Below are 115,343 nucleotides of genomic sequence, written 5' to 3' on the forward strand. Positions count from 1 at the left end.
TTTCAAAACGATGGGGGTATCTTGATGGGAAACGAACAATTTGAGGCTGCGCGAAAAGCAGAGGCAGGTTATCATTCCAATTTCTATCAGAATAATGAATTGTTCGCCTCCGGTACCTGGATGTCGAGGCCCATGCCTATGGTGATGGATATGCTGGAACGTCTCCTTGCTCACAAGGAGGAATTGCGTGTCCTCGATCTGGGATGCGGAGTGGGAAGGCATACGATACCGATCGCACAGCGCCTTGCAAAAACGAACAGTGAAGTCATCGGTGTGGATTTGCTGGATGAGGCCGTAGACGGACTACGCAAGTATGCGAAAGAATATCAGGTTGATCATATCGTACAGGCAGTGAAAGCAGATGTTGAGCATTATGCTGTGAAGCCAAACTATTTTGATTATATCGCTGCTTGTTCTTGTCTGGAACATGTCTCAAATAAACAAGCCTTCATGGAAGCGATAGACCGGTTACAGGCCGGAACTCGTACAGGGGGCATTCATTGTATTACGATGAGTACCAATGTGGAGGAAAAAGAAATCAATACAGGCAAGGAGATTAAACCATTAATTGAACTAAACCTGCCCACAACCGAGGCGATTGCTATACTGGAGGATGCCTACAAAGGCTGGAATATTCTGCTTCAGGAACATGTTACACAGACGATTGAAGAGGAAAAGTATGATGAACCGACACAATTTCGTTGTGAACTGCTTCGTTTTGCTGTACAAAAGCAATAAATTCTCTGCCGGGACCTGACAATGGACCCGGCACTCTTAATGTGTGGTCTGAAGGGAGATGGTTAAGGATGAATACATATGTAATAGGGATGGATGGAGGAGGGAGCCACACGCGTGTGGCTGTCGCAGATCAGAACGGGAAGATTGTATCCTATGTGCAAAAGAATGGTTGCAACCGTTATCACGATACCAATGCTGAGCAAAATGTGCTGGAGGGTATCGGAGCTGAATCGGCACACGACTTGAACTTTTAGAGGCTAACGACTACAATACGATAACGGAAACAAGCAAGGTATAGGAGGAATCAAGGTGTTAATTAATCTGAAATCACGCATACAGGAGCCGGAAGTACAGGAGCTATTGTCCTACTCGGTCTTTCCTGATCCGGATCACTTGAACCGTGCGTTGCAACAATATGTAGAGAAAGACGAATTGCAAATGGGCGGTTACGAAGATGAGGGACAATTGATCGGTCTGATTGGATATGAGAAGACAGGAACAAGTGAGGTTACCATTCATCATATCTCGGTTTTGCCTGAAAACCGCTTTAAAAATTATGGACGTGGTATGATCTCACAACTGTTGGCAACATACAATCCTGATAGACTGATTGCGGAGACCGAGCTGGAAGCCGTCGAGTTTTATCGGAATACGGGGTTTGTGGTATATAGTCTGGGTGAATTATACCCAGGTGTGGAGCGATTCCGTTGTGTGCTTGAAAAAGAGGAAGATACAGACGAAGAGTAGCACAGAGGCCTTTTATTACTTTAAGAAATATATGGATTATCATCAGTACAGGATGTTGGATTTGGCAATGAGCTGAGTCGGACGTCCTGTTTTTTTGTCGTTTTCATCAAAAAAGCAGGAAAAAAGTATTGCTTTGTAAGATTGTTTCATTATAGAATAGTTTCACAGAAGAATAGTTCGTTAAGTGAACTATATAGATTTGGGAAAGGAGAATGAAGAATGAGTACACCGGATGCAAAAAGTTTGGTGAACCGCTATTTGGATGCTTCCTTTATGGTCAATAAGCGGTTTGATACGCGGATACGTGAACAAGTGGGGCAGACCATAACGACCGATCAGTTCTGCGCACTTCGTCTGATTGAAGAGAAACCTTTCTGCACGCCCTCTGATCTTGCAGAGCTTCTGTGTATAGGTAAGAGCAGCATTACCGCTTTGGTCAACAAGCTGGTGGATCGCGATCTGGTCCATCGGGCCGGGGATGAACGTGACCGCCGCGTTGTATATCTGACACTGACGGATACCGGACGACAGGTATACAGGGAAACAGAACAGGAAATACAGCAGATTCTGGAGCCGTATCTGGTTCATTTTAAACCGGAAGAAGTCCGAATTTTCATTGAATCTTTTGAGAAGCTTGCAGCTTTGCTATCGCATGAAGGAGGACGGGAGAACGAATGAGAACGATACTAAAAGCAAGATGGTGGTTAATGGGGCTATGGGTTGTTGTAGCTGCCGTGTTGATGTTTACCGCCCCTAACATGAGTGAACTGATTCGGGAAAAGGGACAGTTTTCGGTTCCGGAAGGGTACTCTTCCACCCAGGCAGCAGCAATTTTGAATGAAGCTGCAGCACAAAAAGGAGAACAACAGGGGAGCCAGATCGCCCTTGTATTCTATAATCCAGATGGGCTGGGCACCACGGGGAAACAAGAGGCAGAGAAGGCAGTTAAGCAATTGGAGGCCGACAAGGAGAAGCTCGGTATTCTGTCCATTCTGGAACCTTTCTCTCAGCCTGAACTGTCTGAGAAGATGATCTCAGCTGATGGCAAAACGATTCTAACATCGCTATCCATTGATCAGGGAGATCGTACGGTCAAGGAAATGCGGGAAGACCTGAATGAAGCATTGAAGTCCGTCAATGTGGAGCACTACATAACCGGTAAAGGTCTGATTGATGAAGACACCATTGAAAGTTCCCAAGAGGGACTTAAGAAATCGGAATATATCACAGTTGTCTTTATTTTACTCATTCTGTTCCTGGTCTTCCGTTCGTTTGTAGCTCCGTTTGTACCGCTGCTGACGGTAGGGATCAGTTACATTGTATCGCAACAGATTGTTGCATTCCTGGTGGATGGGCTCGACTTCCCGATATCCACGTTTACACAGATCTTTATGGTCGCAGTCATGTTTGGGATTGGTACGGATTACTGCATCCTGCTGATCAGTCGGTTCAAGGAAGAACTGGCTCATCATGAGAATACGTGGGATGCCATCATTGCTACCTATCGTACTGCCGGTAAAACGGTACTCTTCTCAGCACTAGCTGTGCTGGTTGGATTCATTGCGATTGGCTTTGCCCAGTTTATGTTGTACCGTTCTGCGGTTGCCGTAGCTGTAGGTATTGCAGTGATGATGCTTGCCTTGGTGACCATCGTACCATTCTTCATGGCGGTGCTGGGCAAGAAGTTATTCTGGCCGTCGAAGGGTTCACTTGAACATGCGGAGAGCAAGATCTATGGTGCAGCTGGTCGCTTTTCACTTAAACGTCCATGGGCTGCGCTGCTCATCGTTGCAGCTGTCTGTGTGCCTCTTCTGGCAACCTACGATGGCAAACTGTCGTTCAACAGTCTCGATGAGATTGGTGAGAAATATGATTCCGTAAAAGCGTTTAACATTATCTCTGACAGCTTTGGTCCGGGTGAATCGCTGCCGGGTCAGATCGTTATCCAGAACGATGAAGCGATGGATAATGCGAAATATATGGCCGTTGCCGAGAAAATTAGCCGGGAAGTAGAGAAGGTAGCCGGAGTCTCTGGTGTCCGTAGTATGACACGACCTACGGGTGATGAGATTAAAGATTTTGAAGTTACACAGCAAGTGGGAACATTATCGGATGGACTGGGTGAAGGCAAGACGGGTCTGGACAAAATCCGTGATGGTCTGAGTGAAGCCAGCAGTCAGCTAAGTAAAAATGAACCACAGTTAAAAGAAGCTGCTGATGGAGCAGGTGAACTTACCAAAGGAACCTCCCAGTTGCAATCGGGTATCACGCAACTCAGTGAGGGACTAGGGCAGATTGAAAAAGGTATTCGTGACGGTTCCGCAGGTGCGGGTGATCTGAAAGCCGGACTTCAGCAAGCCAAAACGAGTGCAGATCAGCTTGCGCAGGCGAACAATCAGTTGCTTGAAGCCTATCGTCAGGCGGGAGCAGGGGTCGCTGCACTGGGGGATGGAACCCGCGAACTGGAACAACAGCTGAACGGGGTTTCAACAGCTCTAACCAGTCTGTCCGAATCCTTCACAGCACTTGAAGAGCGTTATCCTGAATTGCAGCAAGATGCTGATTACCAGCGTATTAAAGGTACGATTGGAGAAACAGGTTCTGGCACAGCGCAGCTTGCGCAAGGTTTGGGTCAGATTAAGACCAAACTTGGGGAAGCCGCTGCTGGAATTAATCAGGCCAATGAAGGGTTTGCCTCCGCAGCAGCCGGACAAAAGGCGCTTGCCGATGGCCTGGGCCAGATTGTAACGGGAATCGGTCAGTTGCAATCCGGTCTCAAACAGGCTGCAGATGGTCAGGGCAAAGTGATTAGTGAAATTCCTTCCATTCAGGATGGACTTGGCCAGCTTCAGGGTGGTCAGGAGAAAATCCAACAAGGCTTCTCGGATCTGAGTGGTCAGCTGACACAACTGACAGATGGACTGAATCAAAGTGTCGATGGTATTAAACAGGTATCCGGTGGACTGGATTCAGCGCAGGACTACCTGACGCAATTGCAAAATTCACCAGATTCCGATCTGGCAGGCTGGTACGTTCCTGATGAAGCACTGAACAGCAAAGACTTCACACAGGTATTTGATACGTATCTGTCTGAAGATCGGAAAACGATGACGATTGATGTTATTTTCGCCGAAAATCCATACGGAACAGAAGCCATTGATCGTGTTCCTGACATTGAGGCGGCAGTACATCGCGCGGTACAAGGCAGTACACTTGAAAAAGCAGATATCGCCATAGGTGGCGTTACCAGCACGTTTGCAGATTTGCAGGAGATCTCGAATAACGACTATACACGTACTGTAATGCTGATGCTGGCAGGCACATTTATTATTCTGGTTGTACTGCTTCGCTCGGTCATTATGCCATTGTATCTGATTGTTTCCTTATTACTGGCTTATTTCACATCGATGGCGTTAACCGAAGTGATCTTTGTTAATATCCTCGGATTCGCAGGCATTAGCTGGGTTACTCCGTTCTTCGGATTTGTTATGCTGATTGCACTTGGTGTGGATTATAGCATCTTCCTGATGGACCGTTTCAATGAGAACAAAGGTATGAAAGTACAGGATGCGATGTTGTACGCGATGAAAAACATGGGCACCGTTATTCTATCTGCCGCAGTCATTCTGAGCGGTACATTTGCTGCGATGTATCCATCCGGTGTTCTCTCGATGATGCAGATTGCCACAGTAGTCCTTAGCGGACTGATCTTGTACTCTCTGCTGTTCCTGCCATTCTTCGTCCCAGTGATGGTGAAGATGTTTGGCCGGGCCAACTGGTGGCCGTTCCCGAACAAGGAACAATCAGATTCCGTTGATTCGGATCGGACCATAGGCATGTAATGCATTGCAATGAATCAGGCTCTGCCGCGTTATGCGGCAGGGCTTTTTTCTTTTTTTTACCTCTACAGAAGAAGAAATATGGTTTTATGCAAAAGAAAGGTGCATGCCTAAGGACACCATCCCGCGCCTTGTCTTGCCACTCATCATAAGATATAGAGCAGTTCATTATTGTTCAGAGAAATCACAGCAGAGAGGGGCGACGGGATGGTATATCGATATGTGGCTATAGGAGATTCATTAACGGTAGGTACAGGAGCGTTGCTGGGCACCGGCTTTGTTCCTTTATATCGGCGAATGGCAGAAATGAATGTTCGTACGTTTGTATCCATGGAAAATATGGGCGTGAATGGACTGACGTCGGGGGAAATGTTGCAGATGATCTCTTCGCATCCCCGAGTGCGGCAATCGCTCCGTGAAGCGGATATCATTACCATATCCATTGGCGGGAATGATCTGATTCGTACGTTCAAAGCAAGTAATGGCATTCCAAATGCCAGCAAAATGACACAGGTGCTCGGAGAAACCCGCAGTAATGTATCCCAGATCATGCGGCACATTCGGCAGTTAAAGGGCAACCATGAGTATATGGTCCGATCCATCGGATTGTACAACCCGTATCCACAAGCGACGGAAGCTGCGTACTGGGTGCGCCAATATAATTCGTTTTTGAATGGAGCGGGATCAGGCAACTATGCGTGTGCTCAGGTGTATGACAGGTTTGAAGGTCGTGAACGTGAACTGTTGTTCTGGGACAGAGTGCATCCCAATGCAAGAGGGTATCGTGTCATTGCGGAGCAGCTTAATCGGACGGGATATTATCCGTTCTCTTGATCACTTTGGAACAGAACTAGACCAAGCGATGGACTTCCTTTAAGATAAATAAAAGACAGTTCCATTTTGTGAGATAAAGGGGTTAATTTTTGGTGCAAAACATCGATTCCGGTTCCCTCCATCCTTCAGAGCAGCAGCGTATATCCGAAGTGTTGGCCTTATATGGTTTTACATCGGATTGGAAAGGCGAGCGGGGAAAGGGTGGGATGAATAATTCTACTTACATGCTCCATGTAGACGGGACTAATTACGTCATGAGACAATATGAAACACATAATGATCCGATGAAAATCACCTTTGAACACGAGGTGCTGGCAGCCCTCCAACGTTCGAACTTTAAGCTTGATACACCTTCACCTGTAAGGCGGTTATCTGGTGAGAGAGGTACGTTCCTTCCTGTAAAAGATACCCTGACAGGTCATACCAAAATCGTGACTCTGTTTCATTATAGGGAAGGCGTCAATCCCATCTGGCATACACCAGATCAATTGATAGGGCTCGGTAAAGCGGCGGGGGCCCTGTCTTATGTTATGGCTACGCTGGATATACCACTTGAACCTGTGTATCCACCATATTATCGAATTCAGGATGCGTATCCGCTCTGTTCACCAGAACGATTATTACAGCTATGCACATCGCCGCCGGAGCAATTGGCCTCATGTGCAAATGAGTTGAAGCAACTGAGAGATGCGCTGCCAGATCTGTTTGAAGCCCTGCGGGGAATGGAACATCTGCCGCATCAATTGGTTCATGGGGACGTGAATGCCTCGAATGTATTGGTAGATCAGCAGGATGGTGAAATCTGTGCCATTTTGGATTTTGAATTTGCGACATGGGATTTGCGGGTAATGGAGCTGGCTGTTCCGATGTCTGACCTCCTTACCCTGGACAAGAGTGAAGATTGGATGTGGCAGGCACAGGAGGGACTGATCAGGGGATTTCGGGAACAGGTCAGCCTGAAACCGGAAGAGTTGCTGGCCATACCTCGATTGATTTTGCTGCGTAGTCTGGATGTGGTCATGCATTTCATCAGTCGGATGTTCGAGGGTACAGATGAGCCGGAAGTGGCTGTGGAGCAGATTGTGAAGCTCAAACAGCGGATCGACTGGATGCATCTCCATGAAGAACGACTGCGTGAGATATTGGTGTATTAATATCGTTATTAAAAATAAAGTGCACTGGTACTGCTCATACGAGGGCAGAGATCAGTGCACTTTTATTGGTTAGAAAAGTGATATATGAAGATTACAGCGTATAGCGAATGACATTACAATCCACGTTTGCGGAACCAACTGCGGACAGCCCAGCGGCGCTCCTGACGTTTTTTGTATTTGGGCAACGAACGATAAACGTTCAACGATTGCTCGTATGCCTGCTTCGCGTCTGCATTGCGCCCAAGGGAACGGTGAACCGAACCGAGCAGATAATAGGCTTCACTGGAAGAGGAATGAATCTCCTGAAACTGATGCACATAATCCAGCGCTTTGTCCTCATGCGTATCTTTGAAGGCTCCAGCAAGGGTTAGGTACGGGCGTCCGTACTTAACTCTGGGGTTGATCTCGAGTGCTTGCAAAATATGACGTTCGCCTTTTTCGATGTTGCCCAAATGAAGCTCAGTTGTTCCTAATGCCTCCCAGTACTCAGCTGATTGCTCGTATGGGCGTTCCAGTTCAAGCAATAACGCATGTGCCTCACTGTAACGCTTGCGCTCAATTAACAGGCGAGCCAGTTCCAGCTTGGAGGAAACTTCATTGGGACTCATGGCAAGCTGTTGCCGAAGCCGGGAGATGTTACGCATACGTTTGAGAGGTTTCGTGAAGCTTGGGAACACCCCAACGTAACGACGATCCAGGAAATACAGTATAACGAGTAAAATGAGGATGGCAATGAACGGATTACCTACAATCCGCCATAGAAGGCCAAAGATAAGAAATTTAATAAGCACAGGTTCAACTCCATTTATGATGTAATCGCGTTTCGTACACTTAAAATATATTTCGACTGATCCAACGGGTTAACTCCTCTGCGTTTGCGAGTATGATTCACATCCGCAGAACAATCTTGATATCCGGCAAACGAAGTCGTAAGCATCCCGCGGCCGCTTGTCTCGGAACGCAGTTTCACCGGATAATCCATTGAGGTGGCAAGAGGCATAACTCCTTCAATAATACAACGTCCGCTACCTATGACGGGGGCTTCGAAGGTTGCCCGCATATGTACCAGATCGCTAAGGGCCTTACCGCCGTATTCTTCCGGGACTGTCAGCCGGAACTGAAGAAGGGGTTCCAGCAAAGTAGTACCTGTTCTCGACAATCCATCCATGATTCCCATAGGCGTGGCTACAACAAAATCCAGCGGATGCGTATGCCAGACATGATGTTCCCCTTCCACCAGCGTGATGCGCAGATCGGTTACTTCCCAACCGAGCATACCTTGAGACAAGGCTTCCGGAATTCGTCGTTCAACTTCATTCTGATAACGTAACAGCAGATCATCTGTCCTTACGGTTGATGAATAGATCAGACCGCTTCCCCGAGGTAAAGGTTCAATCTTGAAGCGGAGGATGGCCCAGCAGGGCTTAGGCATCGTATAAGCGATGTAACCTTCTCCAGCTGCACGAGGCGTTTCCTTATAGATAACGGATGGCGGATCGAACACGACATCCAATCCGAAACGACTCAGCAACAGGCTGGATAAAATCTCAAGCTGAATGGTCCCCATGACCTTGAGATGCAGTTCTCGTTCCTCCGGCAACCATTGCAGGTCGAGTAAGGGGTCTTCATCCGTCAACTCTTGCAATGCTGCGACAAGATCGGGGTAACGTGCCGGGTCCTTGCCATGTACTTGTACGGTCAGCAAAGGCACAGCCATCTGTGGCAGAGGAGGTACACCTTCAGGATTGCCGATAATGTCACCCACATGTGTGTCACTCAGTCCGTACAGCGCAGCAATCTGTCCCGCGTGAACGGCACCGGTATCCGCCCATTTTCGTCCATCCATGCGGCGAATCTGCGTCACTTTCTCTTCAAGCTCCCGCGTCGAATTATGGATGGTATCCCGATTGTGTAAGCTGCCACCATACATACGGACGTAAGCCGTGCGTCCCATCGTACGGTCACGTTCAATCTTGAATACAACACCCGATACGGGAGAATCCACTGGTTGTGCAGGTGGGGGCAGGAATGCAAGGACTGCGTCCAGCAATGCCGTGACGCCAATTCCTTTGCCGGAAGCCCCATAACACACAGGGAACATCTCACCCTGATGCACATACCGCAGGAATGCTTCATTCAGATCCCTTTGCGATAACGGAGTCTCCTGGATGTAGGCTTCCATGACCTCTTCGTCCAGCTCGGCAAGTATCTCGACCAGACCTGGAATGGAAGGTGTGCCATCTGACAGAGAATCTTGATTCGGGTTCCATAGGGAGTCGATGCCATGAAATGAATCTTCATGGAGCTGATACGCTTGGATTTCGCATGCGAAAGGGGACAGGGTGGAACGAATCTGCTCCATTACCGCTGGGGCAGATGCGCCAATCCGATCCATTTTATTAATATAAATGATGGTTGGGATGCGAAGTGAACGAAGGGCATGCCAGATGGCTTCACTCTGGGACTGAATGCCTTCAACTGCCGACAGAATGAGAATAGCGCCATCCATTACCCGGAGTGTTCGCTCTACTTCGGAGCTAAAATCAATGTGACCAGGCGTATCAATGAGGTCAATGATGGTGTTCTTCCAGATCAGAGAGGTCATGGCTGCCTGAACGGATATGCCACGTTCTTTCTCAATCTCCAGGGAGTCTGTGGCTGTTGTTCCGTCATCTACACGTCCCGGACTTCGGACGACACCACTCTCAAATAACATATGCTCGGTGGTGGTTGTTTTCCCCGCATCCACATGGGCGAAGATACCAATATTCCTGTGATTTAATTCGTTTAACATGGAATGCTAAGCTCCTCTGACAACGGAATGCAATGTTTCCGACAAGTAATAATCCAGATTATCATACCACATCTTCCATATGGAAGAATATGTGGATATATATGATTAGGCCCAGGCACCTATGTTCCAGTCTGGTTCTATTTTAACGAGAACTGTTCATGGTTCTGCGGTATGCTGCGGGTGTTGTACCGGTTAATTTTTTGAATTGACGGTAAAAGTGGGGCAGGCTGTCGAACCCGCAAGCATCGGCAACGGCTGCCATCGTCTCATCACCTTGCACCAGATGCTCTTTCGCCATAATGACCCTTCGTGCTAATGCGTAATCCGTTAGAGTCATTCCCGTGTATCGTTTGAAGGCACGACTGAAATGGGCAGGGGATACAGAGGCGTGCTGCGCCAGTTCAGGGAGGGACAGGCCATTCCGAAGGTTATCGTCAATATGAGAGATCGTAGAAGAGAGCCATGAGGGACCTGGAGCGGATTTACCCGGATTCGCAGGTCCCGCAGCTTCCAGACGTTCCAGAAAAATGAGCAACAGTTGCAGCCTTAACAGGGCCGCATGTGCGCTTAGATGATGACCGAGCTGGAATTCGGTCTGAATATTATCAATGAGGGTGGCCACCTGTGATTGCTCCTCTGTGTTCAGATGCCTCTTATACACGCGTTGTTTACGACAACGTTCAAACAGGCTTAGCAAGGAAGAAGCAGCGCCTCCAGCGGTCGATGCCAGCAAGCCCGGGCTGAAGAACAATGCGGAAGATGTGACAGGATTGCCTGCATCCGGCAAGGCTCGGTGAACCGTGCTGCCCGGTATAATGAACAGATCTCCTTCTTGCATATTCTCAAGTCCCGTATCAATAAAGATGCTTCCCTGACCCCGATATACATAGATTATTTCATGCCAGTCGTGAAGGTGATCTGGCAATTCGTTCTGAGGGGATTTGGTATCGCTGTACACCAGGCGGAACGGAATACCGGATTCTGCTTGAATAGTCGTACGAACAGGTGAACGTTCCATAAAGACTCCTTTCCAGACGATCGTCTTCAACGAGATGTTATACCTGGTCATGAGAGAGTATATTTACCGCAATATAAGCAATTTAATTTCCTTTTATTGATGATACAATGAATTTAAAGCGTTTACAATAAAAGGGTGCAGAGCCTTTGCGCTGCATTCCGACAGTACAAATAATCGATGAGGTGAGTGTCCATGTCGGCAAGCACGAAACGGCCAAGGTTGAAGCTGAATTTACTGGGGAGCGATGGTCAGCGCAAGTGCAAGGAGATTATGGAGCGTCCCGTGAAGGTTTTGCAGATTGGAGAAGGTAATTTCTTGCGGGGATTTGCAGACTGGATGCTTCATGAGAGTGCCAGACAAGGCAAATTCCATGGAAGTGTAGCTGTTACCCAACCACGACCGGGAGGCAAAGCCAAGCTGGAGCAGATTCGTGATCAGGATGGATTATATACGATGATTACGCGAGGGCTGTCTCAAGGGAAGCCGGTTGAGCGGACAGAGTTGATCTCCATTTTCTCACAGTGTATCAATCCGTATGAGGAATGGGATGCCTTTCTGAACTTGGCGGAACTGCCTTCACTTGAGTTCGTTATTTCCAATACAACCGAATCAGGATTGAAATATACGTATGCGGACTATATCGAGGGTGAACCGGTCCAATCATTTCCGGGGAAATTAACAGTTTTCCTGCATCAGCGATATTTGAAATTTGATGGTGATCCATCCAGAGGTTTGATTCATCTGCCATGCGAGCTGCTTGAAGGCAATGGTGACGTGCTGCGCAGTTGTGTTCTCCGTCATAGTGAGGATTATGGGTATTCGGATGGCTTCCGTTCATGGATCGAGAACCATAATCACTTCCTGAACAATCTGGTAGATAGAATCGTAACAGGTGCGCCGACCCAGGAGGAAGCCGATTCCCTGACGAATCGCTGGGGTTACGAGGACCAGTTGATTAATACGGCAGAGCCATATCATTTCTGGGCCATTCAGGGTGATGAATCATTGGACAAAAAACTTCCTCTCAAGCAGGCAGGTCTCAATGTACATTGGGTGAAAGATCTGAAGCCTTTTCAGGTACGCAAAGTTCGTATTTTGAATGGGTCACATACCTTAATGTCATCCCTCGGCATTCTGCAAGGTAAGCAGCATGTGAGAGAAACGATGGAAGATCCGTATTTTGGCTCATGGATCAGGGAAGCTGTGCATCAGGAGATCGTGCCTGCTCTGGATATGCCCGATCATCAGCTGGACCAGTATGCAGAAGAAGTGTTCGAACGGTTCCTTAACCCATATATTGATCACAAATTGCAAGATATTGCTTTGAATACGATCGGAAAATTCAAGGTGCGTGTGTTGCCAACACTTTTGTCTTACGAGCAAAATCAGGGAAGTTGGCCAGAACGTTTAATTCAAGGGTTTGCTGGATTATTGTGTCTCTATCGTCCGGTAAATACGCCAGAAGGTTACAAGGCACAACGACTGAATGGAGAGGACATTCTGCTGCGGGATGACCCGGATGTCCTGGCTGCTTTGGCTGCACACTGGGACGGTTATGACACGCTTAACAGGGATCAGAACCAACTGGATAACCGGGTAGCGGCTGTGTTGTCGGATACCCTGATCTGGGGCGAAAATCTGGATGCAAGAGAAGGGCTGCGTGCAGCACTTGTTCGTGAAATCGGATTGTTGGAAGGTGAAGGGAAATGAACACAACAAGTACAATCAATGACTGGATTGCCATTCAACCACAGGATGATGTCATTATAGCGCTTCGGGATTATGCGAAAGGAGAATGCATTACCCTGCCAGACGGTGTTTCTTTTACCTTGCTGGATGACGTGCCCAAAGGGCATAAGATTGCTGTGCATACCCTGGCACCGGGTGATGATGTGATGAAGTATGGTTTCTCCATCGGGATTGCCCAAGAGCAGATTGAGCAGGGAAGCTGGATTCATAGTCACAACCTGAAGACGGGTCTGCACGGATTGCTTGAATATGAGTATCAACCGGGCGCGCAGGTTCAGACGGACATGCCTCCGGAACATCTGCGCTCATTCGATGGATATTTGCGCCCCAATGGTGACGCAGGTATTCGTAATGAGATCTGGATTGTGAATACGGTTGGATGTATCAATAAAGTGTGTGAAGCTTTGGCACGTATGGGTCAGTCCCAGTTTGGAAGCCGGGTAGATGGTGTATTTCACTTTCCGCATCCATTCGGGTGTTCACAGCTTGGTGATGATCTGAAGTATACACAACAGTTGCTGGCCTCCTTGGTGGAGCATCCGAATGCAGGAGGCGTGCTCGTCATCGGTCTGGGCTGTGAGAACAATCAGGTCGATGAATTCCGTGAGTGTATTGCTCCGGAATACCGCGGTAAAGTACGGTTTCTCAAAGCACAGGAAACGGATGACGAGCTTGAGGAAGGGCTTCGACTGATGGAAGAACTTGTGGAGATCGCTGAACATGAACAACGGAAGCCGCTTCCGCTCAGTAAACTCAAGATTGGTTTGAAGTGTGGTGGTTCCGATGGTTTATCTGGTATTACAGCCAATCCACTGGTTGGTGCAGTTGCTGACATGCTGGTTGCTGCCGGGGGTACGGCTATTCTGACGGAAGTTCCGGAGATGTTTGGTGCGGAGACGATCTTAATGAACCGGGCTGCCAATGAGCAGGTATTTCATGATTTGGTGGACCTTGTGAACGGCTTCAAGCAATATTTTGTGAACCATGGCCAGAACATCTATGAGAATCCTTCACCTGGTAATAAGGCTGGTGGCATCACAACGCTAGAGGAAAAGTCACTTGGATGTACGCAAAAGGGAGGACGTTCTTCCGTAGTCGACGTTCTACGGTATGGCAAACGTGTAACTCAAACCGGTCTGAACATTGTAGAAGCACCGGGTAATGACCTGGTATCTGTAACGGCACTGTCTGCGGCGGGTGCACATATTGTACTCTTCACAACAGGGCGGGGGACTCCCTTCGGAGGTCCGGTACCTACCGTCAAGATTGCGACCCAATCCGATCTGGCGAATCGCAAAAAACACTGGATTGACTTCAACGCAGGCCAGTTGTTGGAGGGGCAGACGATGGATGAGGTGAAAGTGCAGCTGTTCAGCCAGCTGATTGACATTGCTTCAGGACGGTCACACACACTCAGTGAGCAGCATGGATTCCGGGAGATTGCCATATTCAAGGATGGCGTAATTCTCTAAATCCATTGTCGATGGGGGCTGTTGATCGTCTGGGTTACATTATATGGTGAACCACAGCCAATTCCGGTTGAGATTTGCACTACAACCGGGATTGGCTTTATTTAGATTCCACGGATGCCAAGCGCTTTGGAGATGCTTGATAATGCTGCAGGTGAAGCATGTTGTTGTAGTTGCACAATCAATAGTTCACGTGCCTCTTCTATGCTGCCTTCATATGGCTTAATGCCGTGACGTTCCATCCAGTGACCAGCAGTCTCGTATGCGGAGCTGTTCCAGGCGACTTTGCCTTCTGCGAGCCCTTCTTTTTCTTTGGTGCCACTGATCACAATGGCTGCACAGCCCTGAAGGTCCAGAAGTCCACGGTCAAATGTTTTTTTTTCCTCTTTTGCCCCGAAACCGGCTTGTGATCGCAAGGCACGTCCATCGATGCCTTCTTGTTCTGCAACTAACGCATGGAGTTTGAACGCTTCACGGGAGAGCAGACCCGCTTCATACTGTTCCTTGATGGTTCTGGAGTCGGCAAGCAGTCGGTGTACCCAAGGGAAATATTCAGATGAGACAAGAAGCGCTTTCTTTTTGACAAATTTTCCATATGCAGCAATGCCCTCTTCAGCCAGGCGTGAACGCCATAACCAAGGATCGAATTCATCATCCTTGTGCCAATGTTCTTTGGGGGTTAGCGATGACAGAGAAGGATAATCGGCAAATAGTGGTGCCAGAGGCAGCAGCCCTATAGACTGGATACGCTGTACTGCTTCTTCGTACGTTATAACGGCTTCATATGTCATGATATCAGTAGGCTCCTTTTTGTGTGTAGTCAAGCTACGACTTGGTTGAAGCAAGGTATCTCCGGCTCACTTCCTCGGCATGCTGACGAATCTCACTGCGAAGTTGGAGAGGTTCAATCACTTCGGCTTCACGTCCTAATCGGTAAAAGAATCTTACGGCCCAGTCCCATTCCCCTGGTGGACAAAGGAATGATAATTCCCAGAGATCCGGGGCAATTTCAGTCATCTTTTCACCAATATGCTCGTCCTGTTCAGCTTCAATCATTCCCCGATAACTCAGTTGTACCTTAACCAGGGTTGGCGGCTGTTCTGGAGGGATCGGCTTACTCTGCTGTTGCTCTGCCTGTTCATTAAGCATCTGTGCATCCTGTGGTTCGATCGCTTTTACTTCGATAATTCGGTCAACCCGGAACAGACGTTGTTCAACATGTTCGAGGGAATATGCTTCACAGTACCAGAAGCCAGAGGAAGCATATACCCGTGTGGGACAGATATGCAACCAACGCTGACGTGATGCGGAGCGATACAGCACACTAAGCCACCCGTGTTCGGGTATACATGCCAGCAGTGCGTCCAGATGAGGAAGAATGTAATTGCGGTCTGGAATATGATGATGCAGTTGTTTGAGCATGGGATCAATTCGCGACATAATATCATCCGGAATGATAGCCTTAACTTTGTTCATCAGGGTCCAGCGTTTCTCATGAAAAGGTGTGTCGGCGTAGCGACTTAGACCTTCAAGAGCGAATAGAAGCGTCGCTGCTTCTACCGGGTCCAGCTGTAATGGGGGTAATACGTAACCCTCCATAAGACTGAAACCGCCTCCCGGACCGGAAATGGCAATAATGGGCACATTCATCTCGGAGAGGGATTGAATATCCCGGAGAATGGTGCGACGGGAAACCTCAAATTTCTCACCTAATGAGTGTGCCGTTTCGTGACCATGCTGTAATGCCATTACAATGGCAGCAAGCCGATTTGTTCTGTTCATGTCAGCCACTCCGTTTCGATCTGCGCCGCCGGAAAGTGATGTCGTAGTAATACTTCTATTGTAACAACGAATAAGTGACATCATGAGTGTCACCAATTTTTCAACTGTTCATTATTTTATAATGGATCAGCATCAGGATTCACAAGCATGTTCCGGCAGGCTTTGTTAAAATGTGTTTCTCGTCCAATTCGCTTTGCATACTGATATTTCCTTCTATCAAAAAGACCACAGATCATGCCAAAAACCCGTATTCGGTGTAGACGGATACGGGAAGTAGCAGCTTTTGGCTTACAGAAGACGATAAAGGTCTGAAATCTATACCAATATCCTCGCTGAAGACAATAACAAGTATAAAAGGAATGAATATGTGACACTTTGTATCGCGGGAATTTCTGTCACATTATATTATTCCGAATGATTCCAATTAAGCGAAATCGCTTATTTCATTTCGAGCAATTGCACTCCACGGGCTTCAATCTCAACACTTCCCGAAAGCTCACGATTGGTGAGCAGATCATGTGCCTTAGCTGTTCCCAGATCATAGGATTGTGTGGCTGCGTTATGGTTCATGACAAACAGGTAGGGTTTGCCGTCTTTGGTTCGTGCGCTTACTTCAACACCTTCTGGTGTCTCAAGCAAGGATTCTACGTTCTTGGCTGCTGCAAGCTGTCCCAGCAAACCATCCAGGAAGCGCTCATCCGGGTCGGATGCAACGTACCAGGCTTCACCTTGGCCAAAGGTATTACGTGTCACAACAGGCATGCCTTTATAAAAGTCGTCTCCATACTCCGCGATGACTTCGGCTCCTTCACTGTGCAGCAGGTCACACAGCATGCCGCAGCCATACTCTCCTTGAAGATCACCGTAGGTTTCTTTGAGGATAATGCGGTTCTTTTGCTCAGGAAGCAGGGCATCAATCTCTTCCACCCAGATTCCGAGCAGTTTACGAAGTTCTCCCGGATATCCACCTGTGGTCACGAGATCGTTCTCGTTGACAATGCCGCTGAAGAAGGTCGTCAGGAATGTTCCACCTGCTTCAACAAACTTCTCGAGTTTGGCGGCAAACCCTGGTTTAACCATGTAAAGAACAGGGGCAAGGACAATGTCGTATTTGCTCAAATCCGAATCCACACTGACGATATCTACCTGTATGTTGCGACGGAAGAAGGCTGCGTAGTATTTATGGATCTGATCCACATAGTTCAGGGCAACCGTAGGTCCGCTTGATTTTTCGATGGCCCACCAGTTATCCCAGTCGAACACAATCGCCACTTTGGATTCAACAGATGCATCCAGCGTGGTATCTCCAAGGATCTGCAATTCCTTGCCCAGCTCAGCGACTTCGCGGAATACACGTGTATTCTCGTGTCCAGCATGCTCAATAACTGCACCATGATACTTCTCACAGGCACCGATGGAGCGACGAAGCTGGAAGAACATGATGGTATCGGCTCCGTGCGCAACAGATTGATAACTCCACAGACGCATGACACCTGGACGTTTCAGTGAGTTATATGGCTGCCAGTTCTGCTGACTTGGTGTTTGCTCCATCAGCATGAACGGTTGACCATCCTTCAATCCGCGCATAAGGTCATGAGCCATTGCCGTGAAGCTGACGGGTGTTGCGAGACCGGGATAGCTGTCCCAGGAGACAATATCCATATATTTTGCCCATTTGAAATAGTCCAATTGTTTGAAGAATCCCATCAGATTGGTAGTCACAACGGAGTCCGGAATATGTTTTTTGATCGCATTGTATTCCAACAGATAACAATCCAGCATGCTGTCGGAGTTGAAGCGAGAATAGTCCAGCGAGATTCCCTGGAACGTTGAATTATTGTTACCCCAATGTTCGCTCAGGTTGCTTGGTAATACGATCTCGTCCCAATCGTAGAAGGTATGCCCCCAGAAATTTGTGTTCCATGCTTTGTTGACCTGTTCCAGAGTCTGATAGCGTTCTTTCAGATACACGCGGAACGCTTTCTCACAGTTGTCACAGTAGCACTCACCGCCATATTCGTTCGAGATGTGCCATACGAGAACCGCGGGGTGATCCTTGTATCGTTCGGCCAGTTTATCCGCAATCTTCTCAGCGTATTTGCGATAGGTCGGGCTGTTGGGACAGGAATTATGGCGCCCACCAAATTTGCGTTTGCGTCCATCGGCATCTACACGAAGCACGTCTGGATATTTCTTTGCCATCCAAGCCGGATGGGCAGCAGTGCTTGTTGCAAGGCATATATAGACACCATTTTCATATAAACGATTAATTAGTTGGTCGAGTTCTTCAAAACGGTAAGTAACTTCATCAGGCTGAATCAGTGCCCATGAAAATACGTTGATTGTGGCAATATCAATGCCTGCCAATTGGAACATGCGCAGGTCTTCAAGGTGGGTTTCGTGATCCCACTGTTCCGGGTTATAATCGCCCCCGTAGAACATTTTGGGCAGTTTGCTGCTAATCAATGTGTTCACCTCTTGTATAAGAATAATCCTATACTATATGATACATATGACTTTTAAAATATAATAAAAGTAATGACTCATATAAGAATACGGAAGTGTATTTCAGCTTATACCCAAGGAGGCATCCCATGTTTATCTCCCCCCGACATCAACGATATTTCATGACATCACGTGATCAGCCGCTACCCCTTTATATTGAGAGCCTGGGTTATAACGGCAATCAGGAGAAGGTGTCCAGACCTGTGGGGTATCCCTGTTACCACTGGCTTCAGACCGTGAAGGGAGCCGGAGAATTCAAATTTTCCGGCTCCACGGTCATACTGGGGGAAGCATCAGGTATTTTGCTGCCGCCGAATGAACCGCATGAATATGTGCGCGCCCAAGGAGAGTGGGAGACATTCTATATTACATTTGGCGGTTCCCAGTGTCCGGCAATCTTGGAGTCACTTAGTCTGGGTGAAGCAGCGTTGCATCAGTGGGAGCAGAGCAGTCCGTTCAATGATTACGGCCAGGAAGTGCTGGATTCGATCAGAAGTGATCAGGATTTGTCGGGACTCGAGGCGTCAGCGGATATATATCGATTTCTGATTTTGCTCAAAAAACATGGCATGACCGGCAATCGGTCTTCGATCTCTCATGCCGTGGAGAGACTCGCTTCGCTCATTGCATTCATGGAACAGCATTATGCGAATCCTGAGATTGGTCTCGAACATATGGCTGACGTCACGGGGATCTCATCCAGACATCTGAACACCTTGTTCAAGCAGTCCTTTGGCATGACAGCCTACAGTTATTTCATTTTGCTGCGCATTCGCAAAGCCAAGGAAATCATGACCGCAGACCATAGACCCACGATTAGGGAAACTGCAGTTAGGGTAGGGTTTCGGGATGCAAGCCATTTTGTAGCAACTTTTCGCAGGATTGAGGGGGTGACTCCTGAACAGTTCCGTAATTTGTATTAACATGTACCCAAATGATCAAAAAGTGATGCCAGGAAGGTATTGATGCGTTAGGGTCATTACCGTTATGATGGTATCGATTCCTGAGATTCGAAAACGTTTAAACGGACCCATGGTTCCGTTCTACTTGGAGAGGATGATTGAAGATGACAACAACTATACCCTTATGGGATCATGCTGCACCTTATGCAGCCCAGGGTCATGAAGACGAGATGCCACATTTGATTCCATTTATTCTGCCCGGTTCCGAGAGCGCTATCATTGTATGTCCAGGGGGCGGCTATGGATTTTTGGCTGATCATGAAGGTGCTCCAATAGCGGAATTGTTGAACCGTGCAGGTATAAGTGCATTTGTCCTGAATTATCGGGTGGCGCCTCACCAGCATCCTGCACCGATAACAGATGGTCAGCGTGCCATACGTTATGTTCGTGCTCATGCTGAGCAGTATGGCATCAACCCTGCTAAGATTGCAGTACTTGGTTTCTCCGCAGGCGGACATCTCACAGCAACACTGGGAACGCTGTATGACGAGGGACAACCGGATCATGAGGACCTCATCGAACGCCAGAGTTCACGCCCGGACCGAGTTATTCTCTGTTATCCGGTCATTACGATGGAGTCCTATGGACATGCCGGTTCCCGTGAGAATTTGCTTGGGTCGGACGCCTCTGCCGAGCAGATCAAGGCTTTCAGTGCGGAGCAGCAGGTAAGAGCGGATGCTCCTGAAGCGTTCATCTGGCATACCAGCGATGACCAGGCAGTGCCTGTAGAGAATAGCTTGCGTTACGCACTTGCATTGGGTGCGCATGGCATCCCCTATGATTTGCACGTTTTTGAGAAAGGTTCACATGGACTTGGATTGGCTGAGGACAACCATGCGATTCGGGTATGGTCAGATCTGTGTCTCACATGGCTCAAGAATCAAGGCTGGTAATCACTGATTGGATAACAACTTAACGGTCTGATTAATCAATTATTCTTATATTAGCGCCTTGGAGCGAAGGAGAAAATAACGATGAAATTGCAAAAAAATGACAAGCTTCTGTTTATCGGTGATTCGATTACAGATTGTGGTAGGGAACATCCTGTAGGCGAAGGTAGCTCCGGTCTGGGACATGGTTACGTAGCGCAAGTCTATGCCCTCTTGCGGTCCATCTATCCGGAATTGATGTTGCGTGTCCAAAATGTGGGTAATGGTGGAAATACGATTCGTGATCTGAAACAGCGCTGGGATCGTGATGTGCTGGACCTTAAACCGGACTGGCTGACGATCATGATTGGCATTAATGATGTATGGCGTCAGTTCGACAACCCATTGTCAACAGACTCACATGTGTTTCTTGAAGAATACGAATCCACATTGCGTGAACTGGTGGCTTCAGTTCGTCCCAACCTGAAAGGTCTGGTACTGATGACACCTTATTATCTTGAGGCCAATCCGGAAGACCCGATGCGGGCAACGATGGATATCTACGGAGAAGCGGTACGCAGGGTAGCGAGTGAGTATGATGCGGTGTATGTGGATACACAGGTCGCATTTGCTCCATTTTGGGATCATTTCTATACGTCTGTGCTGACTTATGACCGGGTACATCCGGATGCAACGGGCCATATGGTATTGTCCAAAGCATTCTTGGATGCCATCGGATTCGAATGGTCAGGCGGCGTCAAATCTGAATAAGGACGTGAGGGCATGAGCGACGTAACTGTAGCACTACAAACCCCGGCATTACTGGGGGAAGGTCCAAGCTGGGATGCGGAGAACAATCGATTGTTGTGGGTAGATATTGAAAGCTTCAAGGTGCATGTGTATGATCCAGCTACAGGGCAGGATCAGGCTTATGATGTCGGTGAACATGTCGGGGCTGTTGTTCCCTATCGTGGTGACGAAGTTGTGGTTGCTTTACGCAGTGGATTCCATACGTATCACTTGCTTACGGGTGAGCTGCAGGCTATTGAAGACCCTGAACAAGATAAGGATACCAATCGTTTTAATGATGGAAAATGTGATGCGAAGGGCCGCTTCTGGGCAGGCACGATGAGCATGAATAATGAGAGCAAAGCCGGATCATTGTATTGTTTGGAGCAAGGGCAACCCGTTCGCACAATGGTACAAGGTGTGTCTACATCCAACGGTCTGGGCTGGAGTCCGGATCGGCAGACCATGTATTACATTGATACCCCGACACGTTCTATTGACCGGTTTGATTTTGATCTGACGGCAGGTACGATACAAAATCGGACAAGTATCATTCACATACCGGAGGAATTTGGTTTTCCGGATGGGATGACGGTTGATCGTGAGGGCATGCTGTGGGTTGCGCACTGGGGCGGAGGAAGAGTCACTCGTTGGAACCCGCATACATCAGAACTGTTGCAACAGATCGAGGTGCCGGCAGATCAGGTAACATCCTGCTGTTTTGGTGGACCGGATCTCGAAGAGTTATACATTACAACAGCACGTATAGGGATTAAGGAAGAACGTTTGAAAGAGACACCGGATGCGGGCTCACTTTTTGTCATCAGACCGGGCGTTAAAGGGCAGGAGACTCACACTTATGGTAGCCAGCAATAAACAGGTGCCAATTATGTAGTGAACCTTAGTGAACCTCTGCCTGGTTTGCCAGGAAAGAAACGATTCCATTTTTTTACTCTTATATAAAATGTCGAAAGGTGCTGTTCTAACAGCATCTTTTTTTGTTGTATAAACCTGTTTAAACACTGAAAATATTTTACAAAAATCGGAATTTCGACAGAGGGGTTTGGAGATTGCCAGCGAATGTTATTTATTGAAAGTATTATCCAGATAACCGCGAATCAAGAACAATTATGTAAGCGCTTAACAATATGACTGGAAGGGGGTGAGGCTTCTTGTATCAAGGGTTGCATTGATTCGTCTGGCACGCCATCATCAGCACGATGAGACAGCGGGGATAGACCGAAATGCAGTAACGAAGTAGAAGAGGAGGATAAGTTAATATGAGAACGTTTATGGGGAAATTGCGAATGATGAGCCTGACGGTTGCTGTAGTAACCGCCTCGCTGGGAGGACTTGCTGGAACAACAGCGGCGGCACCAAGTGAAGCCTATGAGTGGAAAAATGTGGTGACGGGTGCAGGAGGCGGGTTTGTACCGGGCATTATTTTCAACGAGTCGGAAAAGGATCTGATCTATGCCCGTACAGATATCGGGGGGGCCTATCGCTGGAATGCGGCTGACGAGAGGTGGATACCCTTAACGGATTTTGTCGGCTGGGATGACTGGAACAAGAATGGTGTGGACGCACTGGCTACGGACCCGGTTGATCCCGATCGGGTGTATATGGCAGTTGGGACGTATACGAATTCGTGGGACCAAAATAATGGCTCCATCTTGCGCTCTACGGACCGGGGAGATACATGGCAAACCACAACACTTCCGTTCAAAGTGGGCGGCAACATGCCGGGACGTTCAATGGGAGAACGCCTGACCGTGGACCCAAATGATAACAGTATTCTGTATTTCGGTGCACGAAGTGGTCATGGGTTATGGAAAAGTACCGATTACGGTGTGACTTGGAACGAAGTCACAAGCTTCCCGAATCCGGGAAATTATGTGCAAGATCCTTCGAATGAATATACCAGTGACATCGTAGGTCTGGCATGGATTACATTTGACAAAACAACAGGTTCGGCAGGGCAAGCAACCCAGACAATCTATGTGGGTGTTGCGGATAAAGATCAAAGCGTATATCGCAGCACAAATGGCGGCCTGACCTGGTCAGCTGTTGCTGGTCAACCTACAGGTTATATTCCGCATCATGGTGTGTTTGATTCAGACGGAAGCCTCTATATTACGTACAGCGATGGTGTTGGACCCTATGATGGGGCAAAAGGTGACGTGTGGAAACTGAATACGTCTACAGGTGTCTGGACCAACATCAGCCCTGTTCCAAGCAGTAGCACGGATAATTATTTTGGATATGGCGGATTGGCTGTTGATGCACAGAATCCCGGTACATTGATGGTTGCGACATTAAATTCCTGGTGGCCGGATGCCACCTTGTTCCGGAGTACAGATGGCGGAGCGACATGGACACGCATATGGGAATTTGAAGGATATCCGAACCGGAAGTTACGTTATACACAGGATATTTCGGCAGCGCCATGGCTCACATTTGGCACCAATCCTGCCCCACCCGAAACAACCCCAAAACTGGGCTGGATGATCGGTGATCTGGAGATTGATCCGTTTGATTCGGATCGCATGATGTATGGAACAGGTGCTACGATCTATGGAACGAAGAACCTGACAGACTGGGATGATGATGAAAAAATCAATATTTCAGTGATGGCGAAGGGGGTTGAGGAGATTGCCGTACTGGATCTGGTCAGCCCGCCAAGTGGTGCACATTTGATAAGCGGATTGGGAGATGTCTCCGGATTCCGTCATAACAATCTGGACCAGGCTCCAGCTACCATATTTACGAGCCCGAACTATCCTTCCACAGAAAGTCTGGATTTTGCAGAGTTAAGTCCAAATACGATGGTTCGCGTAGGTAAAGCAGATTATGCTGCTGATCCAAATGCAAAATCCATGGGTTTGTCCAGTGACGGAGGTACTACGTGGTATAAGGCTAATGCAGAACCTGCCGGCACAACCGGAGGAGGGACCGTAGCCATCTCTGCGAATGGTAACCGACTCGTATGGAGCACATCAGATAAAGGCGTACATTATTCGACTGACGGCAATTCATGGACGGCAAGTACGGGCATACCTGCACAGGCAAAAGTGATTTCGGATCGTGTCAATCCAAACAAATTTTATGGATTTGCAGCGGGTAAAATCTATGTGAGTGTGAATGGTGGTGCTACTTTCACGGCAACATCTGCGACCGGACTTCCGATGGAAGGAAATGCCGATCTGGATGCCGTTCCAGGTGTTGAAGGTGAACTCTGGTTTGCAGGTGGTAGTGAGGAAGAAGGTCCTTACGGATTATGGCATTCTACGGATTCAGGCGCAACATTCACGAAGCTTGCCAATGTAGAGGAAGCAGACAGTATCGGATTTGGTAAAGCGGCCCCTGGGCAGAGTGTTGTTGCGTTATACACGGTTGCACAGATCGATGGAACACGTGGATTCTTCCGCTCCGATGACGGTGGTGCCAATTGGGTTCGTATCAATGATGATCAGCATCAGTATGCTCGTGTAACTACAATTACGGGTGATCCGCGTTTGTATGGAAGAGTATATCTCGGAACAAATGGCCGCGGAATTTTGTATGCTGACCGTGTTGGAGGTAACAATGGCGGAGGTACTCCAGTGACCAACTCTGCGATTACACCGGTTACAGCCGAATTTGATCGCAAAGCAGGCAATCAGATTAATATTCCAGTCACGTTAACACTTAACGGCAATACACTTGCATCCATTCGCAACGGGAATGCAACACTGGTTTCAGGTACAGATTACACGTTGACAGGCAATGAGGTCGTATTAAGTAAAAACTACTTGGCTTCACTTCCCAATGGCGCAGTGACGCTAACCTTTCAATTCAGCGCAGGTGCTCCTGCGACCTTGAATCTGCTCATTAAAGACACAACAGCTGCACCTGTTGGAACCATACGCATTGAGATGTTTAACAGTAACACTTCAGCGACGGGCAGCTCGATTAGTCCCAAATTCAAACTGACAAACACAGGTACTACAGCCTTGAATCTGTCTGATGTGAAGATCAGATACTATTACACGATAAACGGCGAACAGCCTCAGAACTTCTTCGCTGACTGGGCGACTGCTGGCAGTGCGAATGTAACAGGCACGTTCAGTGCACTCAATCCGGTTCGGACAGGTGCTGACCACGTGCTTGAGATTGGATTCATAGCTTCCGCTGGAACTCTGAATGCAGGACAAAGCACAGAAATCCATACGCGCATCTCCAAGAACAATTGGACCAACTATACGCAAACGGATGATTATTCTTTTGCAGGTAGTCAGACTTCCTATACGGACTGGTCCAAAGTCACTGGTTATATCGCGGGAAGTCTCCAATGGGGAATTGAACCATAAGTGAGTGATTTAACGAAATAAAGGATTGAAATAGGGGTCCTGATTCGCCAGATGATCAAATGGCGAGTCGGGGCTTCTTATTTTGTCGAAATATAGTGTAAACTATAGATAGTTACCATTGCTTAAAGGATCGTTTTAGGATATAAAAAGATGTACAATTAATTTAGAATTAATGTAACCGCTAACACTGGAAAGTGTTTATAACCGATATATAATAGTTGGTATAGCCTGTACAGATATAGAGGAAAGATTAGACAAGGGGGTCGCGATCATGAACCGGTTGTGCAAGGTGCTGATTGTTGACGATGAGTTTCTGGTAAGACAGGGCATAAAGCACCATATGAACTGGGAAGCGGAAGGATTTATCATTGTGGGTGAAGCTTCCAACGGTGAAGAAGGATTACAGCAGGTGAACCTGTTAAAACCGGATATTGTGATCACCGACATTGTCATGCCTGTCATGGATGGGGAAACGTTTGTCCGTACACTAAAAGCCAGTAATCCGCAGATTGAAGTTATTGTACTTAGCAGCTTCAGTGAATTCGAGTATGTACGTTCAACGCTTCAGCACGGGGCAGCCGATTATATACTGAAACCCAAGCTGGATACAAATGAATTATTGCAAGTCCTTCAACGCACAGCGGGTAAAATTCCGGAATTACAGTTCGAGCCGTCGCACGATGGCTGGAGACTTGGGCAACTGATGGAGAAGATGCTGTCCGGATTTACACTGGATGAAGATAGCGAAATGCCGATCATTCGAGATACCTTTCCGTATGAATCCTTTCGCTTGCTTGTGTATAAACCCGTGGGTGCTGGAGGGAATCCACTGAAGATGGATCAGGAGCAGATTGAGTCCAAGCTCCGCTGTGATCTGCCTGAAGTAGAATGTGCAATGGTTCCCGCAGAGGGTACATTACCTGTGATGCTTCTTAATGTCGATCCTGCGAGAGATGAATGGATGCTTGAACGGATCAGACAGTTGGCCAGTGAAAATGCAACAGGAGAAGACAGTCCTGGTTGGGTGCTTAGTGAAAGCTTTACTTCATTTGAACAGATGGGTGTTGTTTACCGGGAACGCCTGATTAAGCTGATTGAATATCGTTTCTATTATAAGGATCGACCAATCCTGGTGTATGGTGAACTGCCTCCAATGCATTCCGCAGGTTACCAGTTTAATGTGAATATGTTTTTGCAGCATGTGAAGCGTAACCGGGTCGAAGCGGCAAGGGAGTATTTACAGGATCATGCAAAAACACTTGGACGGGATTATATTGCCGACGTGTTTGAGATCAAATCATTTCTCGGTAACTTGATCTTCAACGTGACCATTACCCTCGCGGATATGGATGTTCAGTCTGCCGGGCTGGAAGAGAGCAAATATACGTATTTTAAAAATGTGGACGGCGCTTCGAGTCTGGACGAAGTCATGACTGTGCTTGACCAATTCATGACGGAAGTTCAGGAGTGTACCGTTGGTGCGGGTGGAAAACGAAGTGATCCCAACATGAAGATGCTGCTGGATTACATGCATGATCACTTTGATCAGCCGCTCGGGCTTGCTGAAGTAGCCAAGCACTTTCATTTTAATCCATCGTATTTATCCAGTTATTTCTCATCTCACAAAAAAGAAGGATTTAATGAATACTTAAATAAAATTCGGATTGAAAAAGCCGAGGAATTGCTCCGATCCGATGATGTAACGATCTCTGAGATTAGCAGTATGGTAGGCTATTCCGATCATAGTTACTTTTGCAAAGTATTCAAAAAATTCACCGGATTATCACCAAGCCGATACCGGCGCAAATTCTGGGCATAAAGTCAGAAGGATAAGATCATGAAGAAATGGATGAACCAATTATCTCGTCTCGGATTGTTTCCCAAGTTGTTTCTGGTTATGGTGGTCAGTATTGTCCTCGTTTCTGTACTCATCTTATGGACGACCATTCACATGTCAACCAATCTGTTTACTGAGACGTTCAGTATCACCAACTCCAAGGTGCTTAATCAGATCAAAACAAATTTTGAATCCTTTAATGAGGCCATTGCTGCCGTATCGAATAATGTGACGCAGAGTGGATCGATCCGAGGATTCCTGTCCGAAGGAGATGCCGATTCCCTCACGATGGCCAAATCCTTCTATAATATGAGGGAAACGATGGATCGAATTCAATCCATCACAGAATCCTACGAAGTCGGGATAACAATTATCGGAATTAATGGACGGAGCTATTCCACGAATCGTGCTCACCTTCAGTTGTCCGTGGATGAATTGAAGCAGGAGCCAATTACGATGGAAGCCGCTGAGACGCCGAGTCGTCTTATCTTTGATGTTTACCAAAACGAGGCAACGCTTGGGAGTCAGCAGATGATCTCTGCGACGAAAGCGTTGACGGACCGAACACGCAGCCGGATATACGGTACGCTTTATGTCACGATGAGAGAAGACATATTCCGGCAATTTTACAGCAGTTTTACAAGTCGTGGCAATGATGTGGTCATTATGAATGAAAAAGGTGAGATTGTATCATCGAATCGTGAAGACTGGATCGGAACAACTCAGCTGGATTTGCTATCGTATGCCCGGGATATGAACAACAACTCTCCGAGAAGTATTAATGCTCGTGTGATGGATCAGGATAGCGTTGTGTTATCCGAGTATTTACCGTTCTATCGGTTTTATATTGTCAATGTAGTGGATAAGGATCTGGCGATGGGTCAACTTATCGACATGAAGACGGTTGCCCTGATCTGTGCAGCTATCGTTGTGGGGGCACTCATCCTTGTGTTTCTCATCACCAGCCAGATTACCAAGTCACTGCGCAGACTTGTGAAGCAGATGTCCAACATTACAAAAAGTGATCTGGACAACTATATTCCGGTGAGCGGAAGCTACGAGAGCAGGCAGCTTGGTCATGCTTACAATTACATGCTTGATGAACTGCATGATTATGTGGATCAGTTAGTACAGACACAGCATGAACAACGGAATGCAGAGCTTGCGGCATTACAGAGTCAGATTAATCCTCACTTCTTGTACAATACACTTGCATCTGTCAAAGTTCTGGTGCAACAAGGCAACAAAGACAGGGCTGCGGAGACGATTAATGCATTAATTGGATTGTTGCAAAATACGATCAGTGATGTGAGTCAGACTGTTACCGTGGAACAAGAAGTCGAGAATTTGAAAAATTATGTCTTCATTAATCACGTCAGATATGGTGGCCGGATTAAAGCAGCTTTCTACGTGGCTCCGGATTGTACACACTATCATGTACCCAAACTGGTGATCCAGCCGTTTATTGAGAATGCATTTTTCCATGGATTCATCAAGAAAGAAACGGGTACGATTCATGTCATGGTTTCCAGAGCGGGAGAATCACTCATCTGTGAGATTATGGACAATGGGGATGGAATTGAAGGGCTTGTCATGGGAGAAACGTTGCCCAATCCAAAGAACAATCGTCAACTATTCAGTGGGATCGGGATTCGCAATGTCCATGACCGTATTGAGTTATTATATGGTTCACCTTATGGTGTCACCATTATGAGTACGGTTGGGGAAGGAACGAGAGTCACCGTTACACTGCCTTTAATCACGAGTTGAATCGAAACCCGATTCCATTGAATACACTTAAAATCGAGATCCCTCGCTTCTGTTTTCTACAGAGTCGGGGGATTTTCACGTGTCGAAGGTAAAGCGGGTGAAATCATTTTTGTACTATTTCAAGATCAAGAAATTACAAAATCAAAAGAAATTACAAAAAACCAAATTTAATGCAAACGGTTTCTGTAAAGGTTTTCATTGTGGCAATAAGATGACAAATCCGTACAAAATTATTACTAACGAATGGAGATATGGGAATGATAAGATGAATACATCGAAAGCAACCGCTTTCAGAAAACGCAAACAAATTACACACAAAGAGGTCGAAGGGGAGTTGAATGTTTTGAAAAAAATGTGGGTATTGATGCTCGTTACAGTACTGCTGTTGTCCGCATGTTCATCCGGTGGCGGAGGTAAATCCGCTAGTGGTGGTGACGAAAAAACAAACGAAATCACGGTCTGGGCTTGGGACAAAGCTTTTAACGTAGCTGCAATGGAAACAGCAAAAGAAGCATATCAAAAAGCAAATCCTGATGTGAAAATTAACATCATTGAATACGCTCAAGCTGATATCATTCAGAAACTGAACACAGGTCTTAACTCCGGAACTGCCAGCGGTCTTCCAAACGTAGTACTGATTGAAGACTATCGTTCACAAAGCTTCCTGAATGCATATCCTGATGCGTTCAAAGATCTGTCTTCCAGTATCACGGCTTCCGATTTTGCAGATTACAAACTCGGACCAACAGCGTTTGATGGCAAACAATACGGAGTACCATTTGACTCCGGCGTTGCTGGTTTGTACTACAGAACAGATCTGCTGGAGCAAGCTGGCTACAAATCAGCTGACCTGCAAGACATCACTTGGGATGACTACATCCAAATTGGTAAAGACGTAAAAGCTAAAACAGGTAAAGAGCTTCTTTCTCTTGACCCGAATGACCTTGGTTTGATTCGTATGATGATCCAAACTGCAGGTAAATGGTATTCCGCAGAAGATGGTAAAACACCTGACATTGCTAATAATGCTGCTCTGAAAGAAGCGTTTATTACTTACAAAGCAATGATGGATGCCAACATTGTTAAATTGCACTCTGACTGGAGTCAATTCGTTGCCAACGCCAATAACGGTAGCGTAGCAACAATTCCTACAGGTAACTGGTTCTCACCATCTGTACGTCAAGAAGCTTCCCAATCCGGTAAATGGGCTGTAGCTCCAATACCGAAAATGGCTGGTCAAGCAAACTCTGTTCACGCATCCAACTTGGGTGGTAGCTCTTGGTATGTTATGAACAACGTTCCTGGTGCAGATCAAGCAGCTGATTTTGTAGCAAAAACATTTGGTTCTGACAAACAATTGTATCAAGATCTGTTGAACAACATCGGCGCAATTGGTACGTACAAACCAGCAGTTGATGGTGACGCGTATGCCAAAGCAGATGAGTACTTCGGCGGACAAAAAATCTTCACAGACTTTGCAAATTGGACGAAAGAAATTCCAAGCGTAAACTATGGTATCAACACATATGCCATTGAAGATATTCTCGTTGTAGAAATGCAAGCATTCCTGAACGGTAAATCAATCGATGACGTTCTGGCTGATGCACAAAAACAAGCTGAAGCACAATTAAACTAAGATACCCAAGGTAACTTATAGAACCCTAGGAAACATCGGAGCCATCTCCTATGTCCGGCGCAAGTCGAACCGGATATGGCGAGGGGCTCCGTGGGTTCTACCCATGTTCCATGGAGAGAGAGGAGCCATACTGTGAAAGCCATGAATACAGGAGACAGTCTCCAAAAGAAAAATAATTTGACTGGATGGGCTTTTGTTTTGCTGGCTGTTGTCGGGATTGTTGCATTTTACTTCTACCCGATGATTCAAGCGCTGCTCTTATCGTTCAAGTCTGGTGTAGGAGCCAATCTTGAATTTTCGGGCCTTTCTAACTACAAAAGATTGTTAGTTGATACAACATTCCGTACAGCATTATCGAATACTTTTATCTACTTGATTATTCAAGTGCCTGTAATGATTATCCTTGGTTTGTTTATTTCCGTATTGCTGAATGACAGCACACTACGTTTCCGGAGCTTCTTCCGTACAGCGATTTTCTTGCCTTGTGTAACTTCATTGGTAGCGTACTCTGTTGTATTCAAATATCTGTTCGCACCAGATGGAATGGTGAATCAATTCCTGATGGGCTTGCACATTATTGGCGATCCAATTCAATGGATCACAGACCCGTTCTGGGCTAAAATTACGATCATAATCGCCGTTACTTGGCGTTGGACCGGATATAACATGATTTTCTATCTGTCATCCCTGCAAAACATCGATCAATCGATCTATGAAGCTGCAAGAATTGACGGAGCGAATGCTTTTACACAATTCTTCAAAATCACTGTACCTTTGCTTAAACCGATTATCCTTTTCACGTCCATCACATCAACGATTGGTACATTGCAAATCTTCGATGAGATCATGAATATTACCAAAGGTGGTCCAGGTAATGCGACCATGTCGATTTCACAATACATCTACAACCTTTCGTTCAAATATTCACCGGACTTCGGTTATGCAGCAACAGTGTCATATTCCATCGTAATCTTGATTATTGTATTGTCCATCATCCAGTTTAAAGTGGCAGGTGATAATAAAAATGGCTAAAGCTAAAGCAAAACGGATTTTCACGTATGTGTTCCTATCCATCGTCGCCTTTGTATCCATTTTCCCTTTCTTCTGGATGCTGGTCAGTTCAACGAATGCATCTGTCGATGTAACGAAAGGCAGATTGTTACCGGGTTCAGCTTTCATTGATAACTTCAACAAACTGATTGATTCGACAAATCTGGTACAGGCTCTCGGAAACTCGGCGATTATCTCTGTAGTCTCCACTCTCTTGGCACTGTTTATTGGTTCCATGGCAGGTTATGGTTTCGAGGTATATCGCACGAAGTCTCGTGACATTGTGTTTAATATCCTGTTGTTATCGATGATGATCCCGTTTGCAGCGATCATGGTACCACTGTATCGTATGTTCGCAACAATCTCGGGAGTTGCACCGGTTATCGGAATCAACACGATGGCAGCAGTGATCCTGCCAACCATCGCAACAGCGTTCCTGATCTTTTTCTTCCGTCAGAACACCAAAATGTTCCCGAAAGACTTGCTAGAAGCTGGACGTATTGATGGTTTGAGTGAACTCGGCATCTTCTTGAAGATCTATATGCCAACCATGAAAACAACATATGCAGCGGCAGCAATCATTACATTCATGAGTAGCTGGAACAACTATCTGTGGCCACTCATTGTATTGCAAACACCTGACCAACAAACGATTCCACTGTTGATCTCAAATCTGGGTGCTGGTTATTCTCCGGATTACGGAGTAATCATGACAGCAATCGTGATTGCAACACTGCCTACAGCAATCGTTTTCTTCATCATGCAGAAACATTTTGTTGCAGGTATGGTAGGTTCCGTGAAGTAATGAAAACAGCATAATCCGTGCAAATGACGGATGCAGGAAAGAAGAGAGGGCGCTGTTATGGCGTACCTCTGTCTTTTTTGTTTATGTAAAGCAAAAGGAAATCCAGCGTAAACCTTGAATAAGTCAAACTATAACGTTTTAAAGGGAGAGAGAGCCGATGAAAGCAACAAAGGCAGATATCAACTGGTTGGGGGACGTAAGTGTATTTGAGGTGAACCGTCTTCATGCCTATTCCGATCACCGTTACTACCAAACAATGGACGAGGCTGTAGGTTCAGGCGCGATGTCCATGCGTTATGATCTGAATGGTACGTGGAAATTCAACTATGCAATTCGTCCAGACAGCCGTTCTGAGTTTTTCTATACATCCGATTTTTCCAGTGAAGGCTGGGATGATATTGAAGTTCCGGGGCATATCCAACTACAAGGATACGGACAGATTCAATATGTAAATACACAATATCCTTGGGATGGACTGAACGAAATTCGTCCGCCGGCATTGCCGCAGGATAAAAATCCGGTTGGAAGTTACATTCGCACATTCCACCTGCCGACAGGTTGGGAGTCGAATCCGGTATATATTTCTTTCCAAGGTGTAGAGTCTGCATTCTATGTATGGCTTAATGGACAATTTGTAGGATACGGGGAAGACAGCTTCACGCCATCTGATTTTGACCTGACGCCATTCCTTCAGGATGGAGAGAACAAACTCGCAGTTGAGGTGTATCAACGCAGCACAGGCAGCTGGCTGGAAGATCAGGATTTCTGGCGTTTCTCCGGTATTTTCAGAGATGTGTATCTGTATACCGTCCCAACTGCACACGTTCGTGATGTTCATGTTCGCACAGATCTGGACAAGTCCTATACCAACGGTACGTTGCAACTAGATTTGAAACTGGAAGGAAAAGCGGTTGATGGAGCGCGAGTAGAGGCTGAACTTCGTGATCGTGAAGGTAATACCGTTAAAACGTTTGAGTCCAAAGTTAACGATGGACAAGTAAGTCTTCGTGAAGACATCGGCACAGTGAACCTGTGGAGCGCAGAGATTCCATACTTGTACCGTCTCTATATTCGTGTATATGATGTTGCGGGTGCACTGGTTGAGGTTGTTCCTCAAGCCGTTGGTTTCCGTACATTTGAAATGATTGATAAAGTGATGCACATCAACGGTAAACGTATCGTATTCAAAGGTGTGAATCGTCATGAGTTCAACCCGCGTCGTGGACGTGCGGTTACGAAGGAAGACATGCTGTGGGATGTTCGTACCATCAAACAGAATAATATGAATGCTGTACGTACGTCACACTATCCAAACCAAAGTCTTTGGTATGAGTTGTGTGATGAATACGGATTGTATGTTATTGACGAGATGAACCTGGAGACACACGGATCTTGGCAGAAACTTGGTGCTGTTGAGCCTTCATGGGTTATTCCAGGTGACAAACCGGAATGGCATGATATCGTTATGGACCGCGCTGTATCCATGGTGGAGCGTGACAAAAACCATCCGTCCATTCTGATCTGGTCTTGTGGTAATGAATCACATGGTGGTGAAGTCATCTACAAAGTATCCCAATACTTCAAATCAGCTGATCCAACACGTCTGGTACATTACGAAGGTGTATTCCATGATCGCCGTTTCGATGAAACAAGTGATATGGAGACTCGCATGTATGCCAAACCGGCGGACATTGAGGAATTCCTGAATGCAAACCCGACGAAACCTTATATTAGCTGTGAGTACATGCATGCCATGGGTAACTCTATTGGCGGTATGCACAAATATACGGAGTTGGAAGACAAATATCCGATGTATCAAGGTGGATTCATCTGGGATTACATCGACCAATCCATTTATAAAAAAGATCGTTACGGCAAAGAGTTCCTCGCCTATGGCGGAGATTTTGGTGATCGTCCATCAGACTATTCGTTCTGTGGTAACGGTATCGTCCATGCTGACCGTAAAGTAACTGCGAAAATGCAGGAGGTTAAATTCCTTTACCAGAACATCAAGCTGTTCCCGGATCGTGAAGGTGTCAAAATCGTGAACGGTAATCTGTTCGCAGATACGTCTGCGCTGGAACTGGTATACAGCCTGGGGCGCGAGGGACATGAAGTGCTGCGTGGAACATTGGAAGTGAACGTGGATGCCCAAAGTGAGACGGTAGTGAAACTTCCGCTGAGTGCAGAAGCTCTGGCGGGCGGCGAGTACGCTGTGAACACTGCATTTGTGTTAAAAGAAGCTACAATGTGGGCTGACAAAGGCGAAGAAGTGGCATTTGGACAGTTTATTTTCACACAGGATCAGGTAAATGATGCAGCCGAGACGGACCTGAACCTTGTAAGTGATGTACAAGTTATCGAAGGTGACGTTAACATCGGTGTTCGTGCTGGCAAGACACATGCGCTGTTCTCCAAACAGTTTGGGACACTGGTTTCCCTGAAATTGTCCGGTCGTGAGACGATTGCTGTACCACCTGCACCACTCTTCTGGCGTGCAATGACGGATAATGACAAAGGTATGGCGATGGGCTTCGAACTGGGTGCCTGGTATGCAGCGAGCCTGATGCCACGTTCTGTAGAGTGGAAAGCGGAACAGAAACCGGATCAATACCGGATCGAGTTCACGTACAAGCTCAACATTTCGGAGGATGTACAAGTGAAAGTGGTATATACCGTTCATGCAGATGGAAGTGTACGTGTGCATAATACGTACAAAGGTACAGCCGGATTGCCTAACCTGCCAATCCATGCATTATCCTTCAGAACATCACCTGACTTCGAAAACGTGGAATGGCTTGCGATGGGACCCGAAGAAAATTATGCAGACCGCGCATTTGGCGCACGTCTCGGTATCCACGGCAGCAAGGTAGCTGATACTGTAGCTCCATATCTTGTACCACAGGAATCAGGCAACCGTACTGGCGTGCGTTGGGCCAAATTGACGGACAATGCAGGACGTGGCTTCAAAATCGAAGCTTCTGGAGCTCCGGTTGAGCTGAATGTCTCACCATATACGGCATTTGAGCTGGAGAACGCACAACATGCGTACGAATTGCCACCTGTGCACTATACGGTCGTGACTGTAGCAGGTAAACAAATGGGTGTTGGCGGTGATGATAGCTGGGGTGCTCCGGTTCATCCGGAATACCTGATCCCTTCAGACGGCGAACTGACATTTGAATTTGTCATTCGTGCACTGTAAGTAAAGGATCGTACAGAATAAAGAATGTATTCTATAAAGAACAGAGGTCTTCGCTATCGGAGGCCTCTGTTTTGTTATGTCAACGAACAGCTTGAGAGGCTTGGTATGAAACCGTTCTCTCTCCAACCTCGTAATGTACGAGACAGGAAACATAAGAGGGGGGTTCAAGATGAGTAAAAAAGCAAAGACAGGTATATGGGTGACGGTGTTGGTCTTCTTGGGCATCATAGTTGGATGTTTCATATGGTATTTCAATACCGCTTCAGGTGAACGTGCACTCAAAACAATGAGGTCCAATAACTCTGGTGGCCTGGAGAGGGTTGTTAAAGTGTACAGCAATAATGGTGAATTGATTCAGACCTATGATGGCAAAATTGACGTGGAAGATACGGAATACGGGAATAAAGTATTATTTGATCTCAATGGGAAACGTGTTGTGATCTATAATGCAACGATTGTTGTTGAAGAGAAGTAAGCGTAATTTGCCAGTCTTGACGAAGCGCTGGTTTGGAATTTGGAATGACACCTTATCTCTTATATGGTAAAATTAAGGAAATTATATAAGGGTCGGGTGAGATTTTTATGGTGGATATGTACCTCATAATCTTAGTTGCTATCTTGGGAATGATCCTGTTCTATAGCTTGATCGCTTATTTCTTGATTCGTTTCATTTCGAAAAAAGCTTTCAAGCTGACGTTAACCAAATATGAAATGATGGAGATTATGACTTGGCTCGCCGTGTTGTTTATTACCTTCATGATGATTAAGAATGGTTCGATGAATCTTCTCCTACCGGTTGTTGCACTCATCATTCCATTGATCAATTTACGACTTTCCAATCGAAAACATCGAGAGCTGAACTCGTAAGGTCTTGCTACGTTGGGGTAAGGCACAGGAAGGATGAACATAGGAAAGGTTGACGGAGATTACATCACTAGTCAACCTTTTCTAGTTGTATGATTATGAATGGTGAAAATGAACGGGAGGATTTCAATAATGATCTTCGGAAAATCAACGGATACTTCAGGTGTAACGCAAGTTGCCAATCTTTTGGATGAGTTGCGGTCTGTTTTTGATCAAGCAGAAAGCAAATATCAAATAGTTGATATTGAACTATTCTTTGTTTTCAGGTGTCTTCCTGAGGAATACGAGAGAAGGTCCACGGTCAGGCATGTGAAGAAGGAGAATGTCATCTATTTTGATCTGGTGGTCAGCGAGGATCGGTATAAGACATTAAGCAAAAGCAAACAACGGTATGTCTTAAGCCATGAGTTTTATGCTTTTTTAAGTGAAAAGATCCAGAAATACAAGATTGAACATTTAAAAGTGAATGAGTTTATCGCAGATATGGGCATGTGGCTGAGGGAGATCGGATGGTTGCAGACCGAAGAGCAAGCCGACATAAGTGAATTTGAAGAAAAGTATAACTAGCAAAATAAATGAAAACATAAACAACAAAAATAGGCCCTCTTTCGAGGGCCTACTTTTCATGGGAGAGGAGAAACCGGACGAAGAGCTTATGGGGAAACGTAAGTCTTCTCCGCGGTTGTCTACGACACTTGTGATGTCGATAATTATAGAATCGCCCGATTGTTTCCTTTTTATACATATGCGTCAACAATTCGTCAACAATTTTCCAAGGGAAATGAAGACCGCACATTTTTCAAACCGAACCCGAATGTGGTACGATAGTCGTATCAATAAACTTACATAGAGAAAAGGTGACTCGTCAAGTGAGAGTGGTATCTGGGAGTGCAAAAGGCAGGCCGCTGAAGGCTGTTCCTGGCACGGGTACGCGGCCAACCACCGACAAGGTGAAGGAAGCGTTATTTAGCATGGTTGGTCCTTATTTTGAGGGCGGCACAGCATTGGATCTGTTTGCAGGCAGTGGAGGTCTCGGTATTGAGGCGCTGAGCCGCGGCATGGACAAGGCTGTTTTTGTTGATTTGGAATCGAAAAGTATTGAAGTCATCCGCATGAATCTGAAGGCAACCAAGCTGGAAGACCAGGCGGCCGTATATCGTAATGATGCAGGTCGAGCATTGAAGGCACTCGCCAAGCGAGGCACAACGTTTGATCTGGTGTTTCTCGACCCGCCATATCGCATGAAGAACGGGCACGAGTTAATGCTGACCATGCACGAACTGGAACTTCTGGAACCCGAAGCAACCATCGTGCTTGAATATGAATCCAAACATGATTACCCTGAGCAATTCGGCCCGTTTGAACAAACGCGCAAGGCTTTGTATGGGGAGACGGCAGTATCCATCTATTATTATGCGCCAGAAGCAGTTGAAGATGGAGAATCCATTACACCGGAAGAGGAGGCTCCTCATGACTGAAATGATACACCGACAGGAACGAATTGCCGTATATCCTGGAAGTTTTGATCCCGTAACGATGGGGCATCTGGATATTATCGCCAGAGCGTCGAAGCAATTTGATCGCGTCATTGTGGCTGTGTTGAACAATATGAGCAAAAATCCGCTGTTTACGGTGGAGGAACGCAAGGAATTGATTACGGAAGTAACCCGCCATCTACCCAATGTGGAGGTGGATAGTTTCCGCGATCTGACAGCCAATTACGTCCGGCAAAAGGAAGCTCAGGTCATCGTTCGTGGTATACGCTCGGTAACTGATTTTGAATACGAGTTGCAATTGGCATCGACCAACAGCAAGTTGAACCCGGATGCGGAAACGATATTTATGATGACAAATCCGAAGTATTCCTATTTAAGTTCCAGCATCGTCAAAGAAATCGCTCATTATCATGGAGATGTTACAGATCTTGTCTCACCTGAAGTGGAAGCTGCGCTCCGTCAGAAAATCAGCGAGAAAACCGGCGGTTAAACCAGAAGGTAAGACCTGATAGACTAACCATGACTGCAAGAAGTAACGCAAGTCCCATGCATGCAGCAGGGAAGATGCTCCAAATGGTGTTGATCGTGTATGTGTTACCTGGACTATGTATGAGTAGCCAACCAAATGGTGTTGAGAGATCTTGCTCTGCATTCGTTTGTAATGTGGTCCAGACTTCTGTGCTATAACGGCTGAACGGCATCCATAGGAACAGACTGATGAAAAAGGCGATTAATCCATGAGTCAGACGAACTCCAGCAAAGTACAACATCGATTTGCTGCCCGGACCAGTTGTTTTCAAGACAGCAGAGACTTGCAGATGGGAGCATAAACCACCCCACCCCAGAACGGCTGCAAGTAGAGACATGAGCAGCATGGGTGTTAATGAAGTCTGGCTCAAATGATAGGTGCCGAGGTGAAGCTCGAAGAAGGCTGGCCACAGCGCAGCAGAGGACCCAGGAGTTAGATAAAGGGAGACCAACCGGATAAATACGGCAAAACCGATCATGTATCCCCCAGTCATCATTAAGGTCTGCACAGCTTGGGATACGGTGTCACCGAGCAGTTTGCCAAATCCTCTTCCATCACGACGATGTGCTTCCCTCGCTGCAATCATCATATCAGACCATATACTGCGTCGTTTGTTCGTAGCGTGGTGGGGGGCAGATGAGCGACTTGTGGAACTTGCAGGACTTGCAGACTGAGAATCAAGAGAGTTGTTATCTGTTTGCGCGGCTGTGGAGCCAACCCTGTTTGTCTGGTTACCCGGTGCTGGCAGGAGACGTGTGGCAAGAATGGCAGCAATCCAGCCGCTGATCCAGTGGACCGCGAGTAGAAAATATCCGGCCGCCGGCTGGTGAAGAAAAGCAGCACCAACGACCAAAATGATCATCATTGGATTGGCAAAATGAGATGCCGCCGCAAGGACAACCGCCTGCTTGGCGGTAATTTGTCTATCCTGAAATAAACGGGATACCGCATCTGCTCCTGCGGGGAATCCGCCGCACATGCCAACGGCAATCGCCAGACCTGCGTTGCCTGGGAGTCTGAACCAGCGTTGCATTAACGGTCCAAGCAAGGCGCCGATCGCGTGGGTGAAGCCAAACGCAGTGAGCATTTGGGATAACATGAGGAACGGGAGCATGGCAGGGAAGATGATTTTCCACCATATATCCAGACCTTGAATAGAGGCGTCAAACGCTTCTTTGGGGGACGCAACTACCGCAATGACCAACATTAAAGCGCCGGTACTTAGGATTATCGTTCGTAACGGGCCAGAATCTCTAACCTCGCTCTGTAATGTCATCGTTTCACCTCATATCAGATAACGCCGATTCGGCATCTGAATCGTTATGGACGGCCGAATGACGCCCGAAGGGCGGTTCGGCCTTGACCGGACAGGCTATTGTATACAGCGGCCTATCCGGCCTGTACCATTGTATGCACAAGGACCAGAGTGTTAGACTTGAAAAAAATGATTAAACAAGATGGAATTACGATCGCTGATTAGTGTAGAGTTCAGCTTATATAGAGATACAAAGAACGGAGGCTCATGCGATGAATCGGATTCGGAAATCTGGCGGATTCAGAGCTTCGATCTTTGTGATCGTGGTGGCTCTGGTCGTCTATGTTGCCGTGTACATGCCAACGCCGTATATCATATATATGCCTGGCAGTGCAGATGAAGTAAAACCAATGGTAACCGTTAAGGGCGGAGACCAGGAAGAACACGGTGTGTTCATGATGACAACCGTGTCGGCAACATATGCCAACGTGTTTTTGCTAGGAACCTCTCTGTTCAATAAAAATGCTCAAGTGGATAAAAAGGAAGACCGACTGCGCGGCAAAAGCGAAGCGGAATACTCTGCCGAACAGGTGTGGTTCATGAGTGACTCACAATCCTCCGCAATGGAGGCTGCATATGAGCAGGCTGGTGTGACTTACTCTATTGTACCTGAACATATCTTTGTATTTGGACTGTCCGAAGATCCAAAACCGGAAGGAGACATTGCTCCGGGAGATATCATTCTGGGAGTGAACGGAACAGCTACGCCGGATAATACCGTGCTTTCTGCCGAGTTAAAAGATAAAAAGGTCGGAGATACGGTTGAAATGCAACTGGAACGTGGTGGAGAGACCATTAGCCGGGACGTGAAACTGATTCAGGTAAAAGACAGTAAAACGGGTGAAACCCGCCCGGGACTCGGAGTAATGATTGGTACGGTTCAGAAGGTGAAAGCTGAAGAGCCAGACAAACAGATCTCCTTCACCGATACTCAGGTTGGTGGTCCGTCTGCCGGCTTGATGTTTACGTTGGAGATCTATAACCAGTTAACACCTGGAGATCTGACCAAGGGGCATCGAATAGCGGGTACAGGTACCATTACCAAGGAGGGTGTGGTGGGTGCCATTGGTGGTGTAGTACACAAGATTGTAGCCGCTGATCGAAAAGAAGCGGAGATCTTCTTTGTACCGAAGGATAACTATAAAGAAGCAGCAGCCAAGGCTGAACAGATCGGCACCAAAATGAAACTTGTGCCTGTAAGCACGGTGGATGATGCGCTGGCTTATTTGAAATCCTTGTCCGTAAAATCATAGGATTTTAAACGGGCGGGAAGAGATCGAGCCAACGTTGAACCGGATGGATAAAGAACGGATAAAATCGGAATAATTGATTACAGTGGAATGAAGTGTGATCAAGAGATTTGAGAAGATCAACAGACTCACTAGACCCAAAGGGGTAGAGATACCCAAAAGATTTAAGAGAAAAAGAATTAAGAGAACAAGAGAAGTGAATAAGGAAATCCCCTTGTTGCGAGGTGCCCTGAGCGGCGCGCAGCAAGGGGATTTTTTAATTATATAGTTGAGTGTCGAATAGTGGATATCAATGATCTGTTTGATGATGGAATAAAAAGCTCTATAGAGATGAAGCTTATGGTCAAAAGCGGATTACAGTCTTACAGGCGACTCATAGTAGTCACTATACATCTTGCGTGTGTCCTTATGCTCGCAAGCGAGCCCATACGCAACCTGAGCTTGTATATCCAGTTCAAGTTGATTGTGTGTGAACGTCGACGGTTTCAGTACAACAGGCAGTGAGGCGGTTTTCTTCATTTGTTTAAGCAGGCTCTGCCCTTGAGTATTAAATCCGAGGACTCGGAGATATCCAGGTCCGACAGCCAATTGCTCTGGTGAACACTCGGCTTTGGTGTGATTCAGGAGCAAGTGGGCGAGCATACGCTGGAGCTTGGTGCGTGTGTATCGTTTGGTCTTCATTGCATTCAGGAGTGCTTCGACTGAAGGCTCCGGGAGCTGAGCGAGTGCACGGCTCAGCCGGTGTTCCAAGCCTTCCGTGACTTCGGCGATGCGTTCCAGCTCGGAGGCACGGCGGGTGGCCGCGAGGTGCAACAGCGGCTGTGCAAAGCGCTCCCAGTGTATGGGAGCGCGCCCCTCTTGCCATTCGCGATGCAGAATGGCAAGGGTTGCCGCCGGCACGTATGGCGCGGCGGCATCGGGTCCGTCCGCCATTAGCAGGCGGCGGACGGCTGTGGCACTGGCGATCGCCCCCGGCCCGGGCGTCGCCTCATGATATGCGGCACCGGTACGCGCCGCCGTAAAGGGCTGGATCGCGCTGCCAAGTCGTTGCAGCGCGATCAGGTAGTGCAGCCCAAGCGAATTGTTGGGCTGCTCCAGCAGTGCAGCGGCGTCGTGAGCATCGACGCCGCCGGGCGCCAGCGCCGCCGCCGCGCCTGCGTACGCGGCGGGATAGCTGGCGCCTTCCCGCAGGCGGCGCGCGATGTCCTCGCGCATCCCTGCGGGCTCCACAGCCAGCACGCGCGCAATGCGCTGCAGGCTGTCCAGGTCGCCGGACTCGCTGCCAAAGCAGAGCGAGTCCACAACGCCGGTGCGGTGCAGCAGCGAGACCGCACCGAAGGCAAACCACTCTGCCGGTTGGACCGCGTAAGCCACCGGCAGTTCAAGCACGAGATCCGCGCCTGCGTGCAGCGCCATCTCGGTGCGTGCCCTTTTACCCACGATGGCGGGTTCGCCACGCTGGAGAAAAGGGCCGCTCATGACCGCAACAACGGCGTCTGCGCCGCTTAGCCGCCGAGCTTCTTGCAAATGATAGACATGCCCATTGTGCAAGGGGTTATATTCAACAATGACGCCTACGGCTTTCATGATTAGACGTACTCCTTTCGATTGGATAACCGAGTATGTATAACATCCATTCCATCATAGGGGATGTCATGTATTAGATCAAATCATGCACCAATTCAGACAAGAAAAAGGCACAAATCCAACATCAACGGATGTCAGACTGTGCCTGCAAATCTATTGTATATTACAGATTTTCGATAATCGGAGAACGACCTCTTCATCTTAATAAGTCATCATAATAGGACAGACATACACTTATATACATTAGGAAGAAGTTAGGTTAATCACATCTCGCAATCTCAGCACGCTTAGACACTTTCCGGCGTGGGAGATAGACTTGCTTTGGGCCCAAAAAATTCATAATGAATGTTGTCCGCTGCAACACCAAGCGCCTGAAGTTCCGTATACACTGCCCGCATGAACGAAACCGGTCCGCACAGATAATAAGTGGAATCCAGTTCATCGATCACTTGGCGAAGCCAGATCGCATCCATATAACCTTCCTTATGAAAACATTCATTTTCACGATCAGCATCCTCAGGTTGAGTATAACAATAATAAGCTTTAACGCCCTGATTACGTTTGGCCACACTGTTCACATGATCACGGAACGCGTGCGATTGACCATTGGGACTTGCATGCAAAAATGTAATGGTACGATTTTCATTCAAGTTAACGAGCGTATTTAACATGCTGATCATGGGCGTTAGACCCACACCACCACTCAGGAGAACAACAGGCCGTTTATCGTCTGCATTCAGCGTGAAGTCGCCAGCAGGAGCGGATAGTTCCAGCAGACTGCCTTCTTTAATGTGATCGTGGAGATACGTAGAGATAACTCCGTCAGGACGCTCTAATACACCTCGCTCACGCTTAACGGAAATGCGATAGTAGGGTTTACCCGGGGTATCTGAAAGGCTATACTGACGAATCTGGGTAAATGACTGTGCCTCTGGTTTGATTTTGATACTGATGTATTGTCCTGGTTCATAACTGGCAATGGGCTGACCATCGTCTGGAACGAGGTAAAAGGACGTGATGATTTCACTTTCCTGCACTTTCTTAGCAACCTTGAAGGTACGAAATCCTTCCCAGCCACCCGTCTGGTTTTCCGCTTCTGTATACATGTCCTGTTCGATCCCGATAAAGGCATTTGCAATGACATTGTAGGCTTCGCCCCACGCCGTGATAATTTCATCCGTTGCCGCGTCTCCAAGTACATCTTTGATGGCTTGAAGCAGATAGGTGCCAACAATCGCATATTGCTCGGGAACGATACCCAGGCTGCGATGTTTATGTGCAACTTGCCGGACGGCAGGCAGGATGGAGGACAGATTATCGATATGCAGGGCAGCGGTGTATACCATATTGGCGAGGGCGGCTTGCTGTCGTCCCTGTTTCTGATTTGCATGATTGAAAATATTCAGTAGTTCCGGATGAGCTGTGAACATCGTTTCATAGAAATGGCGTGTGATCGCTTCGCCGTGGAATTCAAGTACGGGTACTGTAGATTTAATCACTCTAATTGTGTGCTCGCTTAACATACATTTTCCCTCCCGATATAATATGAAATAGTTGGATAATAAATCGGTCATGGAACTGATCGTGCTTCGGTTTATAGCAAGTATAGATAGGGAGCAAGCGGGTCCGTGTGACATAGATCACACCAAGCGTTAACGAAATGTGACCGCTATTTGCAAGGAACTACAACTAAAATGACGACTTGTGATTTATCTTAAAGTGAGTCTATAATAGACCAGATGGAGTAAACGGTTCTGAGCCATTGGTTTTAAAATAGGGTGTAAAGTTAAAAGTGTTGACAAACGTCTTGAAAAATCGGTATAATGATTTTTGTTTGTTAAGTCAATTTCATAATACTTTTAACGAAGATTCGTCAGAATACATACAGTCAGGATTTATTGCTTTACAAAAGCAGGCTTGACCTGTATAACTGTCGTGATACGTTTGATACGAATTATGAAATTGGTTTCGTTTGGAGTGATGGAAATGTTAATGCCATTTCGCAAAGTGGCTACCAGTGATGGTCCCCTGAAGTTTAACGAACAGTGGGAGATCAAGGAACTGGTTTCTAACCGACAAGATATCACAGCCGTTACCCCGCTGACTGCGGACTTATCTGCAGAATTCAGAGAAGGTGACGTTGTGGATGTTCATGGCAAGCTGACTGTAGGAGTGGACATGTTGTGCTCCCGTTGTCTTAAGCCGATCAATGAACATTTTCATATTGATTTTCATGAGCAATTCAAGCAGGGAAAACAGCCAGAGGGATTACACGAAGACGATGATACGCTCTATGTGGATGGAGATAGCGTTGATCTGAAGGGTTATGCCGAGGAAGCTTTTCTGCTGGATCTTCCGTTTATACCGCTATGTAGCGATACATGCAAAGGGTTATGCCCCAAGTGTGGCCATGAGCTGAACGAAGGTGACTGCGGTTGTGATAACGAGGTTATTGATCCGCGGCTTGCAGGGCTCAAGGATTTTTTTAAATGAGCATGATTGAAAATCGAACATTTTAAGACTACCTGCAAAGGTTGATTTTGATAAGGAGGTGGGAATAATGGCAGTACCTCAACGGAGAACGTCCAAGACGCGTCGCGACAAACGTCGCACTCACTTTAAATTGGCTGTACCGGGCATGGTGAAATGTGAACAATGTGGCGAACTTAAACTTAGTCACCACGTGTGCAAAGTGTGCGGAACGTACAAAGCAAGAGAGATCATCTCTCAATAATAGTTGGACATTAAGTAGCACTTCATTTCGATGAGGTGCTACTTTTTTTGGATTAGAGAGTGTAGGTAGAGTGAGCTAACAAGCATGAAATCCTTGCACCAGAAGGGTGAATTGTTTTTGTTAGGCCAGTCTTTCTTTTTGACACGGGATGAGATATACTATAGTTTAGTACCAGGTTCTAAGATTTGACGTTACATATAGATGAACCATAATCCGTTTGAGAACGACCCTGGTGACCAGGGATGCAACTATAGAAGCAACACGAAAGAATGGTTGAACTGGCCGGACGGGACGGTTCCGTAAACGATACAGCGGGGGGTGTCAGGCATCGAACGTGTACCGAAGAGACAGAGGCAACAGCAGTTAACCAGAATGATAGAAGAGAACCCGTTTGTGACGGATCAGGAACTTACACGCCAATTGAAGGTGAGTATTCAGACGATTCGTCTTGACAGGCTGGAACTTGGAATACCCGAACTTCGGGAGCGGATGAAACTGATGGCAGAGCTCTCGTATGATCAGGTACGCTCGTTGCCCTTGCATGAGATTATCGGTGATATTGTGGATCTGCAACTGGATAAGAGCGGGATTTCCCTGTTTGAGATTAAGGAAGAACACGTGTTTTCCAGAACAGGGATTGCACGCGGACACTATGTCTTTGCACAGGCCAACTCCTTGGCTGTAGCGATTATTAATGACGAGATCGCGTTGACTGCATCAGCAGACATTCGCTTTGTCCGTTCGGTTCATTTGGGAGAGAAATGTATTGCAAAGGCTTATGTGAGATCGATCCCGGGTCAAAAGGGCAAAGCCAAAGTGGAAGTATTCACTTATGTAGGTGAAGAAATGGTGTTTCAAGGCAACTTTGTAATCTACCATTCAGGTGGAGAAGACAGCGGAGAAGGAGGTCATTTGGAATGAAAATCGTCATTGATGCCATGGGAGGCGACAATGCACCTGCATCAACGGTACAAGGTGCGATTGCCGCAGCCACGGAATGGGCGGATACACAGATCGTCCTGATCGGCGATGAAGCCAAGCTGGAACCTCTTTTGAGTCAGTCAGGTGTGAGACCTGCCAATCTTACGGTCCGGCATGCTTCCGAAGTTATTGGTTCGGATGATGAACCCGTCAAAGCAGTGCGTCGCAAGAAGGATGCCTCCATGGTGGTCGCAGGCCGCATGCTGAAAGAGGGCGAAGCGGACGCGATGATCTCGGCGGGCAATACTGGAGCGCTCATGACAGCGGGTTTGCTTGTTGTAGGTCGCATGGAAGGCATTGAACGTCCGGCGCTTGCGCCTATGATTCCAACGATTGATGATGTAGGTGTGCTTGCGCTGGATCTTGGAGCGAATATGGATGCCAAACCGGAGCACCTTGCACAGTATGGCCTGATGGGCAGTTTGTATCGGCAAAAAGTACAGGGCATTGAGTCCCCACGAGTGGGCTTGCTCAATGTAGGAACAGAGCCAGGCAAGGGAAATGAGTTAACCAAACATGCATACCCTTTACTGGAACAACTCCCAATTCGTTTTGTCGGTAATGTTGAGGCACGTGATGTGCTGACTGGTGCTTGTGATGTGCTTGTATGTGACGGTTTTGCAGGGAATATCCTGCTGAAATCGCTAGAGGGCACAGCAGGTGCCATTTTCGCCTTGCTTAAGGAACAATTTTCATCTTCTCTCAAAAGTAAACTGGCTGCAGCTGTACTAATGCCTGAGTTGCGTGGGTTGAAACGAAAGCTGGATTATACGGAGCATGGCGGAGCGCCACTCCTCGGTTTGAGCAGACTGGTTGTGAAAAGTCATGGATCTGCTGATGGCAATGCCATCAAAAATGCTGTGCGCCAAGCTCGGATTGCAGTGCAGAATCAGCTGGTAGAGAGCATATCTAAGGAAATTAGCGGGAAGTGAGTGACGATATGAATAATTTGCGCCCAGTAGGGATTATTGGTACAGGGAAATATGTGCCTGAGAAAATTTTGACAAATAGCGATCTGGAGAAAATGGTCGATACCAATGACGAGTGGATCGTCAGTCGTACAGGAATCAAAGAGCGTCACATCGCTGCACCGGATCAGGCAACTTCTGATCTGGCATACGAAGCGGCTATTAAAGCCCTTGAATCTGCAGGCATGACAGGCAGTGATCTTGATCTGATTATTGTTGCAACGATTACCCCGGATTCTTCGTTCCCATCGACAGCCTGCATCTTGCAGGACAAATTGGGTGCAAAAGGTGCCGCGGCATTTGATCTATCGGCTGCTTGTTCCGGATTTGTATACGGTTTGGCTAGTGCTACGAGCTTCATCCAAAGCGGTATGTACAACAATGCACTTGTTATTGGTGCGGACTGCTTGTCACGTATTACGGATTATACAGACCGTAACACATGTGTCCTCTTTGGTGATGGAGCAGGCGCGGTAGTCGTTGGTGAAGTTCCGGAAGGTCGCGGATTCAAAGCGTTCGATCTCGGTGCCGAAGGTGCTGGCGGTAGTCTTCTTCAGATGGAAGGCGGCGGTTCCCGACTGCCTGCTACTGCAGAGACCGTTGAAAATAAAAAACATTACATCAACATGAACGGTCGTGAAGTGTTTAAGTTTGCGGTACGTGTCATGGGGACGGCTACCATTGAGGTATTACGCAAGGCTGGTATGGAGCGTACGGATGTGGATCTGTTTGTTCCTCACCAAGCGAATATTCGGATTATCCAATCTGCGATGCAACGACTTGAACTTCCTGAAGAAAAGGTTGTAGTTAACGTGGATAAGTATGCAAACACATCTGCTGCTTCCATCCCGCTTGCTCTGGTAGAAGCGGCAGAGGAAGGTCGCATGAAAGCCGGAGATACCGTTCTGATGGTTGGATTCGGTGGCGGTTTGACATGGGGTGCATCGGTACTCGTTTGGTAAATTAGACATCTGGGAGATGAATGAGATGGGTAAAATAGCATTTGTATTTCCCGGACAGGGATCACAGGCTGTAGGCATGGCCAAGGACGCGTATGAGTCCGTGCCTGCTGCAACCGAAATTTTTCGCACAGCAGATGAAACATTGGGTTTCTCGCTGAGCAACCTTGTATTTGAAGGACCGGAGACCGAGTTGAAACAGACATCAAATACACAACCGGCTCTGTTGACAGCAAGTATTGCCTTGCTTGAAGCTTTCAAAGAAAAAGGAATTCAGCCTGACTATACAGCTGGACACAGTCTGGGAGAATACAGTGCACTGGTGGCAGCGGGCGTTCTTTCGTTTGCTGACGCAGTGAGCACTGTGCGGGCACGTGGTCAGTATATGGAACAGGCAGTACCGGGTGGACAAGGAGCGATGGCTGCTGTGCTGGGTGCGGATCGGGAAGCGCTGGGGGTGCTTTGCCGTGACGTATCTGAAAGTGGTCATGCGGTTGAACTTGCCAACATTAATTGTCCGGGACAAATCGTCATTTCTGGTGTGAAGGAAGGCGTAGCTGCTGTCGCGGAACGAGTGAAAGAAGCAGGCGGTAAACGCGCCATTGCATTGGAAGTAAGCGGTCCGTTCCACTCCTCATTGATGAAGGATGCAGCTGAGAAGCTGGCAGAGAAACTGAAAACCGTTACGTTCTCACCGGCAGCGGTCCCTGTAGTCGCTAATGTGACTGCAAGACCTGCAGAAGATGGACAGGTTCAGGATTTGTTGACAGCTCAGGTCTATTCTCCTGTATTATGGGAAGACAGTGTGACATGGCTTATTGAGCAAGGCGTGGATACGTTCATCGAGATTGGATCTGGCAGTGTATTGACCGGTTTGATTAAAAAAACAGATAAAACCGTAAAACTGTACAATGTGAACAGTCTTGAAACGCTCGAAGCAACGGCAAGTGAATTAGAAGGAATTATATGAGTTAAACTAAACTTTTTACACGAGAACGGAGAGGACAGAAAAAAACTGAAGAAGCGGAGCGTTCACCTTTATCACCGGATTTTCCCTTTATAAAAGGAAATCAAAAAAATCTGGGGATAACAGCGATCGGAAGTTTATTCTGTCATCGGAGTGGCAAGTGTAAACATTCTTTGGTTGAACTGATATAGATTTGGGGAAAGGAGGAATGATTATGTCTAAACCATTAGAAGGTAAAAATGCACTTGTTACCGGGGCATCCCGGGGCATTGGGCGCAGTATTGCACTGGCACTTGCAGAAGCTGGAGCGAACGTAGCCGTGAATTATGCGGGTAGCCAAGCGGCAGCTGAGGAAGTGGCGGAAGCGATTCGTGCCAAAGGAGTCAAGGCGATTACACTTCAAGCCAATGTTGGCCTGATGGATGAAGCTGAACAAATGGTCAAAGCTACACTCGAAGCATGGGGCAACGTTGATATTCTGGTGAACAATGCTGGAATTACCCGTGATAATCTGATCATGCGTATGAAAGAGGAAGAATTCGATCAGGTTATTGAAACCAATCTCAAAGGTGTGTTTAACTGCCTTAAGGCGGTTACACGTCCAATGATGAAACAACGGTCGGGAAGAATTATCAATATCTCCTCGGTTGTAGGTGTGCTCGGTAATGCTGGACAAGCGAACTATGTTGCTGCCAAGGCAGGAGTCATTGGCCTGACAAAGGCATCTGCTCGTGAACTGGCTTCTCGTGGAATCACAGTTAACTGTGTTGCACCAGGTTTCATTGAGACAGATATGACAAAAGAGTTGTCCCAGGAGCTGGTGGACGGTATGCTAAGTGGTATTCCGTTGTCCCGTTTGGGTCAGCCGGATGAAATCGCCGGTGTAGTCACTTTCCTGGCTTCACAGGCTTCATCTTATATGACAGGGCAGACGCTACATGTCGATGGTGGCATGTACATGTAATTCTTTCCGGACTTGAACAATAGTCGGGGAACAGGCGCTGGACGATCCGAAATGCCGGAAAAAGGCCGGGTTCCCCGGCCGGGAGCCGCATATGTCTTCTATGGCATTTTGCCTGCGATTCTCGTATAATACCAAAGAAGGAGGTGAACCGGATGTCCGATGTATTGGAGCGTGTAAAACGCATCGTCGTCGACCGCTTGGGCGCAGACGAAGCTGAAGTTACACTTGAAGCATCTTTCAAAGAAGATTTGGGTGCTGATTCTTTGGATGTAGTGGAATTGGTCATGGAATTGGAAGATGAATTTGATTTGGAAATCTCTGATGAAGATGCAGAAAAAATCACGACCGTAGGTGAAGTTGTAAACTACATACAATCTCATACCTAAAGTCATTTTTAGTCCCGCACATGTTTTCGAACAGGCGGGACTTCTCATCATTCATTGGTTTTTCTCATTCCGCAAGCAGCTCTACTCAAACAGGCCTATCTTGGTTGAGTAGATGTCTGTTTGCGGATATTCCCACAAAATACTTGCGTAATGCAGTCGATATAGAGGTGACTCGGTTTGAAACAAAGAGTAGTAATTACCGGAATGGGCGTAATGACATCGCTCGGAAAAGATTTGGAAACGTTCTGGGGCAGTTTAATGGCAGGAAAGTCCGGAATTTCTCAGATTGAGGCGTTTGATGTTAGTGAATACACGACACAGATTGCAGCCGAGATCAAGGATTTCAACCCGGAAGAATATATGGATCGCAAGGATGCTCGCAAAATGGACCGTTTTGTACAGTTCGCTGTGGCAGCCGGCTTCAAAGCCGTTGAAGACAGTGGTCTGAAAATTAACGAGAATATTGATGCAGAGCGTTTCGGTGTATCCATCGGATCAGGTATTGGTGGATTGGGTACGTGGGAGGACCAACATAATGCATTGTTGCAAAAAGGTCCAAAACGGGTAAGCCCATTCTTTATTCCCATGATGATCTCCAACATGGCTTCAGGCCAAATGTCCATTTCTCTTGGTGCCAAAGGTCCTAACATTAACGTTGTTACCGCTTGTGCAACAGGTACACACTCCATCGGAGATTCCTTCAAGCTGATTGCCAATGGTGATGCAGATGCCATGATCTGTGGTGGTGCAGAAGCAACAATCAGACCAACGGGTCTTGCGGGGTTCTGTGCGATGCGCGCAATGTCTACACGTAATGATGATCCTGCGAAGTCAAGCCGTCCTTTTGATACAGAACGTGATGGTTTTGTTATGGGCGAAGGCGCTGGTGTTATGATTCTAGAATCCCTAGAGCATGCTCAAAAACGTGGTGCACGCATTTATGGTGAAGTGATCGGTTACGGTCTGACAGGTGATGCACATCATATGACAGAACCAGATCCGGACGGAGCAGCACGTTGCATGAAGATGGCACTTCGTAATGCGGGCATTGAGCCTGAAGAAGTGGACTACATTAATGCACACGGAACTTCGACGCCTGTAGGCGACAGATCCGAAACGCTTGCGATCAAAAAGGCGTTTGGTGATCATGCGTACAAGCTCGCTGTGAGTTCCACTAAATCCATGACGGGCCACATGCTTGGCGCTGCTGGTGGTGTAGAGGCGGTTATCTGCGGATTGTCACTGACACATCAGACACTGGCTCCAACGATTAACCTGGAAAATCAGGACCCGGAATGTGATCTGGATTATGTACCAAATGTTCCACGTCAAACCAAAGTTAATATTGCCATGTCCAATTCATTTGGATTCGGCGGTCACAATGCCACCATTATTCTCAAAAAATTTGAAGCATAAGGGGCTAGTTCGTTTGAGTGAAGATCTGAAGCAGTTACAACATAAACTTCAAATCAAATTTGACAACAGGCAGCTTTTAAAACAAGCGTTTACCCATGCTTCTTATGTAAACGAACACCGCTTCAGTCAGCATCAGGACAACGAGCGTCTGGAGTTTCTGGGCGATGCCGTGCTGGAACTGACTGTATCGGAGTACTTGTATCATTTGTATCCTAACCGTCCGGAAGGTGAATTAACTAAGCTGCGGGCATCCATTGTCTGTGAGCCTTCCCTCGTCAAATTTGCTGAAGTGTTGGGTTTTGGGCAGTATGTACTTCTTGGTAAAGGTGAGGAACTAACTGGAGGACGGACACGGCCGGCTCTGCTGGCGGATGTGTTTGAATCTTTCATTGGTGCATTGTATCTGGATCAGGGGCTTGCGCCTGTTCGGACATTTCTTGATCAGCATGTCTTCCCATTAATCGTATTGGGCAGCAAGCTGCAAATGAGTGATTACAAAACGGAACTGCAGGAACTTACTCAGCATCACAATATGGGAGCTTTGGAATACCGTATCGTTGAGGAACGGGGACCTGCCCATGAACGTGAGTTTGTCTCGGAGGTCCATATGGGTCAAGAAAGGCTTGGCAGAGGTACAGGACGTTCCAAAAAGGAAGCGGAACAACAGGCTGCATCTGCAGCACTTGATCGACTGAAGCTTCCGGAAGCCGGAGCTTAACCGATAGCGCATAGACAAACGAAGAGCAAAGAGCAGCCCGCGGGTCCGCCCCGGCGGAAGTAATCGGCCGGACTGCTTTTTGCTCTTTTTTTTGTAAAGAGGTTCAGGAGAAGGTTCCTGATCGTTAACTAAATAAGTGAACTTTATTTTGGTTCAATTTATTTAGGCGCTGGAATGCAATACTTGAAATTTGCAAGAGGAGGTGACGAGAAACCCTATGTTTTTAAAACGGATTGAATTGGGTGGATTCAAGTCATTCGCCGACAAAACGGAGATGGAGTTCGTTCGTGGCATTACGGCTGTTGTAGGTCCGAACGGAAGTGGAAAGAGTAATATATCGGACGGAATTCGCTGGGTTCTGGGGGAACAAAGTGCTAAGTCGCTGCGTGGTGGCAAAATGGAAGATATCATCTTTGCAGGTAGTGACGCACGGAAAGCCGTTAATTTCGGTGAGGTGTCGCTTACACTTGATAACGAGGATCACGCACTTGCATTGGATTTTGGTGAGGTGACGGTGACTCGTCGTGTACATCGTAGCGGAGATAGTGAATATTTTATTAACAAACAATCTTGTCGTTTGAAGGATATCACGGAGTTGTTTATGGATACCGGCATCGGTAAGGAGGCCTACTCGATTATTGGACAGGGGCGAATCGAAGAGATTCTGAGTACCCGTTCAGAGGATCGCAGAGGTATCTTTGAAGAAGCTTCAGGTATCGTTAAATATAAATCCCGCAAGCGGGATGCGACGCGCAAACTGGATGAGACAGAGCAAAATTTGCTGCGTATTCATGATCTGGTGACTGAACTGGAAGATCAGATTGGCCCGCTAAAGGAACAATCGGAGAAAGCGATCCACTATAAGGAACTTCGTTCTCAGCTCAAATCGCAGGAAATTTCCATGTATGTGTACCAGATCGAACAGATTCATGCGTCCTGGAGTAAGGCAAATGAGCGCCTGCAATCGCTAAAACAGGAAGAGGTTGGACTGGCGGCGATTGTCTCTACGCATGATGCCAAGCTGGAAAATGATCGGAATGCGCTGCGTATCCTGGAAACAGAGACAGAGCAACTGCAAGCCGCTTTATTGCAATTCAGTGAAGCGACAGAGAAAAGTGAAGGACTTGGAGAATTGCTCAAGGAGCGCTCGCACCATCTGCAAACAAATCAGGAACAGCTCAAAGTAACGCTTGCCGCCAGTGAAGAGAGACATCGCGAACGGGAAACCGAGCTGCTTGCACTGCGTGAGAAGTTTGGCAAGCTTGAGCATGAACTGAATGATGTGAGAAATCAGCTGTCTCAGGAAGAAGCCAAACTCATCGGTGTCACAGGTGGCATTAGTCAGCAGCAAGAGGAAAGCCTCAAAGGCAATTTGCTGGAACTGATGAATCAGATGGCTCAGACACGCAATGAAATTCGTTATGTGGATCAGCAGAAAGAAACGCTGGAGCGCAGAATGAATCGCGCGGCTGAAGAATCAGGCAAATGGGAAGAGCAGAAAGAGACACTGGAGAGTCGCAAAACGGACATTGAGAAAAAAGTTGTTCGCTTGGGCAAAGAAATCAGCGATCTACGTGGTGGTTACATTACGGAAAGTGAACGACTTCAGTCGCTGCAGAAGCTGCTCGAAGAAAGTCGGGGTACGGTCCGTAAATGGGAACAGAAGCGTGAAGCTCAAGTTTCCCGCCGCGATACGATGAAAGAGATGCAGGATGATTTTGACGGATTCATGCTGGGTGTCAAGGAGGTTCTCAAGGCTTCACGTAAAGGTACGCTGAGCGGTGTTCATGGAGCTGTGGCTGAACTCGTAAAAGTTCCCGAGAAGATCGAACTTGCGGTAGAAACAGCAATGGGAGCATCCTTGCAGCATGTGGTCATGGAAAATGAATCAGTTTCCAGACAGGCAATTGCTTTTCTGAAGCAACGCCAGTTGGGGCGTGCAACGTTCCTGCCTCTGGATGTCATTCGTCCTCGTGCCATTGGAGCGGCTGAACGTTCTATGATTGAAGGTATGGAGGGTTTTGTGGGGATCGGTGCTGATCTTGTACAATTCGAATCCAAATATGCTTCAATCATTGGCAGCTTGCTCGGTAATGTTATTATTGCCGAAACGTTGGAGGTCGCCAATAAAATTGCGGCTCGCTGTCAGTATCGTTTCCGGGTTGTGACGCTTGAAGGTGACGTGGTCAATGCGGGTGGTTCCATGACAGGTGGTAGCCAGCACAAGAAAAATGTGAGTCTGCTCAGCCGGAAACGGCAGCTGGACCAGCTCGACCAGGATATTTTGGATACGGAAAATCAAATCGTGAAACTGCATCGCAGTGTGGATGATGTAAAAGTTCAACTGGAACAGTGTCAGGACAAACTGGATGAACTTCGTCAGTCCGGTGATGATACCCGAAATGCAGAACAGCAGGCTTCGATGGAAATGAAACAGGTAGAGCATGAGCTTCGCCATGTGCTTGAACAGGTTGCCGTTGCCGGGCAGGAGAAGAGTGGCTTTACCGAAGAGATCAAAGAGCTGGATACGGCTCGGATCGTCGCTGTGAAGAAGCTGGAGCAGCTTGAAGAGGAAGAAAAAGCGACTCATCGTGCCATTCATGCAGCCGAGTTTGCTCGGAAAGCCAATGAATCTGCGAAGGAAGAATTGCAGAGCCAACTCACCGAATTGAAAGTGCGTGAAGGCAAGCTGGATCAGGAGCGATTCTCCAATGGAGAACAATTGCGACGTCTGGAGCGGGAAGTAGAGTCGCTGGTGAAAGATCTTCGTCAGAATCGCACGTTGCTGGCTTCGATGGAAGCAGATCTCAAGAAAACACAGACCGAGAGTGTTAAACAGATTGAAGATCTGAACCAGTATAAGCTGAAAAAAGCGGAAGCTTCTCAGGATCTGGACTTCAAACGTGCTGCCCGAAGTGAGTTGTCGAAAAAGCTTGAGCTTGCCGAGAGCGAAACGAAGGAACAGCGCACGCAGTTAAAAGCTGTGGAAGAACAGATGCGACAGACGGAAATTTCCGTGAACCGGTTGGATGTTGAGCTGGAAAATATACTGCGAAAGCTGACGGATGAATACGAACTGGGCTATGAACTGGCCAAAGAGCGTTATCCTGTACCGGAAGACGTGGAGCATACACAGGCAGAGGTACAGAAGCTGAAGCGCAGTATATCCGCCCTGGGTGATGTGAACCTGGGAGCGATTGAGGAGTTCCAGCGAGTCAATGAGCGATACGAGTTCCTGAGTGAACAGAAGAATGACCTGGTGGAAGCTAAAACAACGTTGTATCAGGTTATTCGGGAAATGGAAGACGAGATGGCGAAGCGATTCAAGATTACGTTTGATGCCATCCGCCGTGAGTTCGGTACCGTGTTTAGCAAGCTGTTTGGCGGGGGACGTGCTGACCTTGTTCTGATGGACCCGGAGCGCTTGCTTGAAACGGGAATAGATATCGTGGCTCAGCCACCAGGCAAGAAACTGCAAAACCTGCAACTGTTATCCGGTGGGGAACGGGCTTTGACGGCGATGGCTTTATTATTTGCTATTCTGCATGTCAAACCGGTACCATTCTGCGTGCTGGATGAAGTTGAGGCAGCGCTGGACGAAGCTAACGTGGTACGTTTTGCCCAGTACTTGCGTGAATTCTCCGAACAGACACAGTTTATCGTTGTTACCCATCGTAAAGGTACGATGGAAGAGGCAGATGTGCTGTACGGTGTTACAATGGAAGAGGGCGGTGTATCCAAGCTCGTTTCGGTTAAACTGGAAGATGAGGAAGCAGTAATTGCCTGATCTGATCCAAACCTGCGAGACAAACGAACTCATTGTAATCATTGAAAATCATTCAGATTGAGCATTTTTGCAAAACCGCTTAGATTATGTACACGATGGAGGGGCTTTATGAGTTTTTTTAAAAAGCTTAGAGACAGCATTGCAAGCAAAACGGAGTCGGTCACCAAACAGTTTAAGGATGGATTGGAAAAGACACGTAAAGGGTTAGTGGAAAAAGTGTCGGATCTCGTAATCCGTCGCAAAAAAATCGATGAAGAGTTCTATGAAGAACTGGAAGAGATTTTGATCGGAGCAGACGTTGGTGTGAATACAGTCATGAATCTGATCGAAGACCTGCGCGTTGAGGTGAAAAAACGCAAAATTGAGGATGCGGCTGAGCTGCAGCCTGTATTGTCCGAGAAACTGACGGGTCTTCTTCGCGGTGAACAGAATAACGAATTGAAAATGAACCCGGATGGCATTACCGTCATTTTGTTTGTTGGTGTTAACGGTGTTGGTAAAACAACAACGATTGGCAAGCTGGCACATCGATTTAAACAACAAGGTAAAAAAGTCATCATGGCAGCTGGAGATACGTTCCGTGCCGGAGCCATTGAACAGCTGGAAGTATGGGGGCAACGTGCCGGTGTCGATGTGATCAAACAGCAATCTGGTTCTGATCCAGCAGCGGTTATGTATGATGCGGTACAAGCAGCGAAACAACGGGGTGCGGATGTTCTGCTCTGTGATACAGCAGGTCGTCTGCAAAACAAATCTAACCTGATGGACGAGCTTAACAAGATCTATCGTGTCATTCAGCGTGAAATTCCGGATGCTCCGCATGAAGTACTGATGGTACTGGATGCAACAACAGGTCAAAATGCTTTAAACCAGGCTAAACTTTTCGGTGAGAAAAGCGGTGTAACTGGCCTCGTACTGACGAAACTGGATGGAACAGCCAAAGGGGGGATCGTTGTTGCGATCCGTCAGGAGCTGGACTTGCCTGTGAAGCTCGTAGGACTGGGTGAGAAAATTGATGATCTGCAGCCGTTTGATTCGGAGCAATTTGTGCATGCCTTGTTCGCCGGATTGATCCAAGAACAGCCAGCGGAAAGTGCTGAAGAAGAGGAAGCTAATTCCTAGAATCATTAATAATAGAATGAATTAATAATGTTAACCGTATTGCCAGTGATATACGTGATAAGTGTCACGTGTAATGTCACTGGCAATACGTGTATAATGGAGGAATAAAGCAGGCAATGTTAAAGGGTTAGAAAGGACGGTTGAAAATGGCCAATACGTATACCTATTCTCGCCGTGAAGAAGTCGCCAATGCGGTGACACATGGAATCGGCGCTGCACTCAGTGTAGCTGCACTGGTGATATTGATTGTATTTTCAAGTATGAAAGGCACGGCTTGGCATGTGGTCAGTTTCACGATCTACGGAATCACCATGCTGTTGCTCTATACAAGTTCTACACTCGTGCATGCATGGAAAGATGGAAAAGTGAAAGATTTATTTGAGATTTTCGACCATTCTTCCATTTATTTATTTATTGCGGGATCGTACACTCCGCTTTTGTTTATTGCTGTTCGCGGTACACTTGGATGGACCCTGTTTGGCATAATCTGGGGTATCGCATTATTCGGCGTGATCTTTAAGGCATTTTTTACGAAAAAGTTTCTATTCATGTCCACGATTTTCTATATTGCGATGGGCTGGCTGATCGTTATTGCCTGGCAACCTCTTATGGCGGCCATTCCTACAGGCGGCATTGTGTTGCTGGTTGCTGGAGGCCTGATGTATACACTTGGTACGCTCTTTTATGTATGGCGTGGATTTCCGTACCACCATGCGATTTGGCATCTCTTTGTGTTAGCAGGCAGTATTCTTCATTTCTTTATGGTACTGCTGTACCTGACACCACTTCGTTAGAACACCATAAACGGATGCATCTCCACGGACTGAGACGCATTCGTTTTTTCTTCTACATAGAGGTGGGTCGCAGGGACACAGATAGAATTTGCTTGTAGTGAAGAAGGGCATAAACCACCCGTTAAACATCGAAATAACGTATCATCAGAGCTGTTTTTATTGTGACAAGTATTTTTGCTTGACAACCTGATTTGTTTTAGGTATTATTAGGAACGTTGCAAGAGTGTAAAGTGTTTTTCCTTGACGAAGGGAGTGCCCCGATGTGAGTCAAGAAAATCGGCTTGAGAAGACAAACCGGATTAACTTGCTGTTTGCTTTTTATGAATTGTTACTTACCGAGAAACAGCAGACTTTTCTAAAGTATTACTTTCATGACGATTTCTCACTTGGTGAAATTGCAGCCGAGTTTGAGATCAGCCGCCAGGCGGTATACGAGCATATCAAGCGTGCCGAACAAGTGCTGGAAAATTACGAAAGCAAGCTGGGCTTGCTGGAAAAGCATGAACGGCGTAATCGCAATCTTGAAGATTTGCAAAATGCATTGGAACGCGCAGGCGTCTCCATTGATAACAACAAACAAATACACGATATCGTTGCTCAGCTTAGTGAATGAAATATTGGCTGAGCGGAACGTATCGGTCTTGCAAACAGTATTAAAGCTTAAGGAGGTGGGATCATGGCATTTGAAGGATTAACGACCCGATTACAGAATGTGTTCAGCAAGCTGCGCGGCAAAGGCAAGGTGTCTGATGAAGATGTAGCCGAGGCTATGCGCGAGGTACGTCTGGCATTGCTCGAAGCGGATGTAAACTTCAAAGTGGTCAAGGAATTCATCGCCAAGGTGAAAGAGAAGGCTGTTGGCAAAGAAGTGATGGAGAGCTTCACGCCAGGAATGGTCATCATCGACATCGTTAACAAGGAACTAACGGATTTGATGGGTGGAAGCCAAGCGAAACTGGCTAAAGCGAACAAACCGCCTACGGTGCTGATGATGGTTGGTTTGCAGGGTGCTGGTAAAACAACCACATCGGGTAAACTGGCTAAAATGCTGCAAAAGCAAAACAGCAGACCATTGCTTGTTGCAGGAGATATTTATCGTCCCGCAGCGATCAAACAGTTGCAAGTACTTGGCGAGCAGATCAAAGCGCCGGTATTCACACTGGGAGATCAGACAAGCCCTGTTGAGATCGCACGTCAAGGTCTTCAACATGCGAAGGATAACGGTAATGACTATGTTATTATCGATACAGCTGGACGTCTGCATGTTGATGAAGAACTGATGGAAGAACTTCGCCAGATTCACAGCGTAGTGAATCCGGATGAAGTACTGCTTGTCGTAGACAGCATGACAGGTCAGGATGCGGTTAACGTAGCAGAACACTTTAACCAGCAGCTTAATCTGACCGGGGTTGTCCTGACAAAGCTGGATGGAGATACTCGTGGTGGTGCTGCGCTTTCCGTCAAAGCAGTTACGGGTTGTCCAATCAAGTTTGCTTCCCTTGGAGAGAAACTTGACGCTTTGGAGCCGTTCCACCCGGAACGTATGGCTTCACGGATCCTCGGTATGGGTGATATGTTATCTCTGATTGAGAAAGCACAATTAAACATTGATACCGATAAAGCCAAGGAAATGGAACGGAAGATGCGTAATGCAGAATTCACGTTTGAAGATTTCCTGGAGCAGATGGATCAAGTGAAAAAGCTGGGACCAATCGATCAGATCATGGATATGATCCCCGGCATGGGCAAGATGAAACAAGCCAAGGATCTGAAGGTTGATGATAAACAGATGGGCCGGATCGAAGCGATCGTTTACTCAATGACGACCGAAGAGAAACGTAACCCGGACATGATCAACCATAGCCGCCGGAAGCGTATTGCTACCGGAAGCGGAACATCTCTGGCTGAAGTAAATCGTCTGATCAAGCAATTTGATGAGATGCGCCGCATGATGAAACAGTTCTCGGATATGATGGGACCTAAAGGCGGCGGTAAAAATAAAGCGATGAAGCAGCTTAAAGGTATGGGTAAAGGAATGAAGTTTCCTTTCCGTTGATTTAAGCGAAGCTGGATCATATACAGATTTCATTGAAGGAGGTGAATTTTCAAATGGCAGTTCGTATTCGTCTGAAACGTATGGGTGCTCACAAAGCTCCTTTCTACCGCGTAGTGGTATCGGATTCCCGTTCCCCACGTGACGGTCGTTTTATCGAGGAGATCGGTTACTACAACCCGGTTGAACAACCGGCTGTTGTTAAGATCGATGAAGATAAAGCATTGGCATGGCTTCAAAACGGTGCACAAGCATCTGACACTGTCCGCAACTTGCTTAGCAAAGCGGGCGTGATGAAGAAGTTCCACGAGTCTAAATTATCTAAATAAAGTGCTGATTCGGAGGGTCATCTATGGAAGAATTAGTAAGCATAATTGCTAAGGCTTTAGTCGATCATCCGGAAGATGTGACGGTTCGGACGGTTGAGAAAGACCGGCTTGTCGTTTATGAGTTAACTGTTCATCCTGACGATGTCGGGAAGGTAATTGGTAAACAAGGACGAATCGCGAAATCACTTCGTACGGTCGTCACATCAGCAGCAGTTAAGATGGATAAACGGGTTACCGTTGATATCATATCTTAAAGATATACGAAAGGGGGTTAGGATGCATGTCCTAGCCCCTTTTCGTGCATGCTGAACTTAATATGTTGAATTAGATATTGAATTAAAATATTTTGGGTATGAGTGACTTCGGAGCAGTGCAGGGGACGGGATCGATTCTGGAGAAGCGTCAGCGTTCGCCTTTATCACCTCATTTTCACCTTTTAAAGTAAGTTCGAAAAATGAGGGGGTAACAGCGATCGAAAGAACGAACCGTCGCCGGAACGACCGTACGAGAGTCGAAGTAGCTGTTTAGTTTGATTTAATTTCGTAGGAGGAACGTATGGCAGAGTTTATGAATGTAGGTAAAATCGTTAATACGCATGGAATTCGCGGTGAGGTGAGAATCATGCCTATAACCGATTTCCCGGAAGTGCGTTTCGCGAAAAATGCAGAGTTGTTTTTCTTTACACCAGATAATCATCCAGTCATGGTTAACGTGGAATCTGCACGTTTGCATAAAAATATGTATATTCTTCGTCTGAAAGAGTATGGCAATATTAATGAAGTAGAGAAGTTTAAAGGCGGTATGGCCAAAGTGTTAAAAGAGAACCTCGCTGAGCTGGAGGAAGGTGAATACTACTTCCATCAAATCGTTGGGTGTTCGGTTATCACCGAAGAGGGTGAAACGCTTGGAACTATCTCTGAAATTTTGACTCCGGGTGCCAATGATGTATGGGTTGTCAAAACGCCAGCAGGTAAAGAAGTGCTGATTCCCGTTATTGATGATGTAGTACTTGATGTGGACATCGAACAGCAGCAAGTGAAGATTCACCTGATGGAAGGGCTGCTGTAACATGAAAGTGGATGTATTAACACTATTCCCGGAGATGTTTGATGGCGTATTCGGAGCAAGCATTCTGGGTAAAGCCCAAACGAAGGGGCTGGTGTCCCTCGGTGCAACCAACTTCCGTAATTATGCCACAAATAAACATAATACGGTCGATGATGCTCCTTACGGTGGGGGTGGAGGCATGGTGCTAAAACCAGATCCGATCTTTGCTGCTGTTGAAGATGTACTGGAGCAACGCGGAGAAGCCGCGGCAACCATGAAAGCTCCACGTATCATTTTAATGTGTCCGCAAGGTGAGACGTTTACACAGAAAAAAGCAGAAGAACTTGTACAGGAAGATCATCTGATTTTTATATGTGGACATTATGAAGGTTACGATGAGCGAATTCGCGAATTTCTCGTGACGGATGAACTATCCATTGGTGATTACGTGCTCACTGGTGGGGAATTGCCTGCTATGGTTGCGATCGACAGCATCGTACGTCTTATTCCCGGTGTGCTTGGCAATGAGACAAGTGCTGTGACGGATTCATTCAGTACTGGACTCCTCGAATATCCACACTACACACGTCCACCCGAGTTTAGGGGCATGAAAGTACCGGATATGCTGTTGTCGGGACATCATCTGAACATTGAGGCATGGCGTAGAGAACAGTCGTTGCTTCGTACGCTGGAGCGCAGACCGGAGATGTTGGAAACGGCTGATTTGACGGATAAAGAACGTATTTGGTTGAAAAAGATACGCTCAAACCGTAAACATAGCACAGAGTAAGTATAAGTATCGTATAAACACGTAAATATATCTTTTTATAGAGTTTGAAAAAGCCAACCTTGATACCAAAGGTTGGCTTTTCTTATGTGTTTTGTAAAGAAAGCTGGATATTCAATGGGTTATTCTATAAAATGGAGGTATATTTTAAAACTCAGTTTCACTAAATGAAACCAAAGGCGGTGTATGAATGACTTACAATATTATTGGTCTTGATCATATTCAGCTCGCAGCACCTGAATCTTGTGAAGCGGAGGCACGTCATTTTTTCCATAAAGTACTGGGCTGGACGGAGATTCCCAAACCTGAAATTCTGAGAAAACGGGGTGGTGTATGGTTCGAGTGTGGTAGACACCAAGTGCATATTGGCGTACAAAAAGATTTTATTCCCGCCACAAAAGCTCATCCGGCTTTTCATGTACAACATTTGGATCAGTTGCGTGATCATCTCATTCATAACCAAATTCATATTGTCGATGACGAAGCAAGGGCAGATGAAGGTGTAAGACGTTTCTATATAAATGATCCTTTTGGCAATCGTCTTGAGTTTTTAGAGTGGGCTTAAAATCATTCGTTTAAATCGTTTAATTACGTAGGCACTTTTTTGCAGCTTTGAACATTTTTGCATGACCACATAATAGGGTTGTAAAAAACAGGGGTTTTCTTTATGGTGAACTCAGCTGGATTTGAATAACAACGATAAGCTGAGGAGGAAGATGATGAGCATTCAGCCTTATGAAATCGCCAGACTAAATATTAGCCAAGCCGGAGAACGCTGCAAAATGCTTTTGGGAGATCTAAACGGGGATAGCAGACTTGAAATGTTGCTGGTACAGGCAGATGGGGGTATAGACGATCGGTACGTCCCGCATCAGGTATGTTGTTTGACTGCATTTGATCTGGAAGGAACATTACTATGGCAGGTCGGAACTCCTGATCCCGATGCAGGGGGTCCGGGTTCAGACTATCCCGCTCAGGTAGCAGATTGGGATGGAGATGGAAATAATGAAGTATTGTGTGTCATGGACAAACAATTTCTGGTGTTGGATGGCCGGACCGGAGAGATTAAAGAAACACGTGATCTGCCAGGTGATGAAGCACATGACTGCATTATTCTCACCAACCTGACGGGTAACCAGCAGAAAATGGACATTATACTGAAAGACCGCTATAAGACGTTATGGGCACTCGACCATGATTTTAATTTGTTATGGAAGCATGAAGGGAATCCGGGACATTTTCCATGGGTATATGACATCGATGGAGATGGGAAAGATGAAGTGATGGCCGGATATGACATGCTGGATCATGATGGGACGTTGTTATGGTCTTGTCATAATCTCGATGATCATGCTGACTGTATATGGTTTAGCGACGTTGATGGTGATGGGGAAGTCGAGATTGTTATCGGTGGCAGTGTTACGGTCATGATGGACCGCTATGGTAATGAGAAGTGGCGTTATGAAGATTCGATTGAATCACAGCATATTGCATTAGGCCATTTTTGTACTGGAATGATAGGTTTACAGATTGCAGGTCTGGACCGGATTGTCCGTGGGGATGAGAATGGTAAGGATGGAATGTTCATGCTGGATAGCGCAGGGCAAGAAATATGGAAAGAAAACCGCACGACTCCTGGCTGGTTAACCATTATAGAGCCTGTATGTAACTGGGATGAAGGTGGACTCGATTATATTTTGGCGTATCGTAGAGGTGGAGATGTGTTGCCTTCTTTGGTAGATGGAGATATGAAAACGGTTACTGAATTCCCGAAAGAGGGATATGCGGTACATGCAGACCTGGTTCAGACGGGGAAAGAACAGATCATCATCTATGACGCAGAGGAAGCAGTGATTTATTCCAGCTCTCCGATGACATTATCACTTACCGATGCAAAAAGAGCCAAGCCACAGCTTAAAAGGCTGTATAACTCGACTCTGTATCCGGGCGGTGAAGTTAAAATCTAGGTTTTACTGGTCATTCTCCGATGCAAATGGTTCGTTCTGCGGACTGGATTCGGGTTGAAGCAAGGTCGCCAAATCAGTACCTGTCGTGACCGTCAAGCGAGGCAGCTTCATGGGATGATCTCCTGGATGCACAAATCCAGACTTTACGGTAAAAGCCATGCGATATCCATGTTGCTGTAACTTGTAGATCATCTGTGTGCTGGTATAACCAAAAGGATAGGCCAAATAAGGTGTGTCTATTCCGGTTTGCTTCATATGCTGGATATCATCATCCAGAAGACTGGTGTCCAGACCGACAGGAACACTGTTACCACAGCGCATAAATCCCTTGTGATGCAGGTTATAGGTATGGCTATTGAATTCAAATACGTCAGTTGCTGCCTGCATCTCTGGTTTGGAGATGAAACTGTTAATGGCGGGCTCAAATTCCGAAGGTTGATCTTGAATTTTACTGCCTATGACAAACAGCGAGGCATGAAAATTATATTTCTGAAGCACAGGGTAAGCTAAAGTATAATTGTTCTGGTATCCGTCATCAAAGGTAATTACAATGGACTTCTGTGGCAGGGAAATCTTCCCGCTAACATATTGTTCAAGCTGATTCAATGTAATCGTGCGGTAGCCTTCATCATGCAGGTATTTCATATTTTGCTCAAAATCCTCCAGATTAATGATGGATTTATTATCTGTCTCGTGATTATTCAGTTTGGGCTCTATGTAATGATACATCAGCACAGATTGGTTAGAGAAGTCAGTGTGTGACAGCTCGAATGCTTTGCGTTTGACTATGTCCCAGGATGTGCAGGCTTTGTGTGACAGTGCATTCGTTGGGTGAGTTACGGCATATGAATATAGTGTAATGGAGCATGTGAGCATGGCGAGTAGGGCAAGTGTGATCTTTTCCAATATTTCATAAGTCTTGGGATTCTCCTTTTAAAGTGGTCAATAAGTTATATCATAGACGATATTACTACACTGGAAGTTACAGTATTTTTTCCTGTATCAGGTTGACTTGCAGATGAGAGCGTTGATTCACTTTCCATACGGGAGAATGTATTTTAGAATGAAGTTAACATGTGATGGATGAGTTTCAGAGTGGCAGATTGAACAATAGGCATTTGTTTAATTTCTCTTGTGTTTTGATATGCTGCGTGATACAATAAGTCTGTTATGTGGAATACGGCGGTCCTCTATGGATGATGAAGGAGACAAGGTGATCTCTGGAAGAAGTATGAACGCCTGTATGGAAGGAGGGAGTCATAGATGAATATCGTTCAAGCGATTACACAAGAACAACTTCGCAAGGATCTTCCGAGTTTTCGTCCTGGTGACACTTTGAAAGTGCACGTTAAGGTAATCGAGGGAACTCGCGAGCGTATCCAATTGTTCGAAGGTGTTGTGATTAAACGCCGTGGTGGTGGAATCAGTGAGACTTTTACAGTTCGTAAAATTTCTTACGGTGTAGGTGTGGAAAGAGCTTTCCCGCTTCATTCCCCTAAAATCGATAGAATCGAAGTGGCTCGCCGTGGTAAAGTTCGTCGTGCGAAGCTTTATTATCTTCGTGAACTACGCGGTAAAGCAGCGAGAATTAAAGAAATTCGTTAATATAACGGATACCGGGAAGGGCTTGGAGACAAGCCCTTTTCGTTTTTGTCCGGGAAAAGTTGAACCGGAGGTACACTTCCGAGTAAAATGGTATGGCAACACATGCGGGGAATAGTCCGGGAGGATTGTAAAATCAGTTATTGAAGTGCGTGTTCAAAAGACCGGTTTCAGTACCGACTTTTTGAACAACCTCTTGAAGGCATTTGAATTGTGGATTAAATGTACTGTAATGCTTGGTGTAAGATTACATAACTGATGTGAATGTTTTGTATCCATCCATTGAGTTATTGGAACGATACAGAATGCTGGATGTGTGTACTGCTATAAACATGTACTGTGAAGAGAGGAAGATCTTGAATGGAACAAGAAGTTCAACATGACCGGGGCAATCCTGCCGAAGAGAAAGATAGTCGATCCAAAAAAGCCAAAAATGAAATTGTTGAATGGCTTAAAGCCATTGTTATCGCATTAGTTCTCGTCATTCTCATTCGGTGGTTGCTCTTCAAACCGTTTGTTGTGGACGGTCCGTCCATGCAGCCGAACTTTGAAACGGGTGAACGTGTGATCGTCAACGAAATCTTATATGATATCAGAGAACCGAAGCGCGGTGAAGTTATCGTCTTCCACGTACCATCCGAAGGTCGAGATTTCATTAAACGTGTTATTGCTGTAGAAGGTGATACCGTTGAGGTTCAAGACGATACCGTGATGGTTAACGGTAAAAAGGTTGATGAAACGTATATTCAAGGAGCCATTGATGCAGCTGAAGCAAATGGTGGAACCTATAACGTGAAGGATTTCCCGAATGAACAGTTCCCTGATGGCAAAGTGCCGGCAGGTCATGTGTTTGTCATGGGAGATAACCGTCCAAATAGTACAGACAGCCGTATGATCGGTTATGTTTCGTTAAAAGATATTATTGGTCGTGCAGATGTGATTTTCTGGCCGATCGGTGAGATTAAGTGGATCAACCACTGAAATTGAAGTAAATAATGAGGTGAAGACAAGTTGACGATACAATGGTTTCCAGGTCATATGACTCGAGCCAGACGCCAGATTCAGGATAAGTTAAAGCTCATCGACGTGGTCATCGAACTATTGGATGCCCGTCTGCCTGTCTCCAGCCGTAATCCAATGATTGACGAAATATTGCTGGATAAACCCCGGATGATTTTGTTGAACAAATCGGATTTGGCAGATGCAAAAGTGACGCAAGAATGGATTGAATATTTCAAAAAAGAAGGAATTACCGCTTTTCCTGTAGATGCTTCGACGGGAACCAATGTTAAAGATATTCCCGTGCAGGCCAAGCTTCTTCTTAAAGAAAAAATTGACCGTCAAATTGCTAAAGGGATTAATCCTCGTGCGGTTCGCGGGTTGATCGTAGGGATTCCCAATGTAGGTAAATCAACACTGATTAACCGACTGGCTGGACGGAGTATTGCGTTAACAGGAGATCGTCCTGGTGTGACGAAGGGGCAACAGTGGATCAAGGTAGGCAAAGAAATGGAGTTATTGGATACTCCAGGTATTCTTTGGCCTAAGTTCGAAGATCAAAATGTAGGTTATCGTCTTGCCGTAACTGGTGCGATCAAAGAGGAAATTTTGAATGCAGAGGATATCGCCTTTTTTGGAATCAGTTACCTGATGCGTTATTACTGGGACGCCCTTGAAGAGAGATATGGACTTCAGGAGTTCTCCAAGGATGCAGATGATTCAGACAGTGTTATTGCGATTATGGAACAAGTTGGCCGTATACGTGGTTGCATTGTAAGCGGTGGACGCATTGATCTGGAAAAGGCATCACGAGCATTTCTGCGTGAACTGCGAGCGGGTAAAATGGGACGTTTCTCTATGGAAGCTCCCTATTAAAAAAAATGGACTCTACACGATGAAGATCATTATCTTTATCTGTTCATTTCATATATACAAGTGCCGAAAGAAGCGGCCGTTACCGGATTACCGGGAGCGGTCGTTTTTTTGTGTATACAAACGTGGAAGTAGAGCTGGAACATACGTCGAAAACGATAAAATGGAAGAGGATTGAAGAACAGTACGCTTTATGGAATTGGCTGACCTATATATCAGGTGCATCTAAATCGTGCTATGATAAATGGTGGTGCAATTTAAATTAGACGAGGTCTGATATATTCAATTTAAACCATCAAATACCGATAAATGAAGACATCACTATCTTTATATTGTAAATCTCAAGGAAAAGTTTTATTGAGAGTGACAGGTTGTACAGAACAAAAGACAGAGGATCTACGTCTATATTATAAAATTGTAAGTGATACGTATGCTGAAAAAGCGTGGGTAGAGGAGATGAGCGTTATGGTTGAAAATAATGAAGAGATCGGGTTGAATCTACTGGATACTCCGATTGGACCAAAGAAGAAAAAAGAAGCCAGTGAACCTCGAGATCTGTTGCTCTATGAGCGGGAGTATTGGGACAGTGGATTTGATCGTATTGCTGGCATTGATGAGGTAGGACGGGGCTGTTTGTTTGGGGATGTTGTCGCAGCGGCGGTTATTTTACCGAAGGATCTCATCCTGGAAGGTGTGAATGACTCCAAGAAATTAACGGAGAAAAAACGTGATGCATTATATGACGTCATTATGGAAAAAGCGCTGGCGGTAGGTATCGGGTACGCGGATGCAGAGACGATTGATCGGCTTAATATCAAACAGGCTGCGAGACTTGCGATGAAACGTGCGGTTGAAGCATTGGGAGAAACTCCTGATTATATGCTGGTGGATGCCGAAAAGGTGGATGTGAATGTACCTCAACTGTCCATTATTAAAGGTGATGCTAATAGTCAATCGATCGCAGCGGCATCTATTATTGCCAAGGTAACGCGAGATCGGCTGTGTAAGGAAGAATGGGATACGTTATATCCGGAATATGGTTTGTCGATACATAAAGGATATGCAACAAAAGTTCATCGGGAGCAGATTATGGCATTGGGGGCAACCCCGATGCATCGGCGCAGTTTTCTGGGCAACCTGCTTGGAGAGCAGCAATCTTTGTTTTAACACAGGTTTGAAGAAAGGAGGGGGAGAGATTTGAATATCGGTTCCATGATAAAGGGGTTAATGGGAGACAGTAAGCCCGGCAATGCCAAACCGCTTGAATTAAAGGAAGGTCAGGTGGTTCGTGGCTCCGTCGTTAGTGTATCCGATGATGGGGGAGAAGCAGTTCTGCAGATTCAAGGTGTGCAAGTGCGCGCCAAGTTGGAGACTCCACTCCGTCCGGGTGAGACCACGTTGCTTCAAGTGCAGCCTCCAGGTGAAAATGGCATAACGGTAATGAAACCTATGACGGGTACACTTGCTGAGTTGCCACAAGCTTCGCTGAACAACCTGCTTAAGGATGTAGGACTGCCGGATACAAAAGGGAACCGGGAACTGTTACTTGCCATGCAGCGTAGCGGATTGCCACTAACGAAGGATAATGTGGCTATGGTCCAGAATATGATGACAGCTAAACCTGCACAGGTCCCTGTGGAAGAATGGGTGCAGGCGACGGGAATTGCTTTTCAGCGTGGTCTTCCGGTTACGGCGGAAACAGTAAAAGGATTACACCAGACGGTGTTTGGTCCCCCTCTGCACCAGTTGTTAAGCGGGTTGGCTGATCAGTTGGAAACGATGCTGACTCAAACAACAGGTAAACCGCTATTGCCTGGAGAACAATCTGATGCGATGAAACCAACTGTTGTGGCTGGTGTACCCGTCGTGCTGAATGAAGCACAGATGGAAGAAGGATTGGCTGCGTCAGGCAATGGTCGTCAGGTGACTGGAACCGGAACACCTGCTTTGTCAACGCAACAAGGACAAGCAGCTTTGGCGGGATCTAAATCCATGACGGATGGCGGGACAGAGGATGCAGGTACTGCGGTGAAAGGAAATGTGCAGACCGGCGGAGGCACAGCGAATGCTGAAGCCGGGGCCAAGGCAGTTGCTAGCAACGTTGAAACGGCTGGCAAAGGGGGTGCAGGTATTCCGTCTGGAACCGGAATACCTGGCGAGAGCCCGCGCGGGGCTGACGCGGGCCAAGTCGGGAGCCGCCCGGGTACACCGGGGGCGGCAGCAGAATCTGTGGCTGGCCGTGCAAGTGCAGGCCAGCCTGAAGCAGGCGCGGCCGGGCGGACTGACGGTCGCGCTGAAACGCCTGTTGCTGCGGGGGCGCCGTCCGCAGCAGGCCAGGCAGCGCCAGCAGCGCCTACGGCAGCGCAGCTGGCGCCCAAGCTGCTGACGCTGCTGGACGCCTTGCGCAGCGCGTCCACTGCAGCACAGGCCGCCCCTGCATCGCAGGGCGGCCAGGCGGCTGCGGCTGCCGGAGGCGTGCCGCAGCCGTTGCCAGCCGGCGCTGATGCGCCGCCGGCTGGCGGTAGTGCCGCAGCACCTGCGGGAGCTGCGGCAGTGCACGCGCCTGTCACCCACGAGGGGGACCCGTGGGTGGGGCGCGTGCTGAAGCTGCTCGGTGCGGAGCACGAGCAGCAGGCCGTTCACGGCGCGGCAGTGCAGCCGCGCGTGGGGGATGCGGCGAGTCCGGCGAATGCGGACACGCTGAAGGGCTTGCTGCTGCAGCTCGCCAGCAGCGAAGGTGCACCGGCGGCGCTTAAGGATGCCGCCGGACAGGCCGTGCAATATCTGACAGGTCAGCAGTTATTGCTAACGACAGATCGCAGTGCTACATTTGCACAGATGCACTGGTTTATTCCGATCACTGGACCGGACGGGGAAGAAACGGCGTCTGTTCAGATTCAGTCTCGCAGAGGTCAACGTGGGGAACTGGATGCCTCCAATTGCCGTCTGTGGTTTGATCTGGACATGAAAAGTCTTGGGCCTACTCTGGTAGATGTCCATGTGGTTAATAACATTGTCAGTCTGCGTGTATTAAATGATCGCGAAGGAATGGGACCGCTTCTGGAGAGCGGACGAGAGGTGATCCATCAGGCATTGGACAAGCTGGGCTATCAACTGCTGACCTTCAAGGCGGAACCGTGGCCTGCGGGCCAGGAACCGGGCGCGGAACGAAAAACGCGGGCCTCGGACTATAGTCCTGAACGATACAAAGGGGTGGACTTGAAGGTATGAAAGACGAGTCGTCACAACCGGACCTGCTTTCCAAAAAGGCGGTTGCCCTAAAGTATGTCCCTGGAGAGAGTGAAGCACCTGTTGTTGTAGCCAAGGGGCGCGGCAAAGTGGCAGAAGCCATTCTGGATAAAGCCAGAGAAAACGGCGTGGCTGTTCAGGAGGATGCAGCACTTGTGGAGGTGCTCTCCAAGTTGGATCTGGATGAACAGATTCCGGCAGAACTGTATCAACTGGTCGCAGAGGTGCTAACGTACGTCTACCGTGCAGATCGCATGGCCTCAGGACGTGAGGAAAATGAGTCATGGTAGAACGTAGATTGGGTCAGGAGCCAGAATTAAAGCTCACACGACAGCAGAAAGGCCGATTAGGTGAAGAGGCTGCCTGTCAATGGTTGCGAGAGCACGATTATCGGATCATTAGACAGAACTGGCGTTGCCGTAGCGGTGAGATTGACATCATTGCTTCCTGCGAGGGCCTGATTGTCTTTGTGGAAGTAAGAAGCAGAAGTGGAGCCGCTCAGTACGGTACACCTCAGGAATCGGTTGATATGCGTAAAATGCAGCAGGTACGTTCAACCGCATCCGTGTATTTGCAAATGACGGGAGAGACGGAACTTCAGATCCGTTTTGATGTAATTGCTGTAATGCTTGATCAAGCAGGAGAAATTGTCTCTGTGAATCATATTGTTAATGCTTTTTAAGAATTACACTCGAAGTTATTGCTGTATTAATTGATACGAATTGTATCTTTTTAATGTGAGTCGGTCAGTTATTTCGAAGTACAAGTTTAATTATGTCTTATCTTTGCATTCGTTTTAGTTTTAAAATTAGTTAATATATTAAAGCCGTAGTTCCTATTTATACAGGATCTGCGGCTTTTTTTGATTTAACTATGAAATCATTAAACAGAGGATAGAGCATTGATAATAAAATCATTGTATTTCAGAAATTTATAGATACAAAATGTATCATTTGTAATGAACTAAGAAAGTTGAAATTTAAAGAGAGGTTGGTGGGATGTATGAAAGAGCTTCAGAATACTTCGAACAACACAGTAAAACAAGTATGGGAGTGCCCTCGGATGGAAGTACTGGATATCAGCGAGACCATGAACGGTGGACAGGGGATTTGGCAATATGTTTGGGACGGAGAATTCTGGAAGCTTGAACTTATGGTCAGTTAATTTAAGAGGTTAAAGAGCAATGTTTGATCAATAAAATAAATGAGGTGTAGTGAGAAGATGCAGACAAGTATCAAATGGATCATTCGACTAAGTACACTATCTTTATGTTTCATTTTGTTTGGAATCATGTATTCCGGAGTTTCTTATGCTGCTGAATCTGACAATGCGGTTAGTGTGTCAGGTAAAGTGATTGATCGTCAGGGATTGCCTGTCAAGGACGCCACAGTCAAGTATTGGCTTGATTATGGGAATAAGGAACACAGCGTGGAGACAGATGAGAGTGGGAATTATCGTATTATTGAATCCGTTGAGAACTATACTGTATTTACCTTTTCAGTTGAAGCAGAGGGGTATGTGCCGTATCGACATTACACTTCCTATAGTTTAAGGGGTGGAGAGCAAATACAACTTGATTTTCGTATTTATGAGCCATCCACGATTGTAGGAACAGTCAAAGATCAGGCAGGCAGACCGGTTCCAGATGCTCGTATAAAAGTAACAAGTGTCTTTGATCGTATAGTGAAAACTGATCAGCAAGGTCGATATGCGGTTACAGGAATTGATTACGCCTATAATCCGAACATTGCAATATGGGTAGATGCCGATGATTATATGTTATATGAACAGGATCGCTTGGGTGTCCGGGAGGGAGGAACCTTGAGAATGGATGTTGTTTTGGCAGAGGCGGCACACGTGCGGGGAAAAGTTGTAGATGAGTCGGGCAATCCAGTAAGTGGGGCTAAAGTTAATGTTGGAGGTTCGGCAACAACAGATGCTCAAGGCAACTATTTAATAAAGCGCGTACCAACAGGGGCTAGAACGATAACGGGAGAAGCAGCAGGATATCTAAAAACGAGCCTAAGCGTTACTCTTGTAAAAGGAGATCATAATACGTTTAATATCGTACTTAAGAAGGATGCAGATATTACACCTCCAGGAACCAAGTACAGATTAGTTCCTATTACAGATACTGTGAACGGGAAAATATACATCAAAGGATTTACATTCAGACTTCAGGCAACAGACGAAGTCAAAGGCTCGGGTGTAAAAACAACGCAATATCGAATCAATGGGGGAGAATGGAAAAACTATGAAGGACCCGTCAAGTTTTATGCCCCTGATGTCAAGGTGGTAGAGTACTATAGTACAGATGTTGCAGGTAACCAGGAGAAGTACAACAAAATGGATTTTATTAATGGCACATTTGAAGGGAATGGCACGTTTGAAGGGGAGAGTTACGACGATTGATTACTCGTTGATATGATATGTGAATCAATAACATGAGAATAAAAGACGGTTCTGACTTTATGATCCCTCGTGGTGAATCAAGATTCAGAGTCGTCTTTTCTGTTGGAATGACCCTAACGGTACTGACCTTTGCCTCCCCTTTGAATCTCGTGATCAGATGGGTGTATAATCAAGAAGGTAAACTGGTATTTTATTATGTCATAAAGAAATTATATTGAATGTACAAGGCCGCGAATCACTATTGCGGTTGCAAATGATTTTATAAACAGGAGGTACGGCCGATGAGTAAAGCTACGAAAACAACAAATGAAGTCAGAAATGCGATTCAAAACCGTCGTACGGTGAAAAAATTCAAAAAAGAAGCTGTTCCTACACAGCAGATTATAGATTTGCTGGATACGGCAGTCTGGGCTCCTAACCATAAACTGCGTGAACCTTGGAGATTTTTGTTGTTTACCGGAAATGGACGGAAGAAACTGGCGGAGGCTATTGATGCAGAAATGGGAGAAGACAACAAATTCTCACCCAATATTATGCAAGTTCCATCCGTTATGCTTGTTGTGCTGGAAGAAGATCCAAGACAGAATATCTGGGACGAAGACTTCGCTGCGGTTAGTGCATTGGTTCAAAACTTTATGCTTGCAGCCTGGAGTGAAGACATTGGAACGTTCTGGGTGACCAAGCCATTTTTGTACGCTCCCAAATTCCGCAAATCGCTTGGAATAGAGGCGGGAGAGAAGATTGTAGGCATGATTTATATGGGTTACCCTGATGTTATTCCTTCTGCCAAAGAACGCACACCAGCCAAGGACAAACTCACTCTTTTTGAATAATAAATTATTGTAGACCTTAGCTATATAAGATCCCCTTACGTTTACAGGGGAAATCCACGTACAAGTACCTTTCTTCACAGAAGAGAAGGGCTTGTACGTTTTTTTGTCATGTTGGTGTATCCGCATTGTAGAATCTGCATAAGGAATCCTTCTCGATTTTCCTCTGATGTCCGCAGTTTCATGCCCATTTCACTGCCTTTGGGTAAATCGGCCTGTTCTTTCCTCCATATGCTTCTAAAATAGATTAAGATCCAATTGACGATACTGGATGGCTTCAGCCACATGAGCTGTCACAATTTCACCTTCATGGTCCAGATCGGCAATTGTCTGTGCCATCTTGATTATCCGATCATGTGCACGCATGCTCAGGTTTAACGTTTGCAGCGTTTGCTCTAACAGCTGCTCTGCCTCTTGGGGGAGATGGATCGTTCGTCGCAAAAGCGTGCCCGAAAGCTGGCTATTCCAACGAACCGAACTTTTGGCATAACGTGTAGCCTGAATTTGATGAGCGTGGATCACTTTTGCCTGCATTTCTTCAGAGGAAGGGGAAGCAGCAGACTTGCGCCACTCGCCTGGTGGAGGAACTTCAACCTGAAGATCAATGCGGTCCAGCAGTGGTCCTGAAATTTTGGCTCGGTATGCGGCAACACGGGCTGGACTACATATGCAGCGTTGCTCCTCCGAATGAGCGGACAAATAACCGCAGGGACAGGGATTCATGGAACATGCAAGCATGAATTGGGCCGGAAAGGTGAATGCAGCGCGAGCCCGACTAATTGTCACTGTGCGATCCTCTAACGGCTGCCTTAATACCTCCAGCACTTGGCGCTGGAATTCAGGTAATTCATCCAGAAACAATATGCCCCGGTGGGCAAGGCTCACTTCACCCGGTTTTGGGATACCACCGCCTCCAATCAGACCAGAGGTGGATATCGTGTGGTGAGGAGAGCGAAAAGGTCTGTCTGCAATCAGGCCTTGAGGCGCTTCTTTCAACTTGCCTGCGGCACTTAATACTTTGGTGACTTCCAACGCTTCATCTTCTGACAAAGGAGGAAGGATGGAGGGTAGACGTTTGATTAACATCGTTTTGCCCGTGCCTGGCGGTCCAACGAGCAGTATATTATGCATGCCGGCTGCAGCAATCATAAGCGCGCGTTTTACATGATGCTGCCCCAGAACATCGCTATAGTCATCTGCAAATAATGGTGTTTGTCTTGGCTTCCTATCCGCCATCTTATGAGTCTTATCAGTTATAGGAGCAGCAAGGTGTGCATAATTTTTCAACACGACTGGTCCTGCATTCGAATTGTTTGGTATTCCCACTGAACTAGAGGGTTGATCTGGGTTTTCCGGAGCAATATCCTGTAAATGACGAATGCCAAAAACCTGGATACCTCGAATCAGTGACGCTTCCTCCACGTTATCCAAAGGTAGGAGCACGGACGTAAAGCCTTGTCGTTTGGCCAGATCCACCATGGATAAAATGCCCGGCACGGACCTGATCGAACCGTCCAACGCCAGTTCGCCAACCACTAGTGTCCGTTCCTGGGGAGGAAGTACAAGCTGGCCGCTTGTCATAAGTAAACCAATAGCGATAGCCAGATCAAAGGAAGATCCTTCCTTTCGCAGATCAGCGGGGGCCAGATTGATTGTGATCCGCTGTAAAGGATACTGATATCCGCAGTTTTTAATCGCTGCACGAACACGTTCAACGGCCTCACGAATGGCTGAATCCGGTAAACCGATGATGGATGTCTGTGTGCACATAGTCAGTAATTAGGGTCAAACAGACGCATATATCTTATAAAAAAAATGAAAAAAATACCCCTCAAGAGAATAATATCTCAAGAGGGGTTAAGTTTTACCTATATTTGCTATTTATCTTTGTTTGAGTGCAAAATTGCCTGATCTATCACAATCTCAATAAGTTGACGTTCAGAAACCGTTGGTACGACTGCGTTTTTCGCCAACAAATCATCAATAATTCTTAATGAAATTGCCCTTTTATCAACATTGTCTTCCATGTGCTCATTTACATAATCAACAACTCTATCTGCAAGATCTAACGCAAATGTGGCTTTAGTCTTATCTAATTTATCTGTCTTAATCACATCGAGTACAAGGCGAGTCACCAACAACATTTGCTTCATACCCTCTGTTTTATCCTTCGTAATCCATCCCTTACTCTTAACATAGGGAATGAAAAATAACCCTCCTACAACAGTAGTAAGGATAATTGCAATGACATATAAATTATCCATTTATCTAAACTCCTTTATGTATAATTATTTGCTTACTTTAATTCCATTTTCTTTACGATAGTTGATAGTAAGCAAACGCCAAAAGTCGTAGCTACCCTTAGTATCAGAAATAAAGTCTTTGTTAGCTTCATACGCTGCTTTAGCCCAACTTGGACATTCCATATTGGCTTTAACTTTCTCTGCTGCAATCCATACCGATTGTTGTTCGATGGTCTTCTCTAGGTCGGATATTTTTAACTTCTCAGCTTCAGTCATTGGTTCATCATCCTTTGGTTTGGTATTTGTAATTGGCGTTGCATCAGGAATCTGATTTCTCAAACGCCCCAGCTCTGTTTTAATCTGAGGCAGAAAGTTTTTCTTGGCAGCGGCTACAGTATTTCCGTCTCCCCAAAAGGCAGTTCCGGGGCATGTCTTGCTGGACTTTCCCGGTATGAAATCTGAAAGTCTCGTTCCTGTTTTGGATGCATACCAAGCATGGTAAACAACAGTGTCTGTATTTATAGACAGGTTTAATTTTTCAGCCAAACAAGCATACAGGTGAATAACAGACTGTTTCTGATTATCAGTCATTGTGTCTCCACCTTTATCAAAGTTGCCTATGATTTCAATACAAATTGCTCCGGTGTTTGATCCAGCAATACCAGCAGGAGTTTTATTTAAATCTCTATCTAAACTAATAGCTATTTGACCCGATTCAGTAACTGTTATATTTTGTCCAGTTCCAGACCATCCTTGAGATAAATGATACGTTCTCATACCCTCAAGACACTTCCAAATATCTTGTTTAGCAAATCCATTTAACAATTGTCGCGTTGTATAGTTTGGAGAAGCTGTGTGATGTACCTGTAGTCTATCAATGCTTCTAGTTATTTTTTGCTTCTGTAGCCATGGACGAAACTCGACAATATCAAGTAATAAAAAATTACCTTTTTGAATCATTCAATCACTCCTCAGTTTTACTTTTAGTATCTTCAGGTTTTTGTTCGCTTTTTGATTGAAATACTGTAACTGCTTGCTTCAATTGTTTAGGGAGGGCGACATCAAGCCTAACTAGATTTTCTACTAAACTGATCAGTTCATTGCCTATATAAAAGAATAATCCACCCAACATAAATCCTAAATTGCCTTCCAGCCCCAATAGTGAGTCAATTCTATATAGGATTGCTATCACTAAGAACATTAAGAATTTTTTGAAAATCCCCCAGAAGCCCTTATTCGAACTTAGACCCTTCGTAGGATCGTTTGGAAACTTGTTACCCTCATATACAGCAGCAGCCATTCCAGTTAAGTAGTCTACTACACACAATATCGCCAATGTTATTAGTCCTTCTGACCATCCACCAAACATGTATGCCCCAATGGTAATGAGTGAACCCAAAAGAAACTTTTCAACATTTTCCATTAAAGGCATCTATATTCCACCCCCACAATAAAGTTTATAAATTTGTCTGACACATTGTTTTCCTTCTCTCAATTGAAATAAGACTCCCCACATGGAGAGTCCTGAAAATTAAAGTATGTAATAATATGCTCCTGAAGATTTACCTCTGATTAAAATGATTGAATCCATATCACTTACATCACGTTTACGTATACTTGCTACTGCATCCATGTTGTTTATTCCCGGAACTCTAGGATATAGGTATCCACTAAGATCAGGCTTGGATATGGTTACTTCTGCATCAATCTCTTTGAATTGTTTAATTAGAATTGTCGACTCAAGATCGCTAAACTGTCTAATGTCGATTACACTATCTAGATATTCTCTGTCCTTGATATAAATTGTTCCGTCTTGTTCAGACACATACCTGATTTCTAATATAGAATCCATATCAGGTCGAGAGATGCCAATTGCGCCATCAAAGTAAGAATTTGCTGGAACGTTTATCTCCGCATCCAAGTCAGAATGATCAATTGCCTTAACAATTAGTTGTCCATACATATCAGGTCTTGATGTTCCTACAGTGGAATCATAATCATCATATGCTTTAACATTAACATAGGCATCGATGTCCTCATGACTATAACCACGGATGTAGATTTCAGATGAAATATCTGGATTACTAATAGTTAAGAATCCTTCTTGATAATGCTGATAAGGAACATCTATTACTGCATCAACATCATAACCACCTTGTTCACGGACTGTTATAGCTCCCGTTAAGTCTGGATTGGATATTGTTAATATCGATTCCTTTTCTTCATAATACTCATTTCTGACTGATAGCTCAGCTTCCAAGTCGAGTCTAATTCGTTGATAGTTTGAGACTTCAATATATGACGATAAATCTGGCTTAGAAATAATAAGACTACCAGTCAAATCACCATGGGCGCGATTAGCAATTGAAATCTCACTAATCAAACTTACTTTTGGATCAATCGTAATCATCGAAAACATATCCGGTGTTGAAACGGCTAACGAGGTGTCAACTTCAGTTATTCCGTCTTCAATAATTGTGATACTGGATTCCATTTCATTTGCTGCACGAATAGCTACGGTCATGATCGAGTTTACATCTGGTCGACTTACACCCAATAAGCTATATATCTCTATAAACAGCGGATCTTCGTATCTGTGTACATATATCGAGGAATCTAAGTAATTCCATCCACGATCACTTTTAACTGTCAATGTTGAGTTGAGATCCTTATTACCTTTTCTGTATACAAACAATTCAGAATCAATTTCAGAACGCCCATAGGATTGCACTGCTGATGTTATGTATCGAACTTGTAATATTGGAGGCTTAGCTGACTCACGAGTATTGAAGTAGATAGGAGTATTATCAGCAGACCGTATGTTTAATCCATAGTTGATCAACGAACCATCTTGCCATTGCTTTAACACTTCCAATACATTAATCTCAACATATTTCTCAGATGTATTTATAGTGTATTGATTAGTTAGCAATTGAGTTGATTTTGGTTTATTAGCATAGGTAATACCATACTCACGCCAAATTGTACTAGGCTGATATATCTCAATGTTTGCATCAGATTTAATTGTTCCTGTATAGTACAATCTCAACTTTGCATCTTCTAGATAAAGTAGGTCAGGTATAGCAACTTTTAAATCGCCAAAGTTAACGAAGGACTCAAATTCCTCTACATTGTCATGACCAATCATCATGCGTTGTGTATCACCATAGTTAATCGTTTGTAAATCGATACGACTACGAGTTGTGGCATCTCCAATTGGCTTCAGTTCAATATTAGTTCGAGGAGCTTCGATTAATTCAAATCTACCTTGTGCTCTGTTATGTGGTCTGACATTAATCGAACTCTCTAACTCAGTAAACATTATAGCTTCAATTGTAGATTCTAGATCACCGTAGGCACGATACATGACATCTAGACTGCTTGATATGTCTTTGTTTCTTATAGATGACTTAACAGAAATGATTGAATCTAACGTAGATTCTTTTCTTGTTGCTATAACCAGTTCAGACTCTAAATTTGTCTCATCTTGAGCATATAATATATACTTACTTGTAAAACGATTGGAGGGACTTTTTACATATATAATCCCCTCCGTATCATGGTCATCATAGTACAAAAATGTCACTCCTCATCTCATTGTATTGAGATTTACACACGATCAGCGTTAACTACCAGCTCAAATAAGCCATTAGGATTTGGCTGTGCTCTCATGTCTGTTGCAATACGAACATAAAAAACAATTGTTTCATCTGGTTGTGTAAGTCCATAAGTCAGATAATCAATTGGAAGGAATGGATTAGCCTGTCTAGATAACTCAACCACTACACCGTCACGCTCATATTTTTTATCCATTGCCAAATAGACATTATCAATAGCATAACCTAACTGATTCTTGATTCTTACCTTCTGAGTTAATGTGGTTTGTCCAGCAATAATTACTCCAAAATCTAATTGCTTAAGAATTCCTCCAAATGTATCGGATAAATATTCTCCTGATTCATCCATAAACATGAGTCCAGAATACGTACCAACAAATGTCGTTTCCCAATAGTCAGTCTCGCCCCAATAATCTTGAAACTCAACTTTGAGTACATTCGGCTGATTAAATATTACGTCACGATCAGAAATGTTAATGTCGATGTCTTGAGGTGAAGGAGCTAGTCGGGTGAAGCTGCCATCAGAAGGATAGTAGGGATTATCATTAAGCAGGATTCGATACTGTACTTTACCTTGATCACTATCATCTAATGTTCCTGTTAGCTTACTGCCTGTTAGGGAAAGCTGGATTGTTGCATTGGTATTTAACACATAAAAAGCAACATTATCGATTTTGATTGTTTCTGTTGCTGAGTTGATATTCAGTTTCATATTGTCAATTGCAATGCCCGTATCTGAATTATGAATATTGTCCTCGATATAATAAGCAAATCGAATCTGATTCCCTTTATTCTTTAATGAGGTTGAATTAATCAAAGCAATGTCATAATGACTCATTCCACTTTTTTTGAAAGTAGCTAGACTTGAAATATCAATTGTTCTCCATTTACCAAACTTACACACTTCCCAAGTATTTCCCTCATTAAATGAGACAGCATATCTTAATGTTCCATTTGTTGAGTTGAGTTTATCTACAATAGAAAGTATATCTCCATACATATAATAGTCATCTGTTTGGATAATCGATTGAGGGGAGGGAGTAGAAGAGGTAGATGCAACTTTTGGATTATTATTATCACTCCACGTAACCACGTCAAAATCTCCCTCAAGTTCATCCAATGGGGAGTAGTTAGCCGTGATATTTAGTTCCGCTGATGTTTTGGATGGATCATCTGTGTAGTATAGAACGTCTACACTATCACCCAACTCATCGTATATTGTAAAAGGCTCGGTTTCGATTGTAATCGTTGATTCGGTTTGGTTGGGATCATCAGTGTATTCGATGATTTTGATCTCTTTGTCTTCCCATTCTTCTGCTAGGGTGAAGGGTTCGGTTTCGATGCTGAAGGATGCTTCTGTTTTGGTTGGATCGTCCGTGTAGTAGTTTAGTTCCACTTCTCCTTGAAGTTGTGACCATGAGGACTCAGGTATGATAGAGATGTCCTTCATACCGTATGTGAGATAGTCTTGCTCTGTGGCAATTGTTCCTAATTCAGTCCAATTAGTCAAAAAATATTTATATAGCGAATTATGTTTAATCAAAGTGAAGTGAAATGAGTTATCAAAAGATTGCTCGGTGAAACTATTCGTTAACGATTTACGTGCAATTATATTTGTACCAGAATCTTTTGAGGATAAAACTCCCCCCTCAAAAACTGAAACAAATTTCGCTACTCCGCCAAGGAGTGGATCTAAACCTACAAAGTTCAAGGTAGCTTTAAATGGTTTACTATTGCAACTAACCAATATCCGTACAAAATCAGAATCTAAAGGAGTCGCTGAAGGATTTGATATATTATATAAAAGCACAGTTGACGTACTTGAACTATAAGTTTTATTTCCATCATTCAGCCCATTCTTATTGAAAACCGTTGCGTGGTTCCAGTAATAAGGAACGTTTTTAGCTACGCTATCATATGCGTTCGCTACCGAATATGTTAGTTTGTTATTGCCTCTATCAAATAATTCTATCTCGTTTATTCTTATTGAATTGCCGAAAAAACAGCCTTCGAGTTGTATAATGTAATCTGCCATAATCCCATCTCCTTTCTAAATTTAAATCAAACAATCATTTCACATAGTTATGTGATTGATGCTTTCTTGATTGGTGTTTCAGTTGTGTTGATTTTTTGTTTGAATACTTTGCCTGAACCAAGTGTAGTGTTTGATTTTTTTATAAATGATTTGTTTGAGTAATTATCAGACAAAACTATCTCGTAATTTTTTTCCATACCATACTTAATAAAATCAACCTCTTCAATTGAATCTAATATATTTACTCCTTTTTCTTGTTTTTCAATTTCAAAAAACCTTAACTCTCCTATATTTGCATAGTTTAAGGCTCCAATAACATCGGTGATGTTGAGTCTATAGTATCTAAATGTGAAGAATGTACTTAATACGTACTCTTTTGTTTCTCCCGATGTCCATCTAGACTCATTCCCAGTAAATAAAACTGTTTCTTCACCCGTGAAAGATCCAGTATTAGACCCTTGCAAAGTCCATATTTTGGGTGCGCGATCACTTCCTGCGTTTGTAGATGCCGTAATTGAGAACTTTCTTATCGTTTGAGGCTTTCCAAAATCTATTTTAAGCCAACCTGTTCTAGTGTTGTTTGTTTGCCAACCTCCATCTGCCTGTCCATTGAATGCAAGATATGCGTCATATCCAGATGAAATAGAACTGGCACTCACCGTAACCCCCGACGTTGCATTCGATGTCATTGTGGGAACTAAATTTTGAATGTTGCCTTTTTTAAAGAGCGAAATTAAATCAGTATTGAGATTTGATGAAATCAAGAATTTATTTAGTTTAATGCTGGTAGCGTCTACTTCTTTAATTTCATTAATTGTACTAAATACAATTAGACCAAGTGATTTGTATGATATTGAGTCTCTAGAATAAAAAACACTAACATTTTTTCCACCGCCAGTGTTAACATACGACTTTAATGATATTTTATTTATACTCAAAACTGCTTCGGGTAGTTTTAATACAATGATGCCTTCATTGTTAGGTGTATCATAAGGTATGCCTCCATCGCTTGGTACAAACCATTTATCAATGTCTGATGCCGTTTTTCGATTTATATAATTGTGTTCTATTACATTGGTGTTGTTGAGAGAAATTAAGTTGTTCTTACTGTCATATACTTGAATTAATTGAATTGCTTCAAATGTTGATGTCCCTGATATAACCCCTGTAATGGATAATTTCAAATAGATTGCCATTCAACTATCTCCTTTCAAAATAAAATAGAACACACCATATAGATGTGTTCCTTATAAATTTAGCCAAGCGTAATTTTATCTACTCTGCGTTTTGACATATCAATTGTGTGTTCAAAGGTTTTACCTGAACCAAGATCAGTACTTGTGTTTTTTATGTCTTTCAATTTAGTTAAGTAGCCATTAAAACTTGTAATTGAGTCTGCGCCATAACTAAGGAAGTTTTCCTCACTGTCTATGCTTAACTTATAAACAGAAGAATCTTTTAGCGAGTAAAAACCATTACTAGATGAAAGTAAGATTTTACTTATTGGTGGAGGAGAAATGGTAATTGCTTGATTGTAAATTTCAATTTCATCTAATGCACCATTTAATAATGTACCTCCAGCATATGAGCTGGCTATTGACAGATTGTCTGACGGTGTATTTATTTCAGTATACCTAGAAGTTCCAGTAACTTGTGGATTGTACATATCATCAACATACAACTTGATTCCGTTAGTAGATGTAGTTCCATCCCATGTGAATAAAACATCGTGCCATTTGTCATCATTGACTGTGGTTGTGGTTCTTATTTGAAACGGAAACGTTGAATTATTTCCATGTAAGAGTGTAAATACAACTGTACCATTGCTAAGCGCAACTGCTAGACCACTTCTGACGTTCGAACTATTATCGTGATTGGCGATAATTATTCCAGATAGGGAAGTTGTTTTTATTTTGAATCTAATGCTTTTTGCTCCAATAGGCATAATCCTAGCATTAAATCGTACGTACTGCGAACTTCCATTAAATTGTTTAGCTTTGTTTGAATACCCATCTATCACCATTGGTGTTCCAGTGAAGGTAGCTACCGCACTCCCCTTACTGTCAATCAACGAATTTCCTGTAGCTTCGTCCATTTTAAACCATGCAACGCCATATAAGTTCATTAATTCTTGGGTTGTCATATATGCCACTCAACCATCTCCTTTCTAATTGAAATCATTATTTTACATACAAATTAGTGATCTCAATATATTTCTTTAAATTTACCGTTGATTTAAAAACCTTGCCTGAACCAAGCGCACCAGTGTTGGTCATATTTTGCACAATAACTTTGCTATTTCGATTAAACACACTGAGATCAACTATACCATCCGAAATAAATACACTTTTAAGAGGCAGCGTTGATGATAAACTAATCCAAGCGTTATTCTTAAATGTTTTATAGTTCACTGAATCTTGAATTAGCGAATAATTAGCCACGATATCACCTCAATCATTGAAACGTTATTCCATTAATCTTGCTTAATTTGTTTCTCTCAAACTTTGTGCGATAAAGAAATCCATCTTCATGTGTTGATACAGTAGGGGAGAGAGTTATATTTCGTTTCAACCTCAAAGTTCCATCAGAAGATGAAACATAATCTGTATTGTATTTTCCATCAGTAAACTCATCTACTGTGAGTAATGCTGGAACCAAAGCAGAGGATAGTTCAATTTTAATTCGAGCGTAAAGCCCAACTGGACTATTAATTTTTCCATCGAGGTACGTAATCTCTACATAGTCTGACCATGTAATATTGTCCGTGGATGACTTAGTGAAAATCTTGTAATCCACATTTGAACCAATGCCAACCATAGTTTTGACCACTCGTTGAAAGGCAGTTACTTTATCACCAATCGATATAACCGAAGACTCCCACGTCCCCTTAGCAGCATATATAGATTTGCCAGTAGAATCGATTGCGATTTCCTTGAGTTGTAATTTTCCATCTTTAATCTCTGTGCCATTATGTACTCCAAGTGTTAGATCTATAGGTAATCCAATTTCCTTTGTAGACACTATCTCAACTCCCAGTTGACAATTCCAGCATGGTTAGCTTTAAGTGGGGCTACAATTTGATCAATAACGAGGCCATTCTTACGAATAATGAGATGACCATCTAAATCTTTGTCAGATGTTACTTTAATTTGGAAATAGGAAATATCTTCATCGGGCAATGAGAAGATACATTGGTAGTTTATATTTACATCGTTAAGGGTCATTGCTTTTTTATATCCGAAATTAAAGCAGTCAATACTATTCTTAAATTTTCCCTCTTTTGCTCTAGAGTTCAATGTCGCGTCAGAAGATCCATTTTTGAATTGAATGTGATCATTGTATAGAAAAGCTCTACCAGTAAGCGGAAACTCTTCATCGGCAGAAACATAAGAAATAGAGAATCGATCCTGATTAATGTGGAATACACCGTTAGCAACATTGTAGTATAACTGCGAACCTTGACCTATGATTCCATAACTGATTAGCTTTTCTCTATCTATAGCGTAAAAGTCATTTGATTTCTTAGTTTGAAAGTCGTATTCAGCAAGATTTGTACCATCGTAATAATCAGCTACCCAAATGTATTTTTGAGGAACTGGTGAGCGAGTATATTGTCTATTGCCTAGAATCAAAATTAAACCCCCTTTAAAATAAAAAAAGGACAGAGAAGACTCTGCCCTAAGTGATAATTAGAATATGTAAAAACTTACACGAAGCGATAAGAAATTCTTTTCTTAAACGCTTGGCGGCCACTGGAGGCATTCAAAGGAACTTCACATTGGATCGACAATGTTACATAGTTACCTGCTGCATCAACAGGGTTACCATTGTTATTCACACCAAGGATCTCTTTAACTCCCGGTTTAATTGGAGTTGTGTAGTTAGCTCCAGTGTGGTCTTTCTTTGTTGTTCCAGTTGTTCCAATAGGTTTAGAAAAGTCTTTACCTACACGAGAGCTTTCTTCATCAATATCTGTTTCTCCAAGTGAATCTACTTGAACATGGAACCAGTTATTTTTTACTACTTCAACTTCATTTCCTACTGTATCTCCTGTACCACCGCTCATATCGCGAGTAGTGATTGTGCAATCTTCCATTTTAGAGACATCTGTTGCTCCATTGTAGTTATTCCAAACATTGAATATGTAGATTGGGCTCTTGTCATCAGCGTCAATTACTCCGTAATCAAATGGCCCTACGATCTCTTGTGTGTGAAGCGAATTACGCCATGAAACAATCGGTTGCATTTTTATAAAACTCCTTTGTAATTTGTTTTAAGTTCTAATTGTTAAGTGAACTGTAAGATTCTGAAGGTTTACTCCAGACTTCTTAATATTAATTCTAAAAATATCTCCAGCTTGAACTTGCTTTGTTTGTATGACTGCCGTTCTATTATCGTAGTGACTCTGTGGGTTGAATTTTAGGTTCGAACTCATCACATTAAGCCAAGTATTAAAGTTACGTGTTCTTTCAATCTCGATCTCTGTTTCCGTTTCTCCAGCGACACCACAAAAACCCTTAACATCAACTAACTCACCGTTGAAAGGAAAGGGCGCTAAAATACCTAAGGGTTCCTGAAATACATACGAATCTTTACACAACACAATAACTCTGTCTTGCAATTCCAGTGGCATATCTTTGAGCTTGAGATGTTCTGCAACACTCATTAGGCCATCTTTAAACTCATTAACAGGCTGTAGGTTTGATCCAAATACATCAATCTCAATCCAGTTCTTACCGTCAAATCGATATCGTTTACCATCTTTATATGTTTGAGCCGTCCATCCGATTTCAGGAAGAGGGTATTTTAAACGAAGTTCTGCTAAGTCCTGAACAGGTTCTTTGTAAACGAGACGGGTAGTATTGTAGGCATCCTTTGCTTTAATTGCTGACTGTGTTGCATCTTCAGCAGCTAAATTAGCCTTATCGGTAGCCAACTTTGATAATTCAGTTTGTGCTTGTGATTGTTTTATGGCATCTTCGATACGACCAAGTGCAATCTGATTTTCATTGATTTTAGTTTGAATCTGATCAATGTAATCTTGTAATGTAATCACCACATCTGGATTGCGACTAACCATTGCATAGATACGTGATGCAGGATACATAATTAATCCTCTGCCTTTATATCTACACAAGTGTGCCGTTCCCTCTTGAGATGGATGGAATTGAATTACTCCCATACCGTAATGGACAAGGAATTCATGTTCATTAATGTACGGTCTGTTCTCAAACACATCTTGATCAATCTCAACGAATCCAGCAATGTTAACTTTATCAGTAGAAGAGGGGAGTTCAAGAAGAGTTATGATTCCATTGATAACAGGAAGAGAGTCAGCACGATCAATGTATGGATCTTGTGGAGTACCACTGCGAGAGATAATTGTTACGGGGTCATTATATTGTAGATATGCACTTAAATCTGGCAATTGTTCACCTCCTTAGTTGACGAATACATTGCTGCTGCCAGAGGTAATTGGTGTTGTCGTGCTTAGATGTGTAGTCACGTTTTTGGTGATACTTGATACTGCTTTACCACCAACAAAAACAGTAGAGCTACCTGTTGAAATTTGACCTGCTCCTGAACCAGATGTACCGGGACTGATTGAAATAATTGAACCACCAAGCTTAGGGGAAGGAGATGGATCTGCTACCCATTGTTCTTGAGTTGGTGATGATACCGAAGCTATTGGTTGTCCATTAACATAAACTGTTGATGTTGAATTTACTGTACCTGTAATTTTTGCACCAGTTGTGTGAGTTGTCGTACTATAAACAGGACTATAGCCCGTACAGTTGCCGAATTGATCCCATGATGAACATTCCGTTCCACTCTGATATCTCTCAACATATGACACGTGACCACTTTTGTTTGATTCTTGAAGTGTCGATCCTTTATATGCTACTCCAGTCATATAGCCTCCTATTGCAATAGTGTGAATTGATATCTAAATTTGATATCTGCATCACCAGTTACTCTCAGTATGTTCTTACCAACAGGGAATGAGAGATAGTTATTGTTGAAGTCTTTGTATCGATATGTGACTGCCAACGAAGTTTCAATGTCTTGTTGCTCATTGTCAACAAATACAGTTTCACCATGAATGAGACTTTTAAACTTAAACTCTTCATTGTTGTGAGAAGTGTTGATGATACTGAAATCACCATTGCCTTGTTTTGTTATCCAAATTTCAGGGGAACAGTTTTTATCTCCCTTATTGTCAAACAATAGGATTGGTTCAAAGTTAAATGTAATACCTTTAAATTCTGGTACTTCATTATATGTATTTCTCATGAACAACACTCTAAACATGATGCTGACATTATAGAATCCCACATCCTCAACGACATCTGGAATATGAGCTCCATTTATACAATTTTGCCACTCTGACCAGTTGAAATTGTCACGAGTAAAGCGAGTTTGAACAACAATCTTAGAACCAATTGGCTCAATGGATTCCCATGATACTTTACTTAGTACACCATCTGCGCTGATTGGAATTGGTATTGGATCTGAAGTATAATTGCCCTTTAAGTTGATAATTGATTGCCATGTAGTCATATCATCACCTAACCAATCTTACCAAAGGGATAGAATAGTGCTGCACTTCCAGCTTCTTTCCATCTTGTTATTCGATAGGTAGCCCATGAAGCATTCTTATCATAAGTGGTAGTACCATCAACCGTTTGCCAAGGTGGTTCTGTGTTTCCAGATTCTCCTGCTTGGATACATATGTAGAATCGCCCATTATCAATTGTAGGTAACACTATGTCATTTAGTTTATATTGTGTAGTGGCTGCCCATGTACTCGACATGCGTGTGTCATTAAACTCTATTCCTGTGGATACGGGAAAGATTGGTTCAGTGAAAGCAGATTGACCAGATTGAACACAGATATAAACATGCCCATTATCTACATTAGGTATAATGTAGTCTCCGTTTACATATGCCTTAAGTGATTTCCATGTAGGCGCTGCTTTACCAGTGCGTACATTTACCCAACCTACAAATCCACCGTAGATAGGAGATGTATTATATAGGCGTTTTGTTCTTATGTAATCACCACTTGTAGGGGTTGCCGATACATAGTCATCCGATATTAGATCTATGATGTCAAAGTTCTCGCCTAATTCTCGAATTGTTTTTTCTATTTCATCCGTGAAAGAGGGCTTCTTGAGTTTTAACTTTTCTGTTTCTGTAGACATACGATTCTCCTTTCTTTAAATATCTGACCATTTAGTACCAGCCTCAAAATCAGACCATTTTGGCCTTGCTGGATTAAGTATTAAATTTCCTTGTGGATTAGCTATTGTTGATTGATGTGTTCCTGTTGAGTATGTATTTTTCTTAATCTCCGTTGGAGTATAGTTCCACTTGTAAACACGAGATGTCATGATAGGGGAGTATGAGTAAGGAGAATCACAGCGAAAGGTCAAGTTGATATAGCCTTGTTTGAGACAGTTGTGAACCAAAGTGGAATCATCGACAACCATGGCGTAGAATATTCGTTCAGCACCTAAGCCATCTTCGTTTGTAAAGTATAGCTCTTGATAGTAATCATGTTGCGTCAGCCATCGTGTAACTTCGCGTATTTTTTCTGTGTTCCATGTTTCCTCAAATGCAAAAGAGACTGAAAACTTTAATGGCTCAGTTTCAGTCCTCATATAGTATGGTTTATCATTGCCTTTTACTTTTTCCTCAATAATCTCCCTAGAAGGAAAGAAAATTTCTTCTTGCATCCCACTGTTCAAATTCACGTTAAGTATGCCATAGTCAACAGATTTAATACCAGCAAATGAAAAGTAGAGGGAGTCACGTATTGTAATCCAAATCACCTCCAATATAAAATTTGGACAAATAAAAAAAGCCCTATTTATAAGGCTTTTTAGTAGCTAATTTCTATGTAAAATCGGTATTTCATTTAAACAATTAATTTGTATTAGTTCAATATCAATTATGATGATTTGTACATTTTGTGATTAAGATCAATAAATAGGATATAGAAAACATTATTAATTAGTTTCCCTATAGCGCGCGACGGAAGGGGGTTGTTATTTTGATATATGCGGAAGACAGCATATTTTCCATCCACTTCTTTTTTCCTGTGCTCTGCATCAGTGAATCTCGGGTTATATCCAACTTCCCTACATTGTTCTTTGGGAATGAATTCTATACCTATATTTTTCTTGTAGTTTAGAACAGTTACCAATGTCTCTTGTGATAAAGTTAAGATTCTCTCTAGAAGCTTGAGTTTATGTGCATCATTAAATTCTCCATTTTCAAAACAAAATTCATTGTTTGCAGTGATGAAGGAGAAATTGAATTTAATGTGTGTGGGCTTACTATTTGTAATGTCACTTCTAGAGAGAGTGTCCTTATCATTGTTTTTAATTTTCTTTACCATTAGTCAGTTAGTACCTCTTCTTCGAAGTATTTTCTGATTTTATCTTGACTAATGACATCATTTGAACGAGTTGTTTTCCAAGGGCGCTCATTATGAGTCATCTCTCTAAGATGCCAAGCGGTATACTTTCCATAATGATCAAAGACCATTTCAAGTACTTTTTGAGCACATTCATTTTGGTCAACTTTTCTTAGTGTCTCAAGATCGTCGTCAGTTGCTTCGAAATCGATACCAGTTTTTCCGTATGGTTTATATTGTGTGTATACTTCGGGAACTACTGGGCCATGTTCCCATGCCATTATATTCTCATCAAATAATGAGTTGCCGCCAGTGTATGCCAAGAAAACACCTTGAGCATAATAAAGTAACTTTTGGAGTTTGAGATGAGTTAAGAGCTCATCTTCATGCTGTACAACATTTGCATTATTACGAGCGAGAAACCATCTGGCAATTTCAGATGCAGAAAAATCAGCCATAGAGGATAGCTCCTTTCTAAAATAAAAGTTAAAATAAAGTTCGGAACATGTGTTCCTATACCTTATACTCCTTATTATGCCACAAGTTAAGCAAGAATGATACCCTTTTGCGAAAATTTTTGTTGTTATTGGTGCAAGCATATGGTAACATATAAAAGTTGCTCTGTGAAGGTAACAATATTGTAATAATATTTAAACCAAAGAAGGGGAGAGGACACCCAATTCAGTCAATCGCTCGGTTAATATGGTGTCGATATTTTTGAAATCCCAGTAGGGAATGCGTATTAGTGGGATGTTATTGGATTTGCAGTAGTCATCTTTTATTTTGTCGTTGTGTTGTATCTTTAGAAGTCTTTCTTTGCCACCAAAACGTTTCTTTATTCTAGTGTGGTGTTCGCCATCATATTCGATTAGGCAAATAACCTTATTCTTTTCATTAATTAGAGCAAAATCAAAAGGGAGTTGCCGTATATTCATACATTTCTTTGTTCTGTATTGCGTTTGAAATTTTAATTTATTGTCCTCAAGATAAGCCTCAATATGCTTTTCACCTTTTGATTTAAACATATGACACTGAGGGCATCTTTGTCCTCTTAAAAAGTTGCTTGGTGTCATATCGAACCTATTACCACATTCATTGTGAAGTAAAGAGACATTATTGTTTGCACCAGTATATTCACCAATTACAAGATACTCATTATCGACAAGATCATATATTTCACCCTTAAAGTAGTTTGTGTCTTTACGCATCCTTCCTGTACATTTAGGGCAAGAAATATGAACAAAGAACAATCTTAAAGTCGTTTTGAACACATGCCCACACTCTTTGTGCTTTAACTGCAATGGTGTGACGACATTTATTATTTGTTCCTGTAACTCAAAATTGCCATTCGTAAGAGCAATAAAATCATTTAAAAGTTTAGTTGGCGATTTACGCTCCCGTTTGGAACATCTAGGGCATCTCTTACCTTGAAGAAAATCAGCCGCTCTGACAGAATGCTTGTAGCCACACACCTTGTGCTTTACTTCTATTTTATTATCAGCGCCAGTATACTCGCTTAAAAAATCGAATTCTGTAACGACACTTCCTAGTGATTCTAAATATTTTTGATGAGAAAAAGTTTGAGTTTTGAAGCAGTGTGGACACCGTTTACCGTTAAGGAACCAATTAGGATTTGCCCTATATTCATTACCACAGAGAGTATGCAAAAAGACAATTTTTCTATCCGATCTGTAATACTCTCCTTTAACGAGATATTCATCTCCAACAAGATCGTAAACTTCTTTTCTAAAGTCATCAGTTGTTTTAGCGATTCCTCTCATAGCGCAAGAATGACATTTATAATAGCCGATATCCTTATTTATCAATTCTTTTGATTTAGTATATGAACCAAAAGAAATCTCTTTTAAAACGTTACACTGATCGCACACTAATTTAACTTTAATCTTTGAACTTAGCGTTAAATCTCTAATATTCACCAGTAGAGGATCACCCATCTTTGTAAAAAGATATCCTTTTGAAAGATAGTGACCTTTATTTGCTGAATTCCATTTGATTTCTATAGTTTCTTCGGCAAACATTAAGTGTCCTCCCTATAGCGGTTTATTTCCAAGAGTAAATCACAAGGGAGAAGAGAAGACTTCTTCATAAACTCAAACACCTCGTAACTTTTCCATTCCAAAACAATCTCGTACTCATATGTATCTTGCAATTCCATTTGTTCCAACATATCGAGAATTAAATTCTTAAAATCGTAGTTGTGGAACTTTTTATGTTTGTGTGGATTGTAAAGCATGTAATTGAATAATTCTTCTTTGCCTTTAGCCTGTTGTGCAGCATCTTTTTCGTTTTCGCCAACCGAGTGCCATACACGTCCATATGAATCTCGGACATAGTAGATGCTTGCAATTGAATCAAAAGGGGCAACATATTGGACTTTGGTACGCATGAAATCAACTCCATTCAATTTGTTTAATGCATTGAACAACTGAGTTGATATTACTAAGCTATTGAGATTTTGTCAACTACAGTAAAAATGTTACTTGCATTGAACGAGGTTGAATAGTGTATAATATTGACTATAGTCAACAAAAAATGAGGAGAATGAGTTTGACATACTCAAAAATGGAACCCAAAGATTTCGGACAATTCTTGAGATATCTAAGAGGAAATCGAACACTTCGAGAGGCGGCTGAACTGAGTGGCCTAAGCTATACCTACATCAGTATAATTGAGAAGGGGTACAAGCCCGGAACTGATAAGCCTGTTAAAATAACTCCAGATGCTTTGAAAAAGATCTCTACTGCTTACAATCATTCATATGAAGACTTGTTAGTAAAGACAGGCTATATTGCTGGAGATATGATTATGGATCAAGTCGGAGAAGATTGGCTTTATCGATATCGCACAATTGAGGAATCAAAAGATCTTTCTAAGAAAGAAGCAAAAATAAATGAGAACGATATTGAAAAACTCCTACTAAACAATCAATATCTGTCATATAATGGTGTTGTGCTTTCTATTGAGGATAAACTACAGATTCTTGAAATGATTCCGGTGCTGATAAATCGTAGTAGATAAAGCAAAAGAGACCTCACATAGAAGGTCTCTTAATTGTGAAAAACTATGACTGTACGAAACTTTTTGATTAAAACATGTATATTTTCAATGAATCATAGAAGGTTGACTTTGGGTCAGCATAATCGATTGCTCGTTTGTTTGAAGCATCAACTAGGTCTGGATCAGCTTTTAATGTTTTAAGTTCACCGAAGTAAAAGCTATTTTTGTTGATAACTGTTAACATCAAAGGTGTTATTCCTTTTTTATTCTTAACGTCAACATTCAATGCATTTCGCTTAATAGCTTTATATGCTTCAAAGTTGTCTTCGCTGATGACTATGTGAAGCAAGGAATCTCCCGAAGATTCATCAGTTGCATTTAAATCAAGGGTTCCATTGTTTAACGCTGTGCGAATCTTCTCAGCATCTAGTTTATCATCAGTAGAGTATAGTTCTTTCAAATTGTTCACCTTTTTGCTTGAAGTAGGATTTGTATTTGTTGAGCTATTAGGAGTGGTAGATGTGCTATTGTTTGATGGCATTGCTGTATTAGAACTAGCGGATGACTCCTTCAGCGTCACTTGAGAGCTGGTAACAGATTCAACAGAATAACCCATGGCATTTGCAGTGTCTCTTACAGGAAGAAAGAGTTTACCATTAATATTCATTGGACTTTCTGACAGCTTTGCTTGAGCCCCGTCTACCACAATTTTTACACTTGATTGGGTTGCTTTAAAATATGTAGCTGCTCCTGCTACCGACCCTGCTGTAGCAACCACACCTACAATTGCACCTAACATAAATGTGGGAATTTTTGAAACTAGTTTATTCATTGTATGTACCTCCGATTTTATAGTAAAATTCTCCTGTATAACTAGATAAATTATACTATATTTATCGGTATATTATTTGGAAAAGTTTAGTTCAAATCAATACGAGTACCATTAATTTTAACATTTCTTGTGGAGTTAATGTTAATGTCTCCATTTTGAGCTATTTCAATAAATGATCCAGATTCAGTACCTATTTTTATAGTTTTTGTGGCAAGTACATTAAAAGCATCTGCCGTTATATTGACTTCTCCATTCTCGCTCTTTAAATATAGGGCATCATCCATAAATTTAAGACTTCTTTCACGACCAAAATTACTATTTAAGTAAATGAACTCAAACGAACCATTAGGTTTCTTTATATATCCACGCCCAAAACCTCGTCCATCGCCTTCACCCATATCGATTTGAGGTACAGCAGACTCGCCATCTCCCTCAAAGAAAAGTCGCATTTTGGTCTTATCTTCCATCTCATAAACGTAGACAGGCCAAGGTGTCACTTCAACTGTCATCTCGCCTTTTTGCTCAGAAGATATCCAGTACAATTTACGACCATCAGATAGTTCTTTATGTACTCCAGAACCCTTGACTTTACCAGTAAGAAATTTGATTTCTTTGCCTTCAATTTTGACGTAATTAGACCAACCTTGAAGAGCTGCGTTAGTGAGAGTGGAGAGTTTACCTGCAACTAGAGAACTAATGAATCCATCTTCAGCAGTTAGGATATTAGCAGCTAACAATTCGGTGTCAATTGCTCCCGCTCCCACGATGTCCCACCGATTGAGATGGAGCTGTTTTTTCTCCGAATCCATCAGTAGAGTATTGTTTCCATCGGTTACGATGAGCTTCTTGAATTTAGCTGTCCCATCCATGGAAATAGATGCAGGAGCTTTGTCGAAATCTTCATGACCGAACCAAAGGCCCCATTCAGGGTACATTTTGATTACGCCCCCATTAGTGTCACGGAGCTCCAAATCGGAACCTCGAATATGACCATCTTTAAAGAGAGAATTTTTAATCTCGGCGTTGTTAGCGAATAGGGAATCTAACCAACAATTACCAAAATAATCCACTCTAAAAGGCGCTTGGCTCCAGTTTTCGTGCCCAATACCAAATCCTAGTTCTGAAACGGTTATAACTTCATTGTTCTCGCCAACTCGAAGTCTGAGATTTCCATCCTGCGCCAACCAAAACACGTTGGAGGTTACGCCATTGCGAATCTTATCAATATAGAATCCTCTTGAATTATCCATACCTGATACATTAGTAATTGTTCTATCGTTACAATTACTCGATGCATAGCGATTAAGATGCAATCCAAATACATCGGGCTGTTCTGATGTTAATCCCAAACGTAGAACAGGGCGACCACAGCGATCATCGATCATTAACTTGGAACCTTCAATAGTGAAAACCCCTGTTGTATCACCTATGACCACGCGCTGTCCGAGTATAACTTTCCCGTAAACCATCTCAGCGATGACCCCGTTTGCGTCTATCGCGGTTTCGAAACGGAGGCCTCCTGATCTCGTGAGTCCAATTTGTCCATGTGTTAAACGAAGAAATCTTAGCGGATCATTATCATCACTTATTGTAATTCCCAAATTGTTGATGTCCACCGTATTATTGATACTCATGTTTATACTATTGGTGATTCTGTTCCACACATTATCAAACAATCTACTCATCTCAGACGAATCAACTACAGCCTGACCCCACTTAGTCTTACTCGTATCAACAACTACACTAGTATTCTTCGTATCCTTTAAAAATTTCTCTAACCGCGTACTCTCATCATTAACATTCTTAGCATTACTCAACGTTAACTTAATACTCGATCCACCAAAGTCATAACTAATCTCACTTATTCTCGCTGTTAACTCAATTCCCAATGGCTCATATTTTACATTTACAAAATCGCCAAGGTTTAACTTTTTCCAATTACGCTGTTCCTCAATAATCTCTAAAAAGTTAACAATATCAATCTCTACTGCTAATTGTGGAACTTGTAACTCCTTAAACTTTTCCATCGCTGCATCGTATAAATCTTGCTCATCTATGTATACATCATCGTTAAAATCTCGCTCAATCATAAAGAAGTTTAATTCTTGCAACTGAGCACTCGTAAAGTTGTTTTCTGAATCCAATAATACCTGTAACGCATTAGTCCGATTCTGTACATCTGTAATTTGATTCAACTTATTGCTAACTTCAATTTGCTTCAGGTTAATCTGATTTTCCTTATTGTCTAAACTGTATCGTTCAACTATAGCTGCATCATTACCAGCCATCTGATACTCTTCAATACTAATCGTTGCAACTTGCATGAACACACCAGTGGATGATCCATTAACGGTAATTGTGGTTGTCTCTAAATTGTTCAGTTTACCTAACATTACCCATCTACCTGAAGTAACAGGTTTTACACTCCCATTTAACGCTACAGTGATACCAGAAGAGGAGTCGACCTTAATCATAGCTGCGTAGTTATAACCCTTATTCAACTTAAATGTTCTTGATGTACTACCACTGTGACTGTATTTCTCAAAGAACATCTTATCGCCAAATTGTTGAGCCAGTGTTACCTCTTGTACAACTTTTTCATCCTGTTGTAGCTTATTCAAGTCAATCTTAAGTTGATTTAACTGTGTCTCATAGCCTTCTAATTCTTCAAGGTACTGTTTAAACAATCCAGTTTTACTCTCAACTAATGCTTCATAATCTAACAGCGCATGACACAGTGAATCCGACATCCAATGACTTGATGAAATCACTGTTTTATTGGCATCTCGTTCAAATGGATAAATCCAATATCCATAGTTCTCAATATAATTCTGTCCTGTTGGATTTACCTTATTGATACCTAATCCATCCTTACCAGAAGCGGAGAGACGTGTAACCATCTCCTCTGAACTTCGATTACGACTCATACTCTTCATTAGTTTGCCGTATGACACGGTTAAACCCATATTGATACCTGTCAATTCAGGCTTAGTCATACTTAATGTTCTGGAATCTGTATCAAATGTAACTATCGCATTGTAAACTTCGGCTATAGAATAGATAGCTTCGAGGACAGTAGAGGAGGGGAACTCAAATGCTCTTTTGCTTAATTTAAAGTCAGCATCTATGTAATCGATATTCCAAATTGTATTACCTAAACGAAGCATATCTTCAATTACTTTATCTGCTCCGTATGACTCAACCTCATAACTTTTGATCAATTTGTCAGCCAGTTCACGAGTCAATGAGTAACACTTAACTTCCATAATATCCGAATCATCGAGATTATCACTAATATCATTTACAGTAAACCATTCAACTTTAATCCCAGTTACAACTTTAATCTGGTATCGTTCCTTGATTAACTCCACATTTTTATTCGGCTGCAATTTGTGATGCTTATCAATAAAGTAGGGGAGGGAAAATGATAATTCGCTCACATCATTCAATTTGAAGTTAGCGCCGTCATTAAAGATTTCGCTTAATTTACTGATAATCTCACGATTTGGCTTTGCAAGAAAGTATTGTGGTTTAATAGGTTTCCTATTGCGGTCAATTTCTCCTAACATACACAGTCCTTTCTGAAAATTAAAAAAGAAGAGGGGGTTTACCCTCTCCTTAAATTGTTCTTGTTTTCAATTTATTGTTTAAAGCATTTTCGAACTTGTTGAGCAGACTTGAACCCGAATCTTTGTCATTAGCATGTATCTCAACCTTGTCAATTTGAATACGATTGTCATTGGTCGAAGGAGTGGTCACTGCTTTCGAGAATAGACCAGTGAAATCCAGTCCACTTCGGATCTTATCTGTAATCCCACGAACAACATCCACCACTTTCAACAGGTTGGAGGTGTCAGACTTATTGAGGATTAACTCTTTCTCATGTGCCAACAGGAACTTACCTTCTTTACCCATTCCAGCAGGAGTCATACCGCCAGTCTCAGCGCTGAAGATTTTCTGGTTTACTAAATCCTTAAAGCTTCCATCAGGAAAATTATAAACGGAACGCAATTGATCATTCTTGGACTTAAGTGAATCAAATTGTTGAGTAAGATTCTTGTACTGACTAGAAGCTTTATCAAGCTTAGACATTTCAGCCTTAATCGACTCAGCAGACTGCTTATTACTCAGATACTCAGTCCAAGCTACACGAGCAGCAGTTGTGCCTTTAATGGTTCCAGTTTGACCAGTTGAGCCGTTTCCACTAGTGCTACCGCCACTTCCCAGTTCAGTAGGGGAATAGTCACCAGATTTAAATTTGTCTAAACTGGATTTACCCAGCTCAAATTGATCTACAAGATTCTGCATCTCTTTGGATGTCTCAAATATATGAGTTTTCATATTGGCAAACAACTTATCATACTCGCCACCAATAATTCCAAGAGTAGCAGTTACAACGATAGCATCATTGCTCATCAAGCCTTGTTTGAGATTATAAAAATACTTTTGATCCTCTAAGATGTCTTTGTATTTACGCTCAGTCTTTTTCTTCTCATCATCTAACTTATCAAGAGCATCCTGATGCTGTTTATCTTCTTCGTCTTTGATTTTATCGTTGTAGTTCTTGTGGTCGTCTAATTGATCTTGTAGCCCTTGTTTTACTAACTCACGGTCACGATCACGCTGATATTTTCGAATCTCCTCATCAATAGCAATGAGTTGATCTTCTAATTCTTTACGCTTGGCTTTACCAGCCATTGAGTTGTCGGCAGAGAGAACATTAATTCTGTCCTGTATCTTTTGGCGCTCATCCATTTTCTTCGTAAGTTCTTCTGTATAATCAGTAGATGTATTCTCACGGTCAAACGCTTTGAGTCGTGCATTGATATAATTCTCAAACTGCTTTTGTTCTTTGTCGATGTTTTTAGTTCGCTCATCATGACGCTTATCTTCTTTTTCACGTTCCTGATCAAGGGCCTCAAGGGCCAAGTCACGTTGTTGTTCAATAACCTTCTTATACTCATCGATAATGTTGTCAGTGGCAGATTCACGTAAGTCTTTAAGGGTCTTATTAACATCAGCAAGAGCTGAGTTAGTACCCAATAGAGACAAGTTGAGTTCTTGAAGTTTGTCGTTGTAGTAGGCAGTCATTACGGCATTTTGCTTGTTATTTGCAAGAAGCGACTTCGTGTATTCAATCTCTTTTGCAATTACTGAGCCTTTATGTTCAAGTATAGGGATTTGACTGTGTAGCTCTTTGTTGTATTCAACTGTACCTTCGGTCATTAATTTCAAATTTGCATCAGATACAGCTAAAGCATCGTCATCTGCCTTTACTTGTTTTTCATAAGCTGCAATTTGACTATCAAAAATACTCTTACGTTTATCATCAATTTGTGACTGATAATCCCACCACTTAGCACTATTTTCAGCCAACTTAGCATCGTATTCACCCTGAGTAATCTTTTGCTCAATGAGTTGTTGACGGATATCTTTATTCTGTTGCTCGACTAGTTTCTGTTCTTGCTGAAGGTAGCTACTCTGAGCCATTTCCTCCTTGCGCCATTCAGGACTATCTTGTGTGTAACGACTTTGCTTGTTAGCTGACAATTCACGTTTCGATTGTAGTTTTGCAATCTCATTATCTGTTCCAGCAATTATAGTTTCAACAATATCTAAGCCAACCTGATAGAGACTTGCCTCTTTAGATGATAAGTTTTGCTTCTCTTCACGAATAGCATCATCTTGTTCTTTTTGAGTTGCTTTAATAATTTCGGTTGTAGTCTTACCATCGGAGCTAGTAGTTTTAACTTTTGTAGCTGAACTATTCGTTGATGGGGTGGAGGTGGGCGACTTAGAACCTGAAATTTCACTATATGCAGCTAAAACTTTAGGTGCATATGCCTTTGTTTCTGCGAATGGAATGTTACCCATCTGACCTTTTCTAATCCACTTATCTACATTGCCGGGGCCGCCATTGTATGCTGCTAAGGCATACTCAACGTTTCCATTATACTTTTTGAGTAAATCTGAAATGTATTTCGTGCCACCTGCAACGTTTTGCTCAGGATCGTAGGAATTTTTAACTCCCAATCCTTTTGCGGTTCCCGGCATAAGTTGCATTAAACCAGTAGCACCTGCATGTGATTTAGCATTGGGATTAAAAGTACTCTCAGTTGCAATAATAGCAGCAATGAGTTTTGGATCAACGCCATTTTTAGAGGCATATTTATTAATTATATCTGCATATTTACCAGAGTAACCGCCGCTTGATGAAGTTGTTGGTGATGAATATGTGCCTGTAGAAGTTGGTTCTGGTTCACCGGATGCTGTCTTTGTAGTAGTCTTAACTTTTGTAGAAACTAACTCAGAAGGATTCTTAAGGGCTTTCTTAGAGGTAGCTATTGAATCCTCAAGTAATTTCTTCTCTTCTTTGAGATTTGCCAAGTACTCCTTAGAACCTTTGACCATTGTGCTACGTTCATTTTGAACCTTTTTGATAGCATCGGCTAGATCGAGGAGTCTCTTCTGCGTCTCGGTTAGGATCTCATTGGTGTCAGTATATGTATTGTTTAACTTTTCTGTAGACTTTTTATCTTTATCTTGTGCTGATCCTACACCATCAAGCGAACTGACCATTGTTTTAAATGAAGAATTCAAGTCATAGATTCTATCAAGAAGTTCCTTATATGGTCCAGCGGCAGCTTGTTGAGCTTTTTTGGCTTGATTTATTACAGCTTGATTTTCAATCCCTTTGCCTGTAATATCCTCAACTACAACTTCAGCGGCAATATTCATGTCTACTTGAGCTTTAGCGGCATTCAGTTCAGCAAGGGTAGAGAGAGCTTCAATTTCAATTCCCCAGATTTTCATCTTGTCAATAAGTGCCTGTTTGTTACCAATAACTTCTTTTTGTCCCAGAGTTTCAAGTGTTTTAAAGTAATCAACTTTTGTCTTTTTTAATGTCTCAAGTGCTGATTTTTCTATTGTATATCCATCTTTGAGTTTAATTACATTCTTAGACAACTGTGGATACTTTAGAATTAGATTGTTCATTTCATTCGCTGACAGAGACTGCCCTTTGGACAGATTGTATAGCGTATCATTCAGTTCGCCAATTTCACCAATAGTTTCATTTACAGCATCAGCATATTTCTTGGACTCTTCGGTTGCACTAGCAGAAGACTCTCCAAAGAGATACATTCCATCAGATGCTTGTTTAGCATTGGTAAATATGTCATATAGACTCTGAACTACCTCTGGATTACCTTCTAATTGTCCGAATCTTGCAATTGTTGCAACTGTTTTTTCGAGATTGGCTCCGTCAAAGTTTTTGATTTCAGTAGAAGCACTCTTGATAACTTCTTCAAACTTGTCCGTGGGGAGTTTAGATAAAGATTTAGTAACAGTATTGAAAAGCTCTTTTTGTGTATCATTGTAATCCTGCTGAGCAGTTATATTATTCTCAATATACTTCTTCTTCGATTCCTCTAATTTATTTATCTGGTTTATCGAAGGTTCAAGTTCGTCAAGTTTTCCACCAACAGCATCAAGGGCGTTCTGCCATTCTTGGCTCGTTTTTGGGATTAACGAGGAAGAAGCAAAGATATCAGTATTTTTTGCTCTCAGTTTATCTTGAAGATCTAACAGCTTCTTATAATATTCTTCAATACCAAGATCGCCAAATCCACCACCATCAGCGAGGTTGTAGGACTGTTCCCCTTTACCAAAAAAGGATGCGAATCCTGAGATTTTGTTTCCCAATTCAGGAGTTGAGAATTTTTGATCTTTAAGAGTGTTTACAAGAAACTGATTATCATCAATCTCATTTTTAAGTTTCTTCTGTTGCAGCTCATCAAGTTTTGCTATTTGCTCATCATATCTGCCATTAACCAGATCTAATCCACTTGCTTCTGCACCGTATGTGTCAATCAGTCTATTTTGAAGATCAAACAATTTATTTTTTACATCGGCGCTTTTCGATATCTCGTCATAGTTCTCTTTATAATAAGACGTTGCATCTTGAAGTTCACTTGACAGTTTTTCATGCTTGCTGTTAGTTTTGTCAATAGTGTCGTTAAATTTTTCTGTGGCGTTGTCAAGCTGTGAAAATACTGCTATAAGAGTAGATATTACTCCAACTGCTAGGCCAAATATACCCAATGAACGTTGAAACAAAATCATTGTTTTTGTAGCACGAGAAGCAGAACTTGAAGTTACATCGAGAGCGGTTTTGGTGGCGAACAAACCAGCGATAGTCTGATACAAACTCACCGTTGTTGCAATTATAGCTTTTGATCTAAAAGCTATAAACAATCCACCTAATATACCAACAGTTCTCCCCACATTACCAAGGGTTCTTATCAATTTGGTTCCAGTATCAATGATACTGTTTAAGAATTCTCTGCTTGCACTGTTTCCCCAATATTCCGATACAGCATTTTTAAACTTAGCAATATGTCCTTGCATCGATTCCAAAAATGCAGCATTTTCCTTTGCAGCAGAACCAAATGAATTTAATCCCGCCTCCAATGCTCCCTCGGCATCATTCCAGTTTTCAATCATGGAGGCCGCAATATTACCTTGCATCTTACCAGCAACAAGTTCCAGCACATCTGCCCGTTGAATGTCGCTAAGTCTGTCCCATACACTGTGCAAGTCGCTGAAAATTTCATAGGTATTCTTAAAAGTCTTTTCATCTTTTTTGAGTGTAAGTCCAATGGATTGGAATTTATCTTCCAATTTAGGCAACAATCCATCAACAGCAGATCCATCCTCATCTACTCCGCGAAGACGCATTGATAAGGTTTTGAGGGAGTTACCTACTTTGGCAGGATCTTGTACTGTTGTATTTGCAGCAGTAATCAGCGCTACGGATTCCTCAATTGTATTTCCAGCAGTTGAGAGGGAGGACGCTGAACGCTGTACTGCTTGACCAATACCGTCAGTCGAGATAGCAAACTTATTACCAACTTCATTATAAATATCAACTACTTTTGCAACATTACTAGCTTCTCTATCAACTTCTATTCCGAAACCTTTAATTGATGAGATGAGTTGTTTGGAAGCATCTTCGGGAGTTTTAATATCGCCAACATTTTGATAAACCAAAGTTTGTTTAGCCATGTTTTGTGCAGTCTGTATGTCGTATCCCAGTCTTGCCCATTCAGCGCTTGACTTCATAACATTGAGTGTAGTGTTACCTATTGAATCTGCCAGCGTAGAGGCGGTCTGCACAAATTTACGATAAGTCTCATCGGTTTCATCTGTGACCTTCATAAGATCTGTCATTGCCTTATCCATGTCGTATATGTCTTGTAATCCACTTCTCAACATTCTGATTGGAGCAAATACCCCGGCTGTAGCCCCCAACCATAGAGCAACTTTACGAGTGGCTTGAGAAAATTGATTACCTAAACCGTTTACGCTCTGTCCGCTAACTTTTGCGTTGGTAGTAAGTTTGTTAAACTCGCTATTCAATTGCTGCATAATACTCTTGTAGTTTGCAACATTTTTGGTTTCAGCAAATTGACTTAGTCGGGATTGTAGTTCTTTTATGCCATCAACTGCTTCTTTGTTGCCTTTTCGCTGGTAGTTACTCAAACTTACAGCTAGTTTATTGCTCATGTCATCAAGTGACTTGGTGTAACTATCATTCACTTTTTTGTTTTGCTGTAGTGCTTGATAGTGTGCCTTATCCAATGCATCACGATCACGAGCAATCTTCTGTTCTTCAGCAAATCGAGTTTTCAACTGATTCAGAAATTGCTGATTACGTTGTTCTTCCTCTTTTAAATTCTTATCTGCCAATGCTTTACGTGTTGCATATTCTTGTTGTGCTGCTTGTTCACGTTGCTTATTGATTGCTTGCTCTTTTTGTAACGCATCTTGTTGTTGTTTGAGGTAGTCAGTTATTTGACTGTAATTTTTAACATTACCTTCATTGTCTACATTGACGCTAACTTGTTGACCAGTCTGATTTTTGTATGTATTAGTCGTACTATTGATCTCGCCAAGTTTATTCTTATTGGCTCTAGTTCTAGCCAGCGAATATCCATCTAATTCTTTTTCAAGTTGCTGTAGTGTTTTCTTTTGTTCACTGTAAGCCTTAGTTTCTTCATTAATCTTTTTGGTGGTCTGAGTGATGATCGATCCGTTGGCTAATTGTCTCTGTGTTACCTTTTCAATTGAGCCATCCAGCATCTTAGTTGTCTTAACTGACTCATTAATAACCTTTTGCTGTTGCTCCAAAGCAGTACTCAGTACTTTGGTAGCTGCTACAAACTCATTCATCGATTTAACGAATGATTTATCGATATCCACTTTCAAATTCAGAGATTTGAGGGAGGGATGAGAACCTAAGGCTTTAATTTCTTGATTCAAATTCTTGACACTTGACCCCATGTTTAGGCCAGCATCAATTAAAATTTTCAAATCATTCATATTACTTAAATCACTTCCTTTTTGCTTCTAGTGTTAAAAAGAGAAATAAAAAAGAAGCGATTCAAATGATCGCTTCCCAATTTTACTCGTATTCAATTTGTTCAACCAATTCACAGACCATATCGTAAATGTCTGCATCATCACCTTTAAATGTAGCGGGGGAATGGTTTAGTACACTATCTCTAATGGACAATAACATTTCTCTGTTGTTGATATCCTGTGGAACCTCATATGCTTCATTCATTAACTCATTGATATCGGCTACACGCTTCACATTGTCTTTGATTAGATAATCACCGTTCTCTTTAATTGGTTGATTATTTTCATCATGTGCTATGTATTGTTTATTGATCTCAACTGTTTCATCCATAACTGTTTGCAGTTTATCCATCAATAAATTCTTAAAGCGTGTTCTCATACGAGAATCTTTCCGTTCCAACTCAAGCGAGTGGAGGAAGACAATTAATTTCTCAAGTTGACGATTATATATTTTCATTTTTTGCTCCCTTTAAATCAAAATGAAATGGTAATTTTACAGTGATTAAATTAGAAAATCTGATTCTTTTCTTCTTCGAAATCTCTCAAGTCATAAATCTGTGTTGTTGAAATATCGTTGTGATGGGCGACATATTTAGATACCAAATGCATCGGCACACCAGATTCTAACAAATATGTGATACATGAGTTTTTAAATATATGTACGTTAATTCTACGCTCTAACATGTCTGACAACACATTAGTACAGAAATCATTTGCCCATGCTGAAGACATCGCTTTTATCTCATTGCCATATCTAGTTGTGAAAACAAATTCGCTTTCGTAGCCTCGTGTATCAATCCACTTTTGCCAATATGGTAAAACCTCTAATGGAACCATATACTCTAGCGGCTTACCATCGGTTGAAGGACCCTTACCGCGAACTACGTGAGATAGTACATAGTTCTGGCCTTCAGGTACTTTATAATCCATGATTTCCGACTTGAACTGAATGATCTCTGAACGTCTAGCACCTACAAGGAAAGCTGTAGCAAGCCATGCCATACCTAACCAGTTTTGATCTTCTTCAAGAATCTTCATCATTGAGTCATATTCATCTTTTGTAACTTTAACCTTCTCATAAACTCTATTCCGCGCGATAGCAGGGAGTCCACGAGTAAAGTTTCTAAAGCCTTTATAATTTTCTTCTTCATCTGCGATAATATTTTCAATGTGGTTGCAAAGACTAGACACAACAGATTTTCTCAAACTAATAGCTGAGGAAGACATTTTACGATTGTCGCGTATGAAACTTAGATAGCGCAAGAAATCACGCTTGGTGATCTTATAAAATGGCTTGTCATTCATTGAACTAAAAAGATACCAACCAAATTGTCGAAGTACACTTGTATATTGCTTTCTTGATGCTGGAGAGAGATCTTGTACGGAGATAAATTCATCTACAATTAATCTATAATCCTCATTTACTTGTAGCCACATTTCCTCAGTTACTTCTGCTTGTTTCTTAGCTGGTTCACGCAATGTATTTTGCTTAACTTCTTTTTTACTCAATTAACATCATCCTTATGTATATTGATCGTAACTTTCCAATGCCATAAATAACACGCTCCCAGTGCTTTATTATTTCAAATTAACACCTTGCTTCTTGAGTCCAGAATATAATGCTGCTTTGTGAGCACCAGTGTTCCTCAACTCTTCTCGTGTTGCCTCAGTGAATGGACGTGGCACACCTGCATACTCAAAACCGTATTGGTAATTCTGGCCTGATTCAACAACTTCAGCAACATTTCTATCGCCATCTGAACGAACATTCTCAACTACTAGAGTTGTTTCATTAATCAACTCAGACTTCATGCTTTCTTCGCTACCCAATAGACCTGTTCGAGAATACATAGTTGGCTCATACACATCATAGACTTCTTCTTTAACTTTTTCTTTCTGGACTTGTTTAACTGTCCTAGCCACATCATTAACCAATGCTTTTCCAATAGGTTGATTCAACTTTTGTAGAAACTTAATTAAATCCTGTCGTGTCTTAACCTGCATCTGCAATTTCCTGAGCTTGAGCAACTGAGTAGACAGCCATCTCAGCAATTACTTTAGCAGCATTTTGTTGAGCTACTTTGAATCGTTCTTCAAGTTTTTTCAATTCTTCCTTTGGATAAGAGTTAATTACCTCAGTAGTGATTCCATTGTCTAAAAACTTTTTTGAAATGGCAGTTAAGCTATCAATGTTCATCTTCTTTGGAAATGGCAGATCAGTAAATGTCTTCATCACCAAAATGTTAAATAAACTCAACGTATCTCTAATCAAATTATCATCAATCTCAGTGCGGGATCTCAACTCATCTACAAGAGCAATGTATTCTGTTACTACGTCTTCCATCAACGACTCGCGAAAATATGTATGTATAATTACTTCATATTTCTCTGGAGTCACATAAATTGTCTTGCGCTGATTCTTTCTATTATCAATTGTATTAAGTTTTGCCATCGTAAGTTTATTTGATTTTGCCATTTATTCATCTCCCTTTATGGTCTATGTCCACGGTAAGCGTTGATCACTTGTTCAGCTCTTAAATCATAGTTATGATACTTGTATACATATTTCTGTGCTTTTGTAGCCTTCTGTTCACGTTGTATATCTGTCATACCCAATACTTCATTAACCATCAATAACATCTCATCAGTATTCCTAGGTAAATAAACATGATCATGGAATAAATATTGCTGGGCAGGAGTGAAAGGGGAGATAAGAATACCTCCTCCTACGGCAAGACTCTCTGCGGGACGCATAGAAGTTTGAGTTATAGATTTATCATCCAAGTTTTGACCTAGAATAATTTTGCTTGAAGAGTATAAATAGGGCAGATCCTCATATGCGCCGTATCCTCTATAAACAGAAGGGTAGCTAAGGAGATTCACTTCACGATTAGAATCCATCCACCACTCATTACCGAATACACTTACATCGTATCCATTCTTTACGACTGGCATGATGAATTTTCTGGTTTGTTCAAATCTTCGCTCATAATTGTTTGCAATTAAAACTATATCTCTCTGAACACCTGAATCTGTATTTTTATGAAAATCGGGATTGCAGCCAAACAACATCATTTCAGCTTGTTTTCCTTTATTCCAATAGTTTGGGAGACATTCTGCGGTTGTGGTGAAAATGTAATCAGCATAATCAGACCAATAATCACCTATCCAATGATCGAACGGAGTATCCTCAATACTCCACAAAGCATGAAATATTCCCTTTTCTCTTGTATGTTCAAATATACCTTCAGCGAAGTTAGCAAAACATTCAGAAAACACAATGTCTACATGATTGTTCTCTATATAATCTTTAAAAAGTTCAACTTGGGTTTCCTTATCCTTGTCCCATAATTGATATTTGCCATCCATAATATGTACTTCGTGTCCAAGATTTTTAAATCCTGAAGATATACCGTATTTGATGAGAGAACTTGTATTTGTAAATAAAACTTTAAGACCCAATCACAACACCACTTTTCAGTGCATATTCCTCAATTGCTTGTTCAATTTGGTTGAAACGTACTTCCCAAGTGTTTTCCAAAGCGATCCGTCTGGCTTCTTCCTTGAACCCTCTTAGTTTTGAAGTGATAATCGCCTCATCAACTCTTGCTAAAAACTCATCATCATTATCTGCTGTAAGTACTGCTGATGGATATAGATCAGTCTCATGCCATTTTGTTGCTACAGTAATTGTTCCTGCTGCCAAGTGTTCATACATTTTAACTGGAGATGCAGATTGAGTAATATTGGTTTTAGTATTAAATGGAATAAGACAAACATCAGCATGTGCGTAATAGTCATATAACTCATCATGGTTCTTACATCCCAAGTTAATAACATTCGATGGACATTGTTTACCAAACTCCAGTCCTACAAATACAGTAGGATATTTTTCTGCTACTTTCTTAATCAGATATGTACTTGTCCACGAACCTAGAGCCCCAACAAATGCAACAATGGGGCCATCAATATCTTCATATTCTTTCGGTCTTTTAGAAGGTTTATTGATATATTCAGATGGAGCAGCATTACGTACCAGATGTACGTTCCCATGCATTTTACTTCGAATATCATATAGTCGTTGACTTGAAGTAAGCATAATGTCCGCACTGTCTACGGCAAACTTCTCATACTGTTCCCAATCTGGAAACTCATCGATACTGTCATAAATTTTAATTTTCGCGTTTACTTTTTCAAAATGTTCAGCAGACTTGGCCCAAGTAGCATATGCTACATCGATTTTGTACTTTCCATGTTTAATGTCTTTCATGAACGATTCAAAGTTATGTACTACGAACAAGTTTGGTTCAACTTCTTCAATTGGCTTATCTGCTTGAGTATTATTGCAAAAGTAAACAATCCAACCGTTACGGGCAAACTGTGAAAGTATTTGTTGTGGACGTTGTTTCAAAAAATCATGATTTAATACCGGATAGTAAATTATCGTTTTTTGTTTCATTAATAAACTCCCTTAATTGTTGTTCAGACATAATGTGCTGACTATATGCAAACAAATCACAAAAAAGCTCAAAGCCATTATCTTGAGCCATCTTACAAAAATAAGCGTCCTCACCTTGTGGATGAAATCCGTATTTTATAGACTTATAAACCGATTTATCTAATAAAATGACTGCTCCAGTTAGATCCACTCGTTGCAATTTAGAACAAAGTAGAGCAGGGGCAGTCTTAACATGATAGTTTGTTATATGTCGATATTGCCCTTTATCATCCAATTTCATGATATTCGGAAACAGGTACGGCTTTTCTTTGTTGGTCAAATATCCATTGTAGATTAATCCCGATATAATCTTTTTCCCATGCTTGAGTAACTTAGTAATAACATCAGGTTTTACAAGGATATCTGTATCGATAAAAATCAATTTATCGGTTCGAACTTTGCTCATAATGTAATTCTTTAAGTTGCTCAAACTCTTATATATGTATTTATTTCTTACCGAAAACTCTCGTTCATCTTCGGGTGAATTATTGTTGATTACATCAATTCTAATATTATTGTACAAGCCTTTATTATCTTTTTTAAATTCTGTCAACATCTCAAAAGTACTATCTGAACTATCATTAACAACAAAATGCAGATCGATTAATGATTTAGGATAATTGATCTCAAAAATTCTAAGTAAATATTGGGGCAGTATCCATTCTCGATTACGGACAGGTGCGGCTATTGTAATTGTCTTCATGTTTGCTCCTAGAAAAAAATAGGGCCAAGCCAATTAGACTCAGCCCCTAAAATTGTTAAACGAGTTCTTCTGCATCATAAATTGTCATTGTATACAATTCTTTGCGGTCAACAGGCTTGAGCATTTCCATTGGAATATCAAATACAGATGGATCTCCTTCAGCAGCCATATCAAGATTCCAGTTATCTTCCATTTTTGCATCATGAATAAGGATTTGAGCGGCGTAGTCTTGTTTGTCAATTACATTGCGAACCAAACAATCCAATACTACTTCATATGTACCTGCAAATTTATCAGAGGAAACAGTAATAGTCTTAGCAGATGCACCACTTTGAGTTGTGTAGTAAGCAACAATTTCTGTACCATCAGCAAATTCGCCAGCGCCAAATGTAAGCTCTTTACCAACAATCTTGTATTCTCCTGTTCCCGGTGTAGCAGTAGCAGCAACCATAATCTCATCTTCATGAGTCTGATCTGGATTCAAAGTGTACACAGAGTTCAGCACATCGGCTCCCATTACAGGAGTTGCGGGAGTATATTTGAGAGTAGCTGTATTATTCATTACTTTGATGACATCACGATACTTTACAGGCGTTTCGCCTTTTTTAATATCATTACCAGTCATCATTGCAATAACTTCGTTTGTAAATACAGCATCCTGCAAAGCAATCCTACCACTACGGTTACCAGAAAATCCTACAATTTTATTATTTCCTTGACCGCCCATCGCATATGAAATATCTGCGGTGTTCTCAATTCCTGACGTTTTCAGGTTTGTCAGTTGAATCTTTGCTTTTTTTGTTTTCTTGTCGTAGAAGGTTGCTAATGCCACTTCACGAATTGCCCATACATTTGGTGTAGACATTTGTTATAATCACTCCATCTTATTTGCCCAATGCATATCGGACAGTTTAATTTTCTTACCATCAATGGTGCCAGCATATAGAGCAGTCACAGTATGGGAAATGTTCTCGATCTTATCGGTTGTATGTAATCCATTATAAATTTGAAAGATGTTCATATTTAAAATGCTATCAATACTCTGACCATTGTCCTTCCAGATCAATCCTGACACAATACTGAACAAATCCATCTTTTCTTTTGGTGGCGGTTTATTTTTCTTGTTCTTCATAATCATTTCTATCATTTTTCTGGCTTTTGAGTTTGCTGGCTTATATTCTGATTCAGGAGATGATAGTTTGACGTTATTGCCAAGTAGTAACACTTTCTGTACCAGAGAGAAGTTATTTCTGTCTATCCTGCCTTCAGATATCTTTACAAATACATCGTCACCTTCTATGGCAATAGACGGTTCTGACTTAAAGAATAAATTAAGTGCTTTAAATGAAATTTCTTTAAATGAATAATTGTGATAGCAGTTGACTATAAATACATCAAAATTTGAAATGTCTTCATCGACCTCTGTTTCTAAGGCAGATTTATCAATAAGCAGAGATGAAAGGTATTCATTGTATATAGACATGTCTAAATCAAAGATCTCTCTTAGAGAAGGAATATAGATATCTCCAGCACCTTCTATGCAGATACTCCTGTTGCCAAGGAGTTTAAACTTGATGTCTTGCTCTTCCATAGTGATATCCTTCAATTAAAATCATATGTTTTATAGGCAACATAAGATCCATGATAGTCAGTATTAACACTCAATTCATCCATGTCATAAAACTCTGCTTTGCCAATACCCAACTTCTTATTCTTATTGAACAGTTCATCTAATTTCATGATTATGTAATCGGTTCTCAATGTTCCATAGTCTGTTCGAAAAAGATCTTGGTGAGTAAAAACATTGAACTTTACTATCCCAGATTTAAATGACCCTTCGACATTTTTATATCGACCAAATGAAATGGTTATATATGTCTTCATTTTTTCTGATGTTTTTGGAACAAATCTATATGGGAAGATATGCTTGTACATAACTGAGTCAACATCGATGTCTTCCTTATCCAAGAAGTTGTCTTCATTGTGTACTAAAGCTTTTAAAATTTCTTGCGATGATGCGATTTCCTCAATTACCGTAATTTTATCTCTAGCCAAACTTTCAAATCTTGACATAAAAGCACCTCCTTAGAGGTTAAGAAACCCGATAGTCCCGTACAATTTGATAACTCAAGAATCCACTCACATCAACTGAACGTGTGTCATCAAAAGTTGAGATAACATTTTTTAATTGATCAAGTGTCTGTGGAACAGTACGATGTACTTCTTCGCCTAGACTGTTTCTGGCAATTGCTACATACAATCCACCGTTCGCTTCAAGGTGTCCCAACTCATAAGTGATGCTGATGCATTTGAGTGTTTCAATGGCTGATGCTTTACTATACTTAGTCTTATCAAAAGCCATCTTCAACTTGTTATCTGTGCCAATTGAATAGGCGAATTCATATTGAGGGTTGATCGCTACATCCAAGTCAACATCAACAATTTCTACGGTTGGTGTAGCACTGATTACAATGTCAGCGTCAATACCAGATGAATGTTGACGTGAGTAGGGCAGAGCAGAGAAGGTAATCCATGCGTTATTCAATCCCTCTGTGAAATTCTCTGGTTTCAGTTCACCAAAGCGAACAATACTTTGACCCATGAACACACTCCTTATATTAATGATTTAATTTTGATTTCTTTCTGTCCCGAAGACAGTCCATTAGCATTTTTAACATGCAAAATAACAGTACCTAATTTACGGATACTGTTTGCTTTAACTACACATGTATTTGCTATAGGATCTTGCGAGGATATTGAAGCGAGGATAGTAGGGGTTCCATCTAAATTTGTTAATGAAAATGAACTTTCATCAGAAATTTTAATCCCATTATTGAAGAAACTAGCCACATATGTAGACTCGCGGTTTAAGTAAATTTCATTTGCTCCGTCTATTGTAGCGACATAATCATAATGAATAGTGGGGGCAACATAGATATTAAGTTGTTTTTCAATCCCATACGCTGAAACAGTTATAACTACTTCGCCTGACTCATGAATAATAACAATTCCTTGTATATCGACACTAACCAAATCAGGATTCAAACTAGAGTATACAATTTGCGGATCACTTATTTCTGATCCATTTCTCATTACTCGGACATTGATTCTTGCAGATTGATTGATGCTTAAAGACAGTGGATTGTCATTGAGAATCAACAACTCATACTTGCTCAACTTATGGTAATCAGCGATTCCTAGCTCAATGTTATCTTTGACTGGATCAATTTGATCTGATTGTAAACTTAAATTGACAAGTCCATCATCAGACATGAAGTCCGTATCGATTACCTTGAATGCTTCGCTACCAATAATGAAACGTGTGTCACGCTGTATTGATTGTGTTTCAACATGTTTACTCACTACAATTTGTCTTCGTCCCGCAGGCAAATTCATTACCTTATCTTCTTCAGTTCCGAAATTCGAACGGGCGTTAAAGTAAAGAATAGAGGGGAAAATTTGAATAGCTCCATCTTGATCAATCCATTTAAGATCGAAGTTACATCTCTCAATCTTGCCGCTAACATATACATCATTGGGGTCATCACTAAGACAAAGCCAAGTTTCATTATTTGATCGCTTGATGATATGCCCAGCTTTGATTGTATAGTCGGGCTCCATCAGTATAGTTTTGACAGTTGGTATTTTTGCATCAGACACGATCTGAACTGGCACTTTTACTTCATCGTTATTTAAAAAGACTTCCTCAAAAGACGGTGAGTGTCTAAAAAAAGTTTTAATTGAGTGTTTTGCATGCTTGACTGTAGCAGACTCAACATTCTTCTGTTTGCTAACTCTTTTTTTGTAGTCACTAATTGAATTCAATAGTAACACCTACTAACTGTAATAATAAAAAACCATATCTTGATTCACTTCTGCTTTGATATCGTTTTTCATTTTACTGATTTTATCGAGGAAGTTAGCAGGAGAATACAGTTTAAAGTCTTTGTTGCCTAACTCATTTCTGACATTTTCAAGTCGTAAAATTTGAGGAGTTAGCCAATGTATGATCATAAACTTTGCTAAAATCTCTTGTTCGAGATCACTTAATTCTCTTAGAAAGACAAATTGAGAGTCATCTCTTTCAGAGAGCAGTTTTGAAGCATATTTGAAATCTGATATTGCGCTACGTAAATACTTCATAAGTTGAACTTCTAGTTCTTCGTCTAAAAGTTCTACCATTTCGTAGTCAGTGATTTTGGTAAGAAACCTATCATAGATTGAATCGTACGCTGTATACATATTCCCACCTATTCGGCAGAAATAAGTTGATCAAAATCGTATCCGCTAATTTCTTGAATGATTTTAAGTTTACCAGTAGCCAAGTCTTCGATTTTCTTAGACACTTCAATTACTCGACCAATCACTTGTTTATCTGTGATTCCAGAGAGATGTTTTTTCATTGTCATGATGTTTCCTTTAAGCAGTGTCTCAATTTGCTCATCAGTCATGCCTACAACATCTGTAGATTCCGAAATCAATCCAAGCTCGATGTTTACCTCATCATCTTGTACCAGCAATCTACGTTTACTAAAAATACTAGACATATTGTTGATGTAGAAGATTTCTTCTGAGTCCAACATAATAAAACCTTTAGGGTGCACAAGGACTTCTCTCATACCGTCCATGAGGCGCAATCCAACTGCACTCGCATATGGATTAGTAAC

At 43.3% G+C, this 115,343-nt stretch carries 106 protein-coding genes (1 of these 106 cut by a window edge); 58 read left to right on the top strand and 48 right to left on the bottom strand.

Annotated elements, in window-relative coordinates:
• Positions 1-24 precede the first annotated feature (24 nt).
• From NSQ20_RS11060 to NSQ20_RS11090, 7 genes are all read left to right on the top strand, one after another.
• A complete protein-coding gene (locus NSQ20_RS11060) occupies positions 25-738 on the top strand; it encodes a class I SAM-dependent methyltransferase (protein ID WP_340032443.1) in 714 nt (237 codons plus the stop codon).
• Between the two features lie 68 nt (positions 739-806).
• Positions 807-992 carry a hypothetical protein gene (locus NSQ20_RS11065; RefSeq protein ID WP_036670270.1) on the top strand — a complete coding sequence of 62 codons (186 nt, stop codon included), beginning with the start codon at positions 807-809 and terminating at the stop codon, positions 990-992.
• Between the two features lie 55 nt (positions 993-1,047).
• Positions 1,048-1,485 (top strand): GNAT family N-acetyltransferase, encoded by a 438-nt coding sequence (locus NSQ20_RS11070; RefSeq protein WP_036609514.1) that lies wholly within the window; start codon positions 1,048-1,050, stop codon positions 1,483-1,485.
• Positions 1,486-1,704: 219 nt separating this feature from the next.
• On the top strand, positions 1,705-2,163 hold the full coding sequence (locus NSQ20_RS11075; protein WP_036609512.1) for a MarR family transcriptional regulator: 459 nt from the start codon (positions 1,705-1,707) through the stop codon (positions 2,161-2,163).
• A complete protein-coding gene (locus NSQ20_RS11080) occupies positions 2,160-5,327 on the top strand; it encodes an MMPL family transporter (RefSeq protein WP_340032444.1) in 3,168 nt (1,055 codons plus the stop codon). The genes NSQ20_RS11075 and NSQ20_RS11080 overlap by 4 nt, the downstream gene beginning before the upstream one ends.
• Before the next feature lie 204 nt (positions 5,328-5,531).
• Positions 5,532-6,158, top strand: coding sequence for a GDSL-type esterase/lipase family protein (locus NSQ20_RS11085; protein ID WP_017689264.1), 627 nt, complete (start codon positions 5,532-5,534; stop codon positions 6,156-6,158).
• Between the two features lie 92 nt (positions 6,159-6,250).
• Positions 6,251-7,312: a phosphotransferase gene (locus NSQ20_RS11090; protein WP_340032445.1), complete on the top strand. Its 1,062-nt coding sequence runs from the start codon at positions 6,251-6,253 to the stop codon at positions 7,310-7,312.
• Positions 7,313-7,425: 113 nt separating this feature from the next.
• Here NSQ20_RS11090 and NSQ20_RS11095 read toward each other — a convergent pair whose 3' ends face one another.
• From NSQ20_RS11095 to NSQ20_RS11105, 3 genes are all read right to left on the bottom strand, one after another.
• Complete coding sequence (locus tag NSQ20_RS11095; protein WP_026081149.1) at positions 7,426-8,103, bottom strand: tetratricopeptide repeat protein; 678 nt, start codon at positions 8,101-8,103, stop codon at positions 7,426-7,428.
• Positions 8,104-8,117: 14 nt separating this feature from the next.
• A complete protein-coding gene (locus tag NSQ20_RS11100; RefSeq protein ID WP_338708412.1) occupies positions 8,118-10,106 on the bottom strand; it encodes a translation factor GTPase family protein in 1,989 nt (662 codons plus the stop codon).
• Positions 10,107-10,248: 142 nt separating this feature from the next.
• Entirely contained in the window at positions 10,249-11,124 is an 876-nt protein-coding gene (locus NSQ20_RS11105) for an AraC family transcriptional regulator (RefSeq protein WP_076249848.1), read from the bottom strand.
• 192 nt (positions 11,125-11,316) lie between these two features.
• On the opposite strand from NSQ20_RS11105, the gene NSQ20_RS11110 reads away from it, so the two are divergent.
• Positions 11,317-12,834: a tagaturonate reductase gene (locus NSQ20_RS11110; protein ID WP_340032446.1), complete on the top strand. Its 1,518-nt coding sequence runs from the start codon at positions 11,317-11,319 to the stop codon at positions 12,832-12,834.
• Positions 12,831-14,345 carry an altronate dehydratase family protein gene (locus tag NSQ20_RS11115; protein WP_340032447.1) on the top strand — a complete coding sequence of 505 codons (1,515 nt, stop codon included), beginning with the start codon at positions 12,831-12,833 and terminating at the stop codon, positions 14,343-14,345. The genes NSQ20_RS11110 and NSQ20_RS11115 overlap by 4 nt, the downstream gene beginning before the upstream one ends.
• A gap of 101 nt (positions 14,346-14,446) precedes the next feature.
• On the opposite strand, the gene NSQ20_RS11120 is transcribed toward NSQ20_RS11115, so the two are convergent.
• From NSQ20_RS11120 to NSQ20_RS11130, 3 genes are all read right to left on the bottom strand, one after another.
• Positions 14,447-15,133 (bottom strand): hypothetical protein, encoded by a 687-nt coding sequence (locus NSQ20_RS11120; protein WP_340032448.1) that lies wholly within the window; start codon positions 15,131-15,133, stop codon positions 14,447-14,449.
• A gap of 34 nt (positions 15,134-15,167) precedes the next feature.
• Complete coding sequence (locus NSQ20_RS11125) at positions 15,168-16,124, bottom strand: WYL domain-containing protein (protein WP_047842441.1); 957 nt, start codon at positions 16,122-16,124, stop codon at positions 15,168-15,170.
• Positions 16,125-16,562: 438 nt separating this feature from the next.
• On the bottom strand, positions 16,563-18,590 hold the full coding sequence (locus NSQ20_RS11130) for a beta-galactosidase (protein WP_340032449.1): 2,028 nt from the start codon (positions 18,588-18,590) through the stop codon (positions 16,563-16,565).
• A gap of 128 nt (positions 18,591-18,718) precedes the next feature.
• Here NSQ20_RS11130 and NSQ20_RS11135 point away from each other — a divergent pair, with 128 nt between their 5' ends.
• The 16 genes from NSQ20_RS11135 to coaD all read left to right on the top strand — a co-directional run bounded on the left by NSQ20_RS11135 (position 18,719) and on the right by coaD (position 38,751).
• Positions 18,719-19,552, top strand: coding sequence for an AraC family transcriptional regulator (locus NSQ20_RS11135; RefSeq protein ID WP_340032450.1), 834 nt, complete (start codon positions 18,719-18,721; stop codon positions 19,550-19,552).
• Positions 19,553-19,695: 143 nt separating this feature from the next.
• Entirely contained in the window at positions 19,696-20,484 is a 789-nt protein-coding gene (locus NSQ20_RS11140; protein WP_340032451.1) for an alpha/beta hydrolase, read from the top strand.
• An 81-nt stretch (positions 20,485-20,565) separates the two neighbouring features.
• A complete protein-coding gene (locus tag NSQ20_RS11145) occupies positions 20,566-21,231 on the top strand; it encodes an SGNH/GDSL hydrolase family protein (protein ID WP_340032452.1) in 666 nt (221 codons plus the stop codon).
• 12 nt (positions 21,232-21,243) lie between these two features.
• A complete protein-coding gene (locus NSQ20_RS11150) occupies positions 21,244-22,125 on the top strand; it encodes an SMP-30/gluconolactonase/LRE family protein (RefSeq protein WP_340032453.1) in 882 nt (293 codons plus the stop codon).
• Between the two features lie 434 nt (positions 22,126-22,559).
• Positions 22,560-25,598 carry a X2-like carbohydrate binding domain-containing protein gene (locus NSQ20_RS11155; RefSeq protein ID WP_340033017.1) on the top strand — a complete coding sequence of 1,013 codons (3,039 nt, stop codon included), beginning with the start codon at positions 22,560-22,562 and terminating at the stop codon, positions 25,596-25,598.
• 271 nt (positions 25,599-25,869) lie between these two features.
• Positions 25,870-27,417, top strand: a complete 1,548-nt coding sequence (locus NSQ20_RS11160) for a response regulator transcription factor (RefSeq protein ID WP_036670302.1) — start codon at positions 25,870-25,872, stop codon at positions 27,415-27,417.
• Between the two features lie 18 nt (positions 27,418-27,435).
• Positions 27,436-29,205 (top strand): sensor histidine kinase, encoded by a 1,770-nt coding sequence (locus tag NSQ20_RS11165; RefSeq protein WP_036670305.1) that lies wholly within the window; start codon positions 27,436-27,438, stop codon positions 29,203-29,205.
• A 352-nt stretch (positions 29,206-29,557) separates the two neighbouring features.
• Positions 29,558-30,841, top strand: coding sequence for an extracellular solute-binding protein (locus NSQ20_RS11170; RefSeq protein ID WP_340033018.1), 1,284 nt, complete (start codon positions 29,558-29,560; stop codon positions 30,839-30,841).
• A 141-nt stretch (positions 30,842-30,982) separates the two neighbouring features.
• A complete protein-coding gene (locus NSQ20_RS11175; RefSeq protein WP_036610887.1) occupies positions 30,983-31,873 on the top strand; it encodes a sugar ABC transporter permease in 891 nt (296 codons plus the stop codon).
• Positions 31,866-32,696, top strand: coding sequence for a carbohydrate ABC transporter permease (locus tag NSQ20_RS11180; protein WP_036609483.1), 831 nt, complete (start codon positions 31,866-31,868; stop codon positions 32,694-32,696). The genes NSQ20_RS11175 and NSQ20_RS11180 overlap by 8 nt, the downstream gene beginning before the upstream one ends.
• A gap of 157 nt (positions 32,697-32,853) precedes the next feature.
• Positions 32,854-35,901, top strand: coding sequence for a glycoside hydrolase family 2 TIM barrel-domain containing protein (locus tag NSQ20_RS11185; protein WP_340032454.1), 3,048 nt, complete (start codon positions 32,854-32,856; stop codon positions 35,899-35,901).
• 169 nt (positions 35,902-36,070) lie between these two features.
• A complete protein-coding gene (locus tag NSQ20_RS11190; protein WP_017689244.1) occupies positions 36,071-36,376 on the top strand; it encodes a hypothetical protein in 306 nt (101 codons plus the stop codon).
• A gap of 107 nt (positions 36,377-36,483) precedes the next feature.
• Positions 36,484-36,768 carry a hypothetical protein gene (locus NSQ20_RS11195; protein ID WP_340032455.1) on the top strand — a complete coding sequence of 95 codons (285 nt, stop codon included), beginning with the start codon at positions 36,484-36,486 and terminating at the stop codon, positions 36,766-36,768.
• A gap of 129 nt (positions 36,769-36,897) precedes the next feature.
• On the top strand, positions 36,898-37,332 hold the full coding sequence (locus NSQ20_RS11200; protein ID WP_340032456.1) for a hypothetical protein: 435 nt from the start codon (positions 36,898-36,900) through the stop codon (positions 37,330-37,332).
• A gap of 302 nt (positions 37,333-37,634) precedes the next feature.
• Positions 37,635-38,243 (top strand): 16S rRNA (guanine(966)-N(2))-methyltransferase RsmD, encoded by a 609-nt coding sequence (rsmD, locus tag NSQ20_RS11205; RefSeq protein WP_036609474.1) that lies wholly within the window; start codon positions 37,635-37,637, stop codon positions 38,241-38,243.
• Between the two features lies 1 nt (position 38,244).
• Positions 38,245-38,751, top strand: coding sequence for a pantetheine-phosphate adenylyltransferase (gene coaD, locus NSQ20_RS11210; protein WP_085981453.1), 507 nt, complete (start codon positions 38,245-38,247; stop codon positions 38,749-38,751).
• Here the strand turns inward: coaD and NSQ20_RS11215 are convergent.
• Positions 38,729-40,066 (bottom strand): nucleoside recognition domain-containing protein, encoded by a 1,338-nt coding sequence (locus NSQ20_RS11215; RefSeq protein ID WP_340032457.1) that lies wholly within the window; start codon positions 40,064-40,066, stop codon positions 38,729-38,731. The two genes, coaD and NSQ20_RS11215, sit on opposite strands and share 23 nt — an antisense overlap.
• Positions 40,067-40,317: 251 nt before the next feature.
• Between NSQ20_RS11215 and NSQ20_RS11220 the strand changes: the two genes are divergently transcribed.
• Positions 40,318-41,358, top strand: coding sequence for a SepM family pheromone-processing serine protease (locus NSQ20_RS11220; protein WP_076318510.1), 1,041 nt, complete (start codon positions 40,318-40,320; stop codon positions 41,356-41,358).
• Positions 41,359-41,709: 351 nt separating this feature from the next.
• Here the strand turns inward: NSQ20_RS11220 and NSQ20_RS11225 are convergent, their stop codons facing one another.
• Positions 41,710-42,942: a nucleotidyltransferase gene (locus NSQ20_RS11225; RefSeq protein ID WP_340032458.1), complete on the bottom strand. Its 1,233-nt coding sequence runs from the start codon at positions 42,940-42,942 to the stop codon at positions 41,710-41,712.
• Positions 42,943-43,229: 287 nt separating this feature from the next.
• A complete protein-coding gene (hmpA, locus tag NSQ20_RS11230) occupies positions 43,230-44,465 on the bottom strand; it encodes an NO-inducible flavohemoprotein (RefSeq protein WP_340032459.1) in 1,236 nt (411 codons plus the stop codon).
• Positions 44,466-44,928: 463 nt separating this feature from the next.
• Here hmpA and NSQ20_RS11235 point away from each other — a divergent pair, with 463 nt between their 5' ends.
• From NSQ20_RS11235 to NSQ20_RS11335, 21 genes are all read left to right on the top strand, one after another.
• Positions 44,929-45,435, top strand: a complete 507-nt coding sequence (locus NSQ20_RS11235; RefSeq protein WP_036609465.1) for a DUF177 domain-containing protein — start codon at positions 44,929-44,931, stop codon at positions 45,433-45,435.
• A 67-nt stretch (positions 45,436-45,502) separates the two neighbouring features.
• The gene (rpmF, locus tag NSQ20_RS11240; RefSeq protein WP_017689233.1) at positions 45,503-45,676 is read left to right on the top strand and encodes a 50S ribosomal protein L32; all 174 of its coding nucleotides are present in this window, start codon (positions 45,503-45,505) and stop codon (positions 45,674-45,676) included.
• 372 nt (positions 45,677-46,048) lie between these two features.
• A complete protein-coding gene (gene fapR, locus NSQ20_RS11245) occupies positions 46,049-46,597 on the top strand; it encodes a transcription factor FapR (protein ID WP_047842457.1) in 549 nt (182 codons plus the stop codon).
• Positions 46,594-47,589, top strand: a complete 996-nt coding sequence (gene plsX, locus NSQ20_RS11250) for a phosphate acyltransferase PlsX (RefSeq protein ID WP_340032460.1) — start codon at positions 46,594-46,596, stop codon at positions 47,587-47,589. Before fapR ends, plsX begins: the two co-directional genes overlap by 4 nt.
• Before the next feature lie 8 nt (positions 47,590-47,597).
• A complete protein-coding gene (locus tag NSQ20_RS11255; protein WP_036610885.1) occupies positions 47,598-48,587 on the top strand; it encodes a beta-ketoacyl-ACP synthase III in 990 nt (329 codons plus the stop codon).
• Between the two features lie 25 nt (positions 48,588-48,612).
• Complete coding sequence (fabD, locus tag NSQ20_RS11260) at positions 48,613-49,554, top strand: ACP S-malonyltransferase (protein WP_340032461.1); 942 nt, start codon at positions 48,613-48,615, stop codon at positions 49,552-49,554.
• A 211-nt stretch (positions 49,555-49,765) separates the two neighbouring features.
• Entirely contained in the window at positions 49,766-50,515 is a 750-nt protein-coding gene (gene fabG, locus NSQ20_RS11265) for a 3-oxoacyl-[acyl-carrier-protein] reductase (RefSeq protein WP_017689228.1), read from the top strand.
• A gap of 152 nt (positions 50,516-50,667) precedes the next feature.
• The gene (gene acpP / locus NSQ20_RS11270) at positions 50,668-50,901 is read left to right on the top strand and encodes an acyl carrier protein (RefSeq protein ID WP_024630176.1); all 234 of its coding nucleotides are present in this window, start codon (positions 50,668-50,670) and stop codon (positions 50,899-50,901) included.
• A gap of 177 nt (positions 50,902-51,078) precedes the next feature.
• The gene (gene fabF / locus NSQ20_RS11275) at positions 51,079-52,317 is read left to right on the top strand and encodes a beta-ketoacyl-ACP synthase II (protein ID WP_036609459.1); all 1,239 of its coding nucleotides are present in this window, start codon (positions 51,079-51,081) and stop codon (positions 52,315-52,317) included.
• Between the two features lie 13 nt (positions 52,318-52,330).
• Positions 52,331-53,035 (top strand): ribonuclease III, encoded by a 705-nt coding sequence (gene rnc / locus NSQ20_RS11280; RefSeq protein WP_036609458.1) that lies wholly within the window; start codon positions 52,331-52,333, stop codon positions 53,033-53,035.
• Positions 53,036-53,252: 217 nt separating this feature from the next.
• Positions 53,253-56,822 carry a chromosome segregation protein SMC gene (gene smc / locus NSQ20_RS11285; protein WP_036609457.1) on the top strand — a complete coding sequence of 1,190 codons (3,570 nt, stop codon included), beginning with the start codon at positions 53,253-53,255 and terminating at the stop codon, positions 56,820-56,822.
• Between the two features lie 108 nt (positions 56,823-56,930).
• Positions 56,931-57,944: a signal recognition particle-docking protein FtsY gene (ftsY, locus tag NSQ20_RS11290; RefSeq protein ID WP_036609455.1), complete on the top strand. Its 1,014-nt coding sequence runs from the start codon at positions 56,931-56,933 to the stop codon at positions 57,942-57,944.
• A 146-nt stretch (positions 57,945-58,090) separates the two neighbouring features.
• Positions 58,091-58,738 (top strand): hemolysin III family protein, encoded by a 648-nt coding sequence (locus NSQ20_RS11295; RefSeq protein ID WP_017689222.1) that lies wholly within the window; start codon positions 58,091-58,093, stop codon positions 58,736-58,738.
• Between the two features lie 262 nt (positions 58,739-59,000).
• Complete coding sequence (ylxM, locus tag NSQ20_RS11300) at positions 59,001-59,351, top strand: YlxM family DNA-binding protein (RefSeq protein WP_017689221.1); 351 nt, start codon at positions 59,001-59,003, stop codon at positions 59,349-59,351.
• A gap of 63 nt (positions 59,352-59,414) precedes the next feature.
• Positions 59,415-60,794, top strand: a complete 1,380-nt coding sequence (ffh, locus tag NSQ20_RS11305) for a signal recognition particle protein (protein ID WP_017689220.1) — start codon at positions 59,415-59,417, stop codon at positions 60,792-60,794.
• Positions 60,795-60,847: 53 nt separating this feature from the next.
• On the top strand, positions 60,848-61,120 hold the full coding sequence (gene rpsP / locus NSQ20_RS11310) for a 30S ribosomal protein S16 (RefSeq protein ID WP_017689219.1): 273 nt from the start codon (positions 60,848-60,850) through the stop codon (positions 61,118-61,120).
• A gap of 23 nt (positions 61,121-61,143) precedes the next feature.
• Positions 61,144-61,374 (top strand): KH domain-containing protein, encoded by a 231-nt coding sequence (locus NSQ20_RS11315; RefSeq protein WP_017689218.1) that lies wholly within the window; start codon positions 61,144-61,146, stop codon positions 61,372-61,374.
• A gap of 301 nt (positions 61,375-61,675) precedes the next feature.
• On the top strand, positions 61,676-62,188 hold the full coding sequence (gene rimM, locus NSQ20_RS11320; protein WP_036609454.1) for a ribosome maturation factor RimM: 513 nt from the start codon (positions 61,676-61,678) through the stop codon (positions 62,186-62,188).
• 1 nt (position 62,189) lies between these two features.
• The gene (gene trmD / locus NSQ20_RS11325; RefSeq protein WP_036670343.1) at positions 62,190-62,957 is read left to right on the top strand and encodes a tRNA (guanosine(37)-N1)-methyltransferase TrmD; all 768 of its coding nucleotides are present in this window, start codon (positions 62,190-62,192) and stop codon (positions 62,955-62,957) included.
• A 187-nt stretch (positions 62,958-63,144) separates the two neighbouring features.
• Positions 63,145-63,519 (top strand): VOC family protein, encoded by a 375-nt coding sequence (locus NSQ20_RS11330; RefSeq protein WP_036609452.1) that lies wholly within the window; start codon positions 63,145-63,147, stop codon positions 63,517-63,519.
• 154 nt (positions 63,520-63,673) lie between these two features.
• Complete coding sequence (locus NSQ20_RS11335; protein ID WP_076326824.1) at positions 63,674-64,921, top strand: hypothetical protein; 1,248 nt, start codon at positions 63,674-63,676, stop codon at positions 64,919-64,921.
• Positions 64,922-64,924: 3 nt separating this feature from the next.
• Here NSQ20_RS11335 and NSQ20_RS11340 read toward each other — a convergent pair whose 3' ends face one another.
• Positions 64,925-65,827 carry a polysaccharide deacetylase family protein gene (locus tag NSQ20_RS11340; RefSeq protein ID WP_235200753.1) on the bottom strand — a complete coding sequence of 301 codons (903 nt, stop codon included), beginning with the start codon at positions 65,825-65,827 and terminating at the stop codon, positions 64,925-64,927.
• 357 nt (positions 65,828-66,184) lie between these two features.
• Between NSQ20_RS11340 and rplS the strand changes: the two genes are divergently transcribed.
• From rplS to NSQ20_RS11390, 10 genes are all read left to right on the top strand, one after another.
• Entirely contained in the window at positions 66,185-66,526 is a 342-nt protein-coding gene (gene rplS / locus NSQ20_RS11345) for a 50S ribosomal protein L19 (RefSeq protein WP_017689212.1), read from the top strand.
• 357 nt (positions 66,527-66,883) lie between these two features.
• On the top strand, positions 66,884-67,504 hold the full coding sequence (gene lepB / locus NSQ20_RS11350; RefSeq protein ID WP_036609449.1) for a signal peptidase I: 621 nt from the start codon (positions 66,884-66,886) through the stop codon (positions 67,502-67,504).
• A gap of 30 nt (positions 67,505-67,534) precedes the next feature.
• Positions 67,535-68,398, top strand: coding sequence for a ribosome biogenesis GTPase YlqF (ylqF, locus tag NSQ20_RS11355; RefSeq protein WP_017689210.1), 864 nt, complete (start codon positions 67,535-67,537; stop codon positions 68,396-68,398).
• A 462-nt stretch (positions 68,399-68,860) separates the two neighbouring features.
• Positions 68,861-69,562, top strand: a complete 702-nt coding sequence (locus NSQ20_RS11360) for a ribonuclease HII (protein WP_340032462.1) — start codon at positions 68,861-68,863, stop codon at positions 69,560-69,562.
• Between the two features lie 30 nt (positions 69,563-69,592).
• Positions 69,593-71,626 (top strand): DNA ligase, encoded by a 2,034-nt coding sequence (locus NSQ20_RS11365; protein ID WP_340032463.1) that lies wholly within the window; start codon positions 69,593-69,595, stop codon positions 71,624-71,626.
• The gene (locus tag NSQ20_RS11370; RefSeq protein ID WP_036609395.1) at positions 71,623-71,934 is read left to right on the top strand and encodes an EscU/YscU/HrcU family type III secretion system export apparatus switch protein; all 312 of its coding nucleotides are present in this window, start codon (positions 71,623-71,625) and stop codon (positions 71,932-71,934) included. The genes NSQ20_RS11365 and NSQ20_RS11370 overlap by 4 nt, the downstream gene beginning before the upstream one ends.
• Complete coding sequence (locus NSQ20_RS11375; protein WP_340032464.1) at positions 71,928-72,326, top strand: YraN family protein; 399 nt, start codon at positions 71,928-71,930, stop codon at positions 72,324-72,326. Before NSQ20_RS11370 ends, NSQ20_RS11375 begins: the two co-directional genes overlap by 7 nt.
• A gap of 320 nt (positions 72,327-72,646) precedes the next feature.
• Positions 72,647-72,808, top strand: coding sequence for a paeninodin family lasso peptide (locus NSQ20_RS11380; protein ID WP_139331839.1), 162 nt, complete (start codon positions 72,647-72,649; stop codon positions 72,806-72,808).
• Between the two features lie 57 nt (positions 72,809-72,865).
• Complete coding sequence (locus tag NSQ20_RS11385; protein ID WP_340032465.1) at positions 72,866-74,056, top strand: carboxypeptidase-like regulatory domain-containing protein; 1,191 nt, start codon at positions 72,866-72,868, stop codon at positions 74,054-74,056.
• 281 nt (positions 74,057-74,337) lie between these two features.
• Positions 74,338-74,889 carry a nitroreductase gene (locus NSQ20_RS11390; RefSeq protein WP_338708461.1) on the top strand — a complete coding sequence of 184 codons (552 nt, stop codon included), beginning with the start codon at positions 74,338-74,340 and terminating at the stop codon, positions 74,887-74,889.
• Positions 74,890-75,123: 234 nt separating this feature from the next.
• Here the strand turns inward: NSQ20_RS11390 and NSQ20_RS11395 are convergent, their stop codons facing one another.
• From NSQ20_RS11395 to NSQ20_RS11495, 21 genes are all read right to left on the bottom strand, one after another.
• Positions 75,124-76,656 (bottom strand): YifB family Mg chelatase-like AAA ATPase, encoded by a 1,533-nt coding sequence (locus NSQ20_RS11395; protein WP_340032466.1) that lies wholly within the window; start codon positions 76,654-76,656, stop codon positions 75,124-75,126.
• Between the two features lie 107 nt (positions 76,657-76,763).
• The gene (locus tag NSQ20_RS11400) at positions 76,764-77,150 is read right to left on the bottom strand and encodes a hypothetical protein (RefSeq protein ID WP_340032467.1); all 387 of its coding nucleotides are present in this window, start codon (positions 77,148-77,150) and stop codon (positions 76,764-76,766) included.
• Between the two features lie 24 nt (positions 77,151-77,174).
• The gene (locus NSQ20_RS11405; RefSeq protein WP_340032468.1) at positions 77,175-78,089 is read right to left on the bottom strand and encodes a peptidoglycan recognition family protein; all 915 of its coding nucleotides are present in this window, start codon (positions 78,087-78,089) and stop codon (positions 77,175-77,177) included.
• 4 nt (positions 78,090-78,093) lie between these two features.
• Entirely contained in the window at positions 78,094-78,561 is a 468-nt protein-coding gene (locus tag NSQ20_RS11410; protein ID WP_340032469.1) for a phage holin family protein, read from the bottom strand.
• A 99-nt stretch (positions 78,562-78,660) separates the two neighbouring features.
• A complete protein-coding gene (locus NSQ20_RS11415) occupies positions 78,661-80,706 on the bottom strand; it encodes a DNRLRE domain-containing protein (RefSeq protein WP_340032470.1) in 2,046 nt (681 codons plus the stop codon).
• Between the two features lie 32 nt (positions 80,707-80,738).
• A complete protein-coding gene (locus NSQ20_RS11420; protein WP_340032471.1) occupies positions 80,739-82,781 on the bottom strand; it encodes a hypothetical protein in 2,043 nt (680 codons plus the stop codon).
• A gap of 47 nt (positions 82,782-82,828) precedes the next feature.
• Positions 82,829-83,977, bottom strand: coding sequence for a discoidin domain-containing protein (locus NSQ20_RS11425; protein ID WP_340032472.1), 1,149 nt, complete (start codon positions 83,975-83,977; stop codon positions 82,829-82,831).
• 59 nt (positions 83,978-84,036) lie between these two features.
• Complete coding sequence (locus NSQ20_RS11430; RefSeq protein WP_340033019.1) at positions 84,037-84,924, bottom strand: LamG domain-containing protein; 888 nt, start codon at positions 84,922-84,924, stop codon at positions 84,037-84,039.
• 37 nt (positions 84,925-84,961) lie between these two features.
• Complete coding sequence (locus NSQ20_RS11435; RefSeq protein ID WP_340032473.1) at positions 84,962-85,222, bottom strand: hypothetical protein; 261 nt, start codon at positions 85,220-85,222, stop codon at positions 84,962-84,964.
• 13 nt (positions 85,223-85,235) lie between these two features.
• Complete coding sequence (locus tag NSQ20_RS11440) at positions 85,236-85,802, bottom strand: hypothetical protein (protein ID WP_340032474.1); 567 nt, start codon at positions 85,800-85,802, stop codon at positions 85,236-85,238.
• A complete protein-coding gene (locus NSQ20_RS11445) occupies positions 85,802-86,413 on the bottom strand; it encodes a hypothetical protein (RefSeq protein ID WP_340032475.1) in 612 nt (203 codons plus the stop codon). The genes NSQ20_RS11440 and NSQ20_RS11445 overlap by 1 nt, the downstream gene beginning before the upstream one ends.
• A 74-nt stretch (positions 86,414-86,487) precedes the next feature.
• Positions 86,488-87,027: a hypothetical protein gene (locus NSQ20_RS11450; protein ID WP_192133957.1), complete on the bottom strand. Its 540-nt coding sequence runs from the start codon at positions 87,025-87,027 to the stop codon at positions 86,488-86,490.
• 27 nt (positions 87,028-87,054) lie between these two features.
• Positions 87,055-88,209: a hypothetical protein gene (locus NSQ20_RS11455; protein WP_340032476.1), complete on the bottom strand. Its 1,155-nt coding sequence runs from the start codon at positions 88,207-88,209 to the stop codon at positions 87,055-87,057.
• A 12-nt stretch (positions 88,210-88,221) separates the two neighbouring features.
• Positions 88,222-88,695 (bottom strand): hypothetical protein, encoded by a 474-nt coding sequence (locus NSQ20_RS11460; RefSeq protein WP_340032477.1) that lies wholly within the window; start codon positions 88,693-88,695, stop codon positions 88,222-88,224.
• A gap of 8 nt (positions 88,696-88,703) precedes the next feature.
• The gene (locus tag NSQ20_RS11465; protein WP_340032478.1) at positions 88,704-89,342 is read right to left on the bottom strand and encodes a hypothetical protein; all 639 of its coding nucleotides are present in this window, start codon (positions 89,340-89,342) and stop codon (positions 88,704-88,706) included.
• A gap of 8 nt (positions 89,343-89,350) precedes the next feature.
• Entirely contained in the window at positions 89,351-89,986 is a 636-nt protein-coding gene (locus NSQ20_RS11470) for a hypothetical protein (protein WP_340032479.1), read from the bottom strand.
• A gap of 15 nt (positions 89,987-90,001) precedes the next feature.
• Positions 90,002-90,616: a phage tail domain-containing protein gene (locus NSQ20_RS11475; RefSeq protein ID WP_340032480.1), complete on the bottom strand. Its 615-nt coding sequence runs from the start codon at positions 90,614-90,616 to the stop codon at positions 90,002-90,004.
• A gap of 119 nt (positions 90,617-90,735) precedes the next feature.
• Positions 90,736-91,185, bottom strand: a complete 450-nt coding sequence (locus tag NSQ20_RS11480; RefSeq protein WP_340032481.1) for a hypothetical protein — start codon at positions 91,183-91,185, stop codon at positions 90,736-90,738.
• Positions 91,185-91,661, bottom strand: a complete 477-nt coding sequence (locus NSQ20_RS11485; protein WP_340032482.1) for a type II toxin-antitoxin system antitoxin SocA domain-containing protein — start codon at positions 91,659-91,661, stop codon at positions 91,185-91,187. The genes NSQ20_RS11480 and NSQ20_RS11485 overlap by 1 nt, the downstream gene beginning before the upstream one ends.
• 192 nt (positions 91,662-91,853) lie before the next feature.
• Positions 91,854-93,242: a DUF2726 domain-containing protein gene (locus NSQ20_RS11490; protein WP_340032483.1), complete on the bottom strand. Its 1,389-nt coding sequence runs from the start codon at positions 93,240-93,242 to the stop codon at positions 91,854-91,856.
• On the bottom strand, positions 93,242-93,610 hold the full coding sequence (locus tag NSQ20_RS11495) for a hypothetical protein (RefSeq protein WP_340032484.1): 369 nt from the start codon (positions 93,608-93,610) through the stop codon (positions 93,242-93,244). The genes NSQ20_RS11490 and NSQ20_RS11495 overlap by 1 nt, the downstream gene beginning before the upstream one ends.
• Before the next feature lie 161 nt (positions 93,611-93,771).
• On the opposite strand from NSQ20_RS11495, the gene NSQ20_RS11500 reads away from it, so the two are divergent.
• Positions 93,772-94,242, top strand: coding sequence for a helix-turn-helix transcriptional regulator (locus tag NSQ20_RS11500; RefSeq protein ID WP_340032485.1), 471 nt, complete (start codon positions 93,772-93,774; stop codon positions 94,240-94,242).
• Between the two features lie 67 nt (positions 94,243-94,309).
• Here NSQ20_RS11500 and NSQ20_RS11505 read toward each other — a convergent pair whose 3' ends face one another.
• From NSQ20_RS11505 to NSQ20_RS11585, 17 genes are all read right to left on the bottom strand, one after another.
• A complete protein-coding gene (locus tag NSQ20_RS11505; RefSeq protein ID WP_340032486.1) occupies positions 94,310-95,053 on the bottom strand; it encodes a hypothetical protein in 744 nt (247 codons plus the stop codon).
• Between the two features lie 86 nt (positions 95,054-95,139).
• Positions 95,140-98,622, bottom strand: coding sequence for a phage tail spike protein (locus NSQ20_RS11510; protein WP_340032487.1), 3,483 nt, complete (start codon positions 98,620-98,622; stop codon positions 95,140-95,142).
• A gap of 49 nt (positions 98,623-98,671) precedes the next feature.
• Positions 98,672-105,436, bottom strand: a complete 6,765-nt coding sequence (locus NSQ20_RS11515) for a phage tail tape measure protein (RefSeq protein ID WP_340032488.1) — start codon at positions 105,434-105,436, stop codon at positions 98,672-98,674.
• Positions 105,437-105,518: 82 nt separating this feature from the next.
• Complete coding sequence (locus tag NSQ20_RS11520) at positions 105,519-105,932, bottom strand: hypothetical protein (protein ID WP_340032489.1); 414 nt, start codon at positions 105,930-105,932, stop codon at positions 105,519-105,521.
• 50 nt (positions 105,933-105,982) lie between these two features.
• Complete coding sequence (locus tag NSQ20_RS11525) at positions 105,983-106,984, bottom strand: site-specific integrase (protein ID WP_244213693.1); 1,002 nt, start codon at positions 106,982-106,984, stop codon at positions 105,983-105,985.
• 69 nt (positions 106,985-107,053) lie between these two features.
• The gene (locus tag NSQ20_RS11530; protein WP_340032490.1) at positions 107,054-107,479 is read right to left on the bottom strand and encodes a hypothetical protein; all 426 of its coding nucleotides are present in this window, start codon (positions 107,477-107,479) and stop codon (positions 107,054-107,056) included.
• On the bottom strand, positions 107,469-107,951 hold the full coding sequence (locus NSQ20_RS11535) for a hypothetical protein (RefSeq protein ID WP_340032491.1): 483 nt from the start codon (positions 107,949-107,951) through the stop codon (positions 107,469-107,471). The genes NSQ20_RS11530 and NSQ20_RS11535 overlap by 11 nt, the downstream gene beginning before the upstream one ends.
• A 14-nt stretch (positions 107,952-107,965) precedes the next feature.
• Complete coding sequence (locus NSQ20_RS11540; protein WP_340032492.1) at positions 107,966-108,937, bottom strand: glycosyltransferase; 972 nt, start codon at positions 108,935-108,937, stop codon at positions 107,966-107,968.
• The gene (locus tag NSQ20_RS11545) at positions 108,927-109,934 is read right to left on the bottom strand and encodes a hypothetical protein (protein ID WP_340032493.1); all 1,008 of its coding nucleotides are present in this window, start codon (positions 109,932-109,934) and stop codon (positions 108,927-108,929) included. Before NSQ20_RS11545 ends, NSQ20_RS11540 begins: the two co-directional genes overlap by 11 nt.
• Positions 109,891-110,676 carry a hypothetical protein gene (locus tag NSQ20_RS11550; protein ID WP_340032494.1) on the bottom strand — a complete coding sequence of 262 codons (786 nt, stop codon included), beginning with the start codon at positions 110,674-110,676 and terminating at the stop codon, positions 109,891-109,893. The genes NSQ20_RS11545 and NSQ20_RS11550 overlap by 44 nt, the downstream gene beginning before the upstream one ends.
• Positions 110,677-110,731: 55 nt before the next feature.
• Positions 110,732-111,541 (bottom strand): hypothetical protein, encoded by an 810-nt coding sequence (locus NSQ20_RS11555; protein ID WP_340032495.1) that lies wholly within the window; start codon positions 111,539-111,541, stop codon positions 110,732-110,734.
• Between the two features lie 9 nt (positions 111,542-111,550).
• Positions 111,551-112,267 carry a hypothetical protein gene (locus NSQ20_RS11560; protein WP_340032496.1) on the bottom strand — a complete coding sequence of 239 codons (717 nt, stop codon included), beginning with the start codon at positions 112,265-112,267 and terminating at the stop codon, positions 111,551-111,553.
• Between the two features lie 11 nt (positions 112,268-112,278).
• Entirely contained in the window at positions 112,279-112,749 is a 471-nt protein-coding gene (locus NSQ20_RS11565; protein ID WP_340032497.1) for a hypothetical protein, read from the bottom strand.
• A 19-nt stretch (positions 112,750-112,768) separates the two neighbouring features.
• Positions 112,769-113,278 (bottom strand): hypothetical protein, encoded by a 510-nt coding sequence (locus NSQ20_RS11570; protein ID WP_340032498.1) that lies wholly within the window; start codon positions 113,276-113,278, stop codon positions 112,769-112,771.
• An 11-nt stretch (positions 113,279-113,289) separates the two neighbouring features.
• Entirely contained in the window at positions 113,290-114,501 is a 1,212-nt protein-coding gene (locus NSQ20_RS11575; protein WP_340032499.1) for a hypothetical protein, read from the bottom strand.
• A gap of 12 nt (positions 114,502-114,513) precedes the next feature.
• Positions 114,514-114,918, bottom strand: coding sequence for a hypothetical protein (locus NSQ20_RS11580; protein WP_340032500.1), 405 nt, complete (start codon positions 114,916-114,918; stop codon positions 114,514-114,516).
• 8 nt (positions 114,919-114,926) lie between these two features.
• Positions 114,927-115,343, bottom strand: the 3' portion of a protein-coding gene (locus NSQ20_RS11585) for a hypothetical protein (protein ID WP_091014501.1). Its footprint extends 21 nt past the window's final position; 417 of the gene's 438 nt are visible here — the last part of the coding sequence; its start codon lies off the right edge, out of view — the gene reads right to left on this strand; it ends in the stop codon at positions 114,927-114,929.

Origin of the sequence: Paenibacillus sp. FSL K6-1122, assembly GCF_037977015.1 — a bacterium.
Classification (GTDB): domain Bacteria; phylum Bacillota; class Bacilli; order Paenibacillales; family Paenibacillaceae; genus Paenibacillus; species Paenibacillus amylolyticus.

Excerpts from the sequence above, each read along its gene's own strand:
- NSQ20_RS11060 (WP_340032443.1), top strand. The coding sequence starts at position 25 with ATGGGAAACGAACAATTTGAGGCTGCGCGAAAAGCAGAGGCAGGTTAT.
- NSQ20_RS11065 (WP_036670270.1), top strand. The coding sequence starts at position 807 with ATGAATACATATGTAATAGGGATGGATGGAGGAGGGAGCCACACGCGT.
- NSQ20_RS11075 (WP_036609512.1), top strand. The coding sequence starts at position 1,705 with ATGAGTACACCGGATGCAAAAAGTTTGGTGAACCGCTATTTGGATGCT.
- NSQ20_RS11080 (WP_340032444.1), top strand. The coding sequence starts at position 2,160 with ATGAGAACGATACTAAAAGCAAGATGGTGGTTAATGGGGCTATGGGTT.
- NSQ20_RS11085 (WP_017689264.1), top strand. The coding sequence starts at position 5,532 with ATGGTATATCGATATGTGGCTATAGGAGATTCATTAACGGTAGGTACA.
- NSQ20_RS11100 (WP_338708412.1), bottom strand. The coding sequence starts at position 10,106 with ATGTTAAACGAATTAAATCACAGGAATATTGGTATCTTCGCCCATGTG.
- NSQ20_RS11105 (WP_076249848.1), bottom strand. The coding sequence starts at position 11,124 with ATGGAACGTTCACCTGTTCGTACGACTATTCAAGCAGAATCCGGTATT.
- NSQ20_RS11110 (WP_340032446.1), top strand. The coding sequence starts at position 11,317 with ATGTCGGCAAGCACGAAACGGCCAAGGTTGAAGCTGAATTTACTGGGG.
- NSQ20_RS11115 (WP_340032447.1), top strand. The coding sequence starts at position 12,831 with ATGAACACAACAAGTACAATCAATGACTGGATTGCCATTCAACCACAG.
- NSQ20_RS11120 (WP_340032448.1), bottom strand. The coding sequence starts at position 15,133 with ATGACATATGAAGCCGTTATAACGTACGAAGAAGCAGTACAGCGTATC.
- NSQ20_RS11125 (WP_047842441.1), bottom strand. The coding sequence starts at position 16,124 with ATGAACAGAACAAATCGGCTTGCTGCCATTGTAATGGCATTACAGCAT.
- NSQ20_RS11135 (WP_340032450.1), top strand. The coding sequence starts at position 18,719 with ATGTTTATCTCCCCCCGACATCAACGATATTTCATGACATCACGTGAT.
- NSQ20_RS11140 (WP_340032451.1), top strand. The coding sequence starts at position 19,696 with ATGACAACAACTATACCCTTATGGGATCATGCTGCACCTTATGCAGCC.
- NSQ20_RS11145 (WP_340032452.1), top strand. The coding sequence starts at position 20,566 with ATGAAATTGCAAAAAAATGACAAGCTTCTGTTTATCGGTGATTCGATT.
- NSQ20_RS11150 (WP_340032453.1), top strand. The coding sequence starts at position 21,244 with ATGAGCGACGTAACTGTAGCACTACAAACCCCGGCATTACTGGGGGAA.
- NSQ20_RS11155 (WP_340033017.1), top strand. The coding sequence starts at position 22,560 with ATGAGCCTGACGGTTGCTGTAGTAACCGCCTCGCTGGGAGGACTTGCT.
- NSQ20_RS11160 (WP_036670302.1), top strand. The coding sequence starts at position 25,870 with ATGAACCGGTTGTGCAAGGTGCTGATTGTTGACGATGAGTTTCTGGTA.
- NSQ20_RS11165 (WP_036670305.1), top strand. The coding sequence starts at position 27,436 with ATGAAGAAATGGATGAACCAATTATCTCGTCTCGGATTGTTTCCCAAG.
- NSQ20_RS11170 (WP_340033018.1), top strand. The coding sequence starts at position 29,558 with ATGTGGGTATTGATGCTCGTTACAGTACTGCTGTTGTCCGCATGTTCA.
- NSQ20_RS11175 (WP_036610887.1), top strand. The coding sequence starts at position 30,983 with ATGAATACAGGAGACAGTCTCCAAAAGAAAAATAATTTGACTGGATGG.
- NSQ20_RS11180 (WP_036609483.1), top strand. The coding sequence starts at position 31,866 with ATGGCTAAAGCTAAAGCAAAACGGATTTTCACGTATGTGTTCCTATCC.
- NSQ20_RS11185 (WP_340032454.1), top strand. The coding sequence starts at position 32,854 with ATGAAAGCAACAAAGGCAGATATCAACTGGTTGGGGGACGTAAGTGTA.
- NSQ20_RS11190 (WP_017689244.1), top strand. The coding sequence starts at position 36,071 with ATGAGTAAAAAAGCAAAGACAGGTATATGGGTGACGGTGTTGGTCTTC.
- NSQ20_RS11195 (WP_340032455.1), top strand. The coding sequence starts at position 36,484 with ATGGTGGATATGTACCTCATAATCTTAGTTGCTATCTTGGGAATGATC.
- NSQ20_RS11200 (WP_340032456.1), top strand. The coding sequence starts at position 36,898 with ATGATCTTCGGAAAATCAACGGATACTTCAGGTGTAACGCAAGTTGCC.
- coaD (WP_085981453.1), top strand. The coding sequence starts at position 38,245 with ATGATACACCGACAGGAACGAATTGCCGTATATCCTGGAAGTTTTGAT.
- NSQ20_RS11215 (WP_340032457.1), bottom strand. The coding sequence starts at position 40,066 with ATGACATTACAGAGCGAGGTTAGAGATTCTGGCCCGTTACGAACGATA.
- NSQ20_RS11220 (WP_076318510.1), top strand. The coding sequence starts at position 40,318 with ATGAATCGGATTCGGAAATCTGGCGGATTCAGAGCTTCGATCTTTGTG.
- NSQ20_RS11225 (WP_340032458.1), bottom strand. The coding sequence starts at position 42,942 with ATGAAAGCCGTAGGCGTCATTGTTGAATATAACCCCTTGCACAATGGG.
- hmpA (WP_340032459.1), bottom strand. The coding sequence starts at position 44,465 with ATGTTAAGCGAGCACACAATTAGAGTGATTAAATCTACAGTACCCGTA.
- NSQ20_RS11235 (WP_036609465.1), top strand. The coding sequence starts at position 44,929 with ATGTTAATGCCATTTCGCAAAGTGGCTACCAGTGATGGTCCCCTGAAG.
- rpmF (WP_017689233.1), top strand. The coding sequence starts at position 45,503 with ATGGCAGTACCTCAACGGAGAACGTCCAAGACGCGTCGCGACAAACGT.
- fapR (WP_047842457.1), top strand. The coding sequence starts at position 46,049 with ATGATAGAAGAGAACCCGTTTGTGACGGATCAGGAACTTACACGCCAA.
- plsX (WP_340032460.1), top strand. The coding sequence starts at position 46,594 with ATGAAAATCGTCATTGATGCCATGGGAGGCGACAATGCACCTGCATCA.
- NSQ20_RS11255 (WP_036610885.1), top strand. The coding sequence starts at position 47,598 with ATGAATAATTTGCGCCCAGTAGGGATTATTGGTACAGGGAAATATGTG.
- fabD (WP_340032461.1), top strand. The coding sequence starts at position 48,613 with ATGGGTAAAATAGCATTTGTATTTCCCGGACAGGGATCACAGGCTGTA.
- fabG (WP_017689228.1), top strand. The coding sequence starts at position 49,766 with ATGTCTAAACCATTAGAAGGTAAAAATGCACTTGTTACCGGGGCATCC.
- acpP (WP_024630176.1), top strand. The coding sequence starts at position 50,668 with ATGTCCGATGTATTGGAGCGTGTAAAACGCATCGTCGTCGACCGCTTG.
- smc (WP_036609457.1), top strand. The coding sequence starts at position 53,253 with ATGTTTTTAAAACGGATTGAATTGGGTGGATTCAAGTCATTCGCCGAC.
- ftsY (WP_036609455.1), top strand. The coding sequence starts at position 56,931 with ATGAGTTTTTTTAAAAAGCTTAGAGACAGCATTGCAAGCAAAACGGAG.
- NSQ20_RS11295 (WP_017689222.1), top strand. The coding sequence starts at position 58,091 with ATGGCCAATACGTATACCTATTCTCGCCGTGAAGAAGTCGCCAATGCG.
- ffh (WP_017689220.1), top strand. The coding sequence starts at position 59,415 with ATGGCATTTGAAGGATTAACGACCCGATTACAGAATGTGTTCAGCAAG.
- rpsP (WP_017689219.1), top strand. The coding sequence starts at position 60,848 with ATGGCAGTTCGTATTCGTCTGAAACGTATGGGTGCTCACAAAGCTCCT.
- NSQ20_RS11315 (WP_017689218.1), top strand. The coding sequence starts at position 61,144 with ATGGAAGAATTAGTAAGCATAATTGCTAAGGCTTTAGTCGATCATCCG.
- rimM (WP_036609454.1), top strand. The coding sequence starts at position 61,676 with ATGGCAGAGTTTATGAATGTAGGTAAAATCGTTAATACGCATGGAATT.
- trmD (WP_036670343.1), top strand. The coding sequence starts at position 62,190 with ATGAAAGTGGATGTATTAACACTATTCCCGGAGATGTTTGATGGCGTA.
- NSQ20_RS11330 (WP_036609452.1), top strand. The coding sequence starts at position 63,145 with ATGACTTACAATATTATTGGTCTTGATCATATTCAGCTCGCAGCACCT.
- NSQ20_RS11335 (WP_076326824.1), top strand. The coding sequence starts at position 63,674 with ATGAGCATTCAGCCTTATGAAATCGCCAGACTAAATATTAGCCAAGCC.
- rplS (WP_017689212.1), top strand. The coding sequence starts at position 66,185 with ATGAATATCGTTCAAGCGATTACACAAGAACAACTTCGCAAGGATCTT.
- lepB (WP_036609449.1), top strand. The coding sequence starts at position 66,884 with ATGGAACAAGAAGTTCAACATGACCGGGGCAATCCTGCCGAAGAGAAA.
- NSQ20_RS11360 (WP_340032462.1), top strand. The coding sequence starts at position 68,861 with ATGGTTGAAAATAATGAAGAGATCGGGTTGAATCTACTGGATACTCCG.
- NSQ20_RS11370 (WP_036609395.1), top strand. The coding sequence starts at position 71,623 with ATGAAAGACGAGTCGTCACAACCGGACCTGCTTTCCAAAAAGGCGGTT.
- NSQ20_RS11375 (WP_340032464.1), top strand. The coding sequence starts at position 71,928 with ATGGTAGAACGTAGATTGGGTCAGGAGCCAGAATTAAAGCTCACACGA.
- NSQ20_RS11380 (WP_139331839.1), top strand. The coding sequence starts at position 72,647 with ATGAAAGAGCTTCAGAATACTTCGAACAACACAGTAAAACAAGTATGG.
- NSQ20_RS11385 (WP_340032465.1), top strand. The coding sequence starts at position 72,866 with ATGCAGACAAGTATCAAATGGATCATTCGACTAAGTACACTATCTTTA.
- NSQ20_RS11390 (WP_338708461.1), top strand. The coding sequence starts at position 74,338 with ATGAGTAAAGCTACGAAAACAACAAATGAAGTCAGAAATGCGATTCAA.
- NSQ20_RS11395 (WP_340032466.1), bottom strand. The coding sequence starts at position 76,656 with ATGTGCACACAGACATCCATCATCGGTTTACCGGATTCAGCCATTCGT.
- NSQ20_RS11400 (WP_340032467.1), bottom strand. The coding sequence starts at position 77,150 with ATGGATAATTTATATGTCATTGCAATTATCCTTACTACTGTTGTAGGA.
- NSQ20_RS11405 (WP_340032468.1), bottom strand. The coding sequence starts at position 78,089 with ATGATTCAAAAAGGTAATTTTTTATTACTTGATATTGTCGAGTTTCGT.
- NSQ20_RS11410 (WP_340032469.1), bottom strand. The coding sequence starts at position 78,561 with ATGCCTTTAATGGAAAATGTTGAAAAGTTTCTTTTGGGTTCACTCATT.
- NSQ20_RS11420 (WP_340032471.1), bottom strand. The coding sequence starts at position 82,781 with ATGGCAGATTACATTATACAACTCGAAGGCTGTTTTTTCGGCAATTCA.
- NSQ20_RS11425 (WP_340032472.1), bottom strand. The coding sequence starts at position 83,977 with ATGGCAATCTATTTGAAATTATCCATTACAGGGGTTATATCAGGGACA.
- NSQ20_RS11430 (WP_340033019.1), bottom strand. The coding sequence starts at position 84,924 with ATGACAACCCAAGAATTAATGAACTTATATGGCGTTGCATGGTTTAAA.
- NSQ20_RS11450 (WP_192133957.1), bottom strand. The coding sequence starts at position 87,027 with ATGCAACCGATTGTTTCATGGCGTAATTCGCTTCACACACAAGAGATC.
- NSQ20_RS11460 (WP_340032477.1), bottom strand. The coding sequence starts at position 88,695 with ATGACTGGAGTAGCATATAAAGGATCGACACTTCAAGAATCAAACAAA.
- NSQ20_RS11465 (WP_340032478.1), bottom strand. The coding sequence starts at position 89,342 with ATGACTACATGGCAATCAATTATCAACTTAAAGGGCAATTATACTTCA.
- NSQ20_RS11470 (WP_340032479.1), bottom strand. The coding sequence starts at position 89,986 with ATGTCTACAGAAACAGAAAAGTTAAAACTCAAGAAGCCCTCTTTCACG.
- NSQ20_RS11480 (WP_340032481.1), bottom strand. The coding sequence starts at position 91,185 with ATGGTAAAGAAAATTAAAAACAATGATAAGGACACTCTCTCTAGAAGT.
- NSQ20_RS11485 (WP_340032482.1), bottom strand. The coding sequence starts at position 91,661 with ATGGCTGATTTTTCTGCATCTGAAATTGCCAGATGGTTTCTCGCTCGT.
- NSQ20_RS11490 (WP_340032483.1), bottom strand. The coding sequence starts at position 93,242 with ATGTTTGCCGAAGAAACTATAGAAATCAAATGGAATTCAGCAAATAAA.
- NSQ20_RS11495 (WP_340032484.1), bottom strand. The coding sequence starts at position 93,610 with ATGCGTACCAAAGTCCAATATGTTGCCCCTTTTGATTCAATTGCAAGC.
- NSQ20_RS11505 (WP_340032486.1), bottom strand. The coding sequence starts at position 95,053 with ATGAATAAACTAGTTTCAAAAATTCCCACATTTATGTTAGGTGCAATT.
- NSQ20_RS11510 (WP_340032487.1), bottom strand. The coding sequence starts at position 98,622 with ATGTTAGGAGAAATTGACCGCAATAGGAAACCTATTAAACCACAATAC.
- NSQ20_RS11515 (WP_340032488.1), bottom strand. The coding sequence starts at position 105,436 with ATGAATGATTTGAAAATTTTAATTGATGCTGGCCTAAACATGGGGTCA.
- NSQ20_RS11520 (WP_340032489.1), bottom strand. The coding sequence starts at position 105,932 with ATGAAAATATATAATCGTCAACTTGAGAAATTAATTGTCTTCCTCCAC.
- NSQ20_RS11530 (WP_340032490.1), bottom strand. The coding sequence starts at position 107,479 with ATGCAGGTTAAGACACGACAGGATTTAATTAAGTTTCTACAAAAGTTG.
- NSQ20_RS11535 (WP_340032491.1), bottom strand. The coding sequence starts at position 107,951 with ATGGCAAAATCAAATAAACTTACGATGGCAAAACTTAATACAATTGAT.
- NSQ20_RS11545 (WP_340032493.1), bottom strand. The coding sequence starts at position 109,934 with ATGAAACAAAAAACGATAATTTACTATCCGGTATTAAATCATGATTTT.
- NSQ20_RS11550 (WP_340032494.1), bottom strand. The coding sequence starts at position 110,676 with ATGAAGACAATTACAATAGCCGCACCTGTCCGTAATCGAGAATGGATA.
- NSQ20_RS11555 (WP_340032495.1), bottom strand. The coding sequence starts at position 111,541 with ATGTCTACACCAAATGTATGGGCAATTCGTGAAGTGGCATTAGCAACC.
- NSQ20_RS11560 (WP_340032496.1), bottom strand. The coding sequence starts at position 112,267 with ATGGAAGAGCAAGACATCAAGTTTAAACTCCTTGGCAACAGGAGTATC.
- NSQ20_RS11565 (WP_340032497.1), bottom strand. The coding sequence starts at position 112,749 with ATGTCAAGATTTGAAAGTTTGGCTAGAGATAAAATTACGGTAATTGAG.
- NSQ20_RS11570 (WP_340032498.1), bottom strand. The coding sequence starts at position 113,278 with ATGGGTCAAAGTATTGTTCGCTTTGGTGAACTGAAACCAGAGAATTTC.
- NSQ20_RS11580 (WP_340032500.1), bottom strand. The coding sequence starts at position 114,918 with ATGTATACAGCGTACGATTCAATCTATGATAGGTTTCTTACCAAAATC.